General features: G+C 61.5%; 74 protein-coding genes, 3 tRNA genes, 4 rRNA genes and 1 pseudogene (1 of these 82 cut by a window edge). 25 read left to right on the top strand and 57 right to left on the bottom strand.

Going from position 1 to position 115,343, the window contains the following annotated elements; all coding sequences use genetic code 11:
• Window positions 1-1,893, bottom strand: the 5' portion of a protein-coding gene (gene dibA / locus ABFB52_RS01990; protein WP_085746295.1) for a phosphodiesterase DibA. 27 nt of this gene lie to the left of the window's left edge; the window shows 1,893 of its 1,920 coding nt (coding positions 1-1,893); its start codon is at window positions 1,891-1,893; the stop codon falls past the left edge of the window.
• A 146-nt stretch (window positions 1,894-2,039) separates the two neighbouring features.
• On the opposite strand from dibA, the gene desA reads away from it, so the two are divergent.
• Together desA and ABFB52_RS01980 are read left to right on the top strand one after the other, a co-directional pair.
• Complete coding sequence (gene desA, locus ABFB52_RS01985; protein ID WP_039772978.1) at window positions 2,040-3,224, top strand: delta-9 fatty acid desaturase DesA; 1,185 nt, start codon at window positions 2,040-2,042, stop codon at window positions 3,222-3,224.
• Between the two features lie 145 nt (window positions 3,225-3,369).
• Complete coding sequence (locus ABFB52_RS01980) at window positions 3,370-4,359, top strand: sensor domain-containing diguanylate cyclase (protein ID WP_102717906.1); 990 nt, start codon at window positions 3,370-3,372, stop codon at window positions 4,357-4,359.
• Between the two features lie 27 nt (window positions 4,360-4,386).
• Here ABFB52_RS01980 and ABFB52_RS01975 read toward each other — a convergent pair whose 3' ends face one another.
• The 3 genes from ABFB52_RS01975 to gabD all read right to left on the bottom strand — a co-directional run bounded on the left by ABFB52_RS01975 (window position 4,387) and on the right by gabD (window position 8,646).
• Window positions 4,387-5,598 (bottom strand): response regulator, encoded by a 1,212-nt coding sequence (locus ABFB52_RS01975; RefSeq protein ID WP_102687459.1) that lies wholly within the window; start codon window positions 5,596-5,598, stop codon window positions 4,387-4,389.
• Between the two features lie 141 nt (window positions 5,599-5,739).
• Window positions 5,740-7,017: a 4-aminobutyrate--2-oxoglutarate transaminase gene (gene gabT, locus ABFB52_RS01970; RefSeq protein ID WP_007957613.1), complete on the bottom strand. Its 1,278-nt coding sequence runs from the start codon at window positions 7,015-7,017 to the stop codon at window positions 5,740-5,742.
• A 186-nt stretch (window positions 7,018-7,203) separates the two neighbouring features.
• Entirely contained in the window at window positions 7,204-8,646 is a 1,443-nt protein-coding gene (gene gabD, locus ABFB52_RS01965) for an NADP-dependent succinate-semialdehyde dehydrogenase (protein WP_129973829.1), read from the bottom strand.
• Window positions 8,647-9,089: 443 nt separating this feature from the next.
• Here gabD and ABFB52_RS01960 point away from each other — a divergent pair.
• Window positions 9,090-9,166 (top strand) — tRNA-Arg (locus ABFB52_RS01960).
• Between the two features lie 65 nt (window positions 9,167-9,231).
• On the opposite strand, the gene ABFB52_RS01955 is transcribed toward ABFB52_RS01960, so the two are convergent.
• The 5 genes from ABFB52_RS01955 to ABFB52_RS01935 all read right to left on the bottom strand — a co-directional run bounded on the left by ABFB52_RS01955 (window position 9,232) and on the right by ABFB52_RS01935 (window position 13,083).
• On the bottom strand, window positions 9,232-9,501 hold the full coding sequence (locus ABFB52_RS01955) for a hypothetical protein (RefSeq protein ID WP_011331897.1): 270 nt from the start codon (window positions 9,499-9,501) through the stop codon (window positions 9,232-9,234).
• A 20-nt stretch (window positions 9,502-9,521) separates the two neighbouring features.
• The gene (locus tag ABFB52_RS01950; RefSeq protein WP_085746292.1) at window positions 9,522-10,136 is read right to left on the bottom strand and encodes a hypothetical protein; all 615 of its coding nucleotides are present in this window, start codon (window positions 10,134-10,136) and stop codon (window positions 9,522-9,524) included.
• Window positions 10,133-10,714 (bottom strand): RNA polymerase sigma factor, encoded by a 582-nt coding sequence (locus ABFB52_RS01945; RefSeq protein ID WP_240866618.1) that lies wholly within the window; start codon window positions 10,712-10,714, stop codon window positions 10,133-10,135. The genes ABFB52_RS01950 and ABFB52_RS01945 overlap by 4 nt, the downstream gene beginning before the upstream one ends.
• A gap of 29 nt (window positions 10,715-10,743) precedes the next feature.
• The gene (locus ABFB52_RS01940) at window positions 10,744-12,435 is read right to left on the bottom strand and encodes a VWA domain-containing protein (protein WP_102717904.1); all 1,692 of its coding nucleotides are present in this window, start codon (window positions 12,433-12,435) and stop codon (window positions 10,744-10,746) included.
• A gap of 87 nt (window positions 12,436-12,522) precedes the next feature.
• On the bottom strand, window positions 12,523-13,083 hold the full coding sequence (locus tag ABFB52_RS01935; RefSeq protein WP_129973830.1) for a YbhB/YbcL family Raf kinase inhibitor-like protein: 561 nt from the start codon (window positions 13,081-13,083) through the stop codon (window positions 12,523-12,525).
• A gap of 139 nt (window positions 13,084-13,222) precedes the next feature.
• Between ABFB52_RS01935 and ABFB52_RS01930 the strand changes: the two genes are divergently transcribed.
• Window positions 13,223-14,752, top strand: coding sequence for an apoptosis inducing factor family protein (locus tag ABFB52_RS01930; RefSeq protein WP_129973831.1), 1,530 nt, complete (start codon window positions 13,223-13,225; stop codon window positions 14,750-14,752).
• On the opposite strand, the gene pgaD is transcribed toward ABFB52_RS01930, so the two are convergent.
• The 15 genes from pgaD to ABFB52_RS01855 all read right to left on the bottom strand — a co-directional run bounded on the left by pgaD (window position 14,745) and on the right by ABFB52_RS01855 (window position 30,399).
• Entirely contained in the window at window positions 14,745-15,278 is a 534-nt protein-coding gene (gene pgaD, locus ABFB52_RS01925; protein ID WP_074689361.1) for a poly-beta-1,6-N-acetyl-D-glucosamine biosynthesis protein PgaD, read from the bottom strand. The two genes, ABFB52_RS01930 and pgaD, sit on opposite strands and share 8 nt — an antisense overlap.
• The gene (gene pgaC / locus ABFB52_RS01920; RefSeq protein ID WP_085746287.1) at window positions 15,275-16,630 is read right to left on the bottom strand and encodes a poly-beta-1,6-N-acetyl-D-glucosamine synthase; all 1,356 of its coding nucleotides are present in this window, start codon (window positions 16,628-16,630) and stop codon (window positions 15,275-15,277) included. The genes pgaD and pgaC overlap by 4 nt, the downstream gene beginning before the upstream one ends.
• 1 nt (window position 16,631) lies before the next feature.
• Window positions 16,632-18,629 (bottom strand): poly-beta-1,6-N-acetyl-D-glucosamine N-deacetylase PgaB, encoded by a 1,998-nt coding sequence (gene pgaB / locus ABFB52_RS01915; protein ID WP_129973832.1) that lies wholly within the window; start codon window positions 18,627-18,629, stop codon window positions 16,632-16,634.
• Between the two features lie 12 nt (window positions 18,630-18,641).
• Window positions 18,642-21,122, bottom strand: a complete 2,481-nt coding sequence (gene pgaA / locus ABFB52_RS01910; protein WP_129973833.1) for a poly-beta-1,6 N-acetyl-D-glucosamine export porin PgaA — start codon at window positions 21,120-21,122, stop codon at window positions 18,642-18,644.
• Window positions 21,123-21,380: 258 nt separating this feature from the next.
• Entirely contained in the window at window positions 21,381-22,886 is a 1,506-nt protein-coding gene (locus ABFB52_RS01905) for a YdgA family protein (RefSeq protein WP_129973834.1), read from the bottom strand.
• 199 nt (window positions 22,887-23,085) lie between these two features.
• Entirely contained in the window at window positions 23,086-23,721 is a 636-nt protein-coding gene (locus ABFB52_RS01900; RefSeq protein ID WP_011331886.1) for a hypothetical protein, read from the bottom strand.
• Window positions 23,722-23,814: 93 nt separating this feature from the next.
• Entirely contained in the window at window positions 23,815-25,257 is a 1,443-nt protein-coding gene (locus ABFB52_RS01895; protein ID WP_064382679.1) for a TolC family protein, read from the bottom strand.
• The gene (locus ABFB52_RS01890) at window positions 25,254-26,141 is read right to left on the bottom strand and encodes an HlyD family secretion protein (protein WP_129973835.1); all 888 of its coding nucleotides are present in this window, start codon (window positions 26,139-26,141) and stop codon (window positions 25,254-25,256) included. Before ABFB52_RS01890 ends, ABFB52_RS01895 begins: the two co-directional genes overlap by 4 nt.
• On the bottom strand, window positions 26,138-26,347 hold the full coding sequence (locus ABFB52_RS01885) for a DUF1656 domain-containing protein (RefSeq protein WP_007957657.1): 210 nt from the start codon (window positions 26,345-26,347) through the stop codon (window positions 26,138-26,140). Before ABFB52_RS01885 ends, ABFB52_RS01890 begins: the two co-directional genes overlap by 4 nt.
• Entirely contained in the window at window positions 26,344-28,407 is a 2,064-nt protein-coding gene (locus ABFB52_RS01880) for an FUSC family protein (RefSeq protein ID WP_102687449.1), read from the bottom strand. Before ABFB52_RS01880 ends, ABFB52_RS01885 begins: the two co-directional genes overlap by 4 nt.
• Entirely contained in the window at window positions 28,404-28,832 is a 429-nt protein-coding gene (locus tag ABFB52_RS01875) for a MarR family transcriptional regulator (protein WP_011331882.1), read from the bottom strand. The genes ABFB52_RS01880 and ABFB52_RS01875 overlap by 4 nt, the downstream gene beginning before the upstream one ends.
• 124 nt (window positions 28,833-28,956) lie before the next feature.
• Complete coding sequence (locus ABFB52_RS01870) at window positions 28,957-29,238, bottom strand: type II toxin-antitoxin system RelE/ParE family toxin (RefSeq protein WP_039773012.1); 282 nt, start codon at window positions 29,236-29,238, stop codon at window positions 28,957-28,959.
• The gene (locus tag ABFB52_RS01865; protein ID WP_039773014.1) at window positions 29,228-29,473 is read right to left on the bottom strand and encodes a type II toxin-antitoxin system Phd/YefM family antitoxin; all 246 of its coding nucleotides are present in this window, start codon (window positions 29,471-29,473) and stop codon (window positions 29,228-29,230) included. The genes ABFB52_RS01870 and ABFB52_RS01865 overlap by 11 nt, the downstream gene beginning before the upstream one ends.
• A gap of 95 nt (window positions 29,474-29,568) precedes the next feature.
• Window positions 29,569-29,811, bottom strand: coding sequence for a DUF2789 domain-containing protein (locus tag ABFB52_RS01860; protein ID WP_039773016.1), 243 nt, complete (start codon window positions 29,809-29,811; stop codon window positions 29,569-29,571).
• A 126-nt stretch (window positions 29,812-29,937) separates the two neighbouring features.
• Window positions 29,938-30,399: a YbaK/EbsC family protein gene (locus tag ABFB52_RS01855; RefSeq protein ID WP_007957669.1), complete on the bottom strand. Its 462-nt coding sequence runs from the start codon at window positions 30,397-30,399 to the stop codon at window positions 29,938-29,940.
• Between the two features lie 196 nt (window positions 30,400-30,595).
• Between ABFB52_RS01855 and ABFB52_RS01850 the strand changes: the two genes are divergently transcribed.
• Both ABFB52_RS01850 and ABFB52_RS01845 read left to right on the top strand, forming a co-directional pair.
• Window positions 30,596-31,123, top strand: a complete 528-nt coding sequence (locus tag ABFB52_RS01850) for an NfeD family protein (RefSeq protein ID WP_085746279.1) — start codon at window positions 30,596-30,598, stop codon at window positions 31,121-31,123.
• 2 nt (window positions 31,124-31,125) lie between these two features.
• Window positions 31,126-31,884: a slipin family protein gene (locus tag ABFB52_RS01845; RefSeq protein ID WP_007957673.1), complete on the top strand. Its 759-nt coding sequence runs from the start codon at window positions 31,126-31,128 to the stop codon at window positions 31,882-31,884.
• Here the strand turns inward: ABFB52_RS01845 and ABFB52_RS01840 are convergent.
• From ABFB52_RS01840 to ABFB52_RS01810, 7 genes and pseudogenes are all read right to left on the bottom strand, one after another.
• Window positions 31,850-32,824: a sulfotransferase family protein gene (locus tag ABFB52_RS01840; protein WP_129973836.1), complete on the bottom strand. Its 975-nt coding sequence runs from the start codon at window positions 32,822-32,824 to the stop codon at window positions 31,850-31,852. The two genes, ABFB52_RS01845 and ABFB52_RS01840, sit on opposite strands and share 35 nt — an antisense overlap.
• A complete protein-coding gene (locus tag ABFB52_RS01835; RefSeq protein WP_129973837.1) occupies window positions 32,812-33,597 on the bottom strand; it encodes an aspartyl/asparaginyl beta-hydroxylase domain-containing protein in 786 nt (261 codons plus the stop codon). Before ABFB52_RS01835 ends, ABFB52_RS01840 begins: the two co-directional genes overlap by 13 nt.
• The gene (gene cysC, locus ABFB52_RS01830; protein WP_129973838.1) at window positions 33,594-34,199 is read right to left on the bottom strand and encodes an adenylyl-sulfate kinase; all 606 of its coding nucleotides are present in this window, start codon (window positions 34,197-34,199) and stop codon (window positions 33,594-33,596) included. Before cysC ends, ABFB52_RS01835 begins: the two co-directional genes overlap by 4 nt.
• Window positions 34,183-35,697, bottom strand: coding sequence for a TolC family protein (locus tag ABFB52_RS01825; RefSeq protein WP_102717897.1), 1,515 nt, complete (start codon window positions 35,695-35,697; stop codon window positions 34,183-34,185). The genes cysC and ABFB52_RS01825 overlap by 17 nt, the downstream gene beginning before the upstream one ends.
• Before the next feature lie 48 nt (window positions 35,698-35,745).
• Window positions 35,746-42,131 (bottom strand): annotated as a pseudogene (locus ABFB52_RS01820) (Ig-like domain-containing protein).
• Between the two features lie 55 nt (window positions 42,132-42,186).
• A complete protein-coding gene (locus ABFB52_RS01815) occupies window positions 42,187-43,032 on the bottom strand; it encodes a sulfotransferase (RefSeq protein WP_011331872.1) in 846 nt (281 codons plus the stop codon).
• 137 nt (window positions 43,033-43,169) lie between these two features.
• Window positions 43,170-44,765, bottom strand: coding sequence for a glycosyltransferase family 39 protein (locus tag ABFB52_RS01810; RefSeq protein WP_129973975.1), 1,596 nt, complete (start codon window positions 44,763-44,765; stop codon window positions 43,170-43,172).
• A gap of 240 nt (window positions 44,766-45,005) precedes the next feature.
• Between ABFB52_RS01810 and ABFB52_RS01805 the strand changes: the two genes are divergently transcribed.
• From ABFB52_RS01805 to ABFB52_RS01775, 7 genes are all read left to right on the top strand, one after another.
• The gene (locus ABFB52_RS01805; protein WP_129973976.1) at window positions 45,006-45,593 is read left to right on the top strand and encodes a tail fiber protein; all 588 of its coding nucleotides are present in this window, start codon (window positions 45,006-45,008) and stop codon (window positions 45,591-45,593) included.
• Between the two features lie 56 nt (window positions 45,594-45,649).
• Window positions 45,650-45,961, top strand: coding sequence for a hypothetical protein (locus ABFB52_RS01800; RefSeq protein WP_011331869.1), 312 nt, complete (start codon window positions 45,650-45,652; stop codon window positions 45,959-45,961).
• A 160-nt stretch (window positions 45,962-46,121) separates the two neighbouring features.
• Entirely contained in the window at window positions 46,122-48,191 is a 2,070-nt protein-coding gene (locus ABFB52_RS01795) for a type VI secretion system tip protein VgrG (RefSeq protein ID WP_129973977.1), read from the top strand.
• Complete coding sequence (locus ABFB52_RS01790; RefSeq protein WP_129973978.1) at window positions 48,188-49,036, top strand: DUF4123 domain-containing protein; 849 nt, start codon at window positions 48,188-48,190, stop codon at window positions 49,034-49,036. Before ABFB52_RS01795 ends, ABFB52_RS01790 begins: the two co-directional genes overlap by 4 nt.
• The gene (locus ABFB52_RS01785) at window positions 49,033-49,806 is read left to right on the top strand and encodes a hypothetical protein (RefSeq protein WP_129973979.1); all 774 of its coding nucleotides are present in this window, start codon (window positions 49,033-49,035) and stop codon (window positions 49,804-49,806) included. The genes ABFB52_RS01790 and ABFB52_RS01785 overlap by 4 nt, the downstream gene beginning before the upstream one ends.
• A gap of 12 nt (window positions 49,807-49,818) precedes the next feature.
• Window positions 49,819-50,646, top strand: coding sequence for a hypothetical protein (locus tag ABFB52_RS01780; RefSeq protein WP_219733687.1), 828 nt, complete (start codon window positions 49,819-49,821; stop codon window positions 50,644-50,646).
• Between the two features lie 12 nt (window positions 50,647-50,658).
• Window positions 50,659-52,845, top strand: coding sequence for a lipase family protein (locus ABFB52_RS01775; protein ID WP_102688566.1), 2,187 nt, complete (start codon window positions 50,659-50,661; stop codon window positions 52,843-52,845).
• Window position 52,846: 1 nt separating this feature from the next.
• Here the strand turns inward: ABFB52_RS01775 and ABFB52_RS01770 are convergent, their stop codons facing one another.
• From ABFB52_RS01770 to ABFB52_RS01700, 15 genes are all read right to left on the bottom strand, one after another.
• Complete coding sequence (locus ABFB52_RS01770; RefSeq protein WP_102688565.1) at window positions 52,847-53,344, bottom strand: GNAT family N-acetyltransferase; 498 nt, start codon at window positions 53,342-53,344, stop codon at window positions 52,847-52,849.
• Window positions 53,345-53,349: 5 nt separating this feature from the next.
• Window positions 53,350-55,446, bottom strand: coding sequence for a biotin/lipoyl-binding protein (locus ABFB52_RS01765; RefSeq protein WP_129973980.1), 2,097 nt, complete (start codon window positions 55,444-55,446; stop codon window positions 53,350-53,352).
• Complete coding sequence (locus ABFB52_RS01760; protein WP_129973981.1) at window positions 55,447-56,766, bottom strand: HlyD family efflux transporter periplasmic adaptor subunit; 1,320 nt, start codon at window positions 56,764-56,766, stop codon at window positions 55,447-55,449.
• On the bottom strand, window positions 56,763-57,542 hold the full coding sequence (locus ABFB52_RS01755; RefSeq protein WP_085748527.1) for an efflux RND transporter periplasmic adaptor subunit: 780 nt from the start codon (window positions 57,540-57,542) through the stop codon (window positions 56,763-56,765). The genes ABFB52_RS01760 and ABFB52_RS01755 overlap by 4 nt, the downstream gene beginning before the upstream one ends.
• 83 nt (window positions 57,543-57,625) lie before the next feature.
• Window positions 57,626-59,077, bottom strand: coding sequence for an efflux transporter outer membrane subunit (locus tag ABFB52_RS01750; RefSeq protein WP_129973982.1), 1,452 nt, complete (start codon window positions 59,075-59,077; stop codon window positions 57,626-57,628).
• Window positions 59,074-60,144 carry an HlyD family secretion protein gene (locus ABFB52_RS01745; RefSeq protein ID WP_085613328.1) on the bottom strand — a complete coding sequence of 357 codons (1,071 nt, stop codon included), beginning with the start codon at window positions 60,142-60,144 and terminating at the stop codon, window positions 59,074-59,076. The genes ABFB52_RS01750 and ABFB52_RS01745 overlap by 4 nt, the downstream gene beginning before the upstream one ends.
• Before the next feature lie 18 nt (window positions 60,145-60,162).
• Window positions 60,163-61,698, bottom strand: coding sequence for an MFS transporter (locus tag ABFB52_RS01740; RefSeq protein ID WP_129973983.1), 1,536 nt, complete (start codon window positions 61,696-61,698; stop codon window positions 60,163-60,165).
• Between the two features lie 102 nt (window positions 61,699-61,800).
• Window positions 61,801-62,718 carry a LysR family transcriptional regulator gene (locus tag ABFB52_RS01735; RefSeq protein ID WP_039773030.1) on the bottom strand — a complete coding sequence of 306 codons (918 nt, stop codon included), beginning with the start codon at window positions 62,716-62,718 and terminating at the stop codon, window positions 61,801-61,803.
• Between the two features lie 58 nt (window positions 62,719-62,776).
• Entirely contained in the window at window positions 62,777-63,643 is an 867-nt protein-coding gene (locus ABFB52_RS01730) for an ABC transporter permease (protein ID WP_085608535.1), read from the bottom strand.
• A 20-nt stretch (window positions 63,644-63,663) separates the two neighbouring features.
• Window positions 63,664-64,524, bottom strand: a complete 861-nt coding sequence (locus ABFB52_RS01725; protein ID WP_129973984.1) for an ABC transporter ATP-binding protein — start codon at window positions 64,522-64,524, stop codon at window positions 63,664-63,666.
• Window positions 64,525-64,529: 5 nt separating this feature from the next.
• Window positions 64,530-65,555, bottom strand: coding sequence for an ABC transporter substrate-binding protein (locus ABFB52_RS01720; protein ID WP_007957722.1), 1,026 nt, complete (start codon window positions 65,553-65,555; stop codon window positions 64,530-64,532).
• A gap of 18 nt (window positions 65,556-65,573) precedes the next feature.
• Window positions 65,574-66,470 carry a TauD/TfdA family dioxygenase gene (locus ABFB52_RS01715; RefSeq protein ID WP_129973985.1) on the bottom strand — a complete coding sequence of 299 codons (897 nt, stop codon included), beginning with the start codon at window positions 66,468-66,470 and terminating at the stop codon, window positions 65,574-65,576.
• Window positions 66,471-66,856: 386 nt separating this feature from the next.
• The gene (locus ABFB52_RS01710; protein ID WP_011331851.1) at window positions 66,857-68,224 is read right to left on the bottom strand and encodes an HlyD family type I secretion periplasmic adaptor subunit; all 1,368 of its coding nucleotides are present in this window, start codon (window positions 68,222-68,224) and stop codon (window positions 66,857-66,859) included.
• A complete protein-coding gene (locus tag ABFB52_RS01705) occupies window positions 68,214-70,370 on the bottom strand; it encodes a type I secretion system permease/ATPase (protein ID WP_064382650.1) in 2,157 nt (718 codons plus the stop codon). The genes ABFB52_RS01710 and ABFB52_RS01705 overlap by 11 nt, the downstream gene beginning before the upstream one ends.
• 34 nt (window positions 70,371-70,404) lie before the next feature.
• Window positions 70,405-71,757 (bottom strand): TolC family outer membrane protein, encoded by a 1,353-nt coding sequence (locus tag ABFB52_RS01700; RefSeq protein ID WP_102688570.1) that lies wholly within the window; start codon window positions 71,755-71,757, stop codon window positions 70,405-70,407.
• Between the two features lie 359 nt (window positions 71,758-72,116).
• Here ABFB52_RS01700 and ABFB52_RS01695 point away from each other — a divergent pair, with 359 nt between their 5' ends.
• Entirely contained in the window at window positions 72,117-87,449 is a 15,333-nt protein-coding gene (locus tag ABFB52_RS01695) for a LapA family giant adhesin (protein WP_346836114.1), read from the top strand.
• A 147-nt stretch (window positions 87,450-87,596) separates the two neighbouring features.
• Window positions 87,597-87,935 (top strand): tryptophan synthase subunit beta, encoded by a 339-nt coding sequence (locus ABFB52_RS01690; RefSeq protein ID WP_085613332.1) that lies wholly within the window; start codon window positions 87,597-87,599, stop codon window positions 87,933-87,935.
• Between the two features lie 162 nt (window positions 87,936-88,097).
• Here the strand turns inward: ABFB52_RS01690 and lapD are convergent, their stop codons facing one another.
• Both lapD and lapG read right to left on the bottom strand, forming a co-directional pair.
• Window positions 88,098-90,044, bottom strand: coding sequence for a cyclic di-GMP receptor LapD (gene lapD, locus ABFB52_RS01685; protein ID WP_129974164.1), 1,947 nt, complete (start codon window positions 90,042-90,044; stop codon window positions 88,098-88,100).
• A 14-nt stretch (window positions 90,045-90,058) separates the two neighbouring features.
• Entirely contained in the window at window positions 90,059-90,751 is a 693-nt protein-coding gene (gene lapG, locus ABFB52_RS01680; RefSeq protein ID WP_085748537.1) for a cysteine protease LapG, read from the bottom strand.
• A 193-nt stretch (window positions 90,752-90,944) separates the two neighbouring features.
• Between lapG and ABFB52_RS01675 the strand changes: the two genes are divergently transcribed.
• The 5 genes from ABFB52_RS01675 to ABFB52_RS01655 all read left to right on the top strand — a co-directional run bounded on the left by ABFB52_RS01675 (window position 90,945) and on the right by ABFB52_RS01655 (window position 98,003).
• Window positions 90,945-91,655 carry a GntR family transcriptional regulator gene (locus ABFB52_RS01675; RefSeq protein ID WP_085748538.1) on the top strand — a complete coding sequence of 237 codons (711 nt, stop codon included), beginning with the start codon at window positions 90,945-90,947 and terminating at the stop codon, window positions 91,653-91,655.
• Between the two features lie 754 nt (window positions 91,656-92,409).
• The gene (locus ABFB52_RS01670) at window positions 92,410-93,183 is read left to right on the top strand and encodes a DUF3050 domain-containing protein (RefSeq protein ID WP_102688632.1); all 774 of its coding nucleotides are present in this window, start codon (window positions 92,410-92,412) and stop codon (window positions 93,181-93,183) included.
• Entirely contained in the window at window positions 93,180-94,109 is a 930-nt protein-coding gene (locus ABFB52_RS01665) for a diiron oxygenase (RefSeq protein ID WP_102688633.1), read from the top strand. Before ABFB52_RS01670 ends, ABFB52_RS01665 begins: the two co-directional genes overlap by 4 nt.
• Before the next feature lie 13 nt (window positions 94,110-94,122).
• Window positions 94,123-97,512, top strand: a complete 3,390-nt coding sequence (locus ABFB52_RS01660) for an amino acid adenylation domain-containing protein (RefSeq protein ID WP_129974165.1) — start codon at window positions 94,123-94,125, stop codon at window positions 97,510-97,512.
• 23 nt (window positions 97,513-97,535) lie between these two features.
• Window positions 97,536-98,003 (top strand): SRPBCC family protein, encoded by a 468-nt coding sequence (locus tag ABFB52_RS01655; RefSeq protein ID WP_102688635.1) that lies wholly within the window; start codon window positions 97,536-97,538, stop codon window positions 98,001-98,003.
• 59 nt (window positions 98,004-98,062) lie between these two features.
• Here ABFB52_RS01655 and ABFB52_RS01650 read toward each other — a convergent pair whose 3' ends face one another.
• Window positions 98,063-99,943, bottom strand: coding sequence for a methyl-accepting chemotaxis protein (locus ABFB52_RS01650; RefSeq protein WP_129974166.1), 1,881 nt, complete (start codon window positions 99,941-99,943; stop codon window positions 98,063-98,065).
• Window positions 99,944-100,254: 311 nt separating this feature from the next.
• On the opposite strand from ABFB52_RS01650, the gene ABFB52_RS01645 reads away from it, so the two are divergent.
• The 4 genes from ABFB52_RS01645 (at window position 100,255) to ABFB52_RS01630 (ending at window position 105,598) form a co-directional block, all read left to right on the top strand.
• Window positions 100,255-100,755: a sigma-70 family RNA polymerase sigma factor gene (locus ABFB52_RS01645; RefSeq protein WP_085748543.1), complete on the top strand. Its 501-nt coding sequence runs from the start codon at window positions 100,255-100,257 to the stop codon at window positions 100,753-100,755.
• A complete protein-coding gene (locus tag ABFB52_RS01640) occupies window positions 100,755-101,756 on the top strand; it encodes a FecR family protein (protein WP_102688637.1) in 1,002 nt (333 codons plus the stop codon). Before ABFB52_RS01645 ends, ABFB52_RS01640 begins: the two co-directional genes overlap by 1 nt.
• 87 nt (window positions 101,757-101,843) lie before the next feature.
• Window positions 101,844-104,345 carry a TonB-dependent siderophore receptor gene (locus tag ABFB52_RS01635; RefSeq protein WP_129974167.1) on the top strand — a complete coding sequence of 834 codons (2,502 nt, stop codon included), beginning with the start codon at window positions 101,844-101,846 and terminating at the stop codon, window positions 104,343-104,345.
• Window positions 104,346-104,419: 74 nt separating this feature from the next.
• Window positions 104,420-105,598, top strand: a complete 1,179-nt coding sequence (locus ABFB52_RS01630; protein WP_129974168.1) for a PepSY domain-containing protein — start codon at window positions 104,420-104,422, stop codon at window positions 105,596-105,598.
• A 73-nt stretch (window positions 105,599-105,671) separates the two neighbouring features.
• Here the strand turns inward: ABFB52_RS01630 and rrf (ABFB52_RS01625) are convergent.
• From rrf (ABFB52_RS01625) to ABFB52_RS01590, 8 genes are all read right to left on the bottom strand, one after another.
• Window positions 105,672-105,787, bottom strand: a 5S ribosomal RNA gene (gene rrf / locus ABFB52_RS01625).
• Between the two features lie 106 nt (window positions 105,788-105,893).
• Window positions 105,894-106,009 (bottom strand): 5S ribosomal RNA (gene rrf, locus ABFB52_RS01620).
• 152 nt (window positions 106,010-106,161) lie between these two features.
• Window positions 106,162-109,052, bottom strand: a 23S ribosomal RNA gene (locus ABFB52_RS01615).
• Window positions 109,053-109,296: 244 nt separating this feature from the next.
• A tRNA-Ala gene (locus ABFB52_RS01610) sits at window positions 109,297-109,372 on the bottom strand.
• A gap of 30 nt (window positions 109,373-109,402) precedes the next feature.
• Window positions 109,403-109,479: transfer RNA gene (locus tag ABFB52_RS01605), tRNA-Ile, on the bottom strand.
• Window positions 109,480-109,560: 81 nt separating this feature from the next.
• Window positions 109,561-111,097, bottom strand: a 16S ribosomal RNA gene (locus tag ABFB52_RS01600).
• Together the 16S, 23S and 5S rRNA genes with 2 tRNA genes alongside form the textbook arrangement of a ribosomal RNA operon.
• Window positions 111,098-111,739: 642 nt before the next feature.
• Window positions 111,740-112,960, bottom strand: coding sequence for a CaiB/BaiF CoA-transferase family protein (locus tag ABFB52_RS01595; protein WP_102688256.1), 1,221 nt, complete (start codon window positions 112,958-112,960; stop codon window positions 111,740-111,742).
• Window positions 112,961-112,973: 13 nt separating this feature from the next.
• Window positions 112,974-114,155, bottom strand: coding sequence for an acyl-CoA dehydrogenase (locus ABFB52_RS01590; RefSeq protein WP_011331834.1), 1,182 nt, complete (start codon window positions 114,153-114,155; stop codon window positions 112,974-112,976).
• A gap of 158 nt (window positions 114,156-114,313) precedes the next feature.
• On the opposite strand from ABFB52_RS01590, the gene ABFB52_RS01585 reads away from it, so the two are divergent.
• The gene (locus ABFB52_RS01585; protein WP_129973313.1) at window positions 114,314-115,213 is read left to right on the top strand and encodes a LysR family transcriptional regulator; all 900 of its coding nucleotides are present in this window, start codon (window positions 114,314-114,316) and stop codon (window positions 115,211-115,213) included.
• Window positions 115,214-115,343 lie beyond the last annotated feature (130 nt).

Raw genomic sequence — 115,343 nt, 5'->3', positions numbered from 1 at the left:
GTCGATTTGCGCTTCCGGAACCGGCCGCCCGAACCAGTAGCCCTGCCCCAGATCACAGGCCTGGCCCAGCAGGAACGCCGCCTGTTCCGCCTGCTCGATGCCCTCGGCGTGCACCTGCATGCCCATGCTGCGGGCCAGGGCGATGATCACCCGGACGATCGCCGCGTCGTCCTCGTCCCACGGCAGGCCGGCGACGAATCCCTGATCGATCTTGAGCTTTTGCACCGGCAGGCGCTTGAGCCGCAGCAACGACGAATAACCGGTGCCGAAGTCGTCGATGGCCAGACGAATGCCCAGCTCGCGCAGACGATGCATCTGCTCCAGCGCGACCTCCGGATCGTCCATGACCGCGCTTTCGGTGACTTCCAATTCCAGATAGGCCGGGTCCAGACCGGTCTCGTGCAGCACCTGCGCAACCTGCTCGTACAACTCGCGACGGGCGAACAATCGTGACGACACGTTCACTGCAACGAACGACAGCACTACTCCGGCCTGCTGCCATTGGCACATCTGCCGGCAGGCCTGCTGCATGACCCAGGCGTCGATTTCCGAGATCAGCCCGGTGCGTTCGGCAATCGGGATGAACTCCGCCGGCGACACCAGGCCACGTTGCGGATGTTCCCAGCGCACCAGCGCTTCGACGCCGATCAGGCGACTGGTTTTCAGGTCGTGTACCGGTTGGTAGTAGACCCGCAGCTCCTGCTGTTCCAGCGCGCGGCGTAATTCGAAGGCGATTTCGACCCGCTGCTGGGCGTGGGCCGTGAGTTCTTCGGTGTACAGCGCGTAACCGTTGCGGCCACTGCTCTTGGCCTTGAACAGCGCCGCGTCGGCGTTGCGCAACAGCTGTTCGGCACTCAGTGCATCGCTGGGAAACAGGCTGATGCCGAGACTGGCGTTGATGAACAGCTCATGTCCGTCGAGGCAGAACGGCTCCTTGAGCGCATCGAGAATGCGCTGAGCCAGCGCCGCCGCCTGCGCCGGCTGTGGACAACTTTCCAGCAGGACCGCGAACTCGTCGCCGCCCAGCCGCGCCAAGGTGATGCCCGGCCCGAACAACGCCTGCAAACGCGCGGCGACCGCCTTGAGCAAACGGTCACCGATGGTGTGGCCAAGGCTGTCGTTGATCAGTTTGAAGTGGTCCAGATCGATCATCAGCAGCGCGCAACCGCGCTTGTGGGTCTGCGCCGACGCCAGCGCCTGTTCGGCGCGGTCGCTGAACAGCAGGCGGTTGGGCAGGTCGGTCAGCGGATCGTGGTGGGCCAGATGCTTGAGTTCGTGCTCGGAATCCTTGATCGCGCTGATGTCGGAAAACACCGCGACGTAGTGGCTGAGCCGACCGTCTTCGTCGCGGATCACCCGGATCGTCTGCCACTGCGGGTAGATCTCGCCGCTTTTACGCCGGTTCCAGATCTCGCCGCTCCACTCGTCCTTCGCCTGCAAGGTGGCGAACATCGCCTGATAGAACCCCGGCGGATGGTGCCCGGACTTGAACAGGCTGGGCTGCTGGCCAATGACTTCCTCGCGCTGATAACCGGTGATTTCCATGAAGGCGCGATTGACGTGCACGATCAGCCCCTGCCGGTCCGTGACCAGCACGCCTTCGCGGGTGCAATCGAATACCGCAGCGGCCTGACGCAGGCGTTCGCGATCCGCCTGGCGTTCACGCAATCGGGCGCCGATGCCCAGGCATTCGAACAGCCGCGCCCGGGCCAGGAAGATCAACCCGGCGCTGAGCGCCACGAACAGGTAGCCGTTGATCAGTTGCCAGCGCAGCAACTCGTCAGAGCTATCGAAGAAACTGTTCAATAAATAACCAGTACCTTGCAGCCAGACCACGGCAAGGACCAGGTAAAGCAGCGCTGCACGCAAGGCATCGCGGTAAGTGGCAGACATTCGGCCGTCCATGTCCCTACAAAAATGTCGGGATTATAGGTCAAGAAACATCCAGCCATCTCTTATCTGAAAGGGCGACTGGTTTTATCTGTGTGCTTGGTGATAATGCAACGGCTGTTTTTTCTTTATCGAGGGCCCTATAGCCTATGTGGTACGAAGGTTTTCTTGGCTTGTCGGCCTGGTCGCTGGTCGCCGTCACCCTGGTGATGACCCACGTGACGATCGTTGCCGTCACGGTCTACTTGCACCGCTACTCGGCCCATCGCTCCCTGGAGCTGAATGCCGGGCTGAAGCATTTCTTCCGTTTCTGGCTGTGGCTGACCACGGCGCAGAACACCCGCGAGTGGACCGCCATCCACCGCAAACACCACGCCAAATGCGAAACCGAAGATGACCCGCACAGTCCGGTCGTCAAGGGTCTGTCCACGGTCCTGCGCAAAGGTGCCGAGCTGTACCGCGAAGAAGCGCAGAACCCGGAAACCCTGCGCATCTACGGCAAGAACTGCCCCGAAGACTGGATCGAACGCAACCTCTACAGCCGTTACCGGCTGCTGGGCGTGGCGATCATGGCCGTCGTCGACCTGCTGCTGTTCGGCACCATCGGCATCACCATCTGGGCAATCCAGATGATGTGGATTCCGGTCTGGGCGGCCGGTGTGGTCAACGGTCTCGGCCATGCCGTCGGCTACCGCAACTTCGAATGCCGCGACGCGGCGACCAATCTGGTGCCATGGGGCATCCTGATCGGCGGCGAAGAACTGCACAACAACCATCACACCTACCCCAACTCGGCCAAGCTGTCGGTCAAGAAGTGGGAGTTCGACCTCGGCTGGGCGTGGATCCAGGTCTTCAGCTTCCTGCGTCTGGCCAAGGTGCAACGGGTCGCCCCGATCGCCCACCGCGTCGAAGGCAAGGGCAGCCTGGACATGGACACCGCCATGGCGATCCTCAACAACCGCTTCCAGATCATGGCCCAGTACCGCAAGCTGGTGATTGGCCCGCTGGTCAAACAGGAACTGGCCAAGGTCGATCATTCGGTACGCCACCAGTTCCACCGGGCCAAGCGTCTGCTTTCCCGTGAAACCAGCCTGCTGGAAGATCGCCACCACGCGCGCATCCAGAACATGCTCGAGCACAGCCAGGCGCTGAAGGTAATCTACGAGAAACGTCTGGCCCTGCAGCAGATCTGGGTCAAGACCAGCGCAAATGGCCACGACATGCTCGCCGCCATCAAGGAATGGGTACACGAGGCCGAGGCCAGTGGCATCCAGTCCTTGCGTGAATTCGCCGACCAGTTGAAAACCTACTCGCTGCGCCCTGTCGCCGCCTGATGCCGTTGATCGGTGCGCCCCGTTCCAGGGCGCACCCTTCGGAACTTCACCCCCGTTCCCCTATCTCAAAGACACTTCGCCACCCCCGGCGGGCTTTCCCGTGGCCGTTGTCGACTTCCCGGCACGCCCTTTGAGATTCGTGTCGATGGTCAACAACAATCAAAAAGACTCATCCCCTCCCCAGTGGCCCGAGGCCGCGCAAACCCTGATGGCATTGATGCACGCCCAGGGCGAAGTCGCCCGGCTCAGCGAACGCGAGCAGCTGTTCAGTTCGCTGCTGGTCAGCGTCAACGCCGTGCTGTGGGCCTTCAACTGGGAAACCCGTCAGGTGTTGTACGTCAGCCCCGCTTACGAGCGGATCTTCGGTCGTTCCGCGGGCCTGTTGCTGGCCGACTACAACCAGTGGCGCGACAGCATCTACCCGGACGATCTGGAATACGCCGAACGCAGCCTCGCCGAAGTGCTGCACAAAGGCGCCGTGGAAGACCGCGAATACCGGATCATCGCCGCCGACGGCCAGGTGCGCTGGATCAGCGACAAGTGCTTCATAAACCGTCAGGAGGAACCAGGGCAACCGGTGATCATCGTCGGCATCGCCGAAGACATCACCGACAAGAAGCAGATGGAAACCGAGCTCCAGCGACTGGCCACCACCGACGTGCTGACCCAGAGCAGCAATCGCCGGCACTTCTTCGAATGCGCCCACCGGGAATTTGAACAAGCCCGCCTGCAAGGTGCGCAAATGGCGTTCCTGCTGCTGGACATCGATGACTTCAAAGTGATCAACGACACCTACGGCCACCCGGAAGGCGACAACGTGCTGCAACGAATCGCCGAATGCGGTCGTGCCTCGTTACGCCGGGGCGACCTGTTCGGGCGGATTGGCGGTGAAGAGTTTGCTGCGGTTTTCCCGGGCTGTGCGCCGGACATGGCGATGCAGGTGGCCGAACGGCTGCAACGGGAAATTCAGCGCTTGAACTTCAACCACGGTGATCAGACGTTCGGCATCACCGTCAGCCAGGGCCTGACCAGCCTTACCCCGGAAGATGAAAGCCTCGACACCCTGTTCGCCCGCGCAGACGCGGCGATGTACGAGGCCAAACGGCAGGGCAAGAACCGGATCATTTCCGCCTGATTCAAGAGCGGATGCGCAATCAAGCCGCTATTTGCGCATCCGCATCAGCTCCGGCAAGCCGATTTTGAGCAAGCGCGCCGTGCGGCTCTTCGCCAGCTCCTCAACGCCCTCATGCTCGGTCAGCCGCGCCATCTGCGCCGCCATGTTCATCACCAGTGCCTCGCGGGAATACACCCCGCCACCGAGCTGGTAGACCGAGGCAATCAGCTCGCGCAGTTCCAGCGGCAGGCGCCAGCGAGTGCGCAACGCCGAACCGTACGCCGCACCGAATTCGGCCAGCGCATCGCCGACTTCTTCCAGTTCATCCAGCTCGCCGCCGGCCTGCTTCCACTCTTGAAGACAACGCAGCAACGCCAGATCGCCGAGGCGATGGAGCATCCCGGCGCAGTAGCAGCGTTCCTGATCCAGATCGAGCAGACGCGCCAAGGTGCGGGCGTACTCGGCGGTGTGCAGCGACAAGCCCCAATAGCGCTCGGCGTAATCCGCCAGGCACGGGTCGCTGAGTCGGGCGCTGCGTTTGAGTGCAAGGCCAAGAATCAGATTCATGCTTTGCCCGGTGCCCAGGCGATGCAGCGCCTGCGCCAGGGTCTGCACCGGCGCGCCATGATGCTGAGCGGCGCTGTTCGACGCTGCAATCAACACGGCGGTGATCTGCGGATCGGTGCGGATTTCCTCTTCCAGCAGCTTCAGGTCCAGGCCGTTGGGGTTGAGGCTGCGTTTGACCGCCACCTGCACGTCAGTCATCAGCGGTGCGCCGTCGGCCTGCTCGCGGCGACGTTCGAGGAAAACCGAGAGGGTCATGCCCGGCGCCAGCGCCGGTACTTCACAGAACACTTCTTCGCCGGCATTCAGCAGCAATCCCTGCAAACGCTCGGTCAGGCTTTCCATGTTCAGGGGTTTGGCCAGGTAGGCGGTCGGCGCCAGCGGCAGGGCTTCGCGCACGCTGGCGCTGTCGTTGCGACTGCTCATCAGAATGAACGGCAGCGGCGGATTGCGTTTGCGCTGGCGGACACTGCGCAACACGCTCAAGCCATCGACGCCGGGCAACTCCCAGTCGACGATCGCCAGGTCATAGGGGACTTCGCTGAGCAGCGTCATTGCCTCCTGGCCATCGGCGCACAGGTCCAGCCGCGCATCGCAGCGCACATTCAGCAACACTTGTTTGAGCAGGTCACGAGACCACGGGTCGGCCTCGGCAATCAGGACTCTTGGTACAGCGGGTAAATCGACGGCCGTCATGCTCGCCCTCCCTTGCAATGCTTGAACCTTAGCCAATGCTGGCGATTCGGTACAACCTGAAAACCGCGCCCGTGTTTCTCCAGGCATGAAAAAACCCGCCGAAGCGGGTTTTTTGTCGATCCGATCACACGGAGCTACGGATTACAGCTCCGAGAAGCACTCTTCGATGATCGCCAGACCTTTGTCCAGTTGCTCGTCCGGCGAGGTCAGCGGTACCAGGACGCGCAGCACGTTGCCGTAGGTGCCGCAGGACAGCAGGATCAGGCCCTTGTCACGCGCCTTGGCCACGACAGCCGCGACGGCGGTCGGGTTTGGCTTGTGGCTGTCGCCGTTTTCGAACAGCTCGACGGCAATCATCGCGCCCAGGGCACGGACTTCGCCGATCACCGGGTACTTGGCCTGGATGGCTTTCAGGCCGGTGACCAGACGCTCGCCGACAGCCTTGCAGCGGTCCAGCAGTTTTTCTTCTTCGAACACTTCCATCACGGCCAGGGCCGCGGCGCAAGCGATCGGGCTACCGGCGTAGGTGCCGCCCAGGCCGCCTGGAGCGATGGCGTCCATGTACTCGGCCTTGCCGCACACACCGGCCAGCGGGAAGCCGCCAGCGATGGATTTGGCGAAGGTGGTCAGGTCGGCAGCAACACCCATCTGTTCCATGGCGAAGAAAGTGCCGGTACGGCCAGCGCCGGTCTGCACTTCGTCAGCGATCAGCAGGATGCCGTGCTGGTCGCACAGGGCACGCAGACGCTTCATGAATTCTTTCGGTGCGACGTAGAAACCACCTTCACCCTGTACAGGCTCGATGATGATCGCGGCGATGTCTTTCGGCTCGGCGTCGTTCTTGAAGATGCGTTCGATGGAAGCGATCGAGTCGTCGATGCTCACGCCGTGCAGTTCGTTCGGGTACAGCGCGCGGAAGATGCCGCCTGGCATCAGGCCCATGCCGGCCGAGTAAGGCACGACTTTACCGGTCAGGCCCAGGGTCATCATGGTGCGACCGTGGTAAGCGCCGGTGAAGGCGATCACGCCAGCGCGGCCAGTGGCGGCACGAGCGATCTTCACGGCGTTTTCAACGGCTTCGGAACCGGTGGTCACCAGCAGGGTTTTCTTGGCGAAGTCGCCCGGTACGCGAGCGTTGATTTTCTCGCACAGCTCAACGTACGGCTCATAAGCCAGAACCTGGAAGCAGGTGTGAGTCAGCTTGTTCAGCTGCTCGGTCACGGCGGCGATGATTTTCGGGTGCACGTGGCCGGTGTTCAGTACAGCGATACCGCCAGCGAAGTCGATGAATTCACGACCTTCAACGTCGGTCACGGTCGCGTTTTTCGCGGACTCGGCGAAGATCGGGTGAATCTGGCCAACACCACGTGGAACAGCTGCGGTACGACGGGCCATCAGTTCAGCGTTAGTCTTGCTCATTACAGTCCTCATTCGCCGCTCATCGGGCGGCGTGGTTCAAGGATAAAGCGGGAGGAATCGGCGGTGGCAGCATGCGATGATCGACTGCCACGGCGTTCCCGGCCGCAGAGAAAATTCCGGTTTGAAACGACGCAAAGGGACAGCGCTCTCGTGCCCTTTGCGTTTACAGCGATCTTCTACCGAGGCTTAGATGCCTAGGCAGAGGTATTTGATTTCCAGGTAATCTTCGATGCCGTACTTGGAGCCTTCACGGCCCAGGCCCGAGGCCTTGATGCCGCCGAACGGCGCGACTTCGTTGGAGATCAGCCCGGTGTTGACGCCGACCATGCCGTATTCCAGGGCTTCAGCCACACGGAACACACGGCCCAGGTCGCGAGCGTAGAAGTACGAAGCCAGACCGAACTCGGTGTCGTTCGACATCGCGATCACGTCGGCTTCGTCTTTGAAGCGGAAGAGCGGCGCCAGCGGACCGAAGGTTTCTTCCTTGGCCACGGCAGCGTCTTTCGGCACGTTGGTCAGGATGGTCGGCTCGAAGAAGTTGCCTTCCATCGGCTTGCCGCCGGCCAGAACGGTTGCGCCTTTGCTCACCGCGTCAGCGATGTGCTCTTGCACCTTGGCCACGGCTTTCTCGTCGATCAGCGGGCCAGTGGTGGTGCCCTCTTCCAGACCGTTGCCGATTTTCAGCTTGGCGACTGCCACTTTCAGCTTCTCGGCGAACGCATCGTAGACCGAATCTTGAATGTACAGACGGTTGGCGCAGACGCAGGTCTGGCCGTTGTTGCGGTACTTGGAAATGATCGCGCCTTCGACGGCCTTATCCAGGTCCGCGTCGTCGAACACGATGAATGGCGCGTTGCCGCCCAGTTCCAGGGAAACTTTCTTGATGTCCTTGGCGCATTCCGACATCAACTGACGACCGATTTCGGTCGAGCCGGTGAAGGACAGTTTGCGCACGATCGGATTGCTGGTCAGCTCGCTGCCGATGTCGCCGGCGCTGCCGGAGACCACGCTGAACACACCTCTAGGAATGCCGGCGCGCTGGGCCAGTTCGGCCAGAGCGAATGCGGAGAACGGGGTTTGCGAAGCAGGCTTGAGCACCATGGTGCAACCGGCAGCCAGGGCCGGGCCCGCTTTACGGGTGATCATCGCCGCCGGGAAGTTCCACGGGGTGATGGCAGCGGTAACGCCGATCGGTTGTTTGATCACGATCAGGCGCTTGTCCGGCTGGTGGCCCGGAATCACGTCACCGTAGATGCGCTTGGCTTCTTCGGCGAACCACTCGATGAACGAAGCGGCGTAAACGATTTCGCCCTTGGCTTCGGCCAGTGGTTTGCCCTGCTCGAGGGTCATCAGGCGAGCGAGGTCGTCCTGGTGCTCGATCATCAGTTCGAACCAGCGACGCAGCTTGCCTGCACGCTCCTTGGCGGTCAGTGCACGCCAGGCCGGCAACGCCTTGTCGGCGGCTTCGATGGCGCGGCGGGTTTCGGCAGCGCCCATCTTCGGCACGGTGCCCAGAATCTCGCCGGTGGCCGGGTTGTTGACCTTGATCGTCTGACCGCTGTCCGCGTCGACCCATGCGCCATCGATGAAGGCTTGCTGGCGGAACAACTGGGTGTCTTTAAGCTGCATGTCGGCTTTCCTTAACAGCACCGCGCAAGGCGCGGAGCAAAATTATGATTGTAGAAAGGCGCCTCGCAAGGCTGCCGTCAGGGAAATCATTCACCGGGCTGGCACATCAATAGCGCACGACTCAAAACGCGTGCGGCTCAGCACCTGGATAAGGAGCGTTTGAAATCTCAAACGAATCCTAGGTTCAAAGGGGTTGAAGGACAATAGGGCGTTCGAAAAAAAGAACAAAAACGCCGCAATTGCTGAACATTTCAGATCAACGTACCAACAGCTCGGGTCGCAGGGAAACCATAGAACAGCCTCTCAAAAGCGCCAAGCGAGCCTTTTGCAGGACGTTACAGCTTTATGGAATGCAGTGCTTTTCAACCGACATGCGCACTGACAATACGCACCAAAACCCGGCATGGACGCCCCGAGCCGACCTAGGTATGATGTCGCCCGCTGCACCAGTAGCTCAGCTGGATAGAGTACTGCCCTCCGAAGGCAGGGGTCGTGGGTTCGAATCCCGCCTGGTGCGCCATGAACAAAACGAAAAAGCCCCGGACTGCAAGGTCCGGGGCTTTTTTGTGCCTGCTGGCTGGCGACTCACTCCGTCGTCCAGTCAAACTCGTCGTATTCATCATCGTCTTCTTCGTCCTCGATCAAGTCATCATCGAGAACGTCTTCCTCCAGATCCTCTTCGGCCTGCTTGGCCAGAAGAAACTCCTTGCGACTCTCCGTCACTGCCCGCCGCAGTTCCTCACCCTTCACCGGGCAGTTGAGCATTTGGGCGATGCGGTCGATTTTTTGGGCCACGGCATCCTCCAGCGCATCGGCAATGACCCGATAGTGCGCGTTTTTGCGGGTCAATGCCAAATGGCGGATGGCTGATACGGTCAGTTCTTGCGGATTTTTTCCAGTCGCAGGTCGAGATTCACGTTCGGGTAGCGCTTGTGCAGGTTGTTGAACAGGCTGTCGGCCGCTTGCGACTGGCCGGACTCGCGCAGGCGCAGGACTTCACGCAGTTGCGCGTCAAGACCGTTGACCGGGGCGGCGGCGCGCTTGCTGACCTTGGCTTCGTCCGCCGTGTCGGCGCTGATCGATTCGCTCTGCATCGGTGCGGCCATTTCCGCCATTGGCGCGGGAGCCATTGCGGGTGCAGGCGCAGAAAGCGCGCCGGCGGGCGCCGACAATGATCGGGCCTCCTGGCGGGCCACTGGCGCAGCCGGTTTCGCGGCGGGGGCGAAATCGTATTGAGCCACGGGTTCCGGCGCGCGTTGCACCAGCGACAGCATCAGCGCGATGCCGACCAGACTGGCAAAAACCACCTGATAGCGCGGTTGCTGGCAGGCCTTGAGCCAGCGTTGCCACAGGTTTTGCCGTGGTGCCGGGGTTTCACGGTGGGCGGCGTTGAGGATCAGCGCATCGAGATGCGCCGGCGGCTCGGCGTTGTGCTGTTCGCGCACGTGCTTGAGCACTTGCTCTTCGGGTGTCGGGCGGGCGTCCGTCATGTCAGTACCTCCTCGGCCAGCAGCCGACGCAGTTTTTGCTGGGCGTAGCGCAAGCGGCTCTTGACGGTTTCCAGCGGTGTTTCGGTGAGGCTGGCGATTTGCGCCAGATCGAGGTCGCCGTGGGCGCGCAGCATGAACACTTCGCGCTGGTCGGCGGGCAAGGATTGCAGAGCGCTCTCCAAGCGCTGGCTGTCGCGGCTGAGGTTGAGCAGTTGTTCGGGATCGGAGGCGTCGTCGCTGACGGCGTGGGTCTGTTCGTCGTAGCTGTCATGCAACGGTTGCCGGGCGCCGTGTTTGCGCCAGTGGTCGATCAGGCGATTGCGGGCAATCTGGAACAACCACGTACGAAAGGTCGCCCGGCCTTGTGGCTGACTGGCACTGCGGATCAGGCTCAGCCAGGTCTCCTGGAAAACCTCGTCGGCCAGTTCAGGTTTGCCGCTCAAACCGAGCAGAAACCGATAAAGACTTTGCCGATGACGGGCGTACAGGATCTCGAACGCCTTGCCGTCACCCTCGCGATAACGGGCCAGCAGCGATTCGTCGCTGCTGGCCTCAAGGCTGTCGGCGGAGGCAAACAGCTGTGTGATGAAGCCTTTGAGGCGGCTCACTATTCAATCCGTCGCTCAGTGGACATCGCGCTGGAGGCAGTAGAAGTACGCAGGCTCTGCGCCAGTTCAACCAGCTGCACGAATTCGTTGCGCAGGCCGAAGCGGTCATCACCACGGGCACCTCGCGCCAGGGCTTCGGTGTCCTTCAAGCTGAATTCGCCAGTGTAGCGGCCGTCCTTGAGTTGCTGGGAAAACGCGGCGACGGCGGCAGCAAAGCGCAGGTCTTCACTGGCCGGAGCAACCTGACTGGCAATCGGCCGCTCGATCAGCAGACTTTTCCCACCCTCAGGCTTTTGATATCGCACACGCAGCATTGCCAATTCTCCTTTCTTTTCGGAAACCACTGCATCGGTTTTTCCGTAACGCAGCGGTTCCAGCCAGCCCTTCTCGCCTGTCGGGACGATTTCATACAACGCCGTCACCGTATGGCCTGCACCGATTTCACCGGCATCGACCTTGTCGTTGCTGAAATCCTCACGCTTCAACGCGCGGTTCTCGTAACCGAGCAGGCGGTATTCGCTGACCTGCGCCGGGTTGAACTCGACCTGCAACTTGACGTTTTTCGCTACCACGGCGAGGGTCGAACCGAGTTGATCCACCAGCACCTTGCGCGCTTCGCGCAGGTTGTCGATGTAGGCGTAATTGCCGTCACCGGCATCGGCCAGTTGTTCCATCAGGTGTTCATTGTAGTTATCCACACCGAAACCCAGGGTGGTCAGGGAAATCCCGGTCTTGCGTTTATCCACAGCCATTTGTTTCAGGCTATCGAAGTCGCTGATGCCGACGTTGAAGTCACCGTCGGTGGCCAACAGGATGCGGTTGATCCCTTTGGGGATGAACGCCTGCTGCGCCATCTGATAAGCCAACTCGATGCCTGAAGCGCCAGCGGTCGAGCCACCGGCGGTCAATTGCTCGATGGCTGTGCGAATTTTCGCCTTTTCCCGTCCGGAAGTCGGCTCCAGTACCACTCTGGATTCGCCGGCATACACCACCAGCGAAACCCGATCCTGCTCGCGCAATTGATCGACCAGCAACTTCAGGGTGCTTTTGACCCGCGGCAAGCCTTCGGGGCGGTCCATCGAGCCGGACACATCCACCAGAAACACCAGATTGGCCGGGGCCAGTTCCGCCACCGCGCGGTCGGAGGCCTTGATGCCGATGCGCAGCAAGCGTGTGTGTGGGTTCCACGGCGAAGCGGCCAGTTCGGTGGTCACGCCGAAGGGCGAGCCATCGCTCGGCAGCGCGTAGTCGTAAGGAAAGTAATTGACCATCTCTTCCAGCCGCACCGCGCCTTCCGGCGGCAGTCGCCCCTGATTAAGCAGCCGCCGCACATTGGCGTAGGCGCCAGTGTCGACATCGGCGCTAAAGGTCGAGACCGGGGTTTCGGCGACGCTGTGGATCGGGTTGTCGGCCAGCTTGGCGTACTGCTCGCGTTGTTCGTCACGATAGCCTTGTGGATAACTTTCACTGGCCGGCATCGGTGCAAAACTGGCGATCGGCGCCGCCAGTGCACTGCGCTTGGCCATCGCGCTATCGGCCATGACCAATTCGGGCTGCACGGAGGATTTCAGTTCGGTCTGCGCCGGAGGCGGCGCGACGGTGGTTTCCGGGCTGGAGGAAACACCGCAACCGGCAACCACCAGCAACACACTGGCAGCAAGGGGGCGCAGAAGCGTGGAAGGAAGGGACATGGGGCTGACCTCGGGGATGAATTGATCCATTCATCCCCTGAGACGGGCAGCCCTTTCAGTTCGGGTTAAACCTCACCGAATTTTTTTTCAGCGGTGATAACGCCGCACCGCACTGCTGTTGCGCAGCACGTGGCCTTTGATCTTTTCCATCAGCTGGGCGCGGGTCAGGCCGGCCGGCAAGGCGTCCGGGGCCAGATCCAGGGCGTAGATCTGGATGATGTAGTGGTGCGCGCTGTCGCCAACCGGCGGGCACGGGCCGATGTAGCTGGTGGTGCCTTTGCTGTTGGTGCCACCGACGCCTTCAAGGGCCGATTTGGCGCCGACACCGGCCGGAATCTGCCGGGTCGTGGCCTTGATCCCGTAGTGAACCCAGTGATCGACACCCGAACCTTTCTGGCCGTCCGGATCGTGCATGACGATGGCGTAACTCAGGGTTCCGCTCGGGCCGGCATTCCAGCTCAGGGCCGGCGACTGGTTCTTGCCGCCGCAGCCGGCCGCATCGCTGGCCGCCGCCGAGGTGAACAGGCGGTTATCCGACACACCGGGAATGCTGAGGGTGAAACGCTCCTGGGCCTGCGCCGGAAACTGCACGCAAAGGGCGACGGCAACGGCCGCCAGCCAAGGGTTGAGAGAGGTCAATCGGGTCATTCCGGGAGCACCTTGTGCAGTTGGGCCTTCGTCGGCCTGCAAACTATAGCCGTACCGTTCGTGCCGTGGCAGTGGGAAATGGCTGAACCTCGCAATGCGGCCCAAACTCGTAAGAGAAATGCCTGTGAGGAGCACGACCATGACCCTGCACCGTGTCGCCCGTTTCGCCGATGTGCCTGAAGACCGTGGGCTGGAGGTGCAGATCGGCGACTGCAAGATCGTCCTGCTGCGCGCCGCCGGCCAGTTGCGCGCCTTTCAGGGGCAATGCCCGCATGCCGGCGCGCCGCTGGCGGAAGGTGCGTTGTGCCACGGCCGGCTGATCTGCCCGTGGCACAAGGCAGCTTTTCGCGCCGAAGATGGCGCGTTGTGCGAGCCTCCGGCGCTGGACAGTCTCAAGCGCTATCCGCTGGAACTGCGCGGCGACGAAGTATGGGTCGATGACCAGCCGCTGCCGGATCCGCACACTCCGCCGCAGGACGATCCGCGCACCTTTGTCATCGTCGGCGCCGGTGCCGGGGGAACGGCCTGCGCCGCCGCCCTGCGGGAAAAAGGCTTCGGCGGGCGGATCGTGCTGATCGACCGCGAGCCGGACGCCGGCTACGACCGCACGGTGCTGAGCAAATTCGTGCTGTCCGGGGAAATGCCGCCGCCGGAAACCCCGCCCCTGCGCGATGACGATTTTTACCGCGAACAGCACATCAACCGGGTTTCAGGCGAGGTCACCGGGCTCGATGCCGATACCAAAACCCTTCACCTGAGCGATGGCCACACACTGCATTACAGCGCGGCGGTGCTGGCCACCGGCGCAGCGCCCAACGCGCTGAAACTGCCCGGTGCCGACCTGCCCCAGGTGTTTGTCCTGCGCTCCAAAGCCCAGGCGCAATCCATCATGGACGCCGCCCAACCCGGTCAGCGCGCGGTGATCATCGGTGACAGTTTCATTGCGCTCGAATGCGCTTCGGCCCTGCGCCAGCACGGTCTCGAGGTGACGGTGCTGGCGCGCCATGCGATTCCCTTCGCGGCGCAATTCGGTGAAGCCGTCGGCAAGGCGATCCGTGCGCTGCACGAAGAAAACGGCGTGAAATTCATCACTGATCACGAAGCCAGGGAGATCACCGGCGACGGCAAGGTCGAGGCGGTGTTGCTCGACAACGGCCTGCGCCTGTCGGCGGATCTGGTGTTGGCGGGAATCGGCGTGCATCCGGCCACCGAAGCCTTCGGCGACCTGCCGCGCGAGGAGGATCAATCATTGTTGGTCGATGCCAGCCTGCGCGTGGCTGACGGCCTGTGGGCGATTGGCGATATCGCCACCTTCCCGTTGAACGGCAAACCACAACGCATCGAACACTGGCGCCTGGCCCAGCAGCACGCGCGGATCGCCGCCGCGAACCTGCTCGGTGGCGATGAGCATTACCTCGACGTGCCGTATTTCTGGACCTGGCATTTCGGCCGCAACTACGACTATCTCGGTCACGCCGAGGCGTGGGATGCGGTCGAATTCATCGGCGAACCCGAACAGCCGCCATTTATCGGGCTGTTCGGGAGCAAGGGCGTGGTGGTGGCGGCGGTGGCCTGCGAAGAGGAGCGAGCGATGGCGCTGCTGGCCGAACGCATGAAACAACCGCTGCCGATGGAGGAAGCCTGGCGGCTGATTCGCGCCGTCAGGTGATCCGGTTCAGCGGCTCGCGGTTGTCGTCGTCCTCGGCGTGCAGAAAGATCACCCGAGGATGTTCCAGAGGCGCCAGCGGTGGCGGCAGTTCCTGCGGCTGAACCGGCCACAGATGCGGCACCACATGACTGACATCGCCGTCCTGATCGTTGTGGATGGTCATCACGCCCGGCCCGCGCAGTTTCTGAAAGCGCTCGTCGCACAGTTTGAAGCTGCGGCTCAGCCCCTCATCGTCGACCACCGGGGACGGCAGGCGGCGTTGAGCGAAGCTTCGGCTCTTGCGTTGCTGATAGCGCGCCCAGCCGATCAGGATCACCGCGTTGACCAGCGCCACCCACAGGTAAATCTGCAAGGTGCCAAGGGCTTCGAACGCCGAATTGTCGATGCGCGGCCCGCCTTCGTGGGTCTCGATCAGCGGCCATAAACCGCGCGCCAGCAGATACAGCAGGCCGATCCAGGCCAGCACGGTGAAGAACGCATCGACCACCACCAGAAACGGCCGTTGGCGGGTCCGGATGATTTTCATTTGATAACCTCCTCTTCATCGTCCCCGAGCGGCTTGATACCCCGGTCGGGACTGACCCAGCGCGCACGCTTCTGGTGTTGGCCGAACAAGACTTTGGGGAAACTGACCAGCGTGGTCAGCAGGCTGACGAACCAAAACGCAATCGGATACCAGACCACCCAGAACATGGTCTTGCCCAGGCCCGGTTCGTAGCGCCGGTCAATGATGATGCTGACCGCGAACTGCACCAGGCAGACAAACGCCAGCAGCAAACCGGTGAAGGCTGGCGGCATCAGGTGATCGACGGCAATCGCTTCAGGCATGACCACGAACTTGCCGACACCCCAGAAGATCACCGACAACAGGAAGGTGAACGCCCAACCGGTCGACAGGCAGTATTCGAACAGCAGCGGCCACAGGTAACGGTGACGGTACTGCCAGATCCCGCGGATGTTCTTGAACAGCACTTCGGCACCGCCCTGGGCCCAGCGCAGGCGCTGCTTCCACAGACCGCGCAGGGTTTCCGGCATCAGGATCCAGCACAGGGCACGGGGCTCGTAGAAGATGCTCCAGTGATCCAGTTGCAGCTTCCAGCTGATGTCGATGTCTTCGGTGATCATGTCCGGGCTCCAGTAGCCGACCCGGTTCAGCGCCGTACGGCGGAACGCGACGATCACCCCCGACACGGTGAAGATCCGCCCGAACACCCGCTGAGTGCGCTTGATCAGCCCGATGATCGACGAGAACTCGCCGACCTGAACCCGCCCGACCAGAGTCGAACGCGTGCGGATCCGTGGGTTACCGGTCACCGCGCCCAGTCGTGCGTTGTCCAGCATCGGCGCCACAAGGTAAGCGGCGGTGTTCGGCGCCAGCAGCGCGTCACCGTCGATGCACACCAGATATTCGCTGCGCGCAGCGATGGCGCCCATGCGCAGGGCCACGGCCTTGCCCTGGTTTTCCGCCAGGTGCAGCACACGCAGCCGTGGATCTTCCTTGGCCAGCGCATCCAGCACTTCGGCGGTGTTGTCCTTGGAGCCGTCGTTGATCGCGATGACTTCGATGTTCGGGTAGTGCTGCGCCAGCGCCGCGTGGATGGTGTCGGCGGCGTTGTCGCCCTCGTTGTAGCAAGGGATCAGGATCGAAATCAGCGGTTCGCCTTCCAGCGGTGGCGGCAGGGTGTCGTCCTTCCACGGCCAGTGCCGCTCCCAGTGCAGCCAGAAATACAGGCCACCGGAAATCCACAACCCGGACATGAACAGCGGGTAGAAGAACACGAAGTCCATCAGGAATTGCCCGGTGACCAGGAAGATCAGCCCCAGCGGGACGCCGAGGACGATCGCCAGAACAAGCAGGGCCAGCAGTCTATCCAGCATGTCATGGGTTCCATTTGTTGGAGAGTGCAGGCCGCACGGTTTTCAGGTCCGGCAGATTCTCGAGGAAGTTGTCCGGGTAGTAGCCGAAACTGGTGGCGCCCTGACGCTTGAGGCGGCTCATCCAGTCGGCCAGTTGTGCGCCGTCGATGTCGGCCTGGTCTTTTTTCGTCCAGTCCCGGGCCTGCAGTTCGAACACCGTGCGATCCAGCGCACCGGGGCGCTGTTTGATCTTCGCCACCAGCGCTTCGAGCCACGGGCCGGATTGCGCCTGGGTCTGTTTTTCCATGAGCGGCATGGCCATCGGCGCCGTCCAGTCGTAAGTCCCGAGGAAGTCGTCGAGGTTCTGCGCGAACCACGCTTCGCTGTGCGGATTGAGCACCGGCTCGGCGAAGATGTTGCGCGCGGTGAGCACTTGCGGGCCACGAATCGCGCGCACCTTGGCGGTCAGTTCGTTGGTGAAGTCGATCAGGTAACGGCTCTTGAAGCGCGTCCAGCGCTGCATCGCCGCCGGATCGTCACGCAGAGCGGCGATCGAGCCCGGCAATCCGTTCTCGACATAGGCCTTCAGCGCCTGAGGGCCGGCATCTTCGAAGTCCGAAAGCACCGCGTCGTCGTGATAGAGAATGCCGTCGACCGAAGTCAGGCGTGCCACGTCTTCGTAGATCTCGCCGATGATCCGCCGCACCTCGGGGTCGAACGGCGACAGGCGTTTGTATTGATCCGGGTCGACAGCGGTCGTGCCGGTTTTCGGATCCCAGCGCGTCACCCGTGGCAGCTTCGAATCCAGTTCGAAACTCAGCACCGGCATCCACGCAAAGACCTTCACGTGAGCCCGGGTGCGCAGTTGCCAGGCGACACGGTCGAACAGGTCGGCACGCATCGGCAGATGACGGTTGGGGAAGTACAGCGAATGCACCAGACCATCGCCCTTCGGATCGGCGAAGGCTTGCAGGAACACGGTGTTGGCGCCCATGTCGGCCATGCGCTGGATCAGTTTGCCGAGGTTGATTTCCTGCTGCGCGGGATCCGGGTCGTAGACGTTGTCCAGGTCCACATGCACGACGCGCATGGTGAAATCCGATTGCACGCCGACCACACTATTGGCGAAGTGCTCGCCGTCAGGATCGGAAGCCACCAGGAAACGCGGCCCGCTCATCAGGTTGTCGAGGGCATCGAGGCCGTCATCGAGGGTCAGGGCCATTTCATAGCCCTCTTCGCTGACCACGGTCAGCGACGTGCCGTCCGCCGTGCCGTAAGGCCAGACCCAGATGCGCGGTTTTTTACCGGTGTTCTTGCGGATCTTCTCCGAGATCGCCTGCACGTCGGCGCGGATCCGCGCCTGGAAATCGGCTTCGGATTCGTAGCGCTTGCTCACCGGATCGTAGCGGCGAGTCGCGGCCGCCGGCTGCAGGTTGCCTTGCGGGTTGGCGAGGATGCCTTTGTGGCTGGCGTCGGTGTGGGCGGCGATTTCCACCAAGCCCGATTGCGAGATTTCCCGCACCTGAGCCCAGGTCAGGAAGTCCGAGCGCGGACGCGGCGTGCCAGCGAAGTCCACCGGTTGGTTCAGCGGCGTATCGATCCAGGTGCCGACCGGCGCCAGCAGCGCATGCCAGTTGTAGGCGCGCAATACCGGCAACACTCGGGTGTAGAAGCTTGAGTAACCGTCGTCGAAGCTGAGCAGGATTGCCTTGGGCGGCAGTTCCGGCCCGCCTTTGCGCGCGGCCATGATCTGATCGACCGTCACCGGTTTGTAGTTGTTCTCCCGCAACCAGGCGAGTTGCTCAAGCAGGCGTTCGGTGCGCACCGCCACCACCGCCTGATCGGGGTCACGGTCTTCGACGTCGTGGTAGGCAATGCCCAGCACGTGGTTTTTCGGCCAGGGCTTTTCATTGGCTGCCAGCGGTCGCTCGGACGGCGGCACGAAGGCCGGGGCTTGCTGGGCGCAGGCGCTGACCAGCAGCACTCCCAGCAGAAGGATGAAACGCGAAATCAAAGGCATCTTCAAACTCTTCTAGAAGCGGAAAGTGAGGTCGACGAGCAGACGCAGATCGGTTTCCCGGTCACCGTCGTAGGGCCGGTTGATCACGCTGAACAAACCACCCACCTCGAACACGTCGTTCCAGGCGTAGCGCTGGCCGTAACCGAGCAGTGCCATGCCGCCGGTGCCGTGATCACGCTGGCTGTAAGTACCCGCACCGGCCTGGAACTGCTGGCTCCAGACGGTTTCGTAGCGGTGGTACAGCACGTGATTGACGTTCAGCAACGGCATGACGCTGAAGTCCGACTTCGGGTTGAAGTACGGCACGTCATCGGACTTGGAGTTGTGGCTGGTGCCCACTTCCAGGCCCGCATCGACTTGCAGGTTCGGCGCGCTGTAGACGCCCTCTTTTCCGGTCAGCAAGGCTTCGACACGGTTGTTGCCGTCGCTGAAGTGCGACGGGCTGACCGCCAGCCGCCACTCGCGGCTCTCGTTGGCGCGCCAGCGGATGAAACCGCTGCCGCCGTTGGCCTTGATGTCGCTGTTGAGAGCCCGCAGCGGGGTCTCGGCCGACAGGTATTCGAGGCTGCCGCCGTATTGCCAGTGATCGTCGATGTCGCGGGCAATCGCCAGACGCGCGCCCTGCTTGTCACCGAAACCATAGGAATGATTCGACACCTCGGCTTCAAGGGTCATGTCGCGGGTGCGACGCTCCAGACCGACACGCTGGAAGCGGTGGTGGCCGGTGCCTTCGGCAAAATCGCCGGTGGCGTATCCGGCCCCGGCGAACACCCGCCAGTCTTCATCGATCGGCGGGCTGTAAAGGGTAGTCTGGATGCCGAAATCCCGGCTGCCGGTGACCGCGCCTGCATCGCCACCGCTGCCTCCGTTGGCCTTGCCGCCATAGGCTTCGACGCGCAGCTCGGACATGTCGTGCACTTCGCGTTCACGGGCCAGACGCTGGACCTGACGGTTGTCAGGAAAGCGCGCCACCACGTCATCGGTCAGCGCATCCATCTGCCGCCATTCCTGCAAGTCCATGGCGGTGCGGGCCTGCGCGACTTCGAGGCCCATGTCGCGCGGCGCGATGCTCTCGGTTTCCTTGAGCTGGTTTTCCGCGCGGCGCGGCCAGTTACGGGCCAGGTACAGATCGGCCTGGGCCAGGCGCAGGCCGATGTTGCCCGGCGCCTGATCCACCAGGGTCTGCAAACGTTCTTCGCCGTGGGGCAGGTCGGAACCGTAAGTTCCGGCCTGCGCCGCCAGTTGCTGGGCGTCCATCCATTCGTCGTTGGGGTTGCCGATCGGCAGGCCCTTGAGTTCGACGCGCGGCTTCTGCGCCCTGGCCTGATCTTCAGCGACTTTGCGCGCCTCTTCGGCGCGGTCGCTTTCCAGCAGCGCGTAATACAGAGCCGTGGTGTCTTCGAGTCGGTCGCCGACATCGGCGTCCGGCGCTGCCAGCACCTGACGGTAAAGATCGGTGGCGATTTCCGGCTGGCGCTGATCCAGATAGGACGCCGCCACCCAGCGCAGGGCGTAGGTCGGGATCTTCACGCCTTCGGCTTGCAGCTTCTGGTATTCGCTGATGACTTCGGCGGTGCGCGCCCGGGCCTTGAGCGCGCCCATGCGGTCGATGCGCCAGCGGGTCACGTCGTCGTGGGCCGTAGAGTCCGGGGTCCAGGTGGCGAGCAATTGGTCGTAGTCGGCCAGGGCGCGGTCGGCGATCACGTAGCGTTCTTTTTCGCTGCGGGTGGCCAATTCGGCGAGTCGCACGCGTTCCGCAGCCAGATCGCCTTCAAGACGGCGCAAGGTGACGGGATCGATCAGCCCTGGACGCTGTTTGGCCAGCCGCAGTGCCGGCTCCGGCAGACGCGCCTTTTGCAGGGCGACCACGTATTCGCGAGCGACCTCGGGTTTGTTGCCGGCGCGAACGAAAGCCTGGTCGTATTCGAACAGCGCGTCGTACGGCTTGCCGGCGCGATTCAGGGCGTAGCCCAGCGCCAGTCGGCGGGAAGGATCATCGGGTTTGGCGGCGACCAGCGAACGGGCGCGGATCACCCCTTCGTCGGGCTTGCCGGAGTCGGCCTGGGTCAGCGCCAGACCGAGTTGCAGGTCGGCGTTGTCCGGCTCCAGCGTCAGGGCCTTGTTGTAGACCTCGATCGCCTGATCCCAGCGTTTGAGGTTGCGGTAGGCCCGGGCGGTGGCGGTCAGCGCCTGAACCGGCAGTGCCCGGCCACGACCCTGAGTCTCGTAGACCTGCACCACTTCGGCGTCGAGCCCGGCCCAACCGGCAATTTGCAGGTGATCGCTGACCTGGCCGGTGGTGGCCTGGGCCGGCGGTACCTGACGCAAAACGGTCAGCGCGGGCGTGTAATGCCCGGCCCGGGCGTCGAGCACCATTTGATCGTAGGCCGTGTCGGCGAACGCGAACGCCGGCCAGAGCAACTGGCTGCACAGCGCGACTCGAAACAAAGGGCGTAAACCACGATGTAATACAGGAACATCAATACGCGGCATTCGTCAGCATCCTTACATGGCCAGCCGGGTAGCAACGCCCCCCCTTGCCCAATTCGTAACGGAGGCCAAGCAAAAAACACTCAGCCAAGCTTATCCAAGCAGTCTTGCACGCAAGCGTAGATCAATATTCAGAACACAATAATTGTTCAGATTCGTGACGAAGGATTTCCCGACCGGCCGCAAACCCGGACGCCAGACAGCAAAACGCCCGGCGTCTGCGGGTGCAGAGGCCGGGCGTTTCGGTGACGCGCGAGGCGTTTACTGAGGCTGTTCGATACTGCCGAACTTGCTCATCAGGAAGCCCACGAACTGCTCGACGGTCATCTTCTGGCCGTTGAATTCAACCTGATTGGCGGCGTAATGCAGCTTGGTGACAACGTTGGTGCCATCCAGTGTCGCCAACTGCGAACCAACGGCCATGCCGGCGAACATGTCAGCGCCAGCGCTGGCCTGGTCGACGATGGTCTTGGCATCGGTCTGGCCATCGATTTGCGCCTGGACGCTGAGCAGATCGACCAGCATCGGCTTGGACACCAACACATTGATGTCCAGCAGCGCGATCAACTGTTTGCCCAGTTGATCCGGTGGCAGGTCCATCGACGCAGGCTTGGTCAGATCAAGCACCAGATTCGCCCGGCTTTCGCCGTTGGCGGTTTTCAGCGACAGGTCTTCCAGTGCCAACTGCGGCCCGGCTGCCAGCAGTTTCTGCAGGTCGGCTTTGACCTGGGTCGACTCGGCCTCGGTCAGGTTCAGCTCCGGTGCCGGCAGGCCGGCGGCGGTGGCTTCGGCAGCGGCTTTTTCGTATGGCTGCAGCTTGGTCTGGTAGATCTGCATCAGCGACATGGCCGACGGGATGTCGAGGTTTTTCAGGCTCATGGCCAGGTTGGCCGAACCGATCTTCTTGTCGTTGAGGGTTACTTCAGCGACCTTGTAGTCGGCACGGCCGGAGGCGTTGCTGCCGTTCTCTTCAGTGCGGTTCTTCATCTCGAAGTTCTTCACGCCCAGTACCGACTGTTTGGCGCCGAAGGTGGTCTTGCTGCTGGTCAGTTCCAGGGTGTTCTCGCCGGTGTAATAGCCGTAGGTGCTCTTGGCGAGATTGCTGGCCAGGGTCAGGCCGTTGAGTTCGATCTGCACCGGCGTCTGGTCTTCGGCGACCGTGGTCAGGTGCAGGCTGTCCATGTAGCCGTCGGCCTTGACCTTCTGGGCCTGAGCGCTGGCGGAAATATCCATGTTCAAACCGGAAAACTTCAGGTTCGATTTTTCATCCAGCGCAGTTTCCAGTGGCAGCAGTTCGAGGTTGCCGGTAGTGGACTGGTCGTAGCCGATGTTGACCACACCTTTGAGCGGCGCCGCGCCCTTGGTGGCGGCAAACCATTTTTCGGTGATCGGGGTCTTTTCCAGCTCGTAGTGACTGGTGGCCATGACCGGCAGCCATTTCAGCGACACCAGTCGCGAGAACGGCAACGGACCGTGTTCGATGTGATCGACGAACAGCAGTTCGACCGGCGCTTCGCCGAACATTTCACCCTCGCCCTTGAGGCGATAGTGCGCGGTGCTGCTGAAGGTGTTGCGCTCAAGCGATACCAGCTCCAGCGATGCACTGCCGTTGGAGCCGGCCATGGCGGTCTGCAACTCGCTGTTGGCGTTGGCGACGGCGTTGTTCAGCACGCCTTCGATTTTGGTGCCGGTGTACCAGGCCCCGCCTACGCTGATGGCGCCAATGGCCACAACAATTCCGAGAAGCACGCCTGCTGATTTATTCATGAATGACCTGATCGATTTCCGTGGCTGAAAGTGTGGTCGTCTTCCCTGAACCCGTGACCGGGCCGTGGCGCGACTCCGCTGAATTTAGCGGTGGAGATTAGCACTGGCAGTGCGACGCGGCCCAATGTTTAAAGGTTAAAGAATGTCCACGAGACATGGACAAACAAAAAGATCGCCGGGTTCGGCGATCTTTTAATGATCAGGAATATTGCACCTCGATCTCATCGAGCTGATGGTCGAAGCTTTTCAGCCGTGCGGTCCAGGTGTACACCAACACTTCGAAATCCCGGTCGATCACCGCTCCGCCCGGCCCGTCGCTGCGCGGGTCGCAGAAATCCAGTTGATAACGCTCACGGGCCATGGCGGTTGCGACGTCCGACAGTTCGCGGGCGTTGTTGAGCCAGTGCCAGCCGTCGCCGGCGACTTGTCGGTCGAGGGCCAGACATTGTTTTTTCAGGGCTTCGAGGCTTTTTTCCAGCGGCGTGCCGGTGAGCTCGCCCATGACTTCGGCGAAGGTCCGCCCCGGCTGCCAGTAGCCGCCCCAGAAGTAGCGGTCGAATACGGTTTCGACTTTGCGCAGCGCGACCTTGGTGTCCCAGATCAGCAGCAGCGTCTTGCTTTGCTCAAGCTGGCGTTTTTTGAGTCGCTGGGTCTGCACCAGCGCCGATGCCACGACCACGATCGCCATGACCGCGATCAGCGCCACGGTGCTGTCGAGAAAGACCATTGCCTTGTCGATCTGGTGGGCCAGCATGATGCCGTAGAAATAGGTGGCCGACAGCAGCACCAGGGCTACCAGGGCGCACCAGAAGCCAAGAGCGTAAGGGTTTTTCATTATTGGTTTCCCCTAGACCTGCGCTAGCGATGTGCACTGAAAAGGCGCCTGGTTCGGGGCGCCCTTTCAATACTTCAAAGCATAGCAACGGCCTCAGGGTTTGCTGGCGCTCGAGGCTTGCGTTCGTCCGCTTTCCCAACCGCCACCCAGGGCAAGGAATAAATCGATCTGGCTCATGGCAACCTGGGTGTTGGCGGCGGCCAGTTGCGCAGTGACGTCGGTGTAGGTGCGGGTGGCCTGCAGGTCGGCGAGGAATGACTCGCGGCCGGCCTGGAAGAAGCGGTGCGTCTGGTCGGCCGCCAGCTTCGCCGACTGCTCGGCATCGGCCAGCGCATCGCGGCGTTGCAGCAGCGCGGAGTACTGGGACAGGCCGGTCTGGGTTTCGCGGATGGCGTTGAGCACCACGCCGTCGAAATGCGCCAGCGCGCCCTGGGTCGTGGCTTCGGCTTCGCGGATTCGGGCCCGGGCGCCGTTGGTCGGCACGCTCCAGCTCAGCGACGGGCCGAAGCCCCAGCGGTTGGTGGACGGTTTGCCAAGGTTGTCCAGAATGCCGACAGTGCCGATCGTCGCGCCGAAGCTGATGTCCGGGTACAGCTCGCCGGTGGCGATACCGATACCAGCCGTCGCAGCCGCCAGACGCCGCTCGGCCTGACGGATGTCCGGCCGACGCTTGAGCAGCGCAGCGCCATCGCCCACCGGCACCAACTGGGCGATTTTCGGCAGTTCGGCGCAGGTCGCGGTGCCGGCCGGCAATTGATCGACAGGCTTGGCCAGCAGCATCGACAGACGGAACAACCCGGCCTGCCGCGCCGCCTCATAGCGCGGCATGTCGGCGCGCAGGGATTTGAATTGGGTCTGCGAACGGGTGACCTGGGTTTCGTCGCCGCGCCCGGCATCGCGCAGACGCTGGATCAGGGTGGTGCTCTGGGATTGCAGGTCGAGGGAATGCTGGGCGATTTCCCGCTCCTCGTTCGCCGCGCAGACCTGGGTGTAGGCCCGCACCACGTCGGCGACCAGAGTGATGCGCGCGGTATCGGCAGCGGCCTGGGTCGCGTCGGCGTTGGCCTTCGCCGCTTCAATCCCGCGTTGCAGGGTGCCCCACAGGTCGAACTGGTAGGACGCGCTGATGCCGATATCGCCGATGTTGGCCACCGGCACTTTCTCCGGCAGCAGGAATGCCTCGCCGGATTCCTGCAAGCGTTGCGCGCCCATCTTCACGCCGCCGCTCCAGCCACCGGCCGCCTCGGCTTCATCGACCTGCGCACGGGCCCGCGACAGGTTCGCCGCTGCCACCCGCAGATCGGTGTTGGACGCCATGGCCTGCTGCACCAGTTGATCAAGACGCGGATCCTGATACAGCCGCCACCAGTCCGCCGGCACCGGGGCCGACACCACCGGTTTGCCGGCCACCGCCAGGTCGCCCTGGAAATCCTTGCGCTGGATCGCCGCGTCTTCGGGCACGTGATAATCCGGCCCGACCATCGAGCAGGCCGACAGCATCATGCCCAGTCCGGCGATCATCAGAGCCCTGCTCATTTTGCGGGCTCCTGCGGTTGATCGTCGATGATCGACACGGTTGCGGTACGCCCGGCGATCATGCGGAAGTCATCCGGTACGTCGTCGAAGGCAATGCGCACCGGAATCCGTTGCGCCAGACGCACCCAGCTGAACGCCGGGTTGACGTTGGGCAGCAGGTTGCTGCCGCTCGAACGGTCACGGTCTTCGATACCGGCGACGATGCTTTCGACGTGCCCGCGCAGGCGAGCGCGGTCGCCGATCACGCGGATATCCACCGACTGGCCGATATGGATGCCGTCGAGTTTGGTTTCTTCGAAATAGCCGTCGATGTGGAACGAATTGCTGTCGACCACCGACAGCACCGGGCGCCCGGCGGTGACGAATTCCTGCGAGCGCGGTGCACGGTCGTTGACGTAACCGTCCACCGGGCTGCGGATCACCGAGCGGTCGAGGTTGAGCTGGGCGCTGTCCACCGCGACCAGCGCTTCGGCCAGGGCCGATTGCGCGCGGGCCACTTTCGACAGGCTTTCTTCCAGCTGTTCGGCTGGCACCAGATTGCCCAGACCACGGTTACGCTTGGCTTCACGCTGCGCCTGAGCCAGGGTTTCTTCGCGATCGGCTACCGCGGCCTTAGCCTGGCGCAGCGCCAGTTTGAAACGGTCCTGGTCGATGCTGAACAGCACCTGGCCGCGTTTCACCAACTGGTTGTCCTTCACTTCGACCTGTTGGATCAGCCCGGACACGTCCGGGGCGATCTGCACGATGTCGGCGCGAATGTGGCCGTCGCGGGTCCAGGGCGCAAACATGTAATACATCACCATGCGCCAGACCACGACGACGGCGAAAGTCACGATCAGCAGCGTCAGGACGACGCGACCGAGGGTCAGAAACGGTTTTTTCATGTCATCAGGTATCGACTGAGTGAATCCACGCCGTACAGCATCACGGCGTAGAGAGCCACGTTGAACAATGCCCGGTGCCAGACCAGACGGTAGAAATGCAGGCGTGTGAGCACGCCGTGTACCAACACAAACAGCACATAAGTGATGCCCATCAACACCAGCAGGGTCGGCAGGAAAATGCCGCTGATGTCCAGATCACCGATCATAGGGGCGCTCCTTCGGGCAGCGGTTCTTCGGGCTCTGCGTTGGAAACGAATTCCACGCCGGGCAACAGCGCCAGGCGCAAACCGCTCAAGGCGTGCAACAGGTTGAGCCGGGTTTCTTCATCGCCGTGGCCGTTGAGCGCGCGGCGGGTGCGATCCATGGTCATCAGCAAGGCACTGGGCGCCGGCAGGCGTTCGCCGGCCTTGAGGCAGGCCCGGAAATACTCGCCCACCTCTGCCACCACCTGCTTGAGCAGCGCGTTCGGTGCGCCCGTCACTCGCGGTGTGTACGCGAGCAGGTCGAGCAGGTTCAGCCCCACGCGCACTTCGCGCATGGCGATGCCGGTGTCCTGGCCAGTCAGCGCCAGACGCGGCAGGTGCTGCATCAGGCGGTCGAGCAGTTGCACGCCAAGCTGTCGGTGTTCGGCGAGGTTGGCCGGTTCGGTCATGCTGACGATATCTTTCCAGCTGAAACGGGTCAGGCGCTTGGCCGCCAGTTCGGCGCCGAACGGCCGGGCGATCAGCGTCCAGATAAACGCAAACAACAACCCGATCGGGCCCGCCAGGTTGGAATTGACGAAGGCAAAGAAGTCCGCGTCGTAAGCACCGGAAATGCTGATGAACGACGAAGTGTTGACCAGCGTCAGCAGCATGCCGAGGTAGAAGCGTGGCTGCACCGTCAGGGTGCCGACACAGATGAACGGCACCGCGAACGCCAGCACCAGCATCGGAAAGTCATGCAGGTTCGGCAGCACCAGAAACAGGTACAGACTGGCAAACAGCACCGACATCCCGGTCCAGAAAAAGAACCGGTAGATCTGCGGCGCCGGGTCGTCCATCGAGGCGAAGAAGCTGCACGAGACCGCCGCCAGAATCACCGCGCTGCCACCGTCGGTCCAGCCCAGCAGGATCCACAACACCGAGGCAACGATGATCGCCAGAATGGTCGAGGCCACCGAATACAGCATCAGCCCGCGGTCGATGAATGGCGTCAGGCGACCGAGGCGCCAGTGACGATACACCGCGCGCCAGCTGTCCTGGCGCTCGCACAGGATTGCGTCCTGCAGACTGCGGCAGTCCTGCCACAGATCGATGAATTCGCCGAGGCGATACAGCGCGTTGGAAAACAGCAACTGTTTGCGATCTTCCAGGGCTTCGGCGCTCGGTTGCAGCGCTTCGAGCTGATCCCGCAGCGCTTGCCAGCGTTCCAGATCGGCGTCTTTGTGGCCGAGCCATTCGCGGGTCGCGGTGAGCAGCGGGGCGAATTTTTCCACCAGCTCGGGCGTGCGCCGTTCGAGGGCGTACAGCGAATCTTCAAGGGCATCGATCACCGGCAGCAGATGGATCATCCGCCCGCGCAGTTCCTTGGTGTTGCGCACCGTCTGCGGCCGCGCACCCTCGTGCGGCAACTGGCCGATCATCAACTCCAGGCTGTTGAAACTGCCGACCATCGCCATGCGCAGGGCTGCGACCTCTTCGGGCTGCACGTCGCGGCTGAGGAATTTAAGGCTGTAGGTCGTGGCGTCGGCGAACCATTTGCCCACGGCGTCGTTGAACACCGGCGCCAGGCGTCGTGGCCAGAACATCGCGCCGACCACCGCCGCCACGGCGATGCCGAGAAAGATCTCTTCAGTCCGCGACTCGGCCACGTCCCACACCGCCAACGGGTTATCCACCACCGGCAGGGCGATCAACGGCAAGGTGTAGCCGGCCAGCATCAGCGCGTAGTTGTTGGCGGTGCGCAGGTGCAGGGACAGGAACAGCAGAATCCCCGTCCACAAGGCGATGACCACCACCAGCACGTAAGGGCTTTGGACGAACATCGGCACGAACAGCACCGCCGCCGCCGCACCGAGAAACGTACCGATCGCGCGATACAACGCCTTGGAACTGGTCGGGCCGAGGAACGGACTGGAAACGATGTACACCGTGGCCATCGCCCAATAAGGACGCGGCATCTGCATGAGCAAGGCGATGTACAGCGCGGTCATCGAGGCCGCGAACGTGCGGATCCCGTAGAACCAGTCTCGCGCGGGGGGCATGCCGGAAAAAAACCCGTTCACGGATTGATCACCGTTGGCGGAGTGGCCGCCTCAAAAGCTCTCAGTACCCGAAGCGTAGCCTCCAGATCGCGCTGGTCGATGCCTTCGAGCACTTCATGACGCAGACGCACCAGTTGCGCCTCCACCGCTTGCACCAGCTCACGGCCGGTGTCGGTCAGGCTCAGGCATTTGGCGCGACGGTCCTGGGCATCTTCGGTGCGGCAGACAAACCCGGCGTGACACAACTGATCGAGCAGGCGTACCAGCGACGGCGACTCCATCCCTGCCGCCTGCGCCACCTGCACCTGGCGCACACCCTCGCCCAGCCGCCCGATCATCAATAACGGGACGGCGCAGGCTTCGGAGATTCCATAATTGACCAGCGTGGTCTGGCAGATCTTCCGCCAATGCCTGGCGGCCACCACCATGGCACTGCTGATGTTCATCTGGAGAGCGTCGAGGTTATTCGGCACGAGGGAATGCACACACTGTTAGTTTGCTAACTATCAATATCGCATTGGTGGGGAAATTCAGTCAAGTTTTGAAACAAATTGGGTTGCGTGCTTCAACTCAACGTCTTTTCGCGTTTTCGTAGACGTCGCTTCGCTCGCGCTTACCCACGGCGACTACCGAGACAACCACCCGCTCTTCGATCACTTGGTAAACCAGTCGATAACCGGACGCTTTGAGTTTGATCTTGTAGCAATCAGGCATGCCGTGGAGCGAGTCAGCCGGAATACGCGGACGCTCAAGACGCTCAGCCAGCTTCTTTTTAAATTGATCACGCAGCGTATGACCCAGTTTGTTCCACTCTTTGTGAGCGGAAGGCAGAAATTCGAGCTTATAGGTCATCCAGGCTTACCGGTATGGGAGTCTCGTGACTGCGAGAACGAACGATTTCTGCCAACTCGAGATCATCGAGCCGCTCCATCATGGCTTCGTAAACGTCAGCCGGCACCATGTAGCCCATGACCCGGTTGTGATTCAGGACAGCGACTGCTCCTCCGTGCGCGCCGTTTAGCACTGCGGAGGGGTTTTTTTTCAGTTCAGAAACACTGACAGCCATATCGGCCAGAACACTTTGCATAATAAAAGACCTCAATTGAGGTCGTAATTCTGGTCTAAGGAAGCATTACTGGCAACCGGATGAGTCGATTCAGCTTACGAACGGCAAGCTGATAATTACCCCCGCCCCTTCCTCAACATCACATCCAACTGATCCACCACCTCCGCCCAATCCGCATCATCGAGAATCTCGTCGCGCAGGAAATCCGCCTGGCTTTTGCTCCAGAAAAACGCGTCGCACAGGTGCAGTTCCGGTTTGAGCGGGGAATGGGTGGCGATGAACTGGTCGATGCTGACCGGGTCGTTGTCCAGGCCGAGTTGCTTGAACAGGGATGGGAGGCTGTGCGTCGGGTTTTCCATTGTTCTGGTCCTTTGAAGATTCAGTGGATGCAAGAATTTCGCGAGCAGGCTCGCTCCCACAGGCTCAGCGCAGGACCTGTGGGAGCGAGCCTGCTCGCGATTAGCGTCGTCAAAAGCGCCGCAAACCTACTGACTCAACTCCCGCACCTGCGCATGCGGCACCATTTTCAGGAATTCGGGCATGCTCATGTGCAGCAGGTTGTTGTGGTTGCCGGCTTCCAGGTAGATGTCTTTCTGCCGGGTCAGCAGCGGGTCGATGACCATGTCCAGGCCGTAGGAATCGCCCAGTGGCGGTACGGCACCGCGTTCGCAGTCGTCGAAAATGTGCGCCAGATTGCTTTCGCGGGTGATTTGCCATTCGCCGCTGCTGCGCACCTTGCTCAAGTCCAGGTGGCGGCTGGCGGGCAGCACCGCCATCAGGTAGTGCCCGTGGCGGTCGTCCAGAATCACCGATTTGGCCACCCGCTCTGCGGCAATCCCGGAGACCCGCGCCGTTTCCAGGCTGCTGGACGAGTGCGGGTGGGTGACGATGTCATATTCGCATTGCGCCCGGTTGAGGCTGCTCTGCACTTTCTTGGCCATACGCATGATGCACCTCGGTGCCCGCCGACGCTGCGCGGCGGACGGTAATGAAACGCTGTGGCTGTCCTTGAAAGTCTAGTCCGGCGGGCCGCGAACACCGGGAAATCCGCCCACTGGCGGGGCGGGCAAACTGGTTAAAAATCATCCAGCCGCAGCCTCAACTAGACTGTAAGAACAAGTCCTGACTCTCGCGGAGGGTCACGTGAACATCCGTTGCTGTGCGCTTGCCCTGTTGCTGCTGAGTGGATCGGTGGTTGCGGCGGACGGTCCGTTTACCGCCGTCAGTCCGGTCGGCCTGTGGCTGATTACCTTGGGCATCACATTTCTGATCGCCGAAGCCGCGCTGCCCAACTACGGGCTGATCGGCCTCGGCGGTATCGTCATGTTCGTGATCGGCGCGCTGATCCTGAGCAACGCCGAACTGCCGGTGCCGATGATGATCGGCCTCGGGTTGGTGAGCGCCCTGTTGCTGATCGCATTGCTGATCCGCGCCCTGAAAACCCGACCGCGCCAACCGGTCAGCGGCGATGCCGGCCTGCTCGGCAGTGTCACGGCGGTGACGGTGGTGCAACCGGAAGACAGCCGCAACGGCTGGGTGCAATTACAAGGAGAACGCTGGCAGGTGCTGAGCGCCACGCCGCTGCACACCGGGCAACCGGTGCGCGTGGTCGGGCGCAAGGGTCTGTTGCTGCAAGTGGCCGCGACTGACGCGGCACCGCTCGGAGAGTGATCATGGGTCTGCAAATCGGTTTTGTCGCGCTGCTGCTGTTGCTGATCGCCCTGGCCGGCTCGACGTTCCGCATCCTGCGCGAATACGAACGCGGGGTGGTGTTCCAGCTCGGACGCTTCTGGCAGGTCAAAGGGCCGGGGCTGATCCTGCTGATCCCGGTGGTGCAGCAAATGGTCCGGGTCGACCTGCGCACCATCGTCCTCGACGTGCCGCCACAAGACGTGATCACCCGCGACAACGTTTCGGTCAAGGTCAACGCGGTGCTGTACTTCCGCGTGCTCGACCCACAGAAAGCGATCATCCAGGTCGAGGATTTCCTCATGGCCACCAGCCAGCTGGCCCAGACCACCCTGCGTGCGGTGCTCGGCAAACATGAGCTGGACGAACTGCTGGCCGAACGCGAACGCCTGAACATCGACATCCAGCAAGTGCTCGACGCCCAGACCGACGCCTGGGGGATCAAGGTCGCCAACGTCGAAATCAAGCACGTCGATCTCAACGAATCAATGGTGCGCGCCATCGCCAAACAGGCCGAAGCCGAACGGGAACGGCGAGCCAAGGTGATCCACGCCGAAGGCGAATTGCAGGCCTCGGAAAAACTTATGCAGGCCGCCGAAATGCTTGGTCGCCAGCCCGGCGCCATGCAACTGCGCTACATGCAGACCTTGAGTTCGATCGCCGGCGACAAGAGCTCGACCATCGTCTTTCCGTTGCCGATCGAACTGCTCAAGGGGATGGCGGATCTGTCGGCGAAATCGTAAGCGCGCGCAAGCGTTCCAGCGCGGCATAGGGCGCACGGGCGCAATCTTCGATCCGTGCCCGCAACAGCGCCGATGCCTCCCGGCGTTTGTGTTCGCCATCGACGACAAAGGGTTGTGACGGCTGCTTCGCGTGCTGCGCCGTCGCTGTCAGCGCCTGTTCACACTGCGTGGCGCTGAGCCCGAAAAACCGCGCCAGCCGCCCGCTCATCGCGTCGGGCAATTCGCTGTAGTTCAGCGCCAGCCCGGCAGAATCACGGCAATGCACCCACCCCGCCTCCAGCAGGCGCCCCAGCCGCCGGGCGATGAAATCCTCGCTGCCCTCGAACGGCAAATCGTCGTCCAGCACACAATCGCCGAGTGCACCCGGCACCATGTGCAGGCCGGGGCGGCGCAGGTGCGAGACGGCGATTTCCAGCGGATCGCGATAGACAAACAGCCAAGGCGTATCGGGAAAGCATTCCTGCAGCAACGGCCATTCGCCGATGTTCCAGGCGTCGAGCTTGATCACCAGCCGCTGCTCCGTACCGCACCGCCGCTGACCGTACGCCGAAAGCAATCCGGCGATGGCCGCGCGGCGTTCTTCGTCCGGCAGCTCGCTACGCAGCAAGGCATCGAGGGGCGGCGGCTCCGAGCCCACGATGTGATCGTCGAGCCGGGCGAGCATCTGGCTGATCAGCGTCGAGCCGCAACGAGAGGCGTGCAGGATGAAGGCACTCGGCGGCAGACCCGGACTGAGCGCCTGCCAATCCATGAGCGCCGACAAGGGCGTTTGCCGGCGGAACGCCTGATTGAACGGCAGGCGCAACGCGTCTTCGACGGCTTCACGAAAGAACGGCTGATGCAGCGGCGTGTCGCCAAACCAGCACCAGTCGACCTGCCATTGCCCGGCGGTTTTCCAGATGCGGATCGGCAGCCAGCCGTCGAAGTTCACAGACGCCATTGTTCGTTCCATGACCGACGACCATTGCGCATCGCCGCCAGCAGTTCCTCACGGGAAAAATGCAGGCCTCGTTCAGCGGCCAACGCCAGCGTCTGGACGGTGAATGATTCGGGGTCGTGCAATGCCTGCAACGTTGCGGACAGCAACGGATCCGTGACCAGCAACCGTTGAAATCGCTGCAGCGCCGTCTCCGCGCCATCAGGCAGCGGAGTGCTCGGCAAACCGTCAACAATCATCTGCTCCAGCCAGGGCGCGGGGCGGCAATCGAGCACCAGATGAACCCGAACCGTGCTGTCGCGATTGTCGACCCGATGCGGTCGGGCGAGATCGAGAAACCAGCATTCTCCCTTCGCCATCGGCATCCGCTGGCCGTCGAGCCAGAAGTCCACGGCAGGCGGACTGAGCAGCGGAATGTGCAGGCGCAAATCGGCGTCCACGCCCTCAAGGTCGTAGTCGCGATGCTCATGAATCTGCCCGCCCGGGCCCAGTCGCAACAACCGAGCACTGACGATTTCCAGCGGCAGATCCCGCAGGGCCTGCTGCCAACGACCATCATTCAGCCAAGGGGCGCGTCGTACGGGTTCGGCACTGCCGGGGGACAGTTCGGTCAGCGCATCGGCGGCGGAAATCAGCGCCACGCCGCTCCAGTCGCCGGCGAAATAAGCGGTGTTGAAATGACCGCGCCAGGCAGCGTCTTCAATCGCCGCCAGCGCCTGCAACAGCAACGGCAGATCCACCGTCACTGGCAACCGTGAGAACGCCGGCCGGCTCATGCCTTGGGCAACACCGCGGATTCGCCGAGCCAGGTCAGCAACCGGTCGAGACAGGCTTCGACCGTCAGCGTGCCGGTGTCGAGCACCAGCGAAGCCTGGGCCGGTGCCTCGTAAGGCGCCGACACGCCGGTGAACCCGGCCAGCTCGCCACGCCGGGCCCGGGCGTAATGCCCTTTCGGATCGCGCTGCTCGCACACCGCCAGCGCGGCGCTGCACCAGACTTCGCGATAGTCCTCGCTCAAACGGCGGGCAAACACTTCGCGCAGTTCCGCCAACGGCGCGATCATCGCCAGAATCACGATCTGCCCGTTCTCCACCAGCAACGCCGCCAGCTCACTGGCGCGGCGGATGTTTTCCAGGCGGTCGGCATCGGTAAAACCCAGGTCACGGTTGAGCCCGACGCGCAGGCCATCGCCATCGAGCACCACACTTTGCAGACCACGACTGAACAACTCGGCATGCAACGCCTGGGCAAGGGTCGATTTGCCTGCCGCCGGCAAGCCGGTCAGCAGCATCGCCGTGCCGCGATGGCCGTTGCGGGCCTCGCGTTGGGCACGGCTGATGCTGGCAGTCGGCGCCAATACGTCACTGCGCGGCGGCATGGGCCACCGGCAGCGAAATATCCCCCGAGGCCCACGCGGCTTCGCGGTTGGCCAGGGCGGTGGCGATCGACTGGACTTCGGTCGACTGCACCTGATCCGGCAGCGGATCGAGGCCGGCGCTGGCGAAGATCTGGCCATAGGCATTGCGCAGATCGGCGTAAGACAGGTCACGCCGCAAGTCGGCCTGCAAGGTGTTGAGCTCGCCCTGAATCAGGTCCAGCTCACCAATGCCGTCGGCCTGACGACGGTTACGCAACTGACCGACAATTTGCCCGTCGATGTCCGACAGTTGCTGGTTGGTCTTGAACTGGCGCAGCGCCTCCTGATAGTTGGCATTGGCCACGTAGAGCTGCGCCAACACCGCAATCGACATCGCCTGACGGCGTGCAGCAGCGACTTCTTCACCGGCCTTCGCCACATCGATAGCCGCCGGGGCAGAGATCACGTTGAACAGGTTCCAGGTGACTTTGACGCCGTAGTCGGCCCAGCCCTGTTCGACCAGGAACGAGTTGCTGTCGTAGTGCCCGCCGGCGGAGAACTCCAGGCCCGGCAGCAGACGCAGCATGGCCTTGCGGGTTTCGGCGGCGCTGATCCGGGTCTGGTAGTCCTGCTCGCGCAGTTCCGGGCGGCTGGTAAGGGCTTCCTGTTCGAGCTTGCTCAGATCGACCTTGAGTTCCGGGATCCGGTAACCGTCATCGGTGGCCAAGGTCAGGTTGGTGCCCAGCGGCAGGTTGATCAGGGTCGCCAGTTCGGTTTTCGCCAGCGACAGCGCGCGGCGTTGTTCTTCCAGTTGCCGGGTCGCCTCGATCAGCGAACGCTGGTAACCGAGCGACTGCACCGGATCGCCGATGCGCTGTTCACTCATGCTTTCGCTGTTGCGGCGGGCGGTGTCGACTCGCGCCATCAGGCTGTCGATCTGCTTGAGCAGGCGTTCGGCAGCCATCGCCCGCCAATAGGCCGAGCGCACGTCCTGAACGATGGTGTTGATCACCTTGCGCCGGCGCTCCTGAACGATCAGGCGCTGGTCGCCCTGCTGCTTGGCGCTGATGTAGCTGACACCGAAATCGAGGACGTTCCAGACCATGGTCAGGTCGGCGACGTCGCGGTCGCGGTCCTGAGAGGTCGACGGTTCCAGGGACTGGGTGCCGGTGCGCACACTCTGGCTGCTGGAGGCGCTGACGTTGTTACGTCCGACGTAACCGGCGTCCAGCGCCATGCGCGGCAGCATGTCGAAACTGGCGAGGTCGAGCTGCCGCTTGGCCAGCGCTTCCTCCATGATTTTCAAGCGGCCTTCGAGGTTGTATTTCACCGCGCGGGCCATGGCCTGGTGCAGGGTCAGCGGACCGCTCAGCGGCTCCTGGCCCTTGTACATGCTTTGCAGGTCGGCCCGGGCCCTTTGTTCACTGACACTGCGTTCGATCGGTTCACTGGTCACTGCACATCCGCTGATCGCCAGCGCCAGCAGGCTGGCGCCGAACAACTTCTGACTTTTCTTCATCCCTGGATCGCCCCTAGGTCCCGCACATATGTGAGTTGTTGTGTGTTGTCAGGCCGGCATTTCGCTGATGCCGACCTGTTGCAGTGCTGCCGCCAGGTTGTCGACCCGGTGCTGCTCGCTGTCCTTGATCTGTTGCAGTTGCTGGCCCAGGGTCGGCGCGCCGAACACACCGCGCAGGCCCTGGGAAATATCGCCGCCCTTGATCGAATGACGGTCGAAGGCATTCAGCGAATCGCGCTCGGTGCTGCTGTCCTGATTGAACAGGCTCGACAGCGTGCTGCTGCCGAACACCCCGCCATCACCGCCACCAAACCCGAGGAAGCCATGACCGGAACCGTCACCCAGGTTGTCGCTGCTGCTGAAAACCTGGGCAATGAAGCTCGGGCTCAATGCACCGCGGTTGATGAAAATATCCCCCAGCGGACGGATGCCGTTGCCGATCACCCGTTGCTCGAACAACGGCGCGAAAGTCAGCGGTGAACCGAGGTCGCCAGTGGGCGCGGTGAAGACGATCGGCTGCAGCGGAACGTTCGGCGGTGGCGGCGGCGCGACCGGATCGCTGCTGCGGAACTCCGGATCCGGTGTCACCACGATCAACGGAGTAGTCGGTGTCACAGGAGGCACAGGCACCGTGTTGATCACGTAATTGCCGGAACTGCTGACGCTGCTGCCGCTGTTGCCCGACAGGTCGCTGACCCCGGCGGTGTTGATGCTGATCGCATTGCTGGCGCTGTTGACGTTGGCGTTCGGCGTCAGGGTCGCGGTCCAGGTCTTGCCACCGTCGCTGCTGCTCAGGTTGGACAGAGTGCCGTTGGCTACGCTGAGGTCCGACAGGTCGAAACCGCTCACCGCTTCGTTGAAGGTGATGGTCACCTGCGAAGTCTGACCGACGCCCAGGTTCGGATTGGCGATCACCACCGTCGCGGTCGGCCGTTCGCTGTCGAGGGCGTAGTTGTTCGACACCGCGACCGTGCTGCCGGCGTTGCCCGCAAGGTCGGTGACGTTGCTGGTGTCCAGCGCGATGAAGTTGCTCGGGTCGGTGACATTCGCGGTCGGCGTGAAAGTCGCGGTCCAGGTCTTGCCGCCGTCACTGCTGGTCAGGTTGCTGAGGTCACCGTTGGTCACGCTCAGGTCGGACAGGTCGAAATTGCTCACCGCCTCGCTGAAGGTGAAGGTCACCGTGGTGCTCTGGCCGATGCCCAGATTCGGATTGGCGACCACGATGTTCACCGTCGGCCGGGTCGCGTCGAGGATGTAGTTGTTGGAGATGGCGATGCTCGCCCCGAGGTTGCCCGCCAGGTCCTGGACGCCTCCAGTGTCGATCAGGATCAGGTTGGTCGGATCGTTGACGTTGGCTGTCGGCGTGAAGGTTGCGGTCCAGGTCACGCCGCCGTCGCTGCTGCTCAGGTTTGACAACGAACCGTTGGCGACGCTGATGTCCGCCAGATCGAACCCGATCACCGCTTCGTTGAAGGTGAAGGTCACGGTGGTGGTTTCACCGATACCGAGGCGGTTATCGGCAACCACAATGGTGGCGGTTGGCAGCGCGGTGTCGATGGCGAAGTTGTTGGAATCGGTGGTGCCGATACCGCTGTTGCCTGAGACGTTGGTCACTCCGGCATTGTTCAGGCTGATCAGGTTTGTGGCGTCAGTGACATTGGCAGTCGGGGTGAACGTCGCGGTCCAGGTGATGCCGCCGTCACTGCTGCTGACGTTGCTCAGCGTGCCGTTGGCGATGGTCAGGTCACTGTTGTCGAACCCGCTGACCGCTTCGCTGAAAGTGATGGTCACCAGCGAGGTTTCCCCGGCCTTGAGCGCAGGGTCGGCTACCACGATGGTGGCAGTCGGCACCTGGGTCTGCACTTGGTAATTGGCCGAGTTGGTGGTGCCAGTGCCGGTGTTGCCGGCCAGGTCGGTGATACCGGTGTTGTTCAGGACAATCAGGTTGGTCAGGTCGCTGACACCGATGTTCGGCGTGAAGGTGGCCGTCCAGGTGAGGCCGCCGTCGCTCGACGAGACATTGCTCAGCGTGCCGTTGGCGACGCTCAGGTCAGAGTTGTCGAAACCGGTCACCGCCTCGCTGAAGGTGATGGTCACCAGCGCGGTTTCGCCGGGACGCAGGTCAATGTCGCTCATGACGATGGTCGCCGTCGGACGCTGACTGTCGACCGCATAGTTGTTGGAATCGGTGGTGCCGCTGCCGGCGTTGCCTGCCAGGTCGGTGATGCCGGTGTTATCCAGGGTGATCAGGTTGGTGGTATCGGTGATGCCCGCCGCCGGCGTGAACGTCGCCGTCCAGGTGATGCCGCCGTCGCTGCTGCTGACCGCGCTCAGCGTACCGTTGGCGATCGTCAGGTCGGCGTTGGTGAAACCGGTCACGGCTTCGCTGAAGGTGATGGTCACCAGGCTGGTCTGGCCGACGCCGAGCGCCGTGTCGGCGACCACGATGGTGGCGGTCGGACGCACCGTGTCGATTGAATAGTTGTTCGAATCGGTGGTGCCGCTGCCGGTATTGCCCGACAGGTTCTGCACGCCAGTGTTGTCCAGCGTGATCAGGTTGGTGGCGTCGGTGATGTTGGTGGTCGGCGTGAACGTGGCCGTCCAGGTAATGCCGCCGTCGCTGCTGCTGACCGCGCTGAGCGTGCCGTTGGCGATGGTCAGGTCGGCGTTGGTGAAACCGGTCACGGCCTCACTGAAGGTGATGGTCACCAGCGAGGTTTCGCCGATTTTCAGGCTGGAGTCCGCCACGACAATGGTCGCGGTCGGCACCACGGTGTCGATGGTGTAGTTATTGGAGTTGGTCGTGCCGCTGCCGGTGTTGCCCGAAAGGTCGGCGATGCCGGTATTGGCCAGGGTGATCAGGTTGGTCGCGTCATTGACGCCCACGTTCGGCGTGAACGTCGCAGTCCAGGTGATGCCGCCGTCACTGCTGCTCACGGCGGTCAGCGTACCGTTGGCAATCGTCAGGTCGGCGTTGGTGAAACCGCTGACCGCTTCGCTGAAGGTGATGGTCACCAGCGAGGTTTCGCCGGCAGTGAGGTTGCTGTCGGCCACCACGATGGTCGCGGTTGGCCGCACCGTATCGATCGCATAATTGTTCGAATCGGTGGTGCCGCTACCGGCGTTGCCCGCCAGGTCGACGATGCCGGTGTTGTCCAGGGTGATCAGGTTGGTGGTATCGGTGATGCTGGCGCTCGGGGTGAACGTCGCCGTCCAGGTGATGCCGCCGTCGCTGCTGCTGACTGCGCTCAAGGTGCCGTTGGCAATCGTCAGATCGGCATTGGTGAAACCGCTGACCGCTTCGCTGAAAGTGATGGTCACCAGCGAGGTTTCACCGATCCGCAGGTTGTTGTCGGCCACCACGATGGTCGCGGTCGGGCGCACGGTATCGATGGCGTAGTTGTTGGAGTCGGTGGTGCCGCTGCCGGCGTTGCCGTTCAGATCAGCGATGCCGGTGTTGTTCAGCGTGATCAGGTTGGTCGCGTCGGTGATGCTGGCGGTCGGCGTGAATGTCGCCGTCCAGGTAATGCCGCCGTCGCTGCTGCTCACGGCAGTCAGCGTGCCGTTGGCAATGGTCAGGTCGGCGTTGGTGAAACCGGTGATCGCTTCGCTGAAGGTGATGGTTACCAGCGAGGTTTCGCCGATTTTCAGCGCGGTGTCTGCGACCACAATGGTCGCGGTCGGACGCGCGGTGTCGATCGCGTAATTGTTGGAATTGGTGGTGCCACTGCCGGCGTTGCCGGCGAGATCGACAACCCCGGTGTTATCCAGGGTGACCAGGTTGGTGGTGTCGGTAATGTTGGTGGTCGGCGTCAGCATGGCGGTCCAGGTGATGCCGCCGTCACTGCTGCTCAAACCGCTCAGGGTCCCGTTGGCCACGGTCAGGTCGGCGGTGGTGAAGCCGCTGACCGCTTCGCTGAAGGTGATGGTCACCAGCGAGGTTTCACCGGCCGCCAGATTGGTGTCGGCCACCACAATGGTTGCCGTCGGCCGCACGGTATCGATCGCATAATTGACCGAATCGGTGGTGCCGGTGCCGGCGTTACCGGCAAGGTCGGCGATACCGGTGTTGTCCAGGGTAATCAGGTTGGTGGTATCGCTGATGCTGGCGCTCGGGGTGAACGTTCCGGTCCAGGTGATGCCGCCGTCGCTGCTGCTCACTGCGCTCAACGTGCCGTTGGCGATAGACAGATCGGCGTTGGTGAAACCGGTCACTGCTTCACTGAAGGTGAAAGTCACCAGCGACGTATCGCCGATCTTCAACGCCGTATCGGACATCACGATGGTCACGGTCGGCCGCGCGGTGTCGATGGCGTAGTTGACGGAGTTGGTCGTACCGACACCCGCCACGCCGTCGTTGATCGCGGTCACCCCGGTGTTGTCGAGGGTGATCAGGTTGGTGCTGTCGGTAATGTTGTTGGTCGGCGTGAAGGTCGCCGTCCAGGTCAGGCCGCCGTCGCTGCTGCTTACTGATGTCAGCGTGCCGTTGGCAATCGTCAGGTCGGCGTTGGTGAACCCGGTCACCGCCCGGCTGAAGGTGATGGTCACCAGCGAGGTTTCGCCGATTTTCAGGGCCGTGTCGGCCATCACGATAGTCGCGGTCGGCGGCTCCACGTAGGCGGTGTTGAGCGTGCCGCCGTTGTTGTAGATCGCCGAGACAGCGGCCGGTGAAGTACCGTTTGTGCCACCACCCGATGCCGTACCACCGGCACCGCTGCCTGCGGCGTTGCCGCTGATGGCGGCGAAGTTGGCCGCCGTGATAAGCACCGTGCCGCCCTGGTTCCAGATGGCGCCGACGCCGCGCCCGGCGATGCCGCCGTTGGAAGCATTGCTGCCCAGTCCGCCGCCACCACCACCGCCGCCCCCCGCACCGAGGTTGTTGCTGATGACCGAGGTGCCGACGATTTTCAGCGTGCCGGTGGAAGCATTGTAAATGCCACCGGCGGCATTGCCGCCGGCGCCGCCGACCTTGTCCCAGCCTGCGCCGCCACCGCCGCCGCCAATGGAAATCGTGCCGTTGGTGGCCGTGCCGCCATTGCCGCCGTTGCTGTAGTAGGACACCCCCAGCCCGCCGGCACCGCCCGTGCTGCTGCCCCCGCGCCCCCCATGTGCGTCGCGTCGTAGCCACCGCCGTAACCGCCGACGCCGCCGCTGCCGGCCTGCCCGCCAAGGGTGCCGGTGCCCGGTCCGGCCGTGCCACCATGACCGCCACCCTGACCGCCAATCCCGCCGCCACCGCCGCCACCGCCGCCGTAGTACGCACTGGTGACCCCTCCGCCGCCACCACCACCGGCTGCCGCGTTGCTGGTCACCGTAACGTTGTTCAAAGTGAGGATACCGGCGTTGAAAATCCCCCCGCCCATGGCACCGGTTGCGCCGTAGCCGCCATTACCGCCGTTGCCCGAAACCAGGCCACGGGTAATGACCAGACCATCCAGGGTCACCGTGCTGCCGGAGGTGATTTCCACCACTCGGGTCCGGTATTGGCCATCGAGCGTGACGTCGGCAACCCCGTCATTGTTCAGGTCACCATCGACGGTGATGTTCTTGTTGATCAGCAATTCCGAGGTGAGCTGCACCGTCATCCCGGAGCTGAAGGTCACGATGTCGCCGTTCTGCGCCGACGCCAGCGCTGCGCGCAGCGAGCCGACCCCGGTGTTGGCATTGTTGGTGGCGGTCCAGGTGGCCAGGCCCCACTGGTATTCGCTCATCGCCTGGGTCGACAGCACGTTGGCACTTTCGATGGTGCCGGTGGCGATCTCCAGATCCCAGTCGCCGCCCAAGCCCGTGCGGTTGCTGGAGGCGGCCACGTCGCGGCCGGTCAGCTGCGCCAGCGAGTCGACGAAGCTCAGGCCACGATCCCCTTCGGCGGTGTAACAGCCGTAGATCAGGATGTCGCCGCCAGCGTTCATGTCCTTGCCGATTTCCGCCAGGATCGCGCTGCGCTGGGCAACGTTGTCGGCCGACAGATAACTGTTGCCCAGCCACAGGTCACCGGCATTGCCGTGGGCAATGATCTGCACCGAGCTCACGCCCTGATGCTGGTCGAGATAATCGGCGATCTGCTGCAAACCGTCCTTGCCGGCATCGAGCTTGACCACTTGCGTGCCGGGGGCCACGCCCTTGAGCAGGCTGTCGGCATCCTTGACCCGGGAATCGACGAACACCACGCTCTGCCCCGGCACGGCTACCGGGCTGGCGGCGGGCGTAGCATCGGCCTGGCCATGGGTGTCCTTGCTGGCGCTCGGGTGGTCGGCGACCGGCGCTTTCGCGGCATCGGCGGTGGCATGGCTGTCAGCCTGGGCGGCGGTGTCGGCGACGGTGGCCGCGACGGCGCCGTCGAACAGCATGCGCGGTTCGAGCGACATGATCATGGGCGCCGCCAGCGTCCGTTGGCCTTCGGTAACCCGCGACTTCTGCTTGCTCCACCACATGTTGCTCACCCGGACTCGAACACAGTTGTTGACGCATCAATGAAAAACGCCGCGATCAACTGATCGCGGCGTCGGACTTCATACGAATGACATTGGCAGCGCTGGCTGAGCCATCGAGCCAGAAGGACAGATCGGCGTATTGCTTGAACAGGTCCGGCGGCAGGATCGTACGCCGCGACTGCAGGGCGACCTTGGGTTTGACCTTGTGCAGGCCAGCCACACCGAGGGCCTGGTCGAACTCTGGCGCGTCATAGGCCAGGTGCTCGAAATCGTGCTCGAACCAGGGTTCGCCGATGAAGTCGTAGACCAGCCGCAGCACCCGCTCCGGGGCTTGGGTCAGCAGGTCGTAATCGACGATCAGCAGCGAATCGGCGTGCTCGCCGTAATAGGCTTCCTTGAGCGCCGCCCAGGCAAAACCCACCAGGCGATTGCGCTGGGCCAGGGTTTCGCAGCGGCTGTAGACCGTGTTGCGCTCGACCGCATCGCCGAACAGCTTGGTGTTTTCGAAAGGATTGGCGCGGTACAGCCGCTCCAGGCTGTCCATCACCCAGGCGACGTTGCGCACACAGGCGATGACCTTGGCTTGCGGGAACAGGTCGTTGATGGCCGGCAGTCGCGCAGACCACTGGCGGTTGGTGTCGAATACAACCGGTTTGTCGGCCTTGTCGGCGTAATAGGAATCGAACAGACCGCGCAAAAGGCGGCGGCGCATGTCGGTGTCGATCACCGCGCCGAATTCGCTGCCGGCACTGCATTGTTCAAGGACACCGGAGAACAGCGCGCCGACCGGACTGGTCATGCCGGCATGAAAGCGAGGGTTCTGCAGGAGGATCGCAGAAAGGAGGGTAGAACCTGAGCGCGGCAAGCCGGAGATAAAGTGGAACTGCTGCAATCCCTTCACCGTATTTGTAAGTCCTTTTGTCTGATGAGCGTAATCCAACAATACCCATTCGACTAGTAGTGTTTTGATATCAGAAAAGAGCAAAACGGACTTAAAAACATCGTATTTATCGCGAATAAAATGGTGAAGCGTTTAAGTCAGTTCTCTCCCGATCCATCGGGCGTCTGCACCGAGAAAAGTCGCGCTTTCGCCCCGCCCGCGTGCACCTGATCCCGCAGTTGCCAGGTCGCAGGCAAGGGCAGAAATGGATCGGATACTTCCATGTCCAGATCACCGATCAACCAGACCCGGGCACTGTCCTTCGGCAGGTCGCCCAACCGATCAAGGTAGACCTCATCGGACACCAGCGTGCCGAAACCGTAATGGTTCGGGCGAGTCGAGCGCCCTTCGGCAGTGGGCGGCGTAAACAGCCGGACTTGAGCCTCAGTGCGGTTGTAATAGACGTAACTGAGGTACCAGAGCATGTCGCTGGTGACGATCCGGTCGCCGCTGGCGAAGTGGCGGTTGACGTAATCGACCATGACGTTGAACTGGTCGTTGCGGTCGACCGTGGCGTTGTTGTTCACCCCGATCATCTCGACCCCGACCAGCGACAGCAGCACCGCCATCGCCAGCACGCGCACGCTGCTGTAGAGCCGGTCGATGGCCAGCGCCGCCAGCATCGGCAGCCCCAGCGCGTAGGCAGTCAGGTAACGCTCGATGAACATCGGCGTAATGAAAGACACGGCGAACACCAGCAACAACGGCATGCCGGTGTAGACCGCCAGCAGCACGCTGCCATGGTTCACGCTGCGATCACGGGCAACGGCGACCCCCGCCAGCACCAGCAAAGCCAGGGGCACACCGCCGAACAGCAGCAACGGGAGATGTTCGCCCTCGTCCTGAATCAACCAGAGCCAGATCATCGACGGCAGCGAAGACAGGGTCACCGGATCTTCCCAGCCCACATCGCCGCCGGCCTTGAGCGCGTCCATGTGTTGCAGCAGATCGATCAGGTTCGGTAGCCACGGCAGGTAGAGCACGACGATGGCGAGATTGGCCAGCCACCAATCCTTGCGCTGGAGATGCTTCAGGCGATAACCCGGCAACAGGCGGATCAACCCCAGATACAGCCAATGGCTCAGCGCCGCCAGCACGGCGAAATAGTGGGTGTACAACGCCGCCGTCATCAGCAGCGCATAGATCAGCAGATAGCGGTGACGATGCGGTCGCCTGATCCACTTGACCAGCACCAGCGTCGCACCGATCAGCAGCAAACCCAGCAACGCATACATACGCACTTCCTGGCTGTAGCGCACCGCCGTCGGCAGCAGCGCCAGCAACACCCCTGCGATGATCGCCGCGCGGCGAGTGGCCAGCCGGTCGACCAGGCTCACGCCGAGTCCGACCGTGGCGATGCCGGCCAGTGCGCTGAAGCTGCGAATGGCCAGGAGGCCGTCGCCGAACACGCCGATCCAGCCGTGCAGCAGCATGAAATACAGCGGCGGATGCACATCGAACGCGGCATGCGTCCAGATCCCGCCCGGCGAATAGCGCGCCAGCAGCAGGCTCGAACCTTCATCGCCCCAGATCGCGGCAGCCGTCAGGTCATAAAAACGCACCACGGTGGCCAGCAGCAGGATCGGTATCAACCAGTGCTCGCGCGCCCAGCGCAACAGGCGCCGGACACCGGCATTCGGTGCGGCGAACGGATCTTGAGTATCTCCCAGCGGTGTCTCGCGAAGGACCTCCATCAACCTCCCCTCAGCGTTTTTGCGAACACAATTGCGTCATCAACTGCCAACACTGTAGGCCAGCACCGCAGTCGACGCGCGGCCACGACGACGTCCGGCAAGTCCGTCGATCCGGGTCTACGCTACGGCGTGGCGTGACCTGCCCGCGCAAAAGGAAGGAGTCAGCACAACGTTTCGACCGGCCCGACAACAAGGGCGACCGCGCGGCGCGCCGACCACACAACAGAAGGATGAGGAACCATGGAAGTCTTTATGGGTACGATTCAACCGTTCGCCTTCAACTTCGCCCCGAGTGGCTGGGCCTTGTGCAACGGGCAAATCCTGGGCATCTCGCAATACCAGGCGCTGTTCGCCTTGCTGGGCACTTACTACGGCGGCAATGGCACGACCAACTTTCAACTGCCCAACCTGCAAGGTCGCGTGCCCGTCGCACAAGGCACCGGACTGGGCCTGACGCCGCGCGTCATCGGTGAGGTGTACGGCACAGAAAGCGTCACCGCCACCATCGCCAACATGCCCAATCACACCCACGCCATGACCGGCCTGACGGCCAACACCGCCCTTTCGCTGGCAGTACCCGCCAGCAATCCGGCGACTGTGCCCACCGCCACCAATTCGTACATCGGCGCGTCCGGCGGCGGCCCTGGTTCGGCGAATATCTATTCCGACGCCCAAGGTGCCACACCGGTACCGCTCAAGGGTGTGACCACCACCGTTACCGGAGACATTTCCTCCACTGGCGGCAGTCAGCCAATGCAGGTCTTGAACCCGGCCCTGGTCCTTAACTTCAGCATTGCCCTGAACGGTCTGTTCCCGTCGCGCAACTGAGTAAACGCCGGGGGCTTGATGGCCCCCGGCCGTTCTTTTTTCAATGGAGTCAAACCATGCTGCAAGCGGTGCAGATCCAACATGTCCAGCCGTTGCTGGGGCAGCAACGCACGCTTTACCTGCCCGATGGCACGGCCTTGCCGATTCGGATCGAATACCTTGATGAGGTTCCCGCGGCGAAAACCCGCTACAGCGAACGCATGCCCTTCTGCTTGGAATTCAACAGCCTGGTGCCGACCGAGTTTGTCGACGGTTTATGCGCGCTGGACTTGCCGGAACTCGGTCGGGTAGAGGACATCTTCGTGTCGCGGGTGCCGGCGCTGGGGCGGGATCCGCAGTTGGGGTATTTCTGCATTTCGTTCAACTGATTCGCCACTCTGAAAATCTTGTAGGGCGATTCCGTAGGATGCGGCTAAAGCCCTTGTAATCCGGGCTTTTAAACCGAATGAATTGGGAAACGTCCGACATAAATTCGCGGTTCATCTTGTTAGCGTTGTTCCGAATCTGTCACAGGACAAGGAACAACGGATGTTCAATGCCAATGCTCGTTTGCGCCTCATCACCGACGCCTTTAAACACGACCTGCAGGTGCTGTCCTTCACCGGCACCGAATCCATCAGCCAGCCTTACTCCTTCGACGTCAAACTGGTCAGCCCGAGACCGGACATCGATCTTCCCGGCCTCATGCACCGGCAGGCTTTTCTGGCCTTCGATGACCACGGCCATGGCGTTCATGGACAGATCCAGCACATCGGAAGGGACGATATCGGGTACCGGCTGACGCAATACCACCTGACCCTCGCGCCATGTCTGACGAATCTGGGCCATCGTTTCAATCAGCGGGTTTTTCAGCACCTGAGCGTTGCGCAAATCATCGGGCAGATTCTTCAGGAACATGGCATTCACGCGGATGGCTACCTGTTCCAGATCGGCCAGGCCCTGCCGGATCGTGAATATTGCGTGCAGTACAACGAATCCGACCTGCACTTCATCCAGCGCCTGTGCCAGGAAGACGGCCTGCACTACCACTTCCGCCACAGCCTCGACAGGCACCTGCTGGTGTTCGGCGACGACCAGACCGTGTTTCCCAGGCTCGCCCGACCGACCCCGTTCAAACCGCGCAACGCGATGGTGGCCGACCGGCCGGTGATCCACCGTTTAGACTGCGGGCTCAATACCCGCACCAGTCGCGCCAGTCGGCGCGCCTACGATTTCGAAAGGGCGCGCATCGTGCTGGAGTCCGACGCGCGGATACCGAACGAGAACTGTCAGCCTGATCTGGAGGATTACGCCTATCCGGGGCGAGTCCTCGACCGGGAGCACGGCAAACTGCTCGCCCGACGAATCCTGGAACGTCATCGCAGCGATGAGCGCGTAGCTCAGGGTGACAGCGACGAACCGGCGCTGGTGTCGGGGCATTTCCTGTCGTTGTCAGAACACCCCGACCCCGCATTGAACGACCTTTGGCTGCTCACCGAAATCGAACACGAAGGCCAACAGCCTCAGGTGCTCGAAGAAAGCGGCAGCGACATCGCCGTGAGCGATAAAAGCGACTTCGTCCAGGGCTACCGCAACCATTTCGAAGCCACACCGTGGGATGCGATCTATCGCCCGCCGTTGCGCTACGACAAACCTTCCATCGGCTGTACCCAGACCGCCGTGGTCACCGGGCCGGAAGGCGAAGACATCCATTGCGACAGTTACGGCCGGGTCAAGGTGCAGTTTTTCTGGGACCGCGAAGGCCGGCACAACGACAAGAGCAGTTGCTGGTTGCGGACCACCACGAACTGGGCCGGCAACGCCCATGGCAGCGTGATCATTCCGCGCGTGGGCATGGAGGTGCTGGTGACGTTTCTCAACGGTGATCCCGACCATCCGGTGATCAGCGGTTGCCTGGCCAACAGCGCCAACCCGGTGCCCTATGAATTGCCGGCGCACAAGACCCGCAGCGTGTTCCGGTCCCGCAGCACGCCCGACAGCAATGGCTTCAATGAGCTGATGATCGAAGACCGCGCCGGTCAGGAACTGATCTATCTGCGCGCCCAGCGCGATCTGCAGCAGAAGATCGAGCACGACAGTCACCTGGATATCGGCAACCAGCGCCGGGAAACCATCAAGGGCAACAGCGTCAGCGTGCTCCACGCAGAAGAGCAACGCACCATTACCGGTGATCGCAAGACCCATCTCAAGGCCAGCGACTACCTGCACGTCAGCCAGAACAGCCACACCCGGATCGGTCTGTCGCTGACGGTCGAAGCTGCCGGGCAGGTGTGTTTGAGCGCTGGCGAGCATCTGGTACTGGAGGCCGGAAAAAGCATCAGCCTGAAGGTCGGTGGCGAGCATTTTGTGCTTGATCACGGTGGTCTTTTCGGTAGCAGCGACCTGCTGATCGGCGGCGCACCGGCGGCCTTTCTACGCGCGCCGATTCTGCTGCCCGACAGCGTTGAAGACCTGGCGCCATCGACGCCTCTGCCGCCACTGGTAGCTCCCTCGCAAACCGCCTTGATGGCTGACAGCAAAACGCTGGGTGCAGATTTCTGCCCGATCTGCGAGGCCTGTCGAGGAGGAGCGTGCCTGATCGAGGGAGCCGCCGCATGAGCCAATCCTTTGTGCCGCACTGGCTGATCGAGCAACACCGGGCGGATCGCCTCCTGTGCCTGGTACTCGACTCGCAGAACGAACGCGACATGCGCCAGCGCTGGCTGAAAAGCAGCCGTTACGAGCAGTACGCCAGCGTCTACGGTGAAACCGTGGTCGCCGAACTGGCGGACACCGGCCCGTTCCTGTTCACCTTCGACCAGCCCGACGACCGTCGCCTCGACGCCCTGCTCGACAGGCCCGACAGCCATTGGGGCTGGCTCGCCAGCCTGGGCAAAGGCGAGTTGAAGACGTGGATCAGGCACTGGCAGGAACGGATGCTCGTCGGCACCCGTCCGCATCAGGCGCTGTACCGCTTCCACGACAACCGGGTGCTGGCCCGGGCGCTGGAACATCTGCCGGTCGAGGCGCTACCGGCGTATCTCGGGCCGGCGATCAGCGTGTGTTACTGGCAGGGCTCGCATTGGCAAAGCACCGACAACCCAGCGCCCGGCACCAATCCGCTGCCGGACTCGCCGCCATGGCTGCACCTGCCGATGCCCGATCAGCCCGCCATGGAGATTCGTCTGGCCAATGCCCACCGTTTTCTGCTGGCCGAGCATGTGCAGGCCTACGCCGGGCTGGCGGGCTCGCAGGACCCGCACATCTGGCTACGCGAGCGACTGGCACAGGCCGAAGCCTGGGGCTGGCTGGCGCCGGAGCGGCTGGAATTTCTGCTGATCCAGAGCCTGCAAACCCCGACCCTCGCGCCTCATTGGCAACCCCGACCGGACGAAACGCCGGATGAGCACTTTGATCGGGTTTACCTGCTTTCGAAGAGCTGGAGCGGGGAGATGCCTTCATGAAGATTCAGCTCAGGACCATCGCCCTTATCGGCGTTTTCGCGGCACTGGGGGGCTGCCAAGGCAAACAGCCGAATACCTTCAAATTCACAGCCGATCTACCACCGGGGTTTGCCTACGTCGCAGTGATTCATTACGTACCCGAGAAAGGCCAGACCTGCACCCTCGACAGGCGCCACAACCTTGCGCCGGTGTTCAACAGCAAGTGGCGCACGGACTACAAGCCTGATGCCGAGATCACGATTCGCAAGATTGTTAAGGGGTGTCCGTTGGTCGTGAGGCGAATCGAGCTGGAGATCAACTCGAGCTATGGCAAAACACGGGGCGACTTCAGTGGTGACGAAGCCATGGTTTTCATCCGCGATGATCTGGAGGAGCGGTTCAAAGGCGTATTCAACGAGGCCGGTGAAAGCACCTTCCAAGGTCAGTGCGAGTGGTGGTTTCGCACCTCGGGCAAACCGCGAATTCTAAGAAAAATCCTGGATTGCAGAACGGTCGATGCCCAAGGAGCACGCGCCTACGGGAAGACCTTCGGGGCTTTTAACCCTGATCAACTGCCGGGCAAAACGGTGAGGATGAAGATTACTTTGGCAGAGGAAGAGAAACCCGGATGGGGGGATACGTGGGTGAAAGTTCCGAATGGCTGGAAGCGATGCCTGGGTGATGGATATGACGATCCGCATGCCTATTGCAACGGCAATTACACCGATTTCAGCACATTCAAAATGCCTGATGGCCGAGTCTGCACCATTTATCCGGGCTGTACGGAATAAGGAGGTTTCGCCATGACATCAATTCAAAAGGAGCTGCAATCTCCAACACTGACCTCCCCGACGATTGGACTCGCGCTGCGCAGTGCGACTTTGGTTGTTTGCCTTGCCCTCATCGCTGGGTGCAAAACCCAACCGGCAAATACATTCACTTTCACGGCAGAGCTACCGCCAGGGTTCGCCTATGAAGCCCTCGCAGAGTATGAGCCGATCAATAGTAGTGAAAACTGCAGAGCCATAGACCTCCGCAAAACAGCCAACAGATACAACAGGAATTGGCGAGAAACGTACGAGCCGGTTTCCGAAATCGCCATCCGCAAGACCATCAATGGTTGCCCGATGGTAATACGTCGAATTGATCTGGACATCAGAGCCGCCTACGGGAAGGACTGGAGCGACATTAGCGCTGATAGTGCAGCTGTTGTTATACGGTCGGAATTGGACGATCGCTACAAAGGCACTTTTAACCATAAAGGTCTAAGCATTTTCTACGGCCAATGTCAGTGGCTTTTTCGCACCTCAGGTAAGCCGAGGATCCTGCGAAAAATACTCGACTGCAAGGAAACCGATGCTCAGGGCACTCCACAGCCGGGGCGCCCGTTTGCGGCATACACCCACGATCAACTTCCAGGCACAACCGTGAGGATGAAAATCAAAGTAGCAAGGGAAGAACAACCTTACTTCAGGGACACCTGGGTAAATTTTCCAAATGGCTGGAAGCGATGCTTAGGCGACAACTTTGAGGATCAGTACGCCTTTTGTTATGGCAACTACACCGACTTCAGCACTTTCACAATGCCGGATGGCCGAGTCTGCACCATTTATCCAAGTTGCACTGAGTAAGGAGGTTTCACGATGGAATCAATTGAAAAGGATCTGCCGTCGCCGTTAGGCGGCCGCATGCTGACATGTCCTGCCGGTGGCAAATGGACAAGTTTTCAACTCATCGATGAGTTTTACTCGGGTGAGCCCTATGCTGGATTGGCCTATGTCGCCACTGATTCGGAAGGCCATAAATACATAGGACGTCTGGATGCAGCGGGCAAGGGCAGAGTGGACTATCACTTTGCGGGGCCTATATCGTTGCTATTTGATCAATCGTATGAAGGAAAGGAACAGCTCTACTCAAGTTTGCAAAGCAGGCGACATTACCCCCTAAAAATAACCGAACTTCAGGTACGCGCCGAAAAAACTCGTTATCTGAACCGGAATGCCACCCGCACACGGGAACGACCCGAGATTGCTGACGGTGCAGACTACTTTCAAGTCGAAGTCCGTCACCTGGTCAGATATGCCTCGCATCTGCCACCCGAGGTGTATCGCGATTACCCTCTCGACTCCGGCTGTGCAGCCATCATGCGCGAACACGGCAAACTGGGTGTCGCTCTGATGCCACAACGTCACACTGTTCTTGAAGTGCGCCCGTTACGCGCGTTGCGACCGATGTTATCCACAGCTCCGCAATTCTGTGCACTCAATCTGTACCAGCTCTCATTGATGGCAACCTTGAGCTACTGCCCCTTCGGTCAGAAGCCAGAAAGTGCTCCCATCAAAGAAAATCGAGTGACCTTTCCTTTGCAACCCAGCGTAGGCAATTGGTTTGGCGACGCCTTGGCCAAGTCCGACGAACTATGGAAAGTCGACTCGAATCAAATCAAAGCCTATTACCCTCTGTACGAAGACGTGCCGTATTCCAAACGCCTGGAAATCGTTCCATTCGACTCGGATCTGTACGAAGTGAATGACCCGAAGAGGATCGAGTCGCAAGAACATCCAGCCAAGGTTCACTTCCTTGATGACAGAAGCGAAGGAAATGAGGCTACCGACACCCAAGCCTTCATCACCCACAACGACGAACTGATCCTGATCGCCGTTCGCGGCACCGCCGAGATCGTCGCCGATGGGTTACGCGATGCCGATGCCTTGCAGGTGCCGTTTGCGGAAGGCGAAGGCCAGGTACATCGAGGTTTCTATGAAGCGGCCAAAAAAGCTGGCGCATTCGCCGTCAATTACCTCGAAAAGTTCTACACCGGCCAAACACTCCTGATCTGCGGCCACAGCCTCGGTGGCGCAATCACGCTGCTGCTGGCCGAAATGCTCCGCCGTAGGCCTGAGGGCTACAAAATCCAGCTCTACACCTACGGCGCCCCCCGCGCCGGCGACGCGGATTTCGTTAAGGGTGCAGCCGATCTCGTGCATCACCGCATGGTCAACCACAACGACCCGGTGCCCAGCGTGCCCGGCAGCTGGATGAACACCAAGGCCGATATCTACGGCACCGGGGCAGCGCTGACCTTCGTGAATGTCCCGCTCGGTCTGTCGGTGTTCGTCGCGGGCATCACCAACTGGACCGGGGAAGCCTACGACCACCACGGCCGTTTGCGACACGCCATGCCGGTGGAGTTCGGCCGCCAGCAGGTGTCGTCAATCCTCTGGGAGCCGGGCTGCGACACCATCACCCAGCACGCAGCCTGTGACGTGGCGATCCGGCAGCGGCACGGCCTGCCGGATCGGCCGACGTTGCTCAAGCAGATCTTCGACGCCGGGCACCATTCGATGACCGGGGCTTACATCCCGGCGTGCTGGGCGGTGTTGCGGCGTTGGCAGGAGGCACAGGAGTCAAACCGCACGCTGGTTACCGAGCGAGAATTCGCGCTGGTTGAGACAGCGCTGCAGCGCATCACCGATCAGTTGCGCCGCCAGCGCAGCAATTTGCCGGGACGGCCGGACAGCTATGTGCGCAGCCGGAAAAACATCGTCGAAGCGCTCAATCATGAAATCGAGAACATCCGCACGACCCGCGAACGGCTGGCCAGTCTGCGGCACCGGCGCCTGACGACCACGGATGTTTATGGATCGCTGGCAGAACAACCGGAACGTCTGGCCGAAAGCCTGCCGCGCTGGCAGCTGCACCGGGAAAACCAGGCAGAAGAACAGCTCGCCATGGCACCTGACGCCGCCGAGGATGACCCGCTGCTGGTAACGCTCTACGGTCACAGAATTGGCGCGCCCCACACTTTCGACATTGACTCGATCATCTGACTCAAGCCTGTGGATACCACACCAGCCGCTCCGCCGCCGGGTTGCGCTCCTCCACCGCAAAACCCAGCGCCAGGTAGTGCTGGCGCGCATGGGGGTTGTTGGCCCAGACCACCGTCGCCACCGGGCAGCGCACTTGCTGCGCGGCTTTTTGCACGCCTTGCAGCACGGTTCGTCCGTAACCTTTGCCCCGGGCCTGTGGAATGAACGCGAGGTACAACACGCGGATTTCATTGACGCCGAAATCGGTGCTGAGTGCGCCGATGGCCGTGCCGAGTTTTTCTACGATGTAGTGCATGGCGTTGGGATGGTTTTCCCCCATGCCCTGCTCCTGCACCTGAAACTGCTGGGCGACGATTTGCTGCACTTGCTCCTGCTCGCCGTCGATCCATTGCAGATCCGGCCGCGCCGATTGATAGAGGCTGTGCAGAAATGGCCCGTCCGACGCCCGCGAAGGCCGCACCACCAATCCGTCCGCCGCCAGGTTGTCCGTCATCTTCATGCTCCCTAGAAACCGCTTTCCCTGACCCCCAGCGCCGCCATCCGGCGCCAGGCCACGCCGAGCACCGATTCGCCGCTGCCCTGCAACACCACCACGCCGCGCAGCGGCTGCACCGGGGTCGGTGCCTGATCCAGCGTAGTCAAACGCACGCCGTATTGCGCCTGCACCGGTTCCGCCCGTTGCTGCTGATCGCGGCGCACGGCAATCGGCCCGTGGTGATCGGAAGTCAGCGCTTCCTGATCGACATAGGCCACACCGTTGGTGTCGATTTCATTGAGTTGCACCGCGATGGCGGCATGCATCGGGTCGTCGGCGATAAACCGCCCGGTGGCACCGGGCTTGACCCGCCACAGTTCGGCTTCGGCCAGGTAACCACGCAGTCGCGTGCCGTCCTCGACCACCCGCGCCAGCGCATCCTTGCTCGACAGCCAGCGGCCCGGCGTCAGGTTCGGCAGCAGGTCACGCACGGTGCCGGCATGGGGTGCGCGTAACTGCAGGCGTTCGCGTTGGGCGGTCAGGCCACGGTATTCCGCCACCGCTTCGGCGAGACGCTGCTCGACGATACCCGCGTCGGCAGCGGTTTCACTGCGGCCGGCCTGACGGCGCATCAGCAATTGCTGGATGCGGATTTCCCGGCGAACGATGGCCTGCCGCGAATCGAGATCGGGTGATTCCAGCTCGATCAGCACGTCGCCCTGAGCCACGGTCTGACCATCCTCGACCTTCACGGCTTTGACCCGCGCCGCCGTCGGTGCGTGCAAGGCACTGGCGCGACCGCCCTCGAGCATCGTCGGCAATTCCACCGAACTGCGCCACGGCACGATCAGCACCAGCAACAAGCCGAGTACCGCCAGGCTGCTGAGCAACACCCGAGGGCCGTGAGCCTGTTCGCGGCGGCTCCACCACTGGCGCCACTCACTCATGATCGGCAGGAAGATAAACCACACCAGTTCCACCAGCATCAGGAAGATCCCCAATACCTTGAAGAACAGGTGATAGACCGCCAGCGCGATCCCGAAAAACAACGCCGCACGCCATAACCACGAGCCATACCCCCAGATCAGCAAACGCCGCTGCATCGTCGGCGACCAAGGCTCCGGCGCCGGCGCGCCATAGCCGAACAAGAACTCACGCAGGCGCCAGCGGCAAAAGGCAAAGGCCCGGCCCTGAAGGTTGTCGACCTCCCAAAAATCGCTGAGCAGAAAGTAGCCATCAAATCGCATGAACGGGTTGAGATTGACCACCAGCGTGGTGATCCAGGTCGCGCTGGCGAGCATGAACGCCGCCGTGCGACCGGGCCCGTCCGGCAGGAACGACCAGACCAGCAGCGCGATGCTCGCCAGCAGTAATTCCGCCAGCACCCCACCGGCACCGATCAGCAGTCGCGCGCTTCGATCATTGACCCGCCAGGCATCGCTGACATCGGTGTAGAACATCGGCAGCAAGACCATGAACGCCACGCCCATGCTTTGCACCCGACACCCGGCGCGCTTGGCCATGAACGCATGACCGAACTCGTGACAGAGCTTGGCGAAGAACAGCGAGATGCCGAACGCGATCGCGCCGCCGAGGCTGAACAGGTGCGGAAAGGTGCCGACGAACCGCTGCCAGTCCCGCGACACCAGAAACACCCCGAGCGCCAGCGTCGCCGGCAGACCGTAGCGCAAAACCTTCGGACCGAAGCGCTCCAGCCACGGCCAGGCACGGTTGAGAAAAGCGTCCGGGCGCCACAGTGGAATGCGGAAGAACAGGTATTGATGCAGCAGGATTTTCCACAGGCTCTGGCGTTGTACGAGGGCCTTGAGCCGATAACTGGCGCGCTGTTGCTCGTCGAGGGCACTGATCAGATCGTGACCGCGCAGGAACTCCAGCAGTTGCGCCAGCTCGTTGCCGTCCAGAGGCAACCCCGGTTCACGGTTGGCGGCGCGCAGCACTTGTTCGGGATCGCCCAGCGACCAGTGGCGCAACAGGCGCATGGCCGCCGTGCCGAGTTTGAAGTAGCGCCCGCGCACCGGGTCGGCCAGGGTCCAGCGCGGCGAACCGTCCAATGCCGGCGCCGCGGGCGACAATTGCAGGTCGGCACGCAGGCTCGGCAGGGTCATTTAAAGGCCTACGCTCTGGCGCAGCCCGGCGAGCGGACGCCGCAGCAGGTACAGGGCCAGCGGCGCGCGGTCGCCGAAAATTTTGGCGGTGCCGCGCAGGCCGATGCGCGGCGGTGCGTCGGCGAAATTGGCGTCCAGCCGATAGGCCAACTGGCCGCCGGCGGTGGGCTGCGCCTCGTAGGCCGAACGTTCGAGGGTGGCGAGGTGACGTTGCAACGGGTCGCTGTCGAGAAACAGCGCGACTTCGGCGCCCGGCTCCAGCGAAATCGCATCGCCCACGGCCAGTTCGATACGCAGTTCGGCCTGGCTCGGGTCGGCGATTTCCATCAGCCGTTCGCCGGTCTGCACCGGTTTGCCGGTCCAGCGCTCGGCATCGGCGAACACCGCAATGCCGTCGCGCTCGGCACGCACTTCGCTGCGGTTGAGCAGTTCGCGGGCGTAGTCGCGTTCGGCGCGTTTCTGTTCGGCGCGGGCGGCCAGCAGGTCGACCCGGGAGCTGGATTCGGCATCAACGAACGAGCGCTGGGAATTGGCTTTGAGTTCCGCTTCGGCAACCCCGAGCGCACGCTCGGCGACATCGGCCTGAGCCTTCAGCGTCGTGCTTTCAAAACGCAGCAACAGGTCGCCGGTTTTCACGCTCTGGTTGGGTTTGACCAGAAACTCGGCGATCACCCCGTCCAGCGGTGCGGCGACAACGCGCCCGCCCTGAGGCACCACTTCGGCGGGCGCCAGCACCGACTGGCGCACCGGGATCAACAGCCCGAGCAACAACACGGCGACCAGCGCCACCTGGCGTTTACGGGTCCAGCGCAGCCGCCAAGGTTTTCGCGGTTGCAACGCCAGCCAGGCATGGCTGTAGGTGTCGCCCAGTTGCGACAGCAGCACTTGCTCGGAAGGGTTCCACGGCAGATCACGGGCCAGCCACAAACCGCCGAACACCTGACCCTGACGGTCGATCAGCGGCAACCAGAACACTTGCATGGCCGACAGGCTGCGCCAATCGGCCTGAATCGATTCGCCGACCATTTCCGGCGTGATCACCCGCGCCTGTTTCAGCACATCCTGCTTGAACAACTGCGCCACAGCCTGCTCGACGAACGCCACGAACGGCGCATTCGGCTCCACCGCGCTGACCCCGGTCACCGCCTGCACCTTGCCGGCAATCAACAGCGCCGCATGGCGAAAACCGAACAGCGACTGGCCGTCATTGACCAGGCTGTAGGCCAGTTGCGAAATGTCTTGGGCCGCGCGGGTCTGCCGTTCGAGATCGAGAAACCGCGCGAACACTTGCTCGGCGGCGCCGCTCACCGGGGCGTTCACTTAAGCTCCGGAAAACGCGCGGTGCCGCTCATACCGGCGAGCAAGCCTTTGGCTTCGGGGAGTGTTGCGACCAGCAACAGGGTCTGACTGCCCTCATCGATCCGCGCACCGAGGCGTTTGACCGTGGCGTCGATGGCCTGACCGGTTTCATCGGGCACGAAGCTGAACGACTGACCGGGCTTGAGCCTGGCCATCCAGCGCGACGGCACCAGCAGATGGATTTCCAGGGTGCGGTTGTCGACCACATCGAGCAGCGGCGCACCGGCCGGCACGCTTTCATAACGCTGCACCTTGCGCTCGACCACTTGCCCGTCGAATGGCGCAACCACGCTGCAGCGTTTGACCTGGACTTGATAAACCTGAGATTGCGCCTGGGTCTCGCTGACCTTGGCTTCGGCCCGGGCCACTTCGAAACGCCCGACGGAATTGAGCGCCGCCAGTTGCCGGTTGTGCGCCAGCTCTTCACCGGCGCCACGGCTGGCGGCTTGCGCGGCGTTCAACTGGGCCTGATAGGCCGAACAGTCGAACCGCGCCAGGGTATCGCCCTTCTTGAACGACTCGCCCTCGCTGAACGGCAACTCGATAATCCGCCCCGACAACTCACTGGCCAGCGTCGCCTGATCCCGCGCCCGCAACACCCCGCGCGCTTCACTGCTGGCCGACGCATTCGCCGCCCCGCCGTTATCCAGCAGCGGATCGTCTGGCGCGGGCGTTTGAGCCTGAACTGCACACGTTACAAAGGTCAATCCGACAACCCAACCACGAAAACGCCGCATAACCGTTACTCCCTGACGGATGCTCGGAGTCTACGACAGCGGGGATTAGCGTCAAGCGAAAGGCCATCATTCGGGTGGGAGAATCAACGCTGCGCCATCTCCCCCACCGGATACACCGACTCCCATCCCCCACCCAACGCCCGGTACAACCCGACCATCGCCAGTGAAACGCCGGTGGAGCTTTCCACCCATTGTTCCTGGGTGGCGAGCAGTGCGCCTTGCACGGTGAGGACGTTGACGAAGTCGACCACGCCTTCGACGTATTGCTGTTGTGCGGTGCGCAGGGCGATCTGGTTCTGGCGCACGGCTTCGGCGAGGCTGTCGCGGCGGCGCTGGCTGGCGTTGTAGGCGGTCAACTGGTCGTCGATTTCGTGCCAGGCGCGCAGGACGGTCTGTTGATAACCGATCGCCGCTTCCTGCTGTTGGGCTTCGCGCAGTTGCAGCACGCCGCGCAGGCGGCCGCCGTCGAACAGCGGCAGGCTGAATTGCGGGCCGATGCCGAAGGCCCGTGAGCCCCAGGAGCCGAAATCACTGAGCTGCATGGCTTGCGAGCCGAGATTGCCGGACAGGGTGATGCGCGGATAGAAATCGCCCTTGGCCACGCCAATGTTGGCGGTGGCGGCATGCAATCGGGCTTCGGCCTGGCGGATGTCCGGGCGGCGTTCGGCCAGTTGCGACGGCAGGCCGATGGCGACGGTCAGCGGCGACTGCGGCACCGGCGCATCTGTGGATAACTCTTTCGCCAGCGCCTGCGGCGGTTCGCCCATCAACAGGCTGATGGCGTTGATCAGTTGCGCCTGACGTTGTTCCAGTGCCGGCAGTCGCGATTCGATGGCCGCCACTTGCGCGGCCGCTTCGGCGACGTCGAGATCGGTGGCCACGCCGTCGTTGAGGCGCAGTTGCGAGAGCTTCAGGCTGTGCCGTGCGACATCGAGGTTCTGCTCGGTGACGGCGCGGGTGTTCTGCACGCCGCGCAGCTGAATGTAGTTCTGCGCGGTGTCCGCGAGTACCGCCAACAGCACGCCGCGACGGTCGTTTTCCGCGACTTCGAGATTGGCGTCGGCGGCTTCGGTCTCCCTGCGTACGCGCCCCCAGAAGTCCAGCTCCCAGGAGGCGGAGAAACCGGCATCCCACAGGTTGAAGGCAGAATCGCCGTTGTGCCCGGACGGGTCGTTCAGGCCCTCGCCGCTGTTGCGTTTGCGTGCGTAGCTACCGGTGGCGACAGTCGTAGGATAGCGGTCGGCGCTGATCACCTGACGGGCAGCGCGGCTTTGTTGCAGACGGCTGCTGGCCAGTTGCAGATCGAGGTTGCTGCGCAGGGCGCGCTGGGTCAGGGCCGAGAGTTGCGCGTCGTGAAAGACTTCCCACCAGCGCTCGTTCAACGGTTCGCTGACAGCCTGGCTGACGGCAGTTTTTGACGGTTTTGCCCACTCGGCAATCTGCGTGGCTTCGGGTTTCTGGAAGTCCGGGCCGACGGTGCACGCCGCCAGCGCCGACAGACTCAGGACCACTGTCAGGGAATGAAAGCGCTTCATCGCTGTGTCACCTCACGCACCGACGTCGCCGAGCTTTCGGTGTCGATGCTCGCCTCCACCGACATCCCCACCCGCAAGCGTTCGGCCAGCGGCTGGCCCGGATCCAGCAGGACCTTCACCGGAATCCGCTGCACGACTTTGGTGAAGTTGCCGGTGGCGTTGTCCGGTTTGACCGCCGCGAAAGTCACGCCGGTCGCCGGGGCAATGCTCTCGACGCGGCCGGTGAGGGCTTCGCCGCCGAGGCTGTCGACCCGCACCACAACGTCCTGCCCCGGCTGCACATCGGTGAGCTGGGTTTCCTGGAAGTTGGCGACCACATAGGCCTGCTTCAGCGGCACCACCGCCAGCAGTTTGCTGCCCGGTGTCACATAGGCGCCGACCCGCACGGCGCGCTCGCCGATCATGCCGTCCTGGGGCGCGGTGATGCGCGTGTAAGACAGCTCGAAACTGGCGATTTCCAGCGCGGCCTGAGCGTGTTTCAAACTGCCTTCGGCGGCATCGCGCTGCGCCGTCAGAATCTCGACCTGTTTACGTTCCGCCGCCAGTTTCGCGGTGGCCGTGTCCAGCCGCGCAGAGGCCTGATCGATCCGGGTGCGCGCCTGTTGCGCGTTCTGCACGGTGCCGGCACCGACGCCGGCCAAGTGGTTATAGCGGTTCAATTCCTGCTGGGCGAAGGCCATTTCAGCCTTGGCCGAAACCACCGACGCCTGCGCCTGAGCGATCACCGAGGTCTGGCGCTCCAGCGTGGCCTTGGCGTTCTGCAATTGAGCGCGGGCGACCAGGGTTTGCGCATCGGCGGCCTCGGCGGCGGCGCGCAGGTCGCGGTCATCGATCAGCGCCAGCAACTGCCCGGCCTTGACCTGCTGGTTGTCTTCCACCAGCACCTCTTTGATGAACCCCGCCACACGCGGCACCACCAAGGTGAAGTCGGCGGAGACAAAGGCGTCGTTGGTGTTCTGCTGCGTGCGCTTGCCGAACAGACCGGGCATCGCCAGATACACCAGCACACCGACCGCCAGCGCAGCGGCCACAGCCACCGCGAGTTTTTGCTTTGCTTGAGTCGTCATAAAAACCTTCTGTTCCAGTCAGGTTGGCGCGCGCGGCGGATAGATCCGCGTCGGCAGCCAGAAATTCAGCAGGATCAGCGCCACCGCGACGCCGGCCATGCACAGATAAAGATCCGAAGAAGTCAGCACCACCGCCTGTTCGTGCAGGCGATGGGCGAGGCCGGGGTCATTGCTCGCGGCCAACGGCGAGTTGCCGAGACGATCGACCAGCATCGTCGAGTGAAAATGCAGGCGCGAAGTGGTCAGCGCTTCGATCACGCCAGTGGCGACCACCGCCGCCAAGCCTTTCACGGTGTTGAACCAGGCCGAGGCGAACGGCCCGTCCTGGGGCTGGATGCTGCCGGTCGACAGCATCAGCAACGGCAACACCGCCATCGGCTGGCCGAAAATCTGCAGCCATTGCAGGACATAGAAATCGTCGCGAATCCATTCCGAGGTCAGCTGCGATCCGCCCAGGCACGACAACGTCAACATACTCAAACCGATGCCGAGCACCCAGCGGCAATCGACCCAACGCAGGTTGCACAACGCCGCCACCAGCGGCAACGCGATCAACTGAGGTAACGCCGCGATCAGCATGATCGGCGCGGTCTGTACCGGCCGGTAACCCTGCACCTGAGCCAGATAACTCGATGGAATCAGCACCACCGCCAACAGGACCACCAGCACCCCGGCCAGCGTCATCAGCGCGAACGACAGGTTGCGGATGCCGAGCATCTGCAACTTGAAAAACGGAATCGGCTGCGACCATTCATTGATCAGAAATGCCACCAGCAACAGCGAACCGGCGCCGAGCAAAGCGCAGATCAGGTTCGACTCGAACCAGTCCAGGCGATTGCCTTGCAACAGGCCGATCACCAGCATGCAGATCGCCGGAAAGCCCAGCAGCAGGCCTTTCCAGTTGAACGACTTGAGGCGTTCCAGACGCAGCGGATCCTGCGGCAAGCCGTACGCAACAGCGGCCATGGCGATCAGGCACGGCACGATGATTTGCCAGAACGTCCACTGCCAGCCGACGTACTCAGTCCACAGCCCGGCCAGCGGCGTACCGAGACCAGGGCCGAAGGTAGCGGTCAGGGCATAACCGGCGAGGCCATACAGTTTGATATTGGCCGGTAGGAAACGCAGGGCAACGGTCATCAGCATCGGCGGCAGCGCACCGCCGGCCAAGCCTTGCAGGATGCGCATCAGCAGCAGGCTTTCGTAGTTCGGGGCGAACGGGCAAAGCACCCCGAGCAGGGTGAACACGCCGATGGCGCACAGGGTGAAGCGACGAAGGGAAAAGGTCACCGAGCACCACGGCGCGAACGCCATGGCCGCCACCGAGGTCGCGGTGTAACTGGCGACCAGCCAGGTGCCTTCGTCGTAACCGATGCTCAGGGCGCCGCGAATGTCGGCCAGGGCGACCTTGGTCACCATCTCGTTGAGACCCGACACCAGCACCGCCAGCAGCACACCGACCAGACCGATGATGATCCGCGCCCCGAACACCGGTGGCGCGGCTGCCATCGGAGCGGTAGCGGCAATCGGTGCCGTGACCGTCAGGGATGTCATGCAAGCAAACTCCGGAGGGAAAAATACCGGAGCATGTTAGTAGGGCTTAGTGCTGACGAAAATTGACTTATTGGCAGCTTATAAGTGCGCCAGACGCAATCGTCAGGGCTGTGCCGCCAGCCAGGTTTCGTCGCAGCAGGTCTTGAGGGTTTCACGCAGCCAGCGGTGGGCCGGATCCTTGTCGAAACGCGGGTGCCAGGCCTGGGTCAGCATCAGGGTCGGCAACGGGACCGGCAGATTGAACGAGCGCAGCTTCAAGCCCAGCCGCCGCACGCTGAGCAGCGCTTCCTTGGGCACCGGCAAAATCAGGTCGGAGTCCGGCAGGGCGAACATCGCCGCGTGGAAACTCGGCGCAATCACTGCCACCCGTCGCTCCAGCCCCAGGGCATTCAAAGCGGTGTCGATGGGCCCACGGGCGATGCCCCGGCGGGACATGCTGATGTGGGAAAAACCGGCGTAACGTTCGGCCGTGATCTCGCCATCCAGCAGCGGATGATCCTCGCGCACCAAGCCGACGAAGTGGGTGGAAAACAGGTTCTGCACTTTGACTTCCGGCGTCACCGGCCGGGTGTTGCTGACACTCAGGTCGATCCGCCCTTCGCGCAGGGCTTCATCGTCGCCATCACCTTCGGGAACGAAACGCAACTCACAGTGCGGCGCCAGTTGATCGAGGGTGTCGAACAGCTTGCCGCCGTACACACCGACGAAGAAGTCGTTGGCGCGAATGCTGAAGCGCCGGCGCAACGTCCCCAGTTCCACCGCATCGGCCGAGCGAAACAGCAGCGCCGCCTGCTCGACCACATCGCGCACCTGCTCGCGCAGTTCCAGGGCCTTGGGCGTCGGCACCAGGCCGCGACCGGCGCGCACCAGAATCGGATCGCCAATGGCTTCGCGGATCCGCGTCAGCGTGCGGCTCATGGCCGCCGGGCTGAGGTTCATCCGCCGCGCGGCGCCGACCACGCTGCCCTCGTCGAGCAAGGCGTCGAGGGCGACCAACAGGTTCATGTCCGGGAGTTGCATGCTGAGCACTCGTGACCGATCAGGATTGATTCGCACGCAATGCTAGCAGATCAGAAAATCAGCGCTGCATCCCCCAGCGTTTCACCGTCACCCGCTCCAGCGTGTCGAATACCAGGTTCTCCACCAGCAGACCGATGAGGATAACCACCGCCAGACCGGCAAACACCTTGTCGGTGTACAGCTCGTTGCGGTTCTGGAAGATGTACCAGCCCAGGCCGCCCTTGCCGCTGGTGGCGCCGAACACCAGTTCGGCGGCGATCAGGGTACGCCAGGCGAAGGCCCAACCGATTTTCAGCCCGGCGAGGATCGATGGCAGCGCCGCCGGAATCAGGATGAACAGCACGAAGCGCATGCCCTTCAAGCCGTAGTTGCGCCCGGCCATGCGCAGGGTTTCCGAGACGCCGAGAAACCCGGCGTAAGTGTTCAACGCCAGCGCCCACAGCACCGAATGCACCAGCACGAAAATCAGGCTGTTCTGGCCCAGCCCGAACCACAGCAACGCCAGCGGCAACAGCGCAATCGCCGGCAGCGGGTTGAACATCGATGTCAGGGTGCTGAGCAAATCCCGACCGAATTGGGTCGAGACCGCCAACGTGGTCAGGGCGAAGGCCAGGACGATACCGATCAGGTAACCCTTGAGCAGCACCACCAGCGAGATCCACACCTTGCCCAGCAGTTCGCCGCTGAGCAGGCCGTCATACAGCGCATGACTGGTCTGCAAGAAACTCGGCAACAGCAAATCGTTGTTCTGCACCCGGGCCACCACTTCCCAGAGCACAGCGAGCAGAATCAGGATCACGCTTTTGCGCAGCCAGCCCTGTTGCCACAGGCGCTGGCCCAGCGGCAGCTCGCGCTCCACCGGGACGCTGGTCAGCGGTTGCAGATCGTTTTCGAATTCTTGACGTACGGATGATGAATGGCTCATCGGGCAATCCTCCAGGCGGCTCAATAAGCGATGCGGATATCGGTGAAATCCAGTTCGCGCTCGGCTTCCGGCGACTGCCCTTCATCGAACAGCAAACGGTGAATGCGCCGTGCCGACTCTTGAAACGCCACGCCGCCAAGGCTGTGCAAATCGTATTGATGACTGTGCACTTCCGCCCTCACCCGGCCCGGGTGCGGCGATAACAGCAGGATGCGATTGCCGACCACCAGCGCTTCTTCAATCGAGTGGGTGACGAACAGCAAGGTGAACCGCACCTCCTCCCAGAGCAGCAGCAATTCCTCCTGCATCTTGCGGCGGGTCAGGGCATCCAGCGCGGCGAACGGCTCGTCCATCAGCAGGATTTTCGGCTGCATCGCCAGCGCCCGGGCAATCGCCACCCGCGCTTTCATGCCCCCGGACAAGGTGTGCGGATAGGCATCGGCGAACGCCGCCAGACCGACTTTTTCCAGATAATGCAGCGCACGCTCTTCGGCTTCCTTTTTCTTCAACGTGCGCGAAGCCAGCAGCGGAAACATCACGTTCTGTTTGACGGTTTTCCACGGTGGCAGTTGATCGAACTCCTGAAACACCACGATCCGGTCCGGCCCCGGCGCGTCGACGCGCTGGCCTTGCAGACGGATCTCGCCCTCGCACGGCGCTATGAACCCGGCGACGGCTTTGAGCAAGGTGGATTTACCGCAGCCGGAAGGACCGAGCAGCACGAAGCGATCCTGTTGATCGACTTCGAAACTGACCTGATGGGTGGCCCGCACGACGCGCTGCGGCGTGCGGTATTCGAGGCTGACCTGGTCGACCGCCAGCAGCGCTTGCGCGGTGGCGATCGGGTTGCTGGCCGCGTGGCCTTGAAAAGGGGCGTTCATGTCGATCAGCTCCCCTGCAACGGTTTGGCGTCCTGGAAGAAGTAGTCCTTCCACGATTCGGGTTTGTTCTTGATCGCGCCGACGCGGTAGAGGAATTCGGCGAGCGGGTAGGTGTTTTTCGGCGTGACGCTGAATTCGAACTGCGGGTTGTCGATGATTTTCAGCAGCGCGGCGCGGTCGATCTTGGCCTTGGTCACGCGGATGTAGGTGTCCGCCGCCGCGCCTTTATCGTTCTGCGCAAATTGCGCGGCTTCGGTCAGCGCTTCGACGAACGCCTTGTAGGTTTTCGGGTTCTCGTTGCGGAATTTCTCGGTGGCGAACAGCACGGTCGGCGAGTTCGGGCCGAGCACGTCATAGGAGTTGAGCACCACGTGCACATTCGGATTTTCCAGCGCCTGATCCTGGAACGGCGGGTTGGAGAAGTGCCCGGTCAGCTCGGTGCCGCCGGCAATCAGCGCAGCGGTGGCGTCCGGGTGCGGAACGGCGATGGTGTACTTGTCGAGGCGATTGAATTCCTTGTCGCCCCACTGCTTGGCCGCCGCGTATTGCAGGAAGCGCGACTGCACGGAAACGCCCACTGCCGGCACCGCAATGCGGTCCTTCTCGGTGAAGTCGGCGATGGTTTTGACCTTGGGATTGTTGCTGACGAGGTAGTACGGGAAGTTCCCCAGCGAGGCCACGGCTTTGACGTTCTGCTTGCCGTGGGTGCGATCCCAGATGGTCAGCAGCGGCCCGACGCCGGCGCCGGCAATGTCAATGGAGCCGGAGAGCAGCGCATCGTTGACTGCCGCACCGCCGGACAACTGGGTCCAGTCGACCTTGATGTCGAGGCCTTCCTGCTTGCCGTACTTCTCGATCAGACCCTGATCGCGAACCACGTTGAGCAATAAATAGACGATGCCGAACTGTTCGGCGATGCGGATTTCACCTTCGGCGTGGGCCACGGTCGGCGCCACCAGGCTGCCGGCGATCAGGCTGAAACCGAGGCCGATGGCCGCCGCCAGCGGTGCGAATGGAAGACGTTTGGACATGATCGGATCTCCGGCGAATCAGAAAGGCGCGTCGCCCTGAATGGTGGTGCGATACAGCTTGCGGCGCAGGTGCGCAGGGCAACCGGCGGCAAGGTGGATCAGCGAGCGGTTGTCCCAAAACACCAGGTCGTGTGGCTGCCATTGATGGCGATAGATGTTCTGCGGCAGCACGCTGTGGGCGTAGAGCTCGTCGAGCAGTTGTTTGCTCTCGTCTTCCGGCAGGCCGACGATGCGGGTGGTGAAGCCTTCGCTAACGAACAAGGCCTTGCGGCCGTTTTCCGGATGGGTGCGGACCACCGGGTGCACGACCTCGGCGACCTGGGCCAATTGCTCCGGGGTCAGGGTCGGGCGCCAGTTGCCTTCGAATTTGGTTTCGCTGTAACGCGCGGTGTAGGAATGCGCAGCCGAGCGGCCTTCAACGGCTTTGCGCAGGGCGTCGGGCAGGCTGCCCCAGGCTTTGTGCATGTCGGCAAACAGGGTGTCGCCGCCTTCGGACGGCAGCTCCTGGGCGTGCAGCATCGAGCCGAGGCTCGGCAGCTCTTTATAGGAAAGGTCCGAGTGCCAGAACTTGCCGGCATCACCGAGGCCGATGTTCTGGCCGTTCTCGACGATGTTGGAAACGATGAGGATTTCCGGGTGATTGGCCAGCAGGAACTGCTTGAGCACGTGGATCTGCAACACGCCGAAGCGGCGGCTGAAGTCGATCTGCTGTTGCGGGGTGATGCGCTGGTCGCGGAACACCACGACGTGGTGATCGAGGTGCGCGCGGTGGATGCGGGCGAAGTCTTCGTCGTTGACCGGACGGGTCAGGTCGAGGCCGATGATTTCGGCGCCGACGGCACCGCTGAACGGGCGGATCTCGAAGGTTTGCGGCGCGACAGTCGCGGCGCTTGGGGTAGCAGTAGCTGCGGACATCAATCAATCTCCCACGCACGGCACGCTCAAGGGCGCGCGCGTCGATCAGAAACTCACGCTGGATTGCGTGTTGGTTCGTGTCGTGCGGCGCGCCGATTGGTCGGCAGGTACGCAGGAGGCTGACTTTATAGCTATAAGAAGCGGAATTTAAATACTTTTAACGAATAACGATATGGCGATTGCTTTGGAATGGACTGGATGGTGAGTGACCATTTGTGTCACTTACTGACAGGGATGTGGTGTTCAAACTGACGCCATCGCTGGCAAGCCAGCTCCCACAGGGAGCTCGGTTAGAACACAATTGTGTGCTCATTAAAGAACTCTGTGGGAGCTGCGGTGCGACGATTCGACTTGCCAGCGATGAGGCCCGAAAGGCCAATAAAGATCTAGCGTTCGTGCAACGCCTCGGCCCGCGCCCGGATGATCGGCTTGAGCAGATAGCTCAGCACGGTCTTCTTGCCGGTGATGATGTCCACCGACGCGACCATCCCCGGGATGATCAGCAACGGCTTCTCGTCAGTGCCGAGATGGCTGCGCTCGGTGCGCAGCTTGATGACGTAATAGGTGGTTTTCTTGTCTTCGTCGGTGATGGTGTCGGCGCCGATCTGTTCCAGCTTGGCCTTGAGCCCACCGTAGATGGTGTAGTCATACGCGGTGAATTTCACCGTGGCTTCCTGACCCGGATGCAGGAACGCGATGTCCTGCGGGCGGATCTTCGCTTCGACCAGCAGCGTGTCGTCCAGCGGCACGATTTCCAGCAGGTCACTGCCCGGCTGGATCACGCCGCCGATGGTGTTGACCAGCATCTTGTTGACGATGCCCCGCACCGGCGAGGTGACGAGCGTCCGGCTGACCCGGTCTTCCAGCGCCTTGCCGGTGGCCTGGGCCTTGTTCAGGTCGGTGCGCGCCTCGTTGAGCTGGGTCAGGGCTTCGCTGCGGAATTTGCCGCGGGTCTCGTCAATCTTGCGCTGCACTTCCTTGATCGCCGATTCGGCGCGCGGGATTGCCAGCGTAGTGGCGTCGAGCTGACCACGGGTTTCCACTTCGGCACGCTTGAGTCGCAGCACTTCCACCGGCGACACCGCGCCCTGGGCCACCAGCGGCTCGGACATGTTGATTTCCTGACGTTGCAGGCCGAGTTGCTGGCGGTACTGCGCCTGCTTCGAGGTGAACTCACGCAGCTCTTGCTGACGCTGGATCAACTGTTCCTGCAAACCACCGACTTCATCGTGCAGTTGCTGACGACGGCTGATGTACAACGATTCTTCACTTTTCGCCTGACCCGGCACGGCTTTGAGCACGTCCTCGGGGAAATTCAGCGGCCGGTCATCGACCTCGGCACTCAGGCGCTCGACCCGCAGCAGCATCGACAGGCGATCAGCCTCGGTTTCACCGACGTTGGAGGCGAATCGCGTGTCATCCAGCCGTACCAGCGGTGCGCCGGCCTCGACGATCTGGCCTTCCTTGACGAACAGCTCGGAGACGATCCCGCCCTCGAGGTTCTGGATTTTCTGGATCTTCGACGAGGGAATCGCCTTGCCGTCGCCCTTGGTCACTTCGTCGATGACGGCGAAGTTGGCCCACAGCATCAGGAACACGAAGAAGCCGATGATTGCCCAGATCGTCAGGCGCACCACGCGCGGCGCGTCCTCGATCAAGGCCTTGTTGACCTCTGGCAGCGGCTGGCCCTGCAGCGATGCCGAGCCCTTGAAGTAGCGGCGGATCGAATCCTTGAAACCCGACTTAAGCAACACTGATCTGCCCCTTCTTCAACGCTTCCATGACGGCCGCTTTCGGACCGTCGGCGAGGATCTGTCCACGGTCGACCACCAGCAGGCGATCGACCAGCGACAGCAGCGATGCCCGGTGCGTCACCAGCACCACGGTCTTGTTTTCCACCACCGCCGCGAGGCGTTGCTTGAGGCGTTCTTCGCCGGTGTTGTCCATGGCGCTGGTCGGTTCGTCGAGCAAGAGAATCGGCGGATTGAGCAACAGCGCCCGGGCCAGGGCGACGTTCTGGCGCTGACCGCCGGACAGGTTCTGCCCGCGCTCGCCGACTTGCAGTTCATAACCCTGCGGGTGCAGTCGGGCGAATTCGTGGACGCCGGCCAGTTCAGCGGCCTGCAGGACAAGTTCGTCTTCGACGTAACGAGCGCCGGAAATCAGGTTGTCGCGCAGGGTGCCGGCCAGCAGCTGGATGTCCTGCGGCACGTAGCCGATGTTGTAGCGCAGCTCGCTGACGTCGATCTGTCGAATGTCGACGCCATCCACCAGCAACGCACCATCGTCCGGCTGATAGAGGCCGACCAGCAGTTTCGCCAGTGAGCTTTTGCCGGAACCGCTGCGGCCGATGATGCCGATCTTCTCGCCGGGACGGATCACCAGGTTGATGTTCTTCAGCGCCGGGTTCTGTTGCTCCGGGTAAGTGAAGCTGAGCTGGCGGCATTCGATCGCGCCTTGCAGCACCTTGCGGCTCAGTGGGCGTTCTTCGAAATTGCGCTCCTGAGGCAACTCCATCATCTGGTCGACCGAGGTCATGGTCACCCGCGCCTGCTGGTAGCGGGTCAGCAGACCGGACAACGACGCCAGCGGGCTGAGGGCGCGGCCACTGAGCATGTAGCAGGCGATCAGGCCGCCCATGCTCAGGTTGCCGGCGATGATCTGGTACACGCCGAAGACGATCATGATCACCCCGGCCAATTGCTGGATCAGCAGGGTGATGTTCATCGCCAGACCGGAGAGCATTTTCACCCGCAGCTCGAGGCGGCTGAGGGTGCCGATGGTTTGCTCCCACTGATATTGGCGCTCGCTTTCGGCGTTGTTGACCTTCACCGCGTCGAGGCCGGCGAGGGTTTCGATCAGGCTCGACTGACGCTCGGCGCCGAGGGCCATGGTGCGCTCCATGGTTGCCACCAGCGGCTTCTGCAACGCGTAGCCGATCAGCAGCGCAATCGGGAAGGCCAGCACCGGAATCCACACCAGATGCCCGCCGAGAATCGCGATGACAATGAAGATCAGGATGGTGAACGGCAGGTCGATCAGGCTGGTCAGGGTCAGCGAGGCGAGGAAGTCACGCAGGCTCTGGAACTCGTGGATGTTCTGGGCAAAGCTGCCGACCCGCGCCGGGCGGTATTTCATGGCCATGCCGACGATGCGTTCGAACAGCGTGGCGGAGATGATCAGGTCGGTTTTCTTGCCGGCCAGATCCAGGCACAGGCTGCGCAGGCTCTTGAGGATCAGGTCGAACAGATAGGCGCCGGTGATGCCCAGCGCGAGCACCCACAGGGTCGCTTCGGCCTGGTTCGGCACCACGCGGTCGTAGACGTTCATCACGAACAGCGGCGCGGCCATGGCGATGATGTTGATCAGAAAACTGGCGGCGATGGCGTCGGCATACAGCCAGCGCGAACGCTTGAGGGTGTCGCGAAACCACGAGCGCGCGCGCGGGATCAGCGTGCCGTGGTTGACGTCGAATTTGTGCTGGGGCTGGGCGAAAAACACTTTGCCGGTGTAGTCGTCGGCCAGCAGCTCGCGGCTGACCAGGGATTCACCGCCGTCGCTTTCGCTGAGCAGCACCCGCGCGTCGTTCTCACCCTGCCAGCCGAGCAGGACGGCACTGCGGCCATCCTTGAGCAGCAACAGCGCCGGCATGGCAATCGCCGGAATCTCTTCCAGCTTGCGCTGCAGCACCCGTCCTTGCAGCCCGGCGCGCGCCGCCGCACGGGGCAGCAGCTCGACACTCAGGCGTTGTTTGGGCAGCGGCAGGCCGGTGGTCAGCATCGCCGCGCTGGCGGGTTTCTGGTGGAGCATGCAAAGAGCGAGCAGACCGTCCAGTAACGGATCGTCATGCAACGCGCGTGGATCATGACTGAGATGAACTCGACTGACTTCTGATTCCACGCTCGACACTCTTTAGCAGTTGAAAAGGGACAACTCAATTCATCCCAGGCAGCTGAACCTTGGGCTTAACGTCGTTCTGCACAACGGATGCCAAGGGTGCGACCACTCCCTGGCTCTTGAGCAATTCGCCCATGGTCGCCTTGATTCGATACTGAGTAAATAACTGAATGTTTTTGATTTCAGCCAGACGCCGCGAAGCGGTGAACAGCTCGTTTTCACTGTCGAGCAAATCCAGCAGGGTACGTTCGCCGAGGCTGAACTGACGCTGATATGCGGTGCGCACCGAGGTGCTGTGATCAACGTACTGCTGAGCGATCGGCACCTGAGCGTTGGCGTTGTTCAGGGCGTTCCAGGCCAGGCCCAGTTCTTCATTCAATTGACGCAAGGCGTTGTTGCGGATGTCCAGCGCCTGGTTCGACAGGTACGACTTGGATTCCAGGTCCGCCTTGTTGCTGCCGCCCGAATACAGGTTGAAGCGCATGCGCAGCATGGCCTGCCATTCGTTGTTGTGACCGTTCTGGCCGTCGAGGTCGTTGTCGGCGGTGCGGCCCAGCTCGGCGTCGAAACGCGGGTAGAAGGTCGACTTGGCAGTCTCGTATTGCTTCTCGGCCGCGGCGATATCGGACTCGGCCGAACGCAGGATCGGGCTGTTTTCCAGCATCTGCTGGCGCGCTTCATTCAGGTTGGCCGGCATCATCGCCATGAACGGCGCCGGACGCTCCAGCTGATCGGGCATCTGGCCGACGGCGCTGAGGAAATTGGTTTCCGAGTCGGCGAGGTTGGTCTGCTCGGTGATCAGGTTGTTGCGGGCCTGGGCCATCCGCGCTTCGGCCTGATCGAGGTCGGCACCGCTGCCGACGCCGCGCTGGGTGCGCAGCTGGATCTGGTCGTAGATGCGCTGGTGGCTCTTCAGGTTTTCCTCGGCCAGACGCACAAACTCACGACGGGTCAGCACGTCCAGGTAAACCTGGGCCACGGTCAGCGCAGTGCGCTCGGAAGTGCCGAGCAAGGAATACGCGCGGGAGTTGACGGTGGCTTGTTGACGCCCGACTTCGCTGGACGTCGCAAAACCGTCAAAAACCATTTGCGACAGACGCAAACTTGACTCGCTGCGGTTCAGGGTTTCCCAGTGATTGCCACCACCGGCGGCACGGGTGGTCACGCTGTCGGTGCCTTCACGGCCATAACCGCCCAGCAGATCGACCTTGGGCAGGTATCCACCTTTTGCAGCCTTTAATTGATAATCCGCGGCCAGTCGGCTGTTGACCCCTGCCTGGATTTCCGGATGGACATCCAGCGCCTGCTGCATGGCTTCTGGTAAGGATTGTGCTTGTACGAAAGACGCGGCGAGAGCGAAGGGTAGAGCCTTGAACAGGTGCGAACGCATGGTAAAGATTTCCCAGAACTTCTTGTCTTGAATCACAGCAAAATGACGAGCTGCGTCGGAAGATGGCAACCGGAATGACCGTATGTCGGAAAGTTTAAAACCGGAACTGGATCACACGCTGAAGGGCAGGTCGCCGCATAAATATCAATGTGACATTACTGGGGCGATTGTTTAGGATGGCACCCAGAAGGTCAATAGTTTGGCATAAAGTTAATAGCGAAAGAATCTAGCCAAAATATTGACGAACAACAGCGTCAACTTTGTTTCATCTTTTTTTAAAAGTACGTCCAGACTGAATCGGCGCAGACAGCCATCAGGTCTATGGAAGTCAACTGAACGTGACACCCGGAGAGTCTTCAATGAGCAGTGTTGTTGCCATCGTCAAAAGCATTGTTGGTCAGGTTTTCGTGGTGTCCCCAGAGGGCGTCCGTCGCGTACTCGTTGAAGGCGACCGGCTGTTTGCCGGCGATCAGGTCGACACCGGCGTTTCCGGCGCCGTGTCCCTGGAACTGGCCGATGGCCGCACGATCGATCTGGGCCGCGACACTCAGTGGAGCGCCGATGCCCCGGATTCCAGCACCGACCTGGCCGAAGCCACCGCGCAAGCCGCGCCGTCGGTAGAAGAGCTGCAACAAGCCATCGCCGCCGGTGTCGACCCGACTACCGCCCTTGAATCCACCGCCGCCGGCCCTAGCGCCGCAGGAACTGGCGGTGCCGCCGGTGGCGGTCACAGCTTCGTGATGCTCGATGCGACCGCTGGCCGTGTCGACCCGACCATTGGTTTCCCGACCGCAGGCATCAACGCTGCCGGCCAGGCCGCCCAGAACATCACCGGCGGCCAGACCACCGACACCAACGCCAATGTCCTGCGCGAATCGACCCTGAGCCTCAGCGCCACGCCGAGCATTACCGAAGCCGGCGGCGTTCTGGTGTACACCGCGACCCTGACCCAGGCGCCGCTGACCGACCTGACCATCACCCTGTCTAACGGCGCGGTGATCGTGATTCCGGCCGGTTCCACCACCGGCACCGTCAACGTGCCGCTGGCACCGAACGACACTGTTTATAACGACTCGACCCAGATCGACGTGACCGTCACCGGCACCACCGGCGGCAACGGCATCACCGTGACCCCGCCGACCACCCCGGCCACGACCCAGGTCACCGACACCATCGACACCACTACCGTCACCCTGACGGCGGGCCCGAGCGTGACCGAAGGCGGTCAGATCACCTACACCGCGACCCTGACCAACCCGGCGCAGACGCCGGTGACCGTGACCCTGTCCAACGGCTCGACCATCACTATCGGCGCCGGCCAGACCACCGGCACCGTCAACGTGCCGACCGCACCGAATGACGTCTATAACAACGGCAGCACCGTCACCACCACCATCACGGGCGCCACGGGCGGCAACTTCGAAAACCTGGTGCCGAACCCGACACCGGCCGTCACCAACATTGTCGATTCGCGAGACACCACCGGCCTGACCCTGACCGCTACCGGCACTGTGGTCGAAGGTGGCCAGATCACCTACACCGCGACCCTGACCAACCCGGCGCAGACGCCGGTGACCGTCACCCTGTCGAACGGCTCGACCATCACCATCGGCGCCGGCCAGACCACCGGCAGCGTCAACGTGCCGACCGCGCCGAATGACGTTTACAACAACGGCGGCACCGTCAGCACCACGATTACCGGTGCCACCGGCGGCAATTTCGAGAATCTGGTGCCAAACACGACGCCAGCGACCACCACCGTCACCGATTCCATCGACACCACCAACCTGTCGCTGAGCGCCACCGGTTCCGTGGCCGAAGGCGGTTCGATCGTCTACACCGCGACCCTGACCAATCCTGCCGGGACCCCGGTGATCGTGACGTTGAGCAACGGCTCCGTCATCACCATCGAGGCTGGCAAAACTACCGGCACCGTGACCGTTCCGGCGCCAGCCGATGACGTCTATAAAGACGCCGGCAAAGTCGAAGTCACTATCAAGGACGCAACCGGCGGCAACTTCGAGAACCTGGTGCCAAGCACCGTTCCGGCCGTTACCGAAGTCACCGACACTATCGACACCACCACGGTAAAACTCACAGCGACCGAATCAGCGGCTGAAGGTGGCACTGTCACTTATACCGCTACTGTCGGCGCACCAGTGACCGGTTCGCCGGTCACTGTGACGCTGGCCAATGGTCAGTCGATCACCATCGAAGTGGGCAAAACCACCGGTACCGTGACCACCACTGCGCCGAACGATGCGTTGACCGGCAATGCACCGCTGACCAACTCGATCACCGGCGTTTCCGGCGGTAACTACGAAAATCTGGTGGCCGACAAAACCCCGGTTTCGACCACGGTGACAGACGTGGCCGACACCACCAATCTGACCCTTAGCGCCACCGGCACTGTCGCCGAGGGTGGTTCGATTGTTTACACCGCGACCCTGACCAATCCGGCCGGTACCCCGGTGACCGTGACGTTGAGCAACGGCTCCGTCATTACCATCGAAGCGGGCAAAACCACCGGCACCGTGACCGTTCCGGCGCCAGCCGATGACGTCTATAAAGACGCCGGCAAAGTCGAAGTGACCATCAAGGACGCCACCGGCGGCAATTTCGAGAACCTGGTGCCGAGCACCGTTCCGGCCGTCACCGACGTGACCGACACCGTCGACACGACCACCGTCAAACTGACCGCGACCGAGTCGGCGGCTGAAGGCGGCACCGTTACTTACACCGCCACCGTCGGCGCCCCGGTAACCGGCTCGCCTGTCACCGTGACCCTGGCTAACGGTCAGTCGATCACCATCGAAGTCGGCAAAACTACCGGCACCGTCACCACCACCGCACCGAACGACGCATTGGCCGGCAACGCACCGCTGACCAACGCGATCACCGGCGTGAGCGGCGGCAACTACGAGAATCTGGTCGCCGACAAGACGCCGGTCAGCACCACCGTGACCGACACTGTCGACACCACCAACCTGACCCTGAGCGCCACCGACTCCGTGACCGAGGGCGGCTCGATCATCTACACCGCGACGCTGACCAATCCAGCCGGCACTCCGGTGACCGTGACGTTGAGCAACGGCTCCGTCATCACCATCGAAGCCGGCAAAACCACCGGCACCGTGACTGTTCCTGCGCCTGCCGAAGACGTCTACAAGGATGCCGGCAAAGTCGAAGCGACCATCACCGGCGCAACCGGCGGCAACTTCGAAAACCTGGTGCCAAGCACTGTGCCGGCCGTGACCCAGGTCACCGATACCATCGACACGTCGACCGTCAAACTGACCGCGACCGAATCGGCCGCTGAAGGCGGTACCGTCACTTATACCGCGACGGTTGGCGCCCCGGTAACCGGCTCGCCGGTGACCGTGACCCTGGCCAACGGTCAGTCGATCACCATCGAAGTCGGCAAAACCACCGGCACCGTGACTACCACGGCGCCGAACGACGTACTGGCCGGCCATGCACCGCTGACCAACTCGATCACCAACGTCAGCGGCGGCAACTACGAAAACCTCGTGGCCGACAAAACGCCGGTCAGCACCACCATCACCGACACCGTCGACACCACCACCGTATCGCTGACCGCCACCGGCAACGTCAACGAGGGCGGGCAGATCATCTACACCGCCACCCTGACCAACCCGGCCGGCACCCCGGTGACCGTGACGTTGAGCAACGGCTCCGTCATCACCATCGAAGCCGGCAAAACCACTGGCACCGTGACCGTTCCGGCTCCTGCCGATGACGTCTACAAAGATGCCGGCAAAGTCGAAGTGACCATCAAGGACACTTCCGGCGGCAATTTCGAAAACCTGGTGGCCAACCCGACGCCAGCGGTGACCAACGTCGCCGACACCATCAACACCACGCACCTGACCCTCAGCGCCGAAAGCTATGTGCTCGAAGGCACGTCGATCACTTACACCGCGACCTTGACCAACGCCGCGCAGACGCCGGTGACCGTCAACCTGAGCAACGGCCAGACCATCGTTATCGAGGCCGGCAAGACCAGCGGTTCGGTGACCATCCCGGCGCCGAGCGATGACGTCTACAAGGATGTCAGCAAGCTCACCGTGACCATGACCGATGCCAGCGGCGGCAACTTCGAGAAGCTCGACGTCAGCAAGACGCCGGTCAGCACCACGGTCAACGACACCATCGACAAGACCACGCTGACCCTGAGCGCCAGCGATACTGTCAGCGAAGGTGGCCAGATCACCTACACCGCGACCCTGAGCAACCCGGCCGGCACCGCCATGACCGTGACCCTGGCCAACGGCGCGGTCATCAACATCGCCGCCGGTGCCACCAGCGGTTCGGTGAACTTCCCTGCGCCGGCCAACACGCCTTACATCGATGGCGGCAAGGTGCAGACCGCGATTGCCAGCCACAGCGGCGGCAACTTCGAACAGGTCGATGCCAACCGTTCGGCGGTGGTGACCAAGGTCACCGACACCGTCGACACCACCAACATCAGCCTGAGCGCCACCGGTTCGGTCGCCGAGGGCGGTTCGATCGTCTACACCGCGACCCTGACCAACCCGGCCGGCACGGCCATGACCGTGACCCTGAGCAACGGCGCGGTGATCAACATCGCCAAAGGCGCGAGCACCGGCACCATCACCGTCGCCGCACCGGGCGACGACGTGTACAAGGACGCCGGCAAAGTCGACGCCAGCATCACCAAGACCACGGGCGGCAACTTTGAAAACCTGGTGGTCGACAAGACCCCGGCGGTGACCGACGTCACCGACACCATCGACAACAGCACCGTTTCCCTGAGCGCTACGGCCAGCACAGTTGAAGGCGGCGTGGTGATTTACACCGCCTCCGTCACCGCACCGGTGACCGGCTCGCCAGTGGTCGTGACGCTGTCCAACGGCCAGACCATCACCATCCCGGTCGGCGCCAGCAGCGCCAGCGTCAACTACACCGCACCGAACGATGCACTGGCCGGCGGCAACACGCTGAGCGTGAAGATCGACGGCACCAGCGGCGGCAATTACGAAAACCTGGTCGCCGACAAGACTCCGGCCGTGACGTCAGTCACCGACACCGTCGACACCACCAACCTGACCTTGAGCGCTACAGGTTCCGTGGCCGAAGGCGGTTCGATCGTTTACACCGCCACGCTGACCAATCCGGCTGGCACGCCAGTGACCGTGACCCTGAGCAACGGTTCGGTGATCACCATCGAAGCGGGTAAAACCACCGGCACCGTGACCGTTCCGGCGCCTGCCGATGACGTTTACAAAGACGCCGGCAAAGTCGAAGTGACCATCAAGGATGCGTCCGGCGGCAACTTCGAGAATCTGGTTCCGAGCACCGTTCCGGCCGTCACTGAAGTGACTGACACCATCGATACGTCGACCGTGAAGCTGAGCGCCGATACGTCGGTGGCCGAGGGCGGCACCGTCACCTACACCGCCACTGTTGGCGCTCCGGTGACCGGCTCGCCGGTCACCGTGACCCTGGCCAACGGTCAGACCATCACCATCGAAGTGGGCAAGAACACCGGCACCGTCACCACCACCGCGCCGAACGACGCACTCAACGGTCATACCCCGCTGAGCAACTCGATCACTGGCGTGAGCGGCGGCAACTACGAAAACCTCGTAGCCGACAAAACCCCGGTCAGCACTACCGTGACCGATACCGTCGACACCACCGATTTGACGCTGACCGCGACCGGCACCGTGGCCGAAGGTGGCTCGATCACCTACACCGCCACCCTGACCAACCCGGCCGGTACTCCGGTGACCGTGACGTTGAGCAACGGCTCCGTCATCACTATCGAGGCTGGCAAAACCACCGGCACCGTGACCGTCGATGCGCCGAAAGACGACGTCTACAAGGATGCCGGCAAAGTCGAAGTGACCATCAAGGATGCAACCGGTGGCAACTTCGAGAATCTGGTACCGAGCACTGTTCCTGCCGTTACCGAAGTCACTGACACCATCGACACCACCACGGTGAAACTGACTGCGACCGAGTCGGCGGCTGAAGGTGGCACTGTCACTTACACCGCCACCGTTGGCGCTCCGGTAACCGGCTCGCCGGTGACCGTGACCCTGGCCAACGGTCAGTCGATCACCATCGAAGTCGGCAAGACCACTGGCACCGTGACCACCACTGCGCCGAATGACGCGTTGAACGGTCACACTCCGCTGACCAACGCGATCACCGGCGTGAGCGGCGGCAACTACGAGAATCTGGTCGCCGACAAGACTCCGGTTTCGACGACCGTCACTGACACCGTCGACACCACCAACCTGACCCTGAGCGCCACCGATTCCGTGGCCGAGGGCGGCTCGATCACCTACACCGCGACCCTGACCAATCCGGCCGGCACTCCGGTGACCGTGACGTTGAGCAACGGCTCCGTCATCACCATCGAGGCCGGTAAAACCACCGGCACCGTGACCGTCGATGCGCCGAAAGATGACGTCTACAAGGACGCCGGCAAAGTCGAAGTGACCATCAAGGATGCAACCGGCGGCAACTTCGAGAACCTGGTGCCGAGCACTGTTCCGGCTGTTACCGAAGTCACCGATACCATCGACACCACCACGGTGAAACTCACCGCGACCGAGTCGGCGGCTGAAGGCGGTACCGTTACTTACACCGCGACCGTCGGCGCTCCGGTGACGGGTTCGCCTGTGACCGTAACCCTGGCCAATGGTCAGTCGATCACTATCGAAGTCGGCAAGACCACCGGCACCATCAGCACCACCGCACCGAACGACGCGTTGAACGGTCACACCCCGCTGACCAACGCGATCACTGGCGTTTCCGGCGGCAATTACGAGAATCTCGTAGCCGACAAGACCCCGGTTTCGACCACCGTCACCGATACCGTCGACACCACCAACCTGACCCTCAGCGCCACTGACTCGGTGGCCGAGGGCGGTTCGATCGTTTACACCGCGACCCTGACCAACCCGGCCGGCACCCCGGTGACCGTGACGTTGAGCAACGGCGCCGTCATCACCATCGAGGCCGGTAAAACCACCGGCACCGTGACCGTTCCTGCGCCTGCCGATGACGTCTACAAGGATGCCGGCAAGGTCGAGGTGACCATCAAGGATGCAACTGGCGGCAACTTCGAGAACCTGGTGCCAAGCACCGATCCAGCCGTCACCGATGTCACCGACACCATCGACACCTCGACCGTCAAACTGACCGCGACCGAGTCGGCTGCTGAAGGCGGCACTGTTACCTACACCGCCACCGTTGGCGCGCCAGTGACCGGCTCGCCTGTGACCGTGACCCTGGCCAACGGTCAGTCGATCACCATCGAAGTTGGCAAGACCACCGGCACCGTTACCACCACCGCGCCAAACGATGCGCTCAACGGCCATACGCCGCTGACCAACTCGATCACCGGTGTGAGCGGCGGCAACTACGAAAACCTCGTGGCCGATAAAACGCCAGTCAGCACCACCGTGACCGACACCATCGACATCACCACCCTGACCCTGAGCGCCACGCCGGAAGTCAACGAAGGTGGCCAGATCACCTACACCGCGACCCTGACCAACGCCGCCGGCACCCCGGTGACCGTGACCTTGAGCAACGGCGCCGTGATCACCATCGAGGCCGGAAAAACCTCCGGCACCGTGACCGTCGATGCACCGAAGGACGACGTCTACAAGGACGCCGGCAAAGTCGAGACGACCATTTCGACCACCACCGGTGGCAACTTCGAAAACCTGGTCACCAGCACCGCCCCGGCGGTCACCACCGTCAATGACACCATCGACACGTCCACCGTGTCGCTGACCGCTACCGCCAACGTCGCCGAAGGCGAAACCGTGGTCTACACCGCGACCGTGACGGCGCCAGTGACCGGTTCGCCGCTCGTCGTGACCCTGTCCAACGGACAGACCATCACCATCGCCGTCGGCGAGACCACCGGCACCGTGAACTTCGTCGCGCCGAACAGCCCGTTGGCGGGCGGCAGCTCGCTGAGCGTGACCATCGACAAGGCCACCGGTGGCAATTACGAAAACCTGGCGGTCGACGGCAAGTCCGCCGACACCTCGGTATCGGACACTGTCGACACGACCAACCTGAACCTGACGGCCACCGATTCGGTTGCCGAGGGTGGTTCGATCACTTACACCGCGACCCTGACCAACCCGGCAGGTACGCCGGTGACCGTGACCCTGTCGAACGGCGCTGTCATCACCATCGAGGCCGGTAAAACCACCGGTACCGTGACCGTCGATGCGCCGAAAGACGACGTCTACAAAGACGCCGGCAAAGTCGAGGCAACCATTTCGACCGCTACTGGCGGTGGTTTCGAGAACCTGGTGCCAAGCACCGTTCCGGCCGTGACCAACGTCACCGACACCATCGACACCACCACGGTGAAACTGACCGCGACCGAGTCGGCGGCTGAAGGCGGAAACGTTACTTACACCGCTACCGTCGGCGCGCCTGTGACCGGTTCGCCTGTGACCGTGACCCTGTCCAACGGACAGTCGATCACTATCGAAGTCGGCAAAACCACGGGCACCGTCACCACCACCGCACCGAACGATGCGCTCAACGGCCATGCGCCACTGACCAACGCGATCACTGGCGTGACTGGCGGCAACTACGAAAATCTCGTGGCTGACAAAACCCCGGTCAGCACCACCGTGACTGACACCGTCGACACCACCAACCTGACCCTGAGCGCAACTGGCTCGGTGGCCGAGGGTGGTTCGATCGTCTACACCGCGACCCTGACCAACCCGGCCGGCACTCCGGTGACCGTGACCCTGTCGAACGGCGCTGTCATCACCATCGAGGCCGGCAAAACCTCCGGCACCGTGACCGTCGATGCACCGAAAGACGACGTCTACAAAGATGCTGGCAAAGTCGAGGCAACCATTTCGACCGCCACCGGTGGCAACTTCGAGAACCTGGTGCCGAGCACCGTTCCGGCCGTGACCGAAGTCACCGACACCATCGACACCACCACCGTCAAACTGACCGCGACTGAATCGGCAGCTGAAGGTGGCACCGTCACTTACACCGCTACCGTCGGCGCACCTGTGACCGGTTCGCCAGTCACCGTGACGCTGGCCAACGGTCAGTCGATCACCATCGAAGTGGGCAAGACCACCGGCACCGTGACCACCACTGCGCCAAACGATGCGCTTAACGGCCACACGCCGCTGACCAACGCGATCACTGGCGTGAGCGGTGGCAACTACGAAAACCTCGTCGCCGACAAGACGCCGGTCAGCACCACCGTGACCGACACCGTCGACACCACCAATCTGTCGCTGACCGCGACCGACAGCGTGGCCGAAGGTGGCTCGATCGTTTACACCGCGACCCTGACCAACCCGGCCGGCACACCGCTGACCGTGACCCTGTCGAACGGCGCTGTCATCACCATCGAGGCCGGCAAAACCACCGGCACCGTGACCGTCGCCGCGCCAACCGATGACGTCTACAAAGACGCCGGCAAAGTCGAAGTCACGATCAAGGACGCAACCGGTGGCAACTTCGAGAACCTGGTTCCGAGCACCGTTCCAGCCGTAACGGAAGTCACCGACACCGTCGATACGACGACCGTGAAGCTGACCGCTTCCGAAACGGCCGCTGAAGGTGGCACCGTCACTTACACCGCGACTGTTGGCGCGCCAGTGACCGGCTCGCCTGTGACCGTGACCCTGGCCAATGGTCAGTCGATCACCATCGAGGTGGGCAAAACCACTGGCACTGTCACCACCACCGCGCCGAACGATACACTCAACGGCCACACGCCGCTGACCAACGCGATCACCGGCGTGACTGGCGGCAACTACGAAAACCTCGTAGCCGACAAAACGCCGGTGTCGACCACCGTCACTGACACCGTCGACACCACCAATCTGACCCTCAGCGCCACCAATTCGGTTGCCGAGGGCGGTTCGATCACTTACACCGCCACACTGACCAACGCTGCGGGCACTCCGGTGACCGTGACCTTGAGCAACGGCGCCGTGATCACCATCGAAGCTGGCAAAACCACCGGCACCGTGACCGTCGATGCACCGAAAGACGACGTCTACAAAGATGCCGGCAACGTGCAAGCCACGATCACCAACGCCACGGGCGGCAACTTCGAAAACCTGGTGACCAGCACCACGCCAGCAGTGACCAGCGTTACTGACACCATCGACACCACCACCGTGAAGCTGACCGCGACCGCAACAGCGGCCGAGGGTGGCACCGTCACCTACACCGCGACCGTAGGTGCGCCAGTGACTGGCTCGCCTGTGACCGTGAACCTGTCGAATGGCCAGAGCATTACCATCGAAGTCGGCAAGACCACCGGCACCGTGACCACTACCGCGCCGAACGACGCGCTGACCGGTCATGCACCGCTGACCAACGCAATCACCGGCGTGAGCGGTGGCAACTACGAAAATCTGGTGGCTGATAAAACCCCGGTTTCGACCACCGTCACCGACACCGTCGATACCACCAATCTGTCGCTCAGCGCGACCGGCACCGTGGCCGAAGGCGGATCGATCACCTACACCGCGACCCTTACCAACGCCGCTGGCTCGCCAGTGACCGTGACCTTGTCGAACGGTGCAGTGATCACTATCGAAGCGGGCAAAACCGCCGGCACCGTGACCGTTCCTGCGCCAGCCGACGACGTCTACAAGGACGCCGGCAACGTACAGGCAACGATCACCAACGCCAGCGGTGGCAACTTCGAGAACCTGGTCACCAGCACCACACCAGCCGTGACCAGCGTTACTGACACCATCGACACCACCACCGTGAAGCTGACTGCAACCGCGACCGCGGCTGAAGGTGGCACCGTCACTTACACCGCTACCGTGGGAGCGCCGGTAACCGGCTCGCCTGTGACCGTAAACCTGTCCAACGGTCAGTCGATCACCATCGAAGTCGGCAAAACCACCGGCACCGTGACCACCACCGCGCCGAACGACGTGCTGAACGGTCATGCACCGCTGACCAACGCCATCACCAACGTCAGCGGCGGTAACTACGAGAACCTGGTTGCCGACAAGACCCCGGTCTCGACCACCGTCACTGACACCGTCGATACCACCAATCTGTCGCTCAGCGCGACCGGCACCGTGGCCGAAGGTGGCTCGATCACCTACACCGCGACCCTGACCAACGCCGCTGGCTCGCCAGTGACCGTGACCTTGTCGAACGGTGCAGTGATCACTATCGAAGCGGGCAAAACCGCCGGCACCGTGACCGTTCCTGCGCCAGCCGACGACGTCTACAAGGACGCCGGCAACGTACAGGCAACGATCACCAACGCCAGCGGTGGCAACTTCGAGAACCTGGTCACCAGCACCACACCAGCCGTGACCAGCGTTACTGACACCATCGACACCACCACCGTGAAGCTGACTGCAACCGCGACCGCGGCTGAAGGTGGCACCGTCACTTACACCGCTACCGTGGGAGCGCCGGTAACCGGCTCGCCTGTGACCGTAAACCTGTCCAACGGTCAGTCGATCACCATCGAAGTCGGCAAAACCACCGGCACCGTGACCACCACCGCGCCGAACGACGTGCTGAACGGTCATGCACCGCTGACCAACGCCATCACCAACGTCAGCGGCGGTAACTACGAGAACCTGGTTGCCGACAAGACCCCGGTCTCGACCACCGTCACTGACACCGTCGACACCACCAACCTGTCCCTGAGCGCTACCAACTCGGTCGCCGAGGGTGGTTCGATCACTTACACCGCAACCCTGACCAATGCTGCGGGCACTCCGGTAACCGTGACCTTGAGTAACGGCGCCGTGATCACCATCGAAGCGGGCAAAACCACCGGCACCGTAACCGTTCCTGCGCCAGCGGACGATGTCTACAAAGACGCCGGCAACGTGCAAGCCACGATCACCAACGCTACCGGCGGCAATTTCGAAAACCTGGTGACCAGCAACACACCAGCCGTGACCAGCGTCACCGATACCATCGACACCACCACCGTCAGCATCACCGGCAGCACCTCGGTGACCGAAGGCCAGACCGCCAGCTACACCGTCAGCCTGACCCACCCGGCGCAGACCGAAGTGACCCTGAAAATCGTCTACAGCGGCACCGCCGCCGACGGTTCGGACTTCACCGGCGTGTACACCGTGAAGATCCCGGCCGGTGCCAGCAGCGCGCAGTTCAACGTTGCGACCATCGACGACAAGATCACCGAAGGCACCGAGAACTTCGTGGTCAAGATCGACTCGGCCACCGGTGGCAACTTCGAAAACCTGGCGGTCAGCAGCACCAATGGCAGCGTCAGCACCTCGATCATCGACAACGATGCACCGCCGGTCATCGACCTCGACGCCAACAACTCCAGCGGTGCAACGGGTGCCGACTACAAGGTGACCTTCACCGAGAACACCCCGGGCGCAGGCGTGTCGATTGCCGACACCGACATCAAGATCACCGACCCGGACAGCACCATGCTGACCGGCGCCACCGTCGTGCTGACCAACCGTCAGGACGGCGATGCGCTGAATCTGGGCAACAGCGTCAACGGCATCACCATCAATGCCAACAGCACCAACGGCACCGTCACCCTGACCCTGTCGGGCAACGCGACGCTCGCCGACTACATGCAGGCGATCAAGAACATCAGCTTCACCAACAGCAGTGAAGATCCGAGCACCGTGCCACGGATCATCACCGTGACCGTGACCGATGGCGGCAACTACTCCAACACCGCGACCACCACGGTCAACGTGGTGGCGGTCAACGATGCGCCGGTCGCTGCACCGGTCAACGTCACCGGCACCGAAGACACCCCGCTGGTTCTCGGCTGGTCGACCTTCGGCGTCAGCGACGTCGACAGCCCGGCCAGCAGCCTGGGCGTGAAAATCACCCAGCTGCCGGGCGAAGGCAAACTGCAGTACCTGGACGGTTCGACCTGGAAAGACGTCGCCACCAACCAGACCTTCAGCAAGGCCGACATCGACGCCGGCAAGCTGCGCTTCCTGCCGGATGCCAACGAGTCGGGTGTGAACGGTTACGGTGGCACTGGCGTTGGTAACAATCAGGCCGACTACGCGCAGATCAAATTCCAGCCAACCGACGGCCAGTTGCTGGGCAACACTGGCACCATCAAGATCGACATCACGCCGGTGGCGGATGCACCGACCCTGTCGGTGGCCGACAACAGCGTGAAGTCCACCGGCCTGATCAAGGAAGTCTGGACCGGTCTGTCGGGCCTGGGCACCGACGGCAGCGGCGCCAACTCGACCACCCTGAAAAACGTGATCGACGGCGCAGGCAAGCCGAACACCAGCGGCACTGTGAACAACGTGCAGTCCGATGGCAGCGTGACCGCCGGCACTGCGTCGAAAACCTCGGGCCTGATTTATCTGGAAGCCGGCAAGACCTACACCTTCAGCGGCACCGGTGATGACAGCCTGCTGGTGACCATCGGCGGCAAGAACGTGGCCTCGACCACGTGGGGCGCGGGCGGCAACCTCAACGGTTCGTTCACCCCGACCACCAGCGGTTACTACACCCTGGACATCTACCACCACAACCAGAGCGGCCCGGGCAGCTACGACGTCAACCTGTCGGTCAACGGCAGCACGCCGATCGACCTGAGCAGTGCCGGCGTGCCGATCTACACCGGCGTGCAGGATCTGGTGAATGCCGGCGTGACCGTCTCCGATCTGCACGGCAACAACGGCGAAGGCTATTACGACGGCTACAAACTCAACACCGGCGCCGAAGGCACCACGGTGAAACTGTCGTCGATCAGCACCGCGCTGACCGACACCGACGGCTCGGAAACCCTGAGCATCAAGATCAGCGGCGCACCGGTCGGTTCGGTGCTCAGCGACGGCGCAGGCCACAGCTTCACCGTGACCGCCACCAGCGGCGACGCCAACGTCACCGGCTGGAACCTCGGCACCCTGACCGTGACCCCGCCGACCTACTACAACGGCCAGTTCAACCTGACCGTGACCTCGACCTCCACCGAGCAGGTAGGCGGCTCGGCCAGCACCACCGCGACCATCCCGGTCACCGTGGTGCCAGCGGTTTACAACGCGGTGGTCGCCACTTCGGCCGACGACACCGTCACCGGCACCGACGGCAACGACATCATCGTCGCCGACATCGGCGGCCTGACCGTGGTGCCGGGCACCAACTACAACATCGCGTTCATGGTCGACAGCTCAGGCAGTATGAGCGCCTCGTCAATCAACGCCGCCAAGGACTCGCTGACGTCGGTGTTCAACACCCTCAAGCAGAGCCTGGGCAGCAACTCCGGCACGGTGAACATCTTCCTGGTGGACTTCGATACCCAGGTCAACAAGTCGGTGTCGGTGAACCTCAACGATCCGAACGCACTGACCTTGCTCAAGGCCGTGCTGGACTCGATGTCGTCCGGCGGCGGCACCAACTACGAGGACGTGTTCAAGGCCACGGCGAACTTCTTCCAGAGCGCCGAAGCGCTGGCCAACACCGGGGCGAAGAACCTCACGTACTTCATCACCGACGGCCAGCCGACCTACTACCAGAGCAACGAGCAGACCAACCCGACGCTGTACGGTAACGTGAAGCTCGATGACGTGGTGAAAACCAGCAACTACAAACTGGGCGACAGCTTCAGCACCTACATCGACAACACCCACTACCTGAGTATCAACACTGCCGGCGCCGTGGTATTGCAGACGTACAAGAACGGCAGCTGGAGCTGGAACAGCCTGGGTACCATCCACGCTCAGGGTGACGGTACCTACGAGATCTCGAGTCTGGCGGGCAACGGCAGCAGCACCACGACCACGACCACCGATAACGCCAGCAGCGGTTTCGCCTTGCTCAACGGTTTGTCGAACGTGGAGGCCATCGGCATCAACAGCGGTGTCAGCCTCAACGACCTGAAACCGTACGATTCGGACAAGACGCCGCAAACCAACATCGATCCGAAGGACCTGGCCAACTCGATCATCGGCCACACCGAAGCGACGATGCCGGGCAACGACACCGTCAGCGGTGGCGACGGCAACGACATCCTGTTCGGCGACCTGGTGAGCTTCAACGGCATTGCCGGCGAGGGTTATCAGGCGATGCAGGCGTTCGTGGCCAAGGAAACCGGGGTCGACGTCAGCAAAGTCACCACCAGCAACGTGCACCAGTACATCACCGAGCACTATCAGGCGTTCGATGTGTCCGGTGCCCACGATGGCAACGACACGCTGCTGGGCGGCGCGGGCAATGACATCCTGTTCGGCTCGGGCGGCAACGACCTGCTCGACGGCGGCAAGGGCAATGACATCCTGCTCGGCGGCACCGGCAACGACACGCTGATCGGTGGTCAGGGCAACGACATCCTGATCGGTGGTTCGGGTGCCGACACCTTCGTCTGGAAGGCGGGCGACACCGGCAACGACGTGATCAAGGACTTCAAGGCCAGCGAAGGCGACCGCATCGACCTGCGTGATCTGTTGCAGGGTGAGAGTGGCAGCACCATCGACAACTTCCTGAAGATCACCACGGTCGACGGTGTGTCGTCGCTGCAAGTCAGCTCGGGCGGCAAGTTCAACTCGGGCGATGCCGCAGCCGCCACACCGGACGTGACGATCAAACTGGAAGGCAACAACTGGTCCACGGCCAACATTCACAACCTGATTGCCGGCAGCGATCCGACCATCAAGGTCGACCACAACAACAGCTGATGCGTGAACAACGGCCGCCCCACTTGGGGCGGCCGTCACGTTTGCGGCGCTTGAACCGGTGACGATTGCGTCGGCGCACCGCATACTCGCGCGCAGTTGGCTATGCTGCTGACAGCATGACGCTGGTCCATTTCCGAGGGATGCTCAATGTTTTACGTGCAACGCGATGCGCAGGGTCAGTTGATTCGCGTGGAAGCTGCGGCCTACGCCGAGGCCACGGAAACGCTGCCGGCCGACCACCACGAAATCCAGGCCTGGTACGCCAACGAGGCCGTGGAGAACAGCCTCAAACAGCTCAAGCAGAGCGACCTGGAAATGATCCGGGTACTCGATGACCTGATTCAGGTGCTGACCCAGAAAGGCGTGATCCGCGTCACCGACCTGCCAGCGGCGGCCCAGGCCAAGTTGATGGACCGGACCCAGGCGCGGGAAGCGCTGGGCGGGTTGAGTCAGTTGATTGATGAGGATGAGGGTGGGTTGATCTGATTTGCCTACAGTCGATCGTTCCCACGCTCTGCGTGGGAATGCCGCCCGTGACGCTCCGCGTCATATCGGTGTCTGACGCGACACCGACGGTGTGACTGGAACGCGGAGCGTCCCTTTATGCATTCCCACGCGGAGCGTGGGAACGATCAGTTTGGCGCTGCATTATTTCCAGGGCTTGGGCTCACCGAACAGCTGCCCCTGAACCCCATACAACCCCATCTCGCGAATCACTGACAATTCCCCTTCCGTCTCGACCCGCTCGGCAATCAACGGCAGATCGATGCTGTGTGCCGCGCGCTGGATCGCTTCGATGAACAGACGCTTGTCGCTTTCCTGATCGATCGCCCGGATGTAACTGCCATCGATCTTCAAATACGCCAGCCCCAGCCGCGCCAGGTTGCCGATCATGCTGAAGCGTCCGCCAAAACGCTGCAGGCTCAGGGAGAAACCGAGCTCGCGCAGGCGGCGGGTCAACTGTTCCAGCACCGCTTGCTCCGGCAATTGTTCCTCGCCGATTTCCAGGGTCAGGCGCGCACCGAGGTTGGAATGCGTCCGCAGAATCTCGAACACTTTGTTCAACGCCTGCGGATCGGCCAGGGTCGCCGAGGACAGATTCAGCGCCAGCGATTCTTCATGACCGGCCATCTGCTCCAGCACCCGCTCGAGCATCAAACGGTCCAGCCGTGCGGTCCAACCGAAACGTTCAAGCCACGGCAGGAAACGCCCGGCGGGAATGGTCTGGCCCTGCTCGTCGAGCAAGCGCGACAGCACCTTGTAATGCAGCACCAGTTGCGTGTCCTGCGCCGCCACTACCGGCTGGAAGAACAGCTCGAAACGCCGCTGATTCAACGCTTGATCGAGCAAACGGTGCCAAGCGTGGTGATCGTCACCGACGTCCGCCACCAGGCTCTGATCGAGGCACGCCCAGTTCTGCTCACCCTGCCCTTCGGCCTGGGCCAGCGCCTGATCGCCGAGGCTGAGGACCGCTTGCGGCGAATCGCCGTGAGCGAACGGCGCCAGGCCGATAGAAGCCACGGCGGCCACGTCGGTGGCGCCTGTCGCGTGCAGGCTGCTCAGGGCACAGTCGAGACTCTGCGCCAGTTGCAGCGCCTCTTCGCGGGTCAGCCCCGGCGCCAGCACGGCGAATTCACCACCGCGAATGCGGGTGATGAGGTTCTGGGTTTCCGGGTATTTGGCGCACTCGCGGGACAGTTGCTCGCCAACCGCTTTCAACAATTCATCGGTGCGCTGACCGCCGAGGCGCTGGTTGAGACCGGCCAGATCCTTGACCCGCAACAGCAGCAGATAACCGGAACTGGCCTGCTCCGGGTTGCTCACCCGCGCATTCAGCTGCATCTCGAAATAACGCCGGTTGGCCAACCCGGTGAGGTTGTCCTGATAGGATTCGGTGCGCAGTTTTTCACTGCGCTCGGCCTGCTCTTGGAACAGCGCCTTGAGCTTCTCGACCATCTGGTTCATCGCCAGCACCACACGGCGCAATTCAGGCGTGCGCGGCAGGTCCGGCAGGCTGAGGAACTCGCGGCGGGCGATGGCGTGGGATTGCTTGACCATGTAATCCAGCGGCTTCAATTGCCGACGCAGCAACAACGCGCCCAGCACCGCACTGACCGCACCGCAGACCAGCAACCAGCCAAGACTGCCGAGTGCGCTCTGCCAGAGCTTGGCCAGGGCGAACATCGGGTGGCTGACCACCTCGACCCGCGCTGCCTGCTCCCAGCCACGGCTGACCAGCGCATCGCCACCGGCCGGCTCCAGGCCGATCAGTTTGACGAACCAGTCCGGCACGTTGGTGACCGCCGGAATGCCGTTGCGCTCGACGATGGTCTGGTCGGTCTTCAGGTCGACCACGCGGATGCTTGAGTAATAACCGCTGTCGAAAATCGAACTGACCAGCAACTCGACCATCGCCGGGTCATCGATGTTCGGCGTCAACGACAGCGCCAGCGCCGTGGCCGCATCCTGGGCGTGGGAGCGCAACTGGTTGACGTACTGGGTGCGCGAGCTCTCCAGACTGACCATGAAGCTGCCGGTGAAGGCGACCACCAGGAACAGACAGATAGCGATCAACAGCTGTTTGAACAAAGACATCTGAGCGCGTGCTCCTAGTTAGTCGTCTCGACCGGAAATCCTTCGGCCTGCATTTTCTTCAACACATCCTGCCAGCGTGACAGGCGCTTGGTGTCACCGACCTTCTTGTTGCCCTTGGCGCCCGGCAGGTACAACCCTTCGGCATTGAAAGAGTAGACCGGCAGCAAATCGGTTCGCTCGGCGGCCGGCTTGATCGGATCGATCAGGCTGTCGAGCACCAGCGGCATGGCGTCAGGGCTGGAATAGTAAGTCAGGACCATGTGCGCGCGGTTCTGGCGCAGCGCCTTGACGTAGGTGATACGCAACTTGTCACTGGCCACACCGAGGTGGCGCAGGCTGAAATACTTGGCGATCGCATAGTCTTCGCAGTCGCCGGCGCCTTTCCACAAGGCTTCGATGGGGGTTTCCCAATAGTCGACCTCGTGCCACAGATCGATGTCTTCGACGTAGCGCATCTGTTTGTTGAAAAACAGGTTCACGACTTTAAGCTTTTCCATCTCGCTGACCTGCTTCTGCGTGGCCAGCAGATTCTGCCAGGCATCGATCCGCTGTTGCCCGGCACCCAACGGCCCGTACAGCGCCGTGGCCTTGCGGCTGATCGCGGAAAAATCCCAATCGGCATGCAGGCCGCCCAGCATGATGCCGGCCAGCAGCAGCGCGCAGGCAAGCCAGCGCGCGATCCGTGGGAACGCGAAACGTACCGCCAATGCAAGGCATCCAGGGCAGAGAGGAAAGCGCTTGATGGTGAAGGTTAGCCCAGCAAAAAACAATGGCACCCTGAGATCATCGCTGGCGCGCTAAACTTCAGATGTGACAGGGTTCTTCTACACGGTTTGACAACCTGTAGAGCAATCACTAGTGTCCTTTGGATCCAAATCCGCAGTCATAGGGTGTGCAGTTGTGACCCAGAAGCCCAAGCCACTCCACAGCATCAAAGTCGACGGCCCGATTCCCGCGCATCTGGCGCGCTCGGTCATCGAAGAAACCCTGCGAGCCGCGATTCTCGACGGGCGCCTGCCCTGCGGCACCGCCGTGCGCCAGCAGGACCTGGCCGACCTGTTCGGTGTCAGCCGCATGCCGGTGCGCGAAGCCTTGCGCCAACTTGAGGCTCAGGGCCTGCTCAGCGTGATTGCCCACAAGGGCGCCGTGGTGGCGCCGCTGATTCAGGGCGATGCAACGCAAACCTATGAGCTGCGCATCCTGCTGGAGTCAGAAGCGCTGCGCCAGTCGATCCCGCTGCTGACCCCGGCCGATCACGAACGCGCGGCCGGCTACATCGAAGAACTGGAAAACGAACACGACTACACCGAAATCGGCCGGCTCAACCGTCTGTTTCACATGGCGCTCTACAGCAAGGCGCCCAATGGCCGGCTGTTGCGACTGGTGGAAGACGGCCTGAATGAAGAAGAACGCTTCCTGCGCTTCAACCTCGAGGCCATGGGCCTGGGCAAACTCTCCCAGGACGATCACCGCGCGTTGTTACAGGCCGTGAAAGAGCGTGACACCCCGCACGCCGTGACACTGCTGGAGCAACACCTCAATCGCGGTGTCGAGGTGATCACCCGTTACCTCGCCAGCTCAGCCGGCCAAAGCCGCAAAGCAGCACGCTGAATTCTCCCTCCCGGGTGAGCCTCCACTCACCCGGCGAATAACCCGCTTACAAATCCCCCCACCGGTTACGGTCATTTGCCGTGGCACATCGACGCCTGCGCTCTAACCTCCCCCTGCTTTGAACAGCCCGGAATTTGCACCGCAAGGAAGTCATTTTCGACGATAGCCGCGGCGCTGATTTACGCGCACCCTTGGACCGCCAACCCAATATAGAACGGGGACGCGCCGCCCCGGCAGCAGTCCCCGCACCAGGAACCTACGGAAGGAGCCTTGTCACGGGAACAGGAAGAAACGGCGCCGTTACAGCCCGACTTCATCCCCTCAAATTCATTCAATTACTCAATTGGAAAGTTGCTTCGAGTGAGGCATTCACTCTTGTCGTTCAATTTTGGCCATTAAACGCCGAAAGGAGCAACTACGCCCAAATAAAACTTAACTTATAAGTTTTATCAGACCCACTCACACTTCAAAAACAGCCAACTAAAAATAATTAAAAATAAACTTGTTAAGTTGTTTTGCGATGTATTAGTTTTTCTTCGCCGAGTTTGGATCCGAAATGACAAGCCCGGCACAACCTTGCAGTACGGCCTTGATTGCGACGGCTTGACCGTCCGCTGTAGTTTTGGGCCCTTCAGACATTGCCTGCTTTCATCGAAACCGAATGAGGCTGTCGTTCGCCTGGAGAAACTTGTTCAACGTTATTAGCGATTGATTGAGCAGTCCTTACTTCCCTATTAGCCAGAGTCTCGCAACCATGCCAACTAAAGAGCAACTTACACTAAAGAAAGCCGAACTCAGCGTTCATCCGATCTTCTCCGAAATCGATTCTTTGACGACATTGCGCCGATTCATGGAGTCCCATGTATTTGCGGTCTGGGACTTCATGTCGCTGACCAAGCGCCTGCAGCAGGAACTGACTTGCACGCGTCTGCCGTGGTTGCCGCCACGGGATCCGCACGCAGCAAGACTGATCAATGAAATCGTGCTCGGGGAAGAATCTGACGACCGGCTGCCACACGGGCATTACAGTCACTTCGAACTGTACCTCGATGCGATGCGCGAAGTCGGTGCGGACACGACAGCGGTGGAGCGCTTCGTGACGCTGCAACAGGAAGGCGTGAGTTACGACGTCGCCCTGCAAAGCGTCGAGGTCGATCCGGCCGCTGCGCGGTTCGTCCGTGACACCTTGCACACCGCACTGCATGCACCCGGTCACAGCGTTGCCGCCGCATTCCTTCACGGTCGCGAGAGCGTGATCCCGACCATGTTCCAGCGCATGCTCGATGCCTGGGGCATCGGCGTCGAACAGGCGCCGACCTTCCGTTACTACCTGGAGCGACACATCGAGGTCGACTCCGAAGACCACGGCCCGGCCGCCGAGCAACTGCTGGACCGGCTGGTGGACGGCGATCCGCAGCGCGAAGCCGAAGTCTACGCCAGCGCCATCGCCGCCGTGGAAAGCCGCATCGCCCTGTGGGACGGCCTGCGTCTGAGCATGCGTGAGCCGCTGGCGGAGGTGGCCCAATGAACGCCGCCGACTACCAGTCTTTCGCCGACGCCTGGGAAAGCCGCGCGACCATTCGCACCCGGCCACGCCGCGTGCTGGAGGACGACGCGCGGCTGATCTATCCGCTCAGCCGCCAGCCCTTGGTGCTCAGCGAAACCTTCCTGCGCGAATGCCCGGAACAGCGTGATTTCGCCCTGGTGCAGACGCTGTACAAATTCATCAACGACGTGGTGATTTTCGAAACCGAGATCGTCGACAAGACCGCCCGCAGCATCGCCAAGAATCGCTTCGCCGTGCCCTTCCCGTTCGCCTGTCGTTACGACGCCATGACCGTGGTGGTGGACGAGGATTACCACGCGCTGGTGGCGATGGATTTCATGCAACAGACGGTGGCCATGACCGGCATCGAGCCGATCGAGCTGCCGAATGAAATCGAACTGAGCCGGGCGATTCCGGCCGCCGTCGAACTGGCTCCGCCACACCTGCGCAGCGCCGTGGAACTGATCTGCGTGGCCATCGCCGAAAACACCGTGACCGGCGATGTCGCGGCATTCGCCCGGGACGACACGGTCAAGCCGTCGATCAAGGGCCTGATGGCTGATCACTTGCTCGACGAGGGCCGGCACTCGAGTTTCTGGGCGCGGATGGTGCGCATCTACTGGCACACCGCGAGCGATGCGGACCGCGAATGCATCGCGCAGATCCTGCCGGTGTTCATCGGCCATTACCTGACCAACGACATCCAGAAGTCCTTCGACCTGCGCCTGATCGACGCCTTGCCGGTCAACGATGCCACCCGCCGCGCCCTGAAAGACGAGATGGCCGGGCTGGCCTTCCCGATCAATCGCCACCACCCGCTGGTGGGCAACATCGTGCGGTTTTTCCACAACAGCTCGCTGCTCGACACACCGTGCGTGCAGCACGCCCTGCGCGACTACCTGGTTTGACAAGGAGGCTGACATGAGACGTCTCGATATTTTGCTGAGGGGCCGCAGCCAAGTCTTGACCGACCTGGCGCAGGAGCTCGAACAACACGGTCATTCATTGCTGACAGAGACTGCTCCGTCGGTGGATCTGGTGATCGATGACGGCAGTCTTGCGCCGCAAAATCACGGCGCGACAGCGCACCTGACTTTACGTCTGGGCATCGGTGCAACGGGCGCCGGCGGTTTGCCGGTGCTCGATCTGCTGTGCCTCTGCAACTCGACGCTGCTGAGCCGCGTGCCCATCGCCGACGAACCGTCCGGCAACGGTCAGGCGTTGCGCCAGCGAACACTGGCGCAGGTGGTGGACGAAGTGGCGCTGCTGGTCAGCCGTTTTTCCCGCGATGCCGAGTATTTCCAGCACGCGACAGCGGCCCGTGCGCCGGACTTCGAGCAGGTGGAAAATCTGCTATTTCTCGACAGCCTGGCTTACGTCCATCGCTTCAATGCCACGGCCAATTCGCAGTTGCTGCAACAAGCGCAGATCCCGGTGATCGAGCGGCTGCAAGAGAGTCTGATCGAACACGCGGAGCGCCCCGCGTTGCACCTTGCCGAGCAGTCGATCAGCTATCGCCAGTTGCATGATCACAGCCGTGCAATCCAGCAACGCTTGCAGGCAATGCTGGAGACACAGCCGCAACCCTGGGTGGTGGGGATTTGCCTGCCGAAATGCGATGCGCTGTTTGCTTCGATCCTGGCGATTCTCGGCAGCGGCGCGGTGTACCTGCCGCTGGAACCGAGCCATCCGCTTCAGCGCCAGCAGTACATTCTGGAAAACGCCGGAGCGGTGTTGTTGCTGCACGACGGCGAACATCCGCTGAGCGGTTCGCTGCCGGGGCTGGATGTCAGCCTTATCGACAGCGCCGACGCCGATCTTTCGTTGCCGTTGATGCGCCAGCGACCGTCGCTCGACTCGCCATGCATGGCGCTCTACACCTCGGGCACCACCGGGCATCCGAAGGGTGTGCTGCTGAGTCAGGCGAACCTCGCGCACTTCACCGCGTGGTACGCCGATTACGTGCAGTTGCGCGCCGAGAGCCGGGTGTTGCAGTTCTCGTCGCTGAGTTTCGACTCGTCGCTGATCGACATCTTCCCGACCCTGCTCGAAGGCGCAGAACTGGTGGTGCCCGACGACAACCAGCGGCGTGATCCGCTGCAACTGGTGGCGCTTATTCGACGTCGGCAACTGACCCACGCGTTCCTGCCGCCGGCGCTGTTGAGCATCCTGCCGCTGGAGCAACTGCAAAGCGTCGCGCAAATCATGACCGGCGGCGACGTCTGTGAGCCGTTCGTGATCGAGCAGCTGACGCGCCAAGGCAAGCTGCATAACCTCTACGGCCCGACCGAAGCCACGGTGCTGATCACCGCGCGACAACTGCAACCGGGCGACAGCAATCGCACCCTCGGCGGCCCGATTGCCAACAGTCAGGTGCTGATCCTCGATGACGATCTGCAACCGGTGCCTGAGCAAACGGTGGGCGAATTGTTCATCGTCGGCCCCGGCGTATGCCTGGGTTACCTGAACAATCCACAGCAGACCGCCGAACGCTATCTGGATCTGGAGTTGCCGGACGGCCAGCGTCTGCGCGCCTACCGCAGCGGCGACATGGCCAAGTGGGGCGAGGATGGCATCGAGCTGTGCGGACGGCGCGACAATCAGGTGAAGATCCGCGGCTTCCGGGTCGAGCCGGAGGAGATCGAACGCTGCCTGCGCGAGAGTCAGTTGTATCGGCAAATCGCCGTGGTGATCGACAGTCAGCGACGGATTCTGGCGTTCCTCGCCCAGCCGCAATCGGATGCCGCGCGCGAGTCGTTGAAAGCTCACGCACAGCAGTTTTTGCCCGACTACATGCAACCGGTGGCATGGACGGAACTGCCGAACATGCCGTTCGCCGCCAATGGCAAAGTCGACCGCAAGGCCTTGCTGGAGCTGCCGGTCAGCGTGCAGGACAGCGGCCCGAAATGCCTGCCGGCCAACGCCGACGAAGCGCTGCTGCTGGAGATCTGGGGTGAGTTGCTGGAGCTTCCGACCAGCGACATTTCCACCGACGAAAGCTTCTTCAATCTCGGCGGTCACTCGATTCTGCTGTCGCGCATGCTCCTGCGTCTACGGGAGGAGTTCGGTCGCAGTATTTCGATCAACCGCTTCATCGAACTGCCGACCATCACGAAGCTCGCCACCCTGGTACGCGGCACCGATGACAGCGCGGTGCTCAGCGCCCAGGCGATGGCCGACGCCGAGCGAGCGCTGGACATCGAGCCGCTGCCGATCAGCCGCATGGGCGACGTGCACAAGGTGATCGTCACCGGCGCCAACAGCTTTGTCGGTGTGCACATCGTCGAGGCGCTGCTGGGATTGGGCGCCAGCGAGGTGGCGTGTCTGGTGCGCGACGGCGGCGGGCAAACGGCGGCGCAGCGCTTTGCCCAATCGCTGCGAGAGAACCGGCTGGAGCATCTGGACCTGAGTCGGGTGCGGGTCTATTCGGCGGACATCAGCCGGCCGCAACTGGGCTTGGCCGATGGGGATTTCGAGCGACTGGATCGCGAGTTCGGCGCGCTGGTGCACAACGCGGCCAACGTCAATCACGTGCTCGATTACGAGTCGCTGGCGGCGGACAACGTCGAGCCGATTTTCGAACTGCTGCGGCTGTGCGAAGGACGCAGCAAGAAGGTGTTCAATTTCGTCTCGACGCTGTCGGCCTCCAGCACCGTCGACGACGCAGGCCGGGTGCTGGAACTGCCCGCCGCACCGACGCCGCCGATCTACATCCGCAACGGCTACAACCTGTCGAAATGGGTCGGCGAACGCATCCTCGAGCGGGCGCGGGAGCGTGGGGTGCGGGTCAATCTGTATCGGCCCGGCAACATCAGTTTCAACAGCCTCAGCGGCGTCTGCCAGCCGCACAAGAACCGCTTGATGCTGATGCTCAAGGGCTCGATCCAGCTCGGGCAGGTGCCGGCCTTCGCGCTGAATTTCGACCTGATGCCGGTGGATTTTCTCGCCCGGTTCATCGCCTTCCACGCCAGCCGCTACTCGGCCGAACGGGCGGTATTCAACCTGCATAACCCGGAGCCTCTGAGCTGGGACGCCTACGTTGCGTCGTTCCGCGAAACCGGCAGCGAGTTTTCGCTGGTCAGCGTCGCCGACTGGCAGCAGCAACTGGGCCGGGTCGATGCCGACAACGCGCTGTTCGGCGTACTCGGTTTCTACCTCAACGGCTTCGAGGAAGACATCGGCGACATCTCCCTGATCAGCCACGCCAACGCCCAGGCCGGCGTACAGCAGATGGGCGCGCACTACCCGGAAAAATCCCCGGCGCTGCTGCGTCGCGGCTGCGACTACCTGAAAGAAATCAACTTCATCTGACTCAACCACCAAGGAGCAACACCATGAGCAATCTTCAACCCGACACCCTGATCAAGAATCCTCACGGCTGCCACGTCGTGTCTTCGGTGGAAGTGCCGGTGGACGCCAGACAAGTGTGGGCGGTGGTAGGCAAATTCGACGGTTTCGACCGCTTCATTCCGGCCCTGTCGCACATCGAAATGACCGGCGAAGGCGTGTCTTCGCTGCGCAAGAAGTTCTTCAAGGATGGCAACGTGGTGGTCGAGCAACTCAACTCCCGGGACGACCAGGCGCTGAGCATGACCTGGACCACGATCTACAACACCCTGGGCGTGGCCAATCTGTGGGCGGCGATGAATGTGGAATCGCTGGGCGCGGGCAAGTCGCGGGCGACCTGGACGATCATTGCCGAACCGGCCAGCGGCGGCCCAGAGGCACTGCCGGGGTTCAAGGATTTCGTGCAGGGGTTCGCCGATGATGCGATGGGCAATGTGCAGAAGCTGTTTGTGTAAGGCATGAAAAAGCCCGCTGTGGATCACTCCGCAGCGGGCTGTTTTTTGACCGCTAGCGATCAGATCTTGAAGCTGTCGACCAGTTGTTTCAAACGGTTGGCCTGCTGCGACAACGCATCGCAATCCTTCAACGTTTCATTGAGGTTGGCCACGCTCTGCTGGTTCAGCAGGTTGATCTGGTTGACGTCGACGTTGAGGGTTTCCACCACGGCGGTCTGCTCTTCGGTAGCGGCGGCCACCGACTGGTTCATGCCGTCGATTTCGCCGATGCGCTGGGTCACGCTGACCAGACGCAGACCGGCCTGGTTCGCCACTTCAACGGTTTCCTCGCTGGACGCCTGACTGGCGTTCATGGTGGTCACCGCTTCGCGGGAGCCGACCTGCAGCGAAGTGATCATCTTGTGGATCTCTTCCGCCGATTCCTGGGTGCGGTGAGCGAGGTTACGCACCTCGTCCGCCACCACCGCAAAACCGCGTCCGGCTTCACCGGCACGGGCAGCTTCAATGGCCGCGTTGAGCGCCAGCAGGTTGGTCTGCTGGGAGATGCCTTTGATCACGTCGAGAATGTGGCCGATGTTGTCGGTGCTCGCGTTCAGGGTTTCGATCTGGGTGCACGACAGGCTGATCTTCTGCGACAGCTCGGTCATCGCCTGAATCGTCTGCTCGACCACCTGACGACCGTCATCGGCCTGCTCGCTCGCGCCGCTGGCGTGTTGCGAGGCATCGGCGGCGTTGCGGGCGATTTCCTGGGTGGCGGCACCCAGTTGATTGATCGCGGCGGCCACGCTGTTGGTGCGTGCGCTTTGCTCGTCGGAGCCGATGATCGAGGCGTTGGACGATGCCATCACCCGTTGCGACAGGTCGTGTACGTGGCGAGTCGCGGAAGACACTTCGGAAATGGACGCGTGAATCCGCTCCACGAACTGGTTGAACGAACTGCCCAGCTCACCGAACTCGTCCTTGCTTTCCACTACCAGACGGCGAGTCAGGTCGCCTTCACCCTGAGCGATGTCCTGCATCGCACGGCCCATGGTGATCAGCGGACGCATCAGCACGGTGATCAACAGGCTCAGGAACACCGCAATCGCGCCGACAGCAACGAACATTGCGATCAGTGCCGAGGTACGGAACTGGCTGAGTGCGGCGTAGGCCTTGTCGCGATCGATCGACAGACCGATGTACCACTCGGCATTCGGCAGACCTGCGACCGGGGTGAACGACAGGATGCGCTCCTGACCGTTGAGCACCACGTTCTGGTTGCCCTTCTGGATGCGCACATCGGCGTTCGGGTAGATGTCCTTGAGGTTCTTCATCACCTGGTCTTTGTCCGGGCTGACGATCACCTGACCGTCCCCGCTGACCAGGAACGCGTGGCCCAGGCCACCGAAGTCCACCGAGTTGATGATCTTCACCAGGGTTTCCAGGCTCAGGTCACCGCCCACGACGCCGAGCAGCTCGCCGTTCTTTTTCACCGGCATGGCGATGGTCACCACCAGACCGCCAACGGCGGCCATGTATGGCGGGGTCAGCATGGTCTGGTCAGCGGCCACGGCCTGCTTGTACCAGGGGCGCTGACGCGGATCGTAGCCGTCCGGCATCTTCGCGTCAGGGCGCTGGGTGAACACACCGTTGGCCTGGCCGACGTAGGTGAACTGGAAGTTCGAGGTGAAGGCCGGTTGATCGACCAGGCCCGGGAAGTCGGCGTTCTTGCCTTGATGGGCGACGTTCTGTGCGAGGTTTTGCAGTACCAGAATTCGCCCGCTCATCCAGTTCTGCACACTGCTCGCGGTCAGGTCGCCGGCCTGTTGGACCGAGGACTGGAGGTTCTGGCGAATGGTGTTTCGCTGCAGATAGTCGTTGTACAAAGTGAACAGCGCGAACGCCAGGACCACAACGCCCGAGGCGGCCAGCAGGATTTTATGGCTGAACTTGAGATTCATTTCATGGGACTTCTTATGCGAAAAGTGGGGATGCGTTCCGGATGCAACATTCCATGTACAGCGCAGGCAGCGTTCTGACGACTGCTCTACTTTGGTGCACGCATGTCTCACCAGTCTGTCGGCACGCTTAGGAGAAAACTTAGGGCTTTGTGGGAAATGGACGACATTTCTGCCAGATTCCCGCCGAACGGCGTGCCAGAGCGTTCGCCTGTCAATTTTTGATGACTGTTTTGCAGCGCCGGTTGCAAATTCTGTAACCCTTGATGACAATGCGACTAATTATCATTTGTGACGTTCGGGCTGTCGCGTTCATGTCCTCTCCTGAGTTTGCAGTACAGGCGCTTTACAGTAGTCATCACGGCTGGCTCAACGGCTGGTTGCGCGCTCGGCTGGGCAATGCTGCCGATGCGGCGGATCTGGCCCAGGACACCTTCGTTCGACTGTTGCAGCGCACCGAGCGTCTGGAACTCAAGGCACCTCGCGCGTTTTTGCGCACAGTTGCCCGAGGGCTGGTGATTGATCATTGGCGCCGTGAAGAAATTGAACGCGCCTATCTGGAAACCATCGCCCATTTGCCTGAAGCCGAAACCCCGAGTGCCGAATCCCGTGCCTTGGTGATCGAACTGCTCGAAGGCATCGCCCGCATGCTTGAAGGCTTGAAGCCGAAAGTGCGTCAGGCGTTTCTGCTGGCTCAGTGCGAAGGTTTGACCCACAAGCAGATCGCCGAGCAGATGGGCCTGTCCCTGCGCTCGGTAGAACGCTACGTCGCCGACGCCCTGTTTCACTGCTACGTGCTGCGGTACGAAAACTGATGCCGGTGGATAACCTCTCGCTTGGCCGACGCGCCGAGCCACCGCAACAGGTCGTCCGACAGGCCATTCACTGGCTCCTGCGTCTGCGCAACAACCATGGCAATCCGCGCCTGAATCGCCAGTGCGAACAATGGCGCGCCGAACACCATGATCACGAACTGGCCTGGCAACGGGTGCAGTCTCTGCAAGCTGAACTGACCCACAATCTGCGCGCCGTGCCCGGTGCGCAGGTGGCGTTCAATACGCTGGAAAACAGTGCGCAGGGGTTGGGTCGACGTCAGGCACTGAAGCTGTTGTCCGGCGCGCTGCTGATGGGCTCGGCGGGATGGTTGGCCAAAGACACTTCCGCCTGGCAACAGTGGAGCGCCGACTACGCCACCGCCACCGGCGAGCGCCGTGGCTTCCAGCTGCCGGACGGCACGCGGATCGAGCTCAACACCGCCAGCAGCGTGGATCTCGATTACACCGCCCAGCAACGGCTGATCAAACTGACCCGTGGCGAAATCATCATCACCTGTGGCGGTGCCGATGAAGGTGCGCCATTTGACCGACCGCTGCGGGTGCAGAGTCGTCATGGCAGTTACGAGCCGTTCAAGGCGCGATTCATTCTGCGCCAGGAAGATGGATGCACGCGCCTGAGCGTCACCAGTGGCCGGGTCGCGATTCACTCCGCCGGCAACTCGACGGAAGCAATCGCCGGTCAGAGCTACTTGATCGACCACCATCAAATTCGCCCGGCGCCGCCGTTGGACATGGACGCCGGTGCCTGGGTCGACGGGCTGATCGTGACCCGCAACATGCGGCTGGGCGACTTCCTCAGCGAAGTCAGCCGGTATCGTCAGGGCTTTCTGAACTGTGCGTCGGACATTGCGGATTTGCGCCTGTCCGGCGTGTTCCGTCTTGAGGACACCGACAAGCTGCTGGCGATCCTGCCGCAGACCCTGCCGGTGCAATTGCGCTACCGCACTCGTTGGTGGGTGACGCTGGAGTCTGTGGCCTGAAATTATTTTGGCGGGTTTTCGCGGCAAATCCGGCTTAGTCAGTAAGCACTTCAACTCAGCCTTCGCGACTGCCTACGGAAACCTACAATGACTGCGCGCGTTACCTGTAAGAACCCTCTGAATTTCTCTGCCGAATCGGGCCTGTTGCGTCACGCCGTTCGGGCGGCGCTGTTCTCTACTGCACTCGGCGTTGGCGTGATGCCGAGCCTGAGCATGGCGGCCAATGCCAGCGAGGTCAGCAGCCACCGCTACAACGTCGCCGCCGGGCCGCTGGGCGATGCGCTCAACCAGTTCGCGCGCCAGGCGGGCATCACGTTGTCGATGACGCCGCAGCAAACCCAAGGCCGGCAGTCACCGGGTGTACAGGGCGAGTATTCGACCGATCAGGCCCTGAGCCACTTGCTCGGAGGCACGGGCCTGGAGGCGGTCAGCCAGGATGGCAGCAGCTATGTGTTGCGCTCCGTCGCAGAAACCGAAGCACTGTCTCTGCCGACCACCGACATCAAAGGCTTCACCCTCGGTAACGCGCTGGGCAGCATGGACGGCTATAACGCGACGCACAGTCAGATCGCCACCAAAACCAGTACCGCGCTGCTGGAAACGTCGCAAAGCGTGTCCGTGGTTACCCGTGAGCAAATGGATGACCAGGGCTCGCAAACCGTGTCCCAGGCCATGCGTTACACCCCCGGCGTACTGACCAACCCTTACGGCGCCACGCACCGTTACGACTATGTGGCGATGCGCGGCTTCAACGACGGTTCGGTGGATAACATCTACCTCGACGGCCTCAAGTCGATGGGCGACAGCGGCACCTACAGCACGATGCAGGTCGATCCGTATTTCCTTGAGCGTGTCGATATTCTGAAGGGCCCGTCGTCGGTGCTCTACGGCCGCAGCTCGCCGGGCGGTCTGGTGGCGCTGACCAGCAAGAAACCGTTGTACGAGGCCTATCACCAGGTTCAAGCCACCGTCGGCACTCAGGGTCAGCGCGGTGTTGGTTTTGACTTCAGCGGACCGGTCGATGACGACAAACGCATCGCCTATCGTCTGATCGGATTAACGGATCAGTCCGACACGCAGTTCGACCACAACAAGGAAAAGCGCTTCGCCCTAGCGCCGACCGTCAGCGTCGACTTCAGCGAAGACACCTCGCTGACCCTGCAAGCGTATCTGCAGCATGACCCGTACGGCGGCTATCACGGTGGCGTGCCGGCCGACGGCACGATTCATCAACGCAACGGCAATCGCATTTCGCCGCATTTCTTCGAAGGCGAGCCGGGCATCGATGGTTACTCCCGTGATCAGCAGTCGTTCGGTTACCAGTTCGAACACCGCTTCAACGACGTCTTCACCGCGCGGCAGAATTTCCGCTACCTCGACTCCAAAGTGAACATGGATCAGGTGTACGCCTATGGCTGGACGTCGCCGACCAGCAACGAATTGAATCGCTACTACACCGGCGGTGATGAACGTCTGCACGCGTTCATCGTCGACAACATGCTCCAGGCCGAATTTTTCACCGGCGCGACCAAGCACACAGTGCTGATGGGGGCGGATTACCAGCGACGCAAAACCGTGGTCGACTGGACCAGTGGCGGCCTGGCGCCGATCAACGCGTTCAACCCGGTGTATGGCAATTCGGCTATTACGCCGTACGGCGAGACAAGCTATCTGCGGCGCCTGGAGCAGACCGGCGTTTACCTGCAAGACCTGATCGAGATGGACAAGTGGCGCTTCTCGCTGGGACTGCGCCAGGACTGGGTGGAAACCTCCGACGAAAACCGCATCGCCGAAGCGGGCCGTCCGGTCGGCACCGAGATCAATGATCGACGCACCAAGCTCACCGGCCGTGCCGGCGCGCTGTATCTGTTCGATAACGGTCTCGCGCCGTACGTCAGCTATTCCGAGTCGTTCAACCCGAATTCCTACGCGGACAGTGCTGGCAATCCTCTTGCACCGACCGATGGAACGCAGTGGGAAATGGGCTTGAAGTATCAGCCGCCGGGTACTGACAACCTGTTCACCGCCTCGTTGTTCCGCATCGATCAGGAGAATCTGGCGACCAAACTGCCGCAGGAAAACTTCTATCGCGCTGTAGGCGCTGTCCGCTCTCAGGGGCTGGAACTTGAAGCGCACATGCAGCTGACCGACAACCTGAAAGTGCTCGGCAGCTACACCTTCACCGACATTGAATACTCGAAGTCGATGACCAGCACCTTGAGCACACCGACCAATTTGATCGAGAACAAGGGCAACTCGCCAACCCAGGCGCCACGACATATGGCATCGCTGTGGGCGGACTACAAGTTCGACAGCGCGGCACTCGACGGGCTGCGACTGGGCGGTGGTGTGCGTTATGTCGGCTATAGCTGGGCGGATGCAGAGAACACCATGAAAGTGCCGTCCTACACATTGTTCGACGCATCGATTGGCTATGACCTCGGCAAGGTCGGTCTGAAGGGTGTCGACGTACGCCTGAATGCGAACAATCTGACCAACGAATCCTACGTAGCCTCCTGCGCCAGTCTGGACTTCTGCTACATGGGCGAAGAGCGCAACGTCGCCGCGACGGTCAGTTACCAGTTCTAAGCCTTTGTCTTGTGCATAGAAAAGCCAGCCCCTGATTTCAGGGGCTGGCTTTGTCGTATCTGTGGGGAATTTTCATGCGTTCGTTTCTGGTTTTATTGCACCGGTATATCGGATTGGCCACGGCGGTTTTTCTGCTGCTGGCCGGGATCACGGGGAGCATTCTGGCGTTCAACCATGAGCTGGATGAGTGGTTGAATCCGGAGTTTTACGCGGCCTCGGCCGAGGGGGAGCGTCTGCCGCCAGGTGAGCTGGTTGATGTGGTGCAATCGGCCCATCCGAAGTTGCAGGTCTGGTACATGGAGTACCCGAATGAGGCAGGCCACACGGCATTGCTGGCGGCGGTTGCGCGAAATGATCCGGCGACGGGCGAACCGTTTAAAGAACGCAATGAAGTGTTCTACCTCGATCCGGTCAGTGGCGAGCAGAAAGGCCAGCGTTATTGGGGCGAATGCTGCTTTCAGCGTGAGAACTTTGTTCCGTTCATTCTCGAGTTTCACTACAACCTGACACTGCCCGGCAACTGGGGTTTGCTGTTGATGGGGTTGGTGGCCATCGCCTGGGTAATCGATTGCTTCATCGCCCTCTGGCTGACGTTGCCGCGGGGTAAACCGTTCTGGAAGAAGTGGTCGAACGCCTGGAAGATCAAGGGTGGGCATGCCTATCGACTCAACTTCGATCTGCACCGGGCGGGGGGCTTGTGGCTGTGGTTGTTATTGCTGCCGATAGCCGTCAGCAGTGTGGCGATGAACCTGCCGAGCCAGGTCTTCAAACCCGCGGTGTCGCTGTTTTCTCCGATTGAACCGAGCGTGTATGAGGCGCGAGGGCGAATGCCTGCCGAAGAGCTGGGGATCACCCGATTAAGTTATCAACAGGCATACGAAAGGGCACAACAGGAGGGGAAAAGGTTGGGGCTGACGGCGGCGATCGGCGAGGTGTATTACAGCTTTGAGTACAACTTTTACGGTGCGGGGTTTGGGCAGCATGACACCGAGGCCCACGGCAAATCCTGGTTGTTCTTCCACGGTACTGACGGGCGATTACTGGGGCAGGAGATCGCAGGAGAAGGGACATTGGGAGAGCGGTTTTATCGATTGCAGTTGCCGATACATGGGGGACGGATCATAGGCTTCACCGGGCAAGTGATGATCGCGATATTGGGTGTTCTGATTGCAGGGTTGTCGGGAACTGGCGTCTACATCTGGTGGCGCAAATGGCAGGCTCGTCGGAGCAGCAAGGCACGCAAAGCGGTTTGAATATCGGACTTTTGTGAGCACTGAAACGACAAAACCCCTGTCTGCGTTAGCAGACAGGGGTTTCGGAATTCAATCTTGACGATGACCTACTCTCACATGGGGAAACCCCACACTACCATCGGCGATGCATCGTTTCACTTCTGAGTTCGGGATGGGATCAGGTGGTTCCAACGCTCTATGGTCGTCAAGAAATTCTGTGACCAGCCCGTTACCGCAGTAACGTTCCGGCAAAAATCGGTGACTTCTACTAAAACAAAACCCCAACTGCTTTCGCAATTGGGGTTTCGGAATTTAATCTTGACGATGACCTACTCTCACATGGGGAAACCCCACACTACCATCGGCGATGCATCGTTTCACTTCTGAGTTCGGGATGGGATCAGGTGGTTCCAACGCTCTATGGTCGTCAAGAAATTCGGGTACTGAGTCGTGGCCAGAGGGCCTCGCTTCAGCAAATTGGGTATGTGACAGCTTTCGGTGTTTTGTGAGCGTCGAACTTTCGGTTCATTTTCGTCTTCACACACCGCAATCTGGCCTTTCGACTCAAATTGCTTGGGTGTTATATGGTCAAGCCTCACGGGCAATTAGTATTGGTTAGCTCAACGCCTCACAGCGCTTACACACCCAACCTATCAACGTCGTAGTCTTCGACGGCCCTTCAGGGAACTCAAGGTTCCAGTGAGATCTCATCTTGAGGCAAGTTTCCCGCTTAGATGCTTTCAGCGGTTATCTTTCCCGAACATAGCTACCCGGCAATGCCACTGGCGTGACAACCGGAACACCAGAGGTTCGTCCACTCCGGTCCTCTCGTACTAGGAGCAGCCCCTCTCAAATCTCAAACGTCCACGGCAGATAGGGACCGAACTGTCTCACGACGTTCTAAACCCAGCTCGCGTACCACTTTAAATGGCGAACAGCCATACCCTTGGGACCGGCTTCAGCCCCAGGATGTGATGAGCCGACATCGAGGTGCCAAACACCGCCGTCGATATGAACTCTTGGGCGGTATCAGCCTGTTATCCCCGGAGTACCTTTTATCCGTTGAGCGATGGCCCTTCCATACAGAACCACCGGATCACTAAGACCTACTTTCGTACCTGCTCGACGTGTCTGTCTCGCAGTCAAGCGCGCTTTTGCCTTTATACTCTACGACCGATTTCCGACCGGTCTGAGCGCACCTTCGTACTCCTCCGTTACTCTTTAGGAGGAGACCGCCCCAGTCAAACTACCCACCATACACTGTCCTCGATCCGGATAACGGACCTGAGTTAGAACCTCAAAGTTGCCAGGGTGGTATTTCAAGGATGGCTCCACGCGAACTGGCGTCCACGCTTCAAAGCCTCCCACCTATCCTACACAAGCAAATTCAAAGTCCAGTGCAAAGCTATAGTAAAGGTTCACGGGGTCTTTCCGTCTAGCCGCGGATACACTGCATCTTCACAGCGATTTCAATTTCACTGAGTCTCGGGTGGAGACAGCGCCGCCATCGTTACGCCATTCGTGCAGGTCGGAACTTACCCGACAAGGAATTTCGCTACCTTAGGACCGTTATAGTTACGGCCGCCGTTTACCGGGGCTTCGATCAAGAGCTTCGCGTTAGCTAACCCCATCAATTAACCTTCCGGCACCGGGCAGGCGTCACACCCTATACGTCCACTTTCGTGTTTGCAGAGTGCTGTGTTTTTAATAAACAGTCGCAGCGGCCTGGTATCTTCGACCGGCGTGGGCTTACGCAGCAAGTGCTTCACCCTCACCGGCGCACCTTCTCCCGAAGTTACGGTGCCATTTTGCCTAGTTCCTTCACCCGAGTTCTCTCAAGCGCCTTGGTATTCTCTACCCAACCACCTGTGTCGGTTTGGGGTACGGTTCCTGGTTATCTGAAGCTTAGAAGCTTTTCTTGGAAGCATGGCATCAACCACTTCGTCGCCTAAAGGCAACTCGTCATCAGCTCTCGGCCTTAAGATCCCGGATTTACCTAAGATCTCAGCCTACCACCTTAAACTTGGACAACCAACGCCAAGCTGGCCTAGCCTTCTCCGTCCCTCCATCGCAATAACCAGAAGTACAGGAATATTAACCTGTTTTCCATCGACTACGCTTTTCAGCCTCGCCTTAGGGACCGACTAACCCTGCGTCGATTAACGTTGCGCAGGAAACCTTGGTCTTTCGGCGTGGGTGTTTTTCACACCCATTGTCGTTACTCATGTCAGCATTCGCACTTCTGATACCTCCAGCAAGCTTCTCAACTCACCTTCACAGGCTTACAGAACGCTCCTCTACCGCATCACTTACGTGATACCCGTAGCTTCGGTGTATGGTTTGAGCCCCGTTACATCTTCCGCGCAGGCCGACTCGACTAGTGAGCTATTACGCTTTCTTTAAAGGGTGGCTGCTTCTAAGCCAACCTCCTAGCTGTCTAAGCCTTCCCACATCGTTTCCCACTTAACCATAACTTTGGGACCTTAGCTGACGGTCTGGGTTGTTTCCCTTTTCACGACGGACGTTAGCACCCGCCGTGTGTCTCCCATGCTCGGCACTTGTAGGTATTCGGAGTTTGCATCGGTTTGGTAAGTCGGGATGACCCCCTAGCCGAAACAGTGCTCTACCCCCTACAGTGATACATGAGGCGCTACCTAAATAGCTTTCGAGGAGAACCAGCTATCTCCGAGCTTGATTAGCCTTTCACTCCGATCCACAGGTCATCCGCTAACTTTTCAACGGTAGTCGGTTCGGTCCTCCAGTCAGTGTTACCTAACCTTCAACCTGCCCATGGATAGATCGCCCGGTTTCGGGTCTATTCCCAGCGACTAGACGCCCTATTAAGACTCGCTTTCGCTACGCCTCCCCTATTCGGTTAAGCTCGCCACTGAAAATAAGTCGCTGACCCATTATACAAAAGGTACGCAGTCACAGAACAAAGTCTGCTCCCACTGCTTGTACGCATACGGTTTCAGGATCTATTTCACTCCCCTCTCCGGGGTTCTTTTCGCCTTTCCCTCACGGTACTAGTTCACTATCGGTCAGTCAGTAGTATTTAGCCTTGGAGGATGGTCCCCCCATATTCAGACAAAGTTTCTCGTGCTCCGTCCTACTCGATTTCATGACTAAGAGACTTTCGCGTACAGGGCTATCACCCACTATGGCCGCACTTTCCAGAGCGTTCCGCTAATCTCAAAGCCACTTAAGGGCTAGTCCCCGTTCGCTCGCCACTACTAAGGGAATCTCGGTTGATTTCTTTTCCTCAGGGTACTTAGATGTTTCAGTTCCCCTGGTTCGCCTCTTGCACCTATGTATTCAGTACAAGATAACCATCTTATGATGGCTGGGTTCCCCCATTCAGACATCTCCGGATCAAAGTCTGTTTGCCGACTCCCCGAAGCTTTTCGCAGGCTACCACGTCTTTCATCGCCTCTGACTGCCAAGGCATCCACCGTATGCGCTTCTTCACTTGACCATATAACCCCAAGCAATCTGGTTATACTGTGAAGACGACATTCGCCGAAAATTCGAATTTCTCAACTAAGAGAACTCACAAATTTTACCTTAGCCTGATCACCACCAGTGAAAGTGGCCATCAGTCTATCTTTCTATCACATACCCAAATTTTTAAAGAACGAACCAGTCAAAGACTAGAAATCAACATTCACCATCGCAGCGATGGAATGCTCATTTCTAAGCTCTTACTTCAGAAGCAGTAGTGGTGGAGCCAAGCGGGATCGAACCGCTGACCTCCTGCGTGCAAGGCAGGCGCTCTCCCAGCTGAGCTATGGCCCCGTATTTCTACAGGCGTTTCCCACACAAAATTGGTGGGTCTGGGCAGATTCGAACTGCCGACCTCACCCTTATCAGGGGTGCGCTCTAACCAACTGAGCTACAGACCCAATTTCGGGCTGCTTCTTTCGTCTTCTTCAATGAATCAAGCAATTCGTGTGGGAACTTATGGAGCAGCTGATGTCGTCGATTAAGGAGGTGATCCAGCCGCAGGTTCCCCTACGGCTACCTTGTTACGACTTCACCCCAGTCATGAATCACACCGTGGTAACCGTCCTCCCGAAGGTTAGACTAGCTACTTCTGGTGCAACCCACTCCCATGGTGTGACGGGCGGTGTGTACAAGGCCCGGGAACGTATTCACCGCGACATTCTGATTCGCGATTACTAGCGATTCCGACTTCACGCAGTCGAGTTGCAGACTGCGATCCGGACTACGATCGGTTTTATGGGATTAGCTCCACCTCGCGGCTTGGCAACCCTTTGTACCGACCATTGTAGCACGTGTGTAGCCCAGGCCGTAAGGGCCATGATGACTTGACGTCATCCCCACCTTCCTCCGGTTTGTCACCGGCAGTCTCCTTAGAGTGCCCACCATTACGTGCTGGTAACTAAGGACAAGGGTTGCGCTCGTTACGGGACTTAACCCAACATCTCACGACACGAGCTGACGACAGCCATGCAGCACCTGTCTCAATGTTCCCGAAGGCACCAATCCATCTCTGGAAAGTTCATTGGATGTCAAGGCCTGGTAAGGTTCTTCGCGTTGCTTCGAATTAAACCACATGCTCCACCGCTTGTGCGGGCCCCCGTCAATTCATTTGAGTTTTAACCTTGCGGCCGTACTCCCCAGGCGGTCAACTTAATGCGTTAGCTGCGCCACTAAGAGCTCAAGGCTCCCAACGGCTAGTTGACATCGTTTACGGCGTGGACTACCAGGGTATCTAATCCTGTTTGCTCCCCACGCTTTCGCACCTCAGTGTCAGTATCAGTCCAGGTGGTCGCCTTCGCCACTGGTGTTCCTTCCTATATCTACGCATTTCACCGCTACACAGGAAATTCCACCACCCTCTACCATACTCTAGCTCGCCAGTTTTGGATGCAGTTCCCAGGTTGAGCCCGGGGATTTCACATCCAACTTAACGAACCACCTACGCGCGCTTTACGCCCAGTAATTCCGATTAACGCTTGCACCCTCTGTATTACCGCGGCTGCTGGCACAGAGTTAGCCGGTGCTTATTCTGTCGGTAACGTCAAAACAGCAAAGTATTAATTTACTGCCCTTCCTCCCAACTTAAAGTGCTTTACAATCCGAAGACCTTCTTCACACACGCGGCATGGCTGGATCAGGCTTTCGCCCATTGTCCAATATTCCCCACTGCTGCCTCCCGTAGGAGTCTGGACCGTGTCTCAGTTCCAGTGTGACTGATCATCCTCTCAGACCAGTTACGGATCGTCGCCTTGGTGAGCCATTACCTCACCAACTAGCTAATCCGACCTAGGCTCATCTGATAGCGCAAGGCCCGAAGGTCCCCTGCTTTCTCCCGTAGGACGTATGCGGTATTAGCGTTCCTTTCGAAACGTTGTCCCCCACTACCAGGCAGATTCCTAGGCATTACTCACCCGTCCGCCGCTGAATTCAGGAGCAAGCTCCCTTCATCCGCTCGACTTGCATGTGTTAGGCCTGCCGCCAGCGTTCAATCTGAGCCATGATCAAACTCTTCAGTTCAAACATCTTTGGGTTTTTAAGAAACCCTAAACTTGGCTCAGCAATCGTTGGTTACATCTTTGATTTCTCGCGGAGTAACTTGTGATGCTGATAATCTTGTTGACTATCAGTCTGACTCCACAAGCACCCACACGAATTGCTTGATTCAGTTGTTAAAGAGCGGTTGGTTAAGATCTTTCGTCTCAACCGAGGCGCGCATTCTACAGCAGCCTCATTTGCTGTCAAGTGATTATTTTCAGAAGTTTTCGAAGATTTCTTCAACAACTTCAACCACTTGCGCTTCCGATCTCTCGTTAGCGGGAGGCGAATTCTACAGCGTTACACGCTGCTGTCAACACCTCTTTTTCTCCGCTTTCGACCGAGAAGATCGAACCGTTGAAAGCACCAAAAGAACCGGCATTTCCAACTCCTTCCAGACTTCGATGAACTGAAGCGACCCGCTTTCGAAACCTACTTAACTCATTGAATCTCAAGGAGTTTTCCGTTTCGACTGCGCCGGAAGTGGGGCGAATTATAGAGACTCAGAATCTGCCGTCAACCCTTAATTTCGCTTTTCTTTCAATAACTTGCAGATAGGCCAAAAACATCCAATTCCCTCTATATAGAAAAGGATTCAGCACCCCTTCTATATAGAGAGAACCATCAGAGCACTCCATCCTCTTTCATCGCAGCCACTGCTCCAGCCCCAAGACCCAGCACCCGCTGCAAAACGTCCAAGGTGTGTTCGCCCAACAAAGGAGGCGCAAGGCGATACTCGACAGGCGTCCGCGACAACCGGATCGGGCTGGCCACCTGCGGCACCATCCCCGCCAGCGCGTGAGGCAGCTCAATCGCCAACCCGCGAGACTTCACCTGCGGATCCTCGAATACCTGTGACAGATCATTGATCGGCCCACACGGCACACCTGCCTGCTCCAACTGAGCCACCCACTCTGCAGTTGTCTTGAATACAGTAGCCTGACGAATCAGCGGAATCAGCACCGCACGGTTCGCCACCCGCAGCTTATTAGTCGCGAAACGCGGATCGTCCGCCCACTGGGGCTGCCCCGCCACTTCGGCAAATTTGCGGAACTGCCCGTCATTGCCCACGGTAAGAATGAAGTCGCCATCGGCCGTAGGAAAATCCTGGTACGGCACGATATTCGGGTGCGCATTCCCTAGCCGCTTTGGCGCATTGCCCGTCGTCAGGTAATTCATCGCCTGGTTAGCCAGACAAGCCACCTGCACATCCAGCAACGCCATATCGATATGCTGCCCGCCGCCATCGTGATCACGGTGAGCCAATGCCGCCAGAATCGCCACGGTCGAATACAACCCCGTCAGGATATCCGTAAGCGCCACACCCACCTTCACCGGCCCGGCACCTTCATCACCCTCAGGTCGCCCGGTCAGACTCATCAGCCCGCCAAGCCCCTGGATCATGAAGTCATAACCCGCACGCTTGGCATACGGTCCGGTCTGACCAAAACCGGTGATCGAGCAATAGATCAGATCCGGATTGATCGCCTTCAGCGACTCGTAATCCAAGCCATACGCCGCCAGACCACCCACCTTGAAGTTTTCGATCAGGATGTCGGACTTGGCTGCCAGCTCCCGAACGAGCTTCTGGCCCTCGGGACGCGTAAAGTCGATCGTCACCGATTGCTTGTTGCGATTGGCCGACAGGTAATAAGCCGCCTCGCTAGTGTTCTCGCCATAAGCGTCCTTCAGGAAGGGCGGCCCCCAGGCGCGAGTGTCGTCACCATTCCCCGGGCGCTCGACCTTGATCACTTCCGCCCCAAGGTCAGCAAGAATTTGCCCGGCCCATGGGCCGGCCAGCACTCGCGATAAATCCAGTACCCGCAGATGCGACAGCGCGCCCATGGTCGCTCTCCTATTAATAGAACGCCTGCAGGCCGGTCTGCGCACGACCGAGGATCAGCGCGTGAACGTCGTGAGTGCCTTCATAGGTATTCACCACTTCCAGGTTGACCAGGTGACGGGCCACGCCGAATTCATCGGATATCCCGTTGCCGCCCAACATGTCACGCGCCATGCGGGCGATCTCGAGAGACTTGCCGCAAGAGTTGCGCTTCATGATCGAAGTGATTTCAACCGCAGCAGTGCCTTCATCCTTCATGCGGCCCAGACGCAGACAGCCTTGCAGTGCCAAAGTGATCTCGGTCTGCATGTCAGCCAGCTTCTTCTGGATCAACTGAGTGGCGGCCAGCGGACGACCGAACTGTTGACGATCCAGGGTGTACTGGCGAGCGGTGTGCCAGCAGAACTCGGCAGCACCCAACGCGCCCCAAGAGATGCCATAACGTGCGGAGTTGAGGCAGGTGAACGGACCTTTCAGTCCACGCACATCCGGGAAGATGTTCTCTTCCGGCACGAACACATTGTCCATGACAATTTCGCCGGTGATCGAAGCCCGCAGGCCGACCTTGCCGTGAATCGCCGGAGCGCTCAGGCCTTTCCAGCCCTTCTCCAGAACGAAACCGCGAATATCGCCAGCATCGTCCTTGGCCCAGACCACGAACACATCGGCGATCGGGCTGTTGGTGATCCACATCTTGGCACCAGTCAGGCTGTAGCCGCCGTCGACTTTACGTGCACGTGTAATCATCGCGCCTGGATCGGAACCGTGGTTCGGCTCGGTCAGACCGAAGCAGCCGATCCACTCGCCGGAAGCCAGCTTCGGCAGGTACTTCTGCTTCTGTGCTTCAGTACCGAATTCGTTGATCGGCACCATCACCAGCGAAGACTGCACGCTCATCATCGAACGGTAGCCAGAGTCGACACGCTCGACTTCACGAGCGATCAGGCCATAGCTGACGTAGTTGAGGCCGCTGCCACCGTACTGCTCGGGGATGGTCGCGCCCAACAGGCCGACCTCACCCATTTCACGGAAGATCGCCGGGTCAGTCTTTTCATGGCGGAAGGCTTCGAGCACGCGCGGCGCGAGGCTCTGCTGGGCGAATTGCTCGGCAGTGTCGCGGATCATGCGTTCTTCTTCAGTCAGCTGTTGATCCAGCAGCAGTGGATCGATCCAGTTGAAGCTAGCTTTACCGCCCATGAGTGAGTCCTCGCAAATCGGGTGAATTAACGTGGCATTGATCCTAGGCGCGCTTCCCCATCCCGGCAAACGAGGATTTCGCATCCTGTTGTGCTAATTTCTCACTCCGAAACGTCGCGAGATGCCGATTAAGCGATGTATTAGTGAGGTTGACGTACATGCGCCGCAAGATACCCAGCACCACCGCCCTGATCAGCTTCGAGGCTGCTGCCCGTCACGAGAGCTTTACCAAGGCCGCTGAAGAACTTTCCCTCACCCAGGGCGCCATTTGCCGACAGATCGCCAGCCTGGAGGACTTCCTCAGCGTCGAACTCTTCCGACGCTCGCGTCGCGGGGTGAAGCTGACAGAAGCGGGCCTTTCCTACAGTCGTCGGGTCGCCACCCAACTCGACGCCGTTGAGCGCGACACCCTGTCGGTGATGGGTCAGCAAGGCACCAATGTGATTGAGCTCGCCGTGGTGCCCACCTTCGGCACGCAATGGCTGTTGCCAAGGCTGAAGGACTTCCAGCTCAAACATCCGGAAGTGACGGTCAACCTGACCAACCGCACCCGCCCGTTCCTGTTTGCCGACACCGAATTCGATGCCGCCATCTACTTTGGCGATGCCGACTGGTCCGGTACCGAATCCCACAGGCTGATGGGCGAGAATCCGATGCCTGTATGCAGTCCCGTCCTGCTCGGCAACAAGACGCATCTGACACCCGATGAAATCGCCGATCTGCCGCTGCTCCAGCAAACCACCCGCCCCTACGCCTGGCGACAGTGGTTCAACTCGCAACACCTGAACATCCCCCGCGACATGACAGGTCCGCGCTACGAGCTATTCTCCATGCTGGCCCAGGCCGCCATGCACGACATGGGCATCGCGCTGATCCCACCATTCCTCATTCAGCGCGAACTGGCCGAGAAACGCCTGGTGATTGCCAACCCGAACGCGCTCTCCAGCATCAAGGCGTATTACCTGATGATTCCGGAGCGAAAGGTTGAATCCGCTTCACTCAAGGCTTTTCGCGACTGGCTGGTGAACCAGGCACACAGCTACAACCTAGAAGGCTAAAGGGTTTCAGCGATTGCTAACCCAGTAGTCAGGAAAATTAAAGCCCTACAGATATAACTATTTGTCGCAAATCGACAGACTGTATCCGAAAGTCGTACAGACGTCCCACAAGCGCCTGCCGACGTGGCTT

Origin of the sequence: Pseudomonas sp. 9.2(2024), from assembly GCF_039695385.1 — a bacterium.
In the GTDB taxonomy this organism is placed as follows: Bacteria; Pseudomonadota; Gammaproteobacteria; order Pseudomonadales; family Pseudomonadaceae; genus Aquipseudomonas; species Aquipseudomonas paraglycinae.
The sequence above is the reverse complement of the archived record's forward strand: the minus strand, read 5'-3'. Positions and strand labels throughout refer to the sequence as shown.

Excerpts from the sequence above, each read along its gene's own strand:
- desA (WP_039772978.1), top strand. The coding sequence starts at position 2,040 with ATGTGGTACGAAGGTTTTCTTGGCTTGTCGGCCTGGTCGCTGGTCGCC.
- ABFB52_RS01980 (WP_102717906.1), top strand. The coding sequence starts at position 3,370 with ATGGTCAACAACAATCAAAAAGACTCATCCCCTCCCCAGTGGCCCGAG.
- ABFB52_RS01975 (WP_102687459.1), bottom strand. The coding sequence starts at position 5,598 with ATGACGGCCGTCGATTTACCCGCTGTACCAAGAGTCCTGATTGCCGAG.
- gabT (WP_007957613.1), bottom strand. The coding sequence starts at position 7,017 with ATGAGCAAGACTAACGCTGAACTGATGGCCCGTCGTACCGCAGCTGTT.
- gabD (WP_129973829.1), bottom strand. The coding sequence starts at position 8,646 with ATGCAGCTTAAAGACACCCAGTTGTTCCGCCAGCAAGCCTTCATCGAT.
- ABFB52_RS01950 (WP_085746292.1), bottom strand. The coding sequence starts at position 10,136 with ATGACGGACGCCCGCCCGACACCCGAAGAGCAAGTGCTCAAGCACGTG.
- ABFB52_RS01940 (WP_102717904.1), bottom strand. The coding sequence starts at position 12,435 with ATGTCCCTTCCTTCCACGCTTCTGCGCCCCCTTGCTGCCAGTGTGTTG.
- ABFB52_RS01935 (WP_129973830.1), bottom strand. The coding sequence starts at position 13,083 with ATGACCCGATTGACCTCTCTCAACCCTTGGCTGGCGGCCGTTGCCGTC.
- ABFB52_RS01930 (WP_129973831.1), top strand. The coding sequence starts at position 13,223 with ATGACCCTGCACCGTGTCGCCCGTTTCGCCGATGTGCCTGAAGACCGT.
- pgaD (WP_074689361.1), bottom strand. The coding sequence starts at position 15,278 with ATGAAAATCATCCGGACCCGCCAACGGCCGTTTCTGGTGGTGGTCGAT.
- pgaC (WP_085746287.1), bottom strand. The coding sequence starts at position 16,630 with ATGCTGGATAGACTGCTGGCCCTGCTTGTTCTGGCGATCGTCCTCGGC.
- pgaB (WP_129973832.1), bottom strand. The coding sequence starts at position 18,629 with ATGCCTTTGATTTCGCGTTTCATCCTTCTGCTGGGAGTGCTGCTGGTC.
- pgaA (WP_129973833.1), bottom strand. The coding sequence starts at position 21,122 with ATGCCGCGTATTGATGTTCCTGTATTACATCGTGGTTTACGCCCTTTG.
- ABFB52_RS01905 (WP_129973834.1), bottom strand. The coding sequence starts at position 22,886 with ATGAATAAATCAGCAGGCGTGCTTCTCGGAATTGTTGTGGCCATTGGC.
- ABFB52_RS01900 (WP_011331886.1), bottom strand. The coding sequence starts at position 23,721 with ATGAAAAACCCTTACGCTCTTGGCTTCTGGTGCGCCCTGGTAGCCCTG.
- ABFB52_RS01895 (WP_064382679.1), bottom strand. The coding sequence starts at position 25,257 with ATGAGCAGGGCTCTGATGATCGCCGGACTGGGCATGATGCTGTCGGCC.
- ABFB52_RS01890 (WP_129973835.1), bottom strand. The coding sequence starts at position 26,141 with ATGAAAAAACCGTTTCTGACCCTCGGTCGCGTCGTCCTGACGCTGCTG.
- ABFB52_RS01885 (WP_007957657.1), bottom strand. The coding sequence starts at position 26,347 with ATGATCGGTGATCTGGACATCAGCGGCATTTTCCTGCCGACCCTGCTG.
- ABFB52_RS01875 (WP_011331882.1), bottom strand. The coding sequence starts at position 28,832 with ATGAACATCAGCAGTGCCATGGTGGTGGCCGCCAGGCATTGGCGGAAG.
- ABFB52_RS01870 (WP_039773012.1), bottom strand. The coding sequence starts at position 29,238 with ATGACCTATAAGCTCGAATTTCTGCCTTCCGCTCACAAAGAGTGGAAC.
- ABFB52_RS01865 (WP_039773014.1), bottom strand. The coding sequence starts at position 29,473 with ATGCAAAGTGTTCTGGCCGATATGGCTGTCAGTGTTTCTGAACTGAAA.
- ABFB52_RS01860 (WP_039773016.1), bottom strand. The coding sequence starts at position 29,811 with ATGGAAAACCCGACGCACAGCCTCCCATCCCTGTTCAAGCAACTCGGC.
- ABFB52_RS01855 (WP_007957669.1), bottom strand. The coding sequence starts at position 30,399 with ATGCGTATGGCCAAGAAAGTGCAGAGCAGCCTCAACCGGGCGCAATGC.
- ABFB52_RS01845 (WP_007957673.1), top strand. The coding sequence starts at position 31,126 with ATGGGTCTGCAAATCGGTTTTGTCGCGCTGCTGCTGTTGCTGATCGCC.
- ABFB52_RS01840 (WP_129973836.1), bottom strand. The coding sequence starts at position 32,824 with ATGGCGTCTGTGAACTTCGACGGCTGGCTGCCGATCCGCATCTGGAAA.
- ABFB52_RS01835 (WP_129973837.1), bottom strand. The coding sequence starts at position 33,597 with ATGAGCCGGCCGGCGTTCTCACGGTTGCCAGTGACGGTGGATCTGCCG.
- cysC (WP_129973838.1), bottom strand. The coding sequence starts at position 34,199 with ATGCCGCCGCGCAGTGACGTATTGGCGCCGACTGCCAGCATCAGCCGT.
- ABFB52_RS01825 (WP_102717897.1), bottom strand. The coding sequence starts at position 35,697 with ATGAAGAAAAGTCAGAAGTTGTTCGGCGCCAGCCTGCTGGCGCTGGCG.
- ABFB52_RS01810 (WP_129973975.1), bottom strand. The coding sequence starts at position 44,765 with ATGGAGGTCCTTCGCGAGACACCGCTGGGAGATACTCAAGATCCGTTC.
- ABFB52_RS01805 (WP_129973976.1), top strand. The coding sequence starts at position 45,006 with ATGGAAGTCTTTATGGGTACGATTCAACCGTTCGCCTTCAACTTCGCC.
- ABFB52_RS01800 (WP_011331869.1), top strand. The coding sequence starts at position 45,650 with ATGCTGCAAGCGGTGCAGATCCAACATGTCCAGCCGTTGCTGGGGCAG.
- ABFB52_RS01795 (WP_129973977.1), top strand. The coding sequence starts at position 46,122 with ATGTTCAATGCCAATGCTCGTTTGCGCCTCATCACCGACGCCTTTAAA.
- ABFB52_RS01790 (WP_129973978.1), top strand. The coding sequence starts at position 48,188 with ATGAGCCAATCCTTTGTGCCGCACTGGCTGATCGAGCAACACCGGGCG.
- ABFB52_RS01785 (WP_129973979.1), top strand. The coding sequence starts at position 49,033 with ATGAAGATTCAGCTCAGGACCATCGCCCTTATCGGCGTTTTCGCGGCA.
- ABFB52_RS01780 (WP_219733687.1), top strand. The coding sequence starts at position 49,819 with ATGACATCAATTCAAAAGGAGCTGCAATCTCCAACACTGACCTCCCCG.
- ABFB52_RS01775 (WP_102688566.1), top strand. The coding sequence starts at position 50,659 with ATGGAATCAATTGAAAAGGATCTGCCGTCGCCGTTAGGCGGCCGCATG.
- ABFB52_RS01770 (WP_102688565.1), bottom strand. The coding sequence starts at position 53,344 with ATGAAGATGACGGACAACCTGGCGGCGGACGGATTGGTGGTGCGGCCT.
- ABFB52_RS01765 (WP_129973980.1), bottom strand. The coding sequence starts at position 55,446 with ATGACCCTGCCGAGCCTGCGTGCCGACCTGCAATTGTCGCCCGCGGCG.
- ABFB52_RS01755 (WP_085748527.1), bottom strand. The coding sequence starts at position 57,542 with ATGCGGCGTTTTCGTGGTTGGGTTGTCGGATTGACCTTTGTAACGTGT.
- ABFB52_RS01750 (WP_129973982.1), bottom strand. The coding sequence starts at position 59,077 with ATGAAGCGCTTTCATTCCCTGACAGTGGTCCTGAGTCTGTCGGCGCTG.
- ABFB52_RS01745 (WP_085613328.1), bottom strand. The coding sequence starts at position 60,144 with ATGACGACTCAAGCAAAGCAAAAACTCGCGGTGGCTGTGGCCGCTGCG.
- ABFB52_RS01740 (WP_129973983.1), bottom strand. The coding sequence starts at position 61,698 with ATGACATCCCTGACGGTCACGGCACCGATTGCCGCTACCGCTCCGATG.
- ABFB52_RS01735 (WP_039773030.1), bottom strand. The coding sequence starts at position 62,718 with ATGCAACTCCCGGACATGAACCTGTTGGTCGCCCTCGACGCCTTGCTC.
- ABFB52_RS01730 (WP_085608535.1), bottom strand. The coding sequence starts at position 63,643 with ATGAGCCATTCATCATCCGTACGTCAAGAATTCGAAAACGATCTGCAA.
- ABFB52_RS01725 (WP_129973984.1), bottom strand. The coding sequence starts at position 64,524 with ATGAACGCCCCTTTTCAAGGCCACGCGGCCAGCAACCCGATCGCCACC.
- ABFB52_RS01720 (WP_007957722.1), bottom strand. The coding sequence starts at position 65,555 with ATGTCCAAACGTCTTCCATTCGCACCGCTGGCGGCGGCCATCGGCCTC.
- ABFB52_RS01715 (WP_129973985.1), bottom strand. The coding sequence starts at position 66,470 with ATGTCCGCAGCTACTGCTACCCCAAGCGCCGCGACTGTCGCGCCGCAA.
- ABFB52_RS01700 (WP_102688570.1), bottom strand. The coding sequence starts at position 71,757 with ATGCGTTCGCACCTGTTCAAGGCTCTACCCTTCGCTCTCGCCGCGTCT.
- ABFB52_RS01695 (WP_346836114.1), top strand. The coding sequence starts at position 72,117 with ATGAGCAGTGTTGTTGCCATCGTCAAAAGCATTGTTGGTCAGGTTTTC.
- ABFB52_RS01690 (WP_085613332.1), top strand. The coding sequence starts at position 87,597 with ATGTTTTACGTGCAACGCGATGCGCAGGGTCAGTTGATTCGCGTGGAA.
- lapD (WP_129974164.1), bottom strand. The coding sequence starts at position 90,044 with ATGTCTTTGTTCAAACAGCTGTTGATCGCTATCTGTCTGTTCCTGGTG.
- ABFB52_RS01670 (WP_102688632.1), top strand. The coding sequence starts at position 92,410 with ATGCCAACTAAAGAGCAACTTACACTAAAGAAAGCCGAACTCAGCGTT.
- ABFB52_RS01665 (WP_102688633.1), top strand. The coding sequence starts at position 93,180 with ATGAACGCCGCCGACTACCAGTCTTTCGCCGACGCCTGGGAAAGCCGC.
- ABFB52_RS01660 (WP_129974165.1), top strand. The coding sequence starts at position 94,123 with ATGAGACGTCTCGATATTTTGCTGAGGGGCCGCAGCCAAGTCTTGACC.
- ABFB52_RS01655 (WP_102688635.1), top strand. The coding sequence starts at position 97,536 with ATGAGCAATCTTCAACCCGACACCCTGATCAAGAATCCTCACGGCTGC.
- ABFB52_RS01650 (WP_129974166.1), bottom strand. The coding sequence starts at position 99,943 with ATGAATCTCAAGTTCAGCCATAAAATCCTGCTGGCCGCCTCGGGCGTT.
- ABFB52_RS01645 (WP_085748543.1), top strand. The coding sequence starts at position 100,255 with ATGTCCTCTCCTGAGTTTGCAGTACAGGCGCTTTACAGTAGTCATCAC.
- ABFB52_RS01640 (WP_102688637.1), top strand. The coding sequence starts at position 100,755 with ATGCCGGTGGATAACCTCTCGCTTGGCCGACGCGCCGAGCCACCGCAA.
- ABFB52_RS01635 (WP_129974167.1), top strand. The coding sequence starts at position 101,844 with ATGACTGCGCGCGTTACCTGTAAGAACCCTCTGAATTTCTCTGCCGAA.
- ABFB52_RS01630 (WP_129974168.1), top strand. The coding sequence starts at position 104,420 with ATGCGTTCGTTTCTGGTTTTATTGCACCGGTATATCGGATTGGCCACG.
- ABFB52_RS01595 (WP_102688256.1), bottom strand. The coding sequence starts at position 112,960 with ATGGGCGCGCTGTCGCATCTGCGGGTACTGGATTTATCGCGAGTGCTG.
- ABFB52_RS01590 (WP_011331834.1), bottom strand. The coding sequence starts at position 114,155 with ATGGGCGGTAAAGCTAGCTTCAACTGGATCGATCCACTGCTGCTGGAT.
- ABFB52_RS01585 (WP_129973313.1), top strand. The coding sequence starts at position 114,314 with ATGCGCCGCAAGATACCCAGCACCACCGCCCTGATCAGCTTCGAGGCT.